This is a genomic window from Mycobacterium sp. NTMscope_MAC_269 (genome assembly GCF_976985695.1).
This window is the reverse complement of sequence record NZ_OZ335668.1, coordinates 3,354,951-3,465,901: the sequence shown is the minus strand read 5'-3', so window position 1 is coordinate 3,465,901 and position 110,951 is coordinate 3,354,951. Positions and strand designations below refer to the sequence as shown.

General features: G+C 66.0%; 111 protein-coding genes, 1 tRNA gene and 1 pseudogene (2 of these 113 cut by a window edge). 53 read left to right on the top strand and 60 right to left on the bottom strand.

Annotated elements, in window-relative coordinates; genetic code table 11:
* Positions 1 to 1,418: the 3' portion of an acyl-CoA dehydrogenase family protein gene (locus ACZ50Z_RS16090; protein WP_464484446.1), read on the top strand. 535 nt of this gene lie to the left of the window's left edge; the window shows 1,418 of its 1,953 coding nt (coding positions 536-1,953); its start codon lies off the left edge, out of view; its stop codon occupies positions 1,416 to 1,418.
* Positions 1,419 to 1,433: 15 nt separating this feature from the next.
* Entirely contained in the window at positions 1,434 to 2,438 is a 1,005-nt protein-coding gene (locus ACZ50Z_RS16085) for a glutathione S-transferase family protein (protein WP_464484445.1), read from the top strand.
* A 29-nt stretch (positions 2,439 to 2,467) separates the two neighbouring features.
* Here ACZ50Z_RS16085 and ACZ50Z_RS16080 read toward each other — a convergent pair whose 3' ends face one another.
* On the bottom strand, positions 2,468 to 2,968 hold the full coding sequence (locus tag ACZ50Z_RS16080; protein ID WP_464484444.1) for a DUF2771 domain-containing protein: 501 nt from the start codon (positions 2,966 to 2,968) through the stop codon (positions 2,468 to 2,470).
* Positions 2,965 to 4,635, bottom strand: coding sequence for an MFS transporter (locus ACZ50Z_RS16075; RefSeq protein ID WP_464486265.1), 1,671 nt, complete (start codon positions 4,633 to 4,635; stop codon positions 2,965 to 2,967). Before ACZ50Z_RS16075 ends, ACZ50Z_RS16080 begins: the two co-directional genes overlap by 4 nt.
* 130 nt (positions 4,636 to 4,765) lie before the next feature.
* On the opposite strand from ACZ50Z_RS16075, the pseudogene ACZ50Z_RS16070 reads away from it, so the two are divergent.
* Positions 4,766 to 5,548, top strand: a pseudogene (locus ACZ50Z_RS16070) (DUF3027 domain-containing protein); the annotation flags it as partial.
* Positions 5,549 to 5,724: 176 nt separating this feature from the next.
* Here the strand turns inward: ACZ50Z_RS16070 and ACZ50Z_RS16065 are convergent.
* A complete protein-coding gene (locus tag ACZ50Z_RS16065; protein ID WP_464484443.1) occupies positions 5,725 to 6,189 on the bottom strand; it encodes an SRPBCC family protein in 465 nt (154 codons plus the stop codon).
* Positions 6,190 to 6,212: 23 nt separating this feature from the next.
* Entirely contained in the window at positions 6,213 to 6,488 is a 276-nt protein-coding gene (locus ACZ50Z_RS16060) for a DUF2530 domain-containing protein (protein ID WP_464484442.1), read from the bottom strand.
* 193 nt (positions 6,489 to 6,681) lie between these two features.
* Here ACZ50Z_RS16060 and ACZ50Z_RS16055 point away from each other — a divergent pair, with 193 nt between their 5' ends.
* The 3 genes from ACZ50Z_RS16055 to ACZ50Z_RS16045 are packed head-to-tail and all read left to right on the top strand — an operon-like array spanning position 6,682 to position 8,271.
* Positions 6,682 to 7,113 (top strand): Rv0880 family HTH-type transcriptional regulator, encoded by a 432-nt coding sequence (locus ACZ50Z_RS16055; RefSeq protein ID WP_067258402.1) that lies wholly within the window; start codon positions 6,682 to 6,684, stop codon positions 7,111 to 7,113.
* The gene (locus ACZ50Z_RS16050; RefSeq protein WP_464484441.1) at positions 7,110 to 7,982 is read left to right on the top strand and encodes a TrmH family RNA methyltransferase; all 873 of its coding nucleotides are present in this window, start codon (positions 7,110 to 7,112) and stop codon (positions 7,980 to 7,982) included. The genes ACZ50Z_RS16055 and ACZ50Z_RS16050 overlap by 4 nt, the downstream gene beginning before the upstream one ends.
* A gap of 10 nt (positions 7,983 to 7,992) precedes the next feature.
* Positions 7,993 to 8,271 (top strand): DUF2537 domain-containing protein, encoded by a 279-nt coding sequence (locus tag ACZ50Z_RS16045; protein ID WP_464484440.1) that lies wholly within the window; start codon positions 7,993 to 7,995, stop codon positions 8,269 to 8,271.
* 53 nt (positions 8,272 to 8,324) lie between these two features.
* Here ACZ50Z_RS16045 and sepH read toward each other — a convergent pair whose 3' ends face one another.
* The gene (gene sepH / locus ACZ50Z_RS16040) at positions 8,325 to 9,095 is read right to left on the bottom strand and encodes a septation protein SepH (RefSeq protein ID WP_464484439.1); all 771 of its coding nucleotides are present in this window, start codon (positions 9,093 to 9,095) and stop codon (positions 8,325 to 8,327) included.
* A 178-nt stretch (positions 9,096 to 9,273) separates the two neighbouring features.
* Entirely contained in the window at positions 9,274 to 10,404 is a 1,131-nt protein-coding gene (serC, locus tag ACZ50Z_RS16035; RefSeq protein ID WP_464484438.1) for a phosphoserine transaminase, read from the bottom strand.
* Between the two features lie 247 nt (positions 10,405 to 10,651).
* Here serC and ACZ50Z_RS16030 point away from each other — a divergent pair, with 247 nt between their 5' ends.
* Together ACZ50Z_RS16030 and ACZ50Z_RS16025 are read left to right on the top strand one after the other, a co-directional pair.
* Complete coding sequence (locus ACZ50Z_RS16030) at positions 10,652 to 11,677, top strand: AurF N-oxygenase family protein (protein ID WP_464484437.1); 1,026 nt, start codon at positions 10,652 to 10,654, stop codon at positions 11,675 to 11,677.
* A gap of 21 nt (positions 11,678 to 11,698) precedes the next feature.
* Complete coding sequence (locus ACZ50Z_RS16025; protein WP_464484436.1) at positions 11,699 to 13,387, top strand: FAD-dependent oxidoreductase; 1,689 nt, start codon at positions 11,699 to 11,701, stop codon at positions 13,385 to 13,387.
* 35 nt (positions 13,388 to 13,422) lie between these two features.
* On the opposite strand, the gene ACZ50Z_RS16020 is transcribed toward ACZ50Z_RS16025, so the two are convergent.
* Both ACZ50Z_RS16020 and ACZ50Z_RS16015 read right to left on the bottom strand, forming a co-directional pair.
* Positions 13,423 to 13,881: a VOC family protein gene (locus tag ACZ50Z_RS16020; RefSeq protein WP_464484435.1), complete on the bottom strand. Its 459-nt coding sequence runs from the start codon at positions 13,879 to 13,881 to the stop codon at positions 13,423 to 13,425.
* Between the two features lie 134 nt (positions 13,882 to 14,015).
* Positions 14,016 to 15,137 carry a citrate synthase 2 gene (locus tag ACZ50Z_RS16015; RefSeq protein WP_464484434.1) on the bottom strand — a complete coding sequence of 374 codons (1,122 nt, stop codon included), beginning with the start codon at positions 15,135 to 15,137 and terminating at the stop codon, positions 14,016 to 14,018.
* 72 nt (positions 15,138 to 15,209) lie between these two features.
* Here ACZ50Z_RS16015 and pdxH point away from each other — a divergent pair, with 72 nt between their 5' ends.
* Complete coding sequence (gene pdxH, locus ACZ50Z_RS16010) at positions 15,210 to 15,884, top strand: pyridoxamine 5'-phosphate oxidase (protein WP_464484433.1); 675 nt, start codon at positions 15,210 to 15,212, stop codon at positions 15,882 to 15,884.
* 127 nt (positions 15,885 to 16,011) lie between these two features.
* Complete coding sequence (locus ACZ50Z_RS16005; protein ID WP_225327335.1) at positions 16,012 to 17,307, top strand: citrate synthase; 1,296 nt, start codon at positions 16,012 to 16,014, stop codon at positions 17,305 to 17,307.
* Between the two features lie 45 nt (positions 17,308 to 17,352).
* On the opposite strand, the gene ACZ50Z_RS16000 is transcribed toward ACZ50Z_RS16005, so the two are convergent.
* From ACZ50Z_RS16000 to ACZ50Z_RS15980, 5 genes are all read right to left on the bottom strand, one after another.
* Positions 17,353 to 18,954: a phytoene desaturase family protein gene (locus ACZ50Z_RS16000; protein WP_464486264.1), complete on the bottom strand. Its 1,602-nt coding sequence runs from the start codon at positions 18,952 to 18,954 to the stop codon at positions 17,353 to 17,355.
* Positions 18,951 to 19,214: a DUF2630 family protein gene (locus ACZ50Z_RS15995; protein WP_464484432.1), complete on the bottom strand. Its 264-nt coding sequence runs from the start codon at positions 19,212 to 19,214 to the stop codon at positions 18,951 to 18,953. The genes ACZ50Z_RS16000 and ACZ50Z_RS15995 overlap by 4 nt, the downstream gene beginning before the upstream one ends.
* A gap of 55 nt (positions 19,215 to 19,269) precedes the next feature.
* On the bottom strand, positions 19,270 to 20,607 hold the full coding sequence (locus tag ACZ50Z_RS15990) for a sensor histidine kinase (RefSeq protein WP_464484431.1): 1,338 nt from the start codon (positions 20,605 to 20,607) through the stop codon (positions 19,270 to 19,272).
* 15 nt (positions 20,608 to 20,622) lie between these two features.
* Complete coding sequence (prrA, locus tag ACZ50Z_RS15985; RefSeq protein WP_007777113.1) at positions 20,623 to 21,333, bottom strand: two-component system response regulator PrrA; 711 nt, start codon at positions 21,331 to 21,333, stop codon at positions 20,623 to 20,625.
* A 140-nt stretch (positions 21,334 to 21,473) separates the two neighbouring features.
* Complete coding sequence (locus tag ACZ50Z_RS15980) at positions 21,474 to 22,964, bottom strand: carboxyl transferase domain-containing protein (protein ID WP_464484430.1); 1,491 nt, start codon at positions 22,962 to 22,964, stop codon at positions 21,474 to 21,476.
* Between the two features lie 27 nt (positions 22,965 to 22,991).
* On the opposite strand from ACZ50Z_RS15980, the gene ACZ50Z_RS15975 reads away from it, so the two are divergent.
* The 8 genes from ACZ50Z_RS15975 (at position 22,992) to ACZ50Z_RS15940 (ending at position 30,978) form a co-directional block, all read left to right on the top strand.
* Positions 22,992 to 23,723, top strand: a complete 732-nt coding sequence (locus tag ACZ50Z_RS15975) for an enoyl-CoA hydratase (RefSeq protein WP_464484429.1) — start codon at positions 22,992 to 22,994, stop codon at positions 23,721 to 23,723.
* Positions 23,724 to 23,729: 6 nt separating this feature from the next.
* On the top strand, positions 23,730 to 24,839 hold the full coding sequence (locus ACZ50Z_RS15970) for an MBL fold metallo-hydrolase (protein ID WP_464484428.1): 1,110 nt from the start codon (positions 23,730 to 23,732) through the stop codon (positions 24,837 to 24,839).
* A 96-nt stretch (positions 24,840 to 24,935) separates the two neighbouring features.
* Positions 24,936 to 26,513: a serine hydrolase gene (locus ACZ50Z_RS15965; RefSeq protein ID WP_464484427.1), complete on the top strand. Its 1,578-nt coding sequence runs from the start codon at positions 24,936 to 24,938 to the stop codon at positions 26,511 to 26,513.
* Positions 26,510 to 28,891 (top strand): cation-translocating P-type ATPase, encoded by a 2,382-nt coding sequence (locus ACZ50Z_RS15960; RefSeq protein ID WP_464484426.1) that lies wholly within the window; start codon positions 26,510 to 26,512, stop codon positions 28,889 to 28,891. Before ACZ50Z_RS15965 ends, ACZ50Z_RS15960 begins: the two co-directional genes overlap by 4 nt.
* Before the next feature lie 66 nt (positions 28,892 to 28,957).
* Entirely contained in the window at positions 28,958 to 29,146 is a 189-nt protein-coding gene (locus ACZ50Z_RS15955; RefSeq protein WP_464484425.1) for an antitoxin, read from the top strand.
* 3 nt (positions 29,147 to 29,149) lie between these two features.
* Positions 29,150 to 29,611 carry a type II toxin-antitoxin system Rv0910 family toxin gene (locus ACZ50Z_RS15950; RefSeq protein WP_464484424.1) on the top strand — a complete coding sequence of 154 codons (462 nt, stop codon included), beginning with the start codon at positions 29,150 to 29,152 and terminating at the stop codon, positions 29,609 to 29,611.
* A gap of 87 nt (positions 29,612 to 29,698) precedes the next feature.
* On the top strand, positions 29,699 to 30,469 hold the full coding sequence (locus ACZ50Z_RS15945) for a VOC family protein (RefSeq protein WP_464484423.1): 771 nt from the start codon (positions 29,699 to 29,701) through the stop codon (positions 30,467 to 30,469).
* A gap of 74 nt (positions 30,470 to 30,543) precedes the next feature.
* Entirely contained in the window at positions 30,544 to 30,978 is a 435-nt protein-coding gene (locus ACZ50Z_RS15940) for a hypothetical protein (RefSeq protein ID WP_464484422.1), read from the top strand.
* A 4-nt stretch (positions 30,979 to 30,982) separates the two neighbouring features.
* Here ACZ50Z_RS15940 and ACZ50Z_RS15935 read toward each other — a convergent pair whose 3' ends face one another.
* The 3 genes from ACZ50Z_RS15935 to ACZ50Z_RS15925 are packed head-to-tail and all read right to left on the bottom strand — an operon-like array spanning position 30,983 to position 34,205.
* Positions 30,983 to 31,471, bottom strand: coding sequence for a VOC family protein (locus ACZ50Z_RS15935; RefSeq protein WP_464484421.1), 489 nt, complete (start codon positions 31,469 to 31,471; stop codon positions 30,983 to 30,985).
* A complete protein-coding gene (locus ACZ50Z_RS15930) occupies positions 31,471 to 32,985 on the bottom strand; it encodes a carotenoid oxygenase family protein (protein WP_464484420.1) in 1,515 nt (504 codons plus the stop codon). The genes ACZ50Z_RS15935 and ACZ50Z_RS15930 overlap by 1 nt, the downstream gene beginning before the upstream one ends.
* Entirely contained in the window at positions 32,985 to 34,205 is a 1,221-nt protein-coding gene (locus tag ACZ50Z_RS15925) for an acetyl-CoA acetyltransferase (protein WP_464484419.1), read from the bottom strand. Before ACZ50Z_RS15925 ends, ACZ50Z_RS15930 begins: the two co-directional genes overlap by 1 nt.
* A gap of 833 nt (positions 34,206 to 35,038) precedes the next feature.
* On the opposite strand from ACZ50Z_RS15925, the gene ACZ50Z_RS15920 reads away from it, so the two are divergent.
* Positions 35,039 to 36,571, top strand: a complete 1,533-nt coding sequence (locus ACZ50Z_RS15920) for a DUF4185 domain-containing protein (protein WP_464484418.1) — start codon at positions 35,039 to 35,041, stop codon at positions 36,569 to 36,571.
* A gap of 47 nt (positions 36,572 to 36,618) precedes the next feature.
* Positions 36,619 to 36,999 (top strand): hypothetical protein, encoded by a 381-nt coding sequence (locus ACZ50Z_RS15915; RefSeq protein WP_464484417.1) that lies wholly within the window; start codon positions 36,619 to 36,621, stop codon positions 36,997 to 36,999.
* A 37-nt stretch (positions 37,000 to 37,036) separates the two neighbouring features.
* Here the strand turns inward: ACZ50Z_RS15915 and ACZ50Z_RS15910 are convergent, their stop codons facing one another.
* The gene (locus ACZ50Z_RS15910) at positions 37,037 to 37,258 is read right to left on the bottom strand and encodes a hypothetical protein (protein ID WP_464484416.1); all 222 of its coding nucleotides are present in this window, start codon (positions 37,256 to 37,258) and stop codon (positions 37,037 to 37,039) included.
* Between the two features lie 856 nt (positions 37,259 to 38,114).
* Between ACZ50Z_RS15910 and ACZ50Z_RS15905 the strand changes: the two genes are divergently transcribed.
* Together ACZ50Z_RS15905 and ACZ50Z_RS15900 are read left to right on the top strand one after the other, a co-directional pair.
* A complete protein-coding gene (locus ACZ50Z_RS15905; protein ID WP_464484415.1) occupies positions 38,115 to 39,347 on the top strand; it encodes a PPE family protein in 1,233 nt (410 codons plus the stop codon).
* Positions 39,348 to 39,392: 45 nt separating this feature from the next.
* A complete protein-coding gene (locus ACZ50Z_RS15900; protein ID WP_464484414.1) occupies positions 39,393 to 40,769 on the top strand; it encodes a PPE family protein in 1,377 nt (458 codons plus the stop codon).
* A 55-nt stretch (positions 40,770 to 40,824) separates the two neighbouring features.
* On the opposite strand, the gene ACZ50Z_RS15895 is transcribed toward ACZ50Z_RS15900, so the two are convergent.
* The 4 genes from ACZ50Z_RS15895 to ACZ50Z_RS15880 all read right to left on the bottom strand — a co-directional run bounded on the left by ACZ50Z_RS15895 (position 40,825) and on the right by ACZ50Z_RS15880 (position 44,027).
* Positions 40,825 to 41,016 carry a hypothetical protein gene (locus tag ACZ50Z_RS15895; protein WP_464484413.1) on the bottom strand — a complete coding sequence of 64 codons (192 nt, stop codon included), beginning with the start codon at positions 41,014 to 41,016 and terminating at the stop codon, positions 40,825 to 40,827.
* On the bottom strand, positions 41,013 to 41,327 hold the full coding sequence (locus ACZ50Z_RS15890) for a hypothetical protein (protein WP_464484412.1): 315 nt from the start codon (positions 41,325 to 41,327) through the stop codon (positions 41,013 to 41,015). The genes ACZ50Z_RS15895 and ACZ50Z_RS15890 overlap by 4 nt, the downstream gene beginning before the upstream one ends.
* A gap of 31 nt (positions 41,328 to 41,358) precedes the next feature.
* Positions 41,359 to 42,348 (bottom strand): IS481 family transposase, encoded by a 990-nt coding sequence (locus ACZ50Z_RS15885; protein ID WP_464484411.1) that lies wholly within the window; start codon positions 42,346 to 42,348, stop codon positions 41,359 to 41,361.
* Between the two features lie 1,430 nt (positions 42,349 to 43,778).
* Complete coding sequence (locus ACZ50Z_RS15880) at positions 43,779 to 44,027, bottom strand: hypothetical protein (RefSeq protein WP_464484410.1); 249 nt, start codon at positions 44,025 to 44,027, stop codon at positions 43,779 to 43,781.
* A 343-nt stretch (positions 44,028 to 44,370) separates the two neighbouring features.
* Here ACZ50Z_RS15880 and ACZ50Z_RS15875 point away from each other — a divergent pair, with 343 nt between their 5' ends.
* On the top strand, positions 44,371 to 44,847 hold the full coding sequence (locus ACZ50Z_RS15875; protein WP_464484409.1) for a hypothetical protein: 477 nt from the start codon (positions 44,371 to 44,373) through the stop codon (positions 44,845 to 44,847).
* 87 nt (positions 44,848 to 44,934) lie between these two features.
* Positions 44,935 to 45,225 carry a hypothetical protein gene (locus tag ACZ50Z_RS15870; RefSeq protein ID WP_464484408.1) on the top strand — a complete coding sequence of 97 codons (291 nt, stop codon included), beginning with the start codon at positions 44,935 to 44,937 and terminating at the stop codon, positions 45,223 to 45,225.
* An 81-nt stretch (positions 45,226 to 45,306) separates the two neighbouring features.
* Here the strand turns inward: ACZ50Z_RS15870 and ACZ50Z_RS15865 are convergent, their stop codons facing one another.
* The 5 genes from ACZ50Z_RS15865 to ACZ50Z_RS15845 form a co-directional block, all read right to left on the bottom strand.
* Positions 45,307 to 46,017, bottom strand: a complete 711-nt coding sequence (locus tag ACZ50Z_RS15865; RefSeq protein ID WP_464484407.1) for a hypothetical protein — start codon at positions 46,015 to 46,017, stop codon at positions 45,307 to 45,309.
* 473 nt (positions 46,018 to 46,490) lie between these two features.
* Positions 46,491 to 47,012 (bottom strand): hypothetical protein, encoded by a 522-nt coding sequence (locus ACZ50Z_RS15860; RefSeq protein WP_464484406.1) that lies wholly within the window; start codon positions 47,010 to 47,012, stop codon positions 46,491 to 46,493.
* Between the two features lie 226 nt (positions 47,013 to 47,238).
* Positions 47,239 to 48,186, bottom strand: coding sequence for a GTP pyrophosphokinase (locus ACZ50Z_RS15855; RefSeq protein ID WP_464484405.1), 948 nt, complete (start codon positions 48,184 to 48,186; stop codon positions 47,239 to 47,241).
* The gene (locus ACZ50Z_RS15850) at positions 48,183 to 49,208 is read right to left on the bottom strand and encodes a nucleoid-associated protein (RefSeq protein ID WP_464484404.1); all 1,026 of its coding nucleotides are present in this window, start codon (positions 49,206 to 49,208) and stop codon (positions 48,183 to 48,185) included. The genes ACZ50Z_RS15855 and ACZ50Z_RS15850 overlap by 4 nt, the downstream gene beginning before the upstream one ends.
* 429 nt (positions 49,209 to 49,637) lie before the next feature.
* Positions 49,638 to 49,714: transfer RNA gene (locus ACZ50Z_RS15845), tRNA-Arg, on the bottom strand.
* 789 nt (positions 49,715 to 50,503) lie between these two features.
* On the opposite strand from ACZ50Z_RS15845, the gene ACZ50Z_RS15840 reads away from it, so the two are divergent.
* Positions 50,504 to 51,385 (top strand): NAD(P)-dependent oxidoreductase, encoded by an 882-nt coding sequence (locus tag ACZ50Z_RS15840; RefSeq protein ID WP_464486263.1) that lies wholly within the window; start codon positions 50,504 to 50,506, stop codon positions 51,383 to 51,385.
* Positions 51,386 to 51,394: 9 nt separating this feature from the next.
* Here ACZ50Z_RS15840 and ACZ50Z_RS15835 read toward each other — a convergent pair whose 3' ends face one another.
* A complete protein-coding gene (locus tag ACZ50Z_RS15835) occupies positions 51,395 to 52,261 on the bottom strand; it encodes an NAD(P)-binding domain-containing protein (RefSeq protein WP_464484403.1) in 867 nt (288 codons plus the stop codon).
* Positions 52,262 to 52,346: 85 nt separating this feature from the next.
* Positions 52,347 to 53,204 (bottom strand): mycofactocin-coupled SDR family oxidoreductase, encoded by an 858-nt coding sequence (locus ACZ50Z_RS15830; RefSeq protein WP_464484402.1) that lies wholly within the window; start codon positions 53,202 to 53,204, stop codon positions 52,347 to 52,349.
* A 143-nt stretch (positions 53,205 to 53,347) separates the two neighbouring features.
* On the opposite strand from ACZ50Z_RS15830, the gene ACZ50Z_RS15825 reads away from it, so the two are divergent.
* Positions 53,348 to 54,154, top strand: coding sequence for an SDR family NAD(P)-dependent oxidoreductase (locus ACZ50Z_RS15825; protein WP_464484401.1), 807 nt, complete (start codon positions 53,348 to 53,350; stop codon positions 54,152 to 54,154).
* A gap of 16 nt (positions 54,155 to 54,170) precedes the next feature.
* On the opposite strand, the gene ACZ50Z_RS15820 is transcribed toward ACZ50Z_RS15825, so the two are convergent.
* The 4 genes from ACZ50Z_RS15820 to ACZ50Z_RS15805 all read right to left on the bottom strand — a co-directional run bounded on the left by ACZ50Z_RS15820 (position 54,171) and on the right by ACZ50Z_RS15805 (position 57,409).
* On the bottom strand, positions 54,171 to 54,617 hold the full coding sequence (locus ACZ50Z_RS15820) for a nuclear transport factor 2 family protein (RefSeq protein WP_464484400.1): 447 nt from the start codon (positions 54,615 to 54,617) through the stop codon (positions 54,171 to 54,173).
* A gap of 7 nt (positions 54,618 to 54,624) precedes the next feature.
* Positions 54,625 to 55,905, bottom strand: a complete 1,281-nt coding sequence (locus ACZ50Z_RS15815) for a DUF427 domain-containing protein (protein ID WP_464484399.1) — start codon at positions 55,903 to 55,905, stop codon at positions 54,625 to 54,627.
* Positions 55,902 to 56,657, bottom strand: coding sequence for an SDR family NAD(P)-dependent oxidoreductase (locus ACZ50Z_RS15810; protein WP_464484398.1), 756 nt, complete (start codon positions 56,655 to 56,657; stop codon positions 55,902 to 55,904). The genes ACZ50Z_RS15815 and ACZ50Z_RS15810 overlap by 4 nt, the downstream gene beginning before the upstream one ends.
* 140 nt (positions 56,658 to 56,797) lie before the next feature.
* A complete protein-coding gene (locus tag ACZ50Z_RS15805; RefSeq protein WP_464484397.1) occupies positions 56,798 to 57,409 on the bottom strand; it encodes a TetR/AcrR family transcriptional regulator in 612 nt (203 codons plus the stop codon).
* Positions 57,410 to 57,461: 52 nt separating this feature from the next.
* On the opposite strand from ACZ50Z_RS15805, the gene ACZ50Z_RS15800 reads away from it, so the two are divergent.
* On the top strand, positions 57,462 to 58,433 hold the full coding sequence (locus ACZ50Z_RS15800; RefSeq protein WP_464484396.1) for an SDR family NAD(P)-dependent oxidoreductase: 972 nt from the start codon (positions 57,462 to 57,464) through the stop codon (positions 58,431 to 58,433).
* A gap of 3 nt (positions 58,434 to 58,436) precedes the next feature.
* On the opposite strand, the gene ACZ50Z_RS15795 is transcribed toward ACZ50Z_RS15800, so the two are convergent.
* The 7 genes from ACZ50Z_RS15795 to ACZ50Z_RS15765 form a co-directional block, all read right to left on the bottom strand.
* Positions 58,437 to 59,561, bottom strand: coding sequence for an acyl-CoA dehydrogenase family protein (locus tag ACZ50Z_RS15795; RefSeq protein WP_464484395.1), 1,125 nt, complete (start codon positions 59,559 to 59,561; stop codon positions 58,437 to 58,439).
* On the bottom strand, positions 59,562 to 60,227 hold the full coding sequence (locus ACZ50Z_RS15790) for a nuclear transport factor 2 family protein (protein WP_464484394.1): 666 nt from the start codon (positions 60,225 to 60,227) through the stop codon (positions 59,562 to 59,564). It abuts the gene before it with no gap.
* Complete coding sequence (locus ACZ50Z_RS15785; RefSeq protein ID WP_464484393.1) at positions 60,224 to 61,801, bottom strand: class I adenylate-forming enzyme family protein; 1,578 nt, start codon at positions 61,799 to 61,801, stop codon at positions 60,224 to 60,226. Before ACZ50Z_RS15785 ends, ACZ50Z_RS15790 begins: the two co-directional genes overlap by 4 nt.
* A 74-nt stretch (positions 61,802 to 61,875) precedes the next feature.
* Positions 61,876 to 62,643 (bottom strand): enoyl-CoA hydratase-related protein, encoded by a 768-nt coding sequence (locus ACZ50Z_RS15780; protein WP_464484392.1) that lies wholly within the window; start codon positions 62,641 to 62,643, stop codon positions 61,876 to 61,878.
* 73 nt (positions 62,644 to 62,716) lie between these two features.
* The gene (locus tag ACZ50Z_RS15775; protein WP_464484391.1) at positions 62,717 to 63,463 is read right to left on the bottom strand and encodes an SDR family NAD(P)-dependent oxidoreductase; all 747 of its coding nucleotides are present in this window, start codon (positions 63,461 to 63,463) and stop codon (positions 62,717 to 62,719) included.
* A complete protein-coding gene (locus ACZ50Z_RS15770; RefSeq protein WP_464484390.1) occupies positions 63,453 to 64,085 on the bottom strand; it encodes a TetR/AcrR family transcriptional regulator in 633 nt (210 codons plus the stop codon). Before ACZ50Z_RS15770 ends, ACZ50Z_RS15775 begins: the two co-directional genes overlap by 11 nt.
* Positions 64,082 to 64,906 (bottom strand): MaoC/PaaZ C-terminal domain-containing protein, encoded by an 825-nt coding sequence (locus ACZ50Z_RS15765; RefSeq protein WP_464484389.1) that lies wholly within the window; start codon positions 64,904 to 64,906, stop codon positions 64,082 to 64,084. The genes ACZ50Z_RS15770 and ACZ50Z_RS15765 overlap by 4 nt, the downstream gene beginning before the upstream one ends.
* A 98-nt stretch (positions 64,907 to 65,004) precedes the next feature.
* Here ACZ50Z_RS15765 and ACZ50Z_RS15760 point away from each other — a divergent pair, with 98 nt between their 5' ends.
* The 10 genes from ACZ50Z_RS15760 (at position 65,005) to ACZ50Z_RS15715 (ending at position 74,271) form a co-directional block, all read left to right on the top strand.
* Positions 65,005 to 66,078: an LLM class flavin-dependent oxidoreductase gene (locus ACZ50Z_RS15760; protein WP_464484388.1), complete on the top strand. Its 1,074-nt coding sequence runs from the start codon at positions 65,005 to 65,007 to the stop codon at positions 66,076 to 66,078.
* Between the two features lie 32 nt (positions 66,079 to 66,110).
* Positions 66,111 to 67,577, top strand: a complete 1,467-nt coding sequence (locus tag ACZ50Z_RS15755; RefSeq protein ID WP_464484387.1) for a class I adenylate-forming enzyme family protein — start codon at positions 66,111 to 66,113, stop codon at positions 67,575 to 67,577.
* A complete protein-coding gene (locus ACZ50Z_RS15750) occupies positions 67,574 to 68,743 on the top strand; it encodes an acetyl-CoA acetyltransferase (RefSeq protein WP_464484386.1) in 1,170 nt (389 codons plus the stop codon). Before ACZ50Z_RS15755 ends, ACZ50Z_RS15750 begins: the two co-directional genes overlap by 4 nt.
* Positions 68,740 to 69,144 (top strand): Zn-ribbon domain-containing OB-fold protein, encoded by a 405-nt coding sequence (locus ACZ50Z_RS15745; RefSeq protein ID WP_464484385.1) that lies wholly within the window; start codon positions 68,740 to 68,742, stop codon positions 69,142 to 69,144. Before ACZ50Z_RS15750 ends, ACZ50Z_RS15745 begins: the two co-directional genes overlap by 4 nt.
* Complete coding sequence (locus ACZ50Z_RS15740) at positions 69,110 to 69,553, top strand: nuclear transport factor 2 family protein (protein WP_464484384.1); 444 nt, start codon at positions 69,110 to 69,112, stop codon at positions 69,551 to 69,553. The genes ACZ50Z_RS15745 and ACZ50Z_RS15740 overlap by 35 nt, the downstream gene beginning before the upstream one ends.
* 51 nt (positions 69,554 to 69,604) lie before the next feature.
* Positions 69,605 to 71,626 (top strand): alpha-ketoacid dehydrogenase subunit alpha/beta, encoded by a 2,022-nt coding sequence (locus tag ACZ50Z_RS15735; RefSeq protein ID WP_464484383.1) that lies wholly within the window; start codon positions 69,605 to 69,607, stop codon positions 71,624 to 71,626.
* Positions 71,623 to 71,850, top strand: a complete 228-nt coding sequence (locus ACZ50Z_RS15730; RefSeq protein WP_464484382.1) for a biotin/lipoyl-containing protein — start codon at positions 71,623 to 71,625, stop codon at positions 71,848 to 71,850. The genes ACZ50Z_RS15735 and ACZ50Z_RS15730 overlap by 4 nt, the downstream gene beginning before the upstream one ends.
* 71 nt (positions 71,851 to 71,921) lie before the next feature.
* Positions 71,922 to 72,701, top strand: a complete 780-nt coding sequence (locus ACZ50Z_RS15725) for an enoyl-CoA hydratase/isomerase family protein (protein ID WP_464484381.1) — start codon at positions 71,922 to 71,924, stop codon at positions 72,699 to 72,701.
* 5 nt (positions 72,702 to 72,706) lie between these two features.
* Positions 72,707 to 73,507: an enoyl-CoA hydratase/isomerase family protein gene (locus ACZ50Z_RS15720; protein WP_464484380.1), complete on the top strand. Its 801-nt coding sequence runs from the start codon at positions 72,707 to 72,709 to the stop codon at positions 73,505 to 73,507.
* Entirely contained in the window at positions 73,504 to 74,271 is a 768-nt protein-coding gene (locus ACZ50Z_RS15715) for an enoyl-CoA hydratase/isomerase family protein (protein WP_464484379.1), read from the top strand. The genes ACZ50Z_RS15720 and ACZ50Z_RS15715 overlap by 4 nt, the downstream gene beginning before the upstream one ends.
* Here ACZ50Z_RS15715 and ACZ50Z_RS15710 read toward each other — a convergent pair.
* Together ACZ50Z_RS15710 and ACZ50Z_RS15705 are read right to left on the bottom strand one after the other, a co-directional pair.
* Positions 74,268 to 75,470: an acyl-CoA dehydrogenase family protein gene (locus ACZ50Z_RS15710; protein ID WP_464484378.1), complete on the bottom strand. Its 1,203-nt coding sequence runs from the start codon at positions 75,468 to 75,470 to the stop codon at positions 74,268 to 74,270. The genes ACZ50Z_RS15715 and ACZ50Z_RS15710 overlap by 4 nt on opposite strands.
* A 2-nt stretch (positions 75,471 to 75,472) precedes the next feature.
* Complete coding sequence (locus tag ACZ50Z_RS15705; protein ID WP_464486262.1) at positions 75,473 to 76,270, bottom strand: enoyl-CoA hydratase/isomerase family protein; 798 nt, start codon at positions 76,268 to 76,270, stop codon at positions 75,473 to 75,475.
* 111 nt (positions 76,271 to 76,381) lie between these two features.
* On the opposite strand from ACZ50Z_RS15705, the gene ACZ50Z_RS15700 reads away from it, so the two are divergent.
* The 6 genes from ACZ50Z_RS15700 to ACZ50Z_RS15675 all read left to right on the top strand — a co-directional run bounded on the left by ACZ50Z_RS15700 (position 76,382) and on the right by ACZ50Z_RS15675 (position 82,255).
* A complete protein-coding gene (locus ACZ50Z_RS15700) occupies positions 76,382 to 77,578 on the top strand; it encodes a cytochrome P450 (RefSeq protein ID WP_464484377.1) in 1,197 nt (398 codons plus the stop codon).
* Positions 77,575 to 78,375 (top strand): enoyl-CoA hydratase/isomerase family protein, encoded by an 801-nt coding sequence (locus ACZ50Z_RS15695; RefSeq protein WP_464484376.1) that lies wholly within the window; start codon positions 77,575 to 77,577, stop codon positions 78,373 to 78,375. Before ACZ50Z_RS15700 ends, ACZ50Z_RS15695 begins: the two co-directional genes overlap by 4 nt.
* A 27-nt stretch (positions 78,376 to 78,402) precedes the next feature.
* Positions 78,403 to 79,698: a cytochrome P450 gene (locus tag ACZ50Z_RS15690; protein WP_464486261.1), complete on the top strand. Its 1,296-nt coding sequence runs from the start codon at positions 78,403 to 78,405 to the stop codon at positions 79,696 to 79,698.
* A gap of 320 nt (positions 79,699 to 80,018) precedes the next feature.
* A complete protein-coding gene (locus tag ACZ50Z_RS15685; RefSeq protein ID WP_464484375.1) occupies positions 80,019 to 80,798 on the top strand; it encodes an SDR family NAD(P)-dependent oxidoreductase in 780 nt (259 codons plus the stop codon).
* 4 nt (positions 80,799 to 80,802) lie between these two features.
* Positions 80,803 to 81,327, top strand: coding sequence for a nuclear transport factor 2 family protein (locus ACZ50Z_RS15680; RefSeq protein ID WP_464484374.1), 525 nt, complete (start codon positions 80,803 to 80,805; stop codon positions 81,325 to 81,327).
* Complete coding sequence (locus ACZ50Z_RS15675; protein WP_464484373.1) at positions 81,320 to 82,255, top strand: SMP-30/gluconolactonase/LRE family protein; 936 nt, start codon at positions 81,320 to 81,322, stop codon at positions 82,253 to 82,255. The genes ACZ50Z_RS15680 and ACZ50Z_RS15675 overlap by 8 nt, the downstream gene beginning before the upstream one ends.
* On the opposite strand, the gene ACZ50Z_RS15670 is transcribed toward ACZ50Z_RS15675, so the two are convergent.
* Positions 82,252 to 83,553, bottom strand: a complete 1,302-nt coding sequence (locus ACZ50Z_RS15670; protein ID WP_464484372.1) for an amidohydrolase family protein — start codon at positions 83,551 to 83,553, stop codon at positions 82,252 to 82,254. The two genes, ACZ50Z_RS15675 and ACZ50Z_RS15670, sit on opposite strands and share 4 nt — an antisense overlap.
* A 101-nt stretch (positions 83,554 to 83,654) precedes the next feature.
* On the opposite strand from ACZ50Z_RS15670, the gene ACZ50Z_RS15665 reads away from it, so the two are divergent.
* Positions 83,655 to 83,849, top strand: coding sequence for a hypothetical protein (locus tag ACZ50Z_RS15665; protein ID WP_464484371.1), 195 nt, complete (start codon positions 83,655 to 83,657; stop codon positions 83,847 to 83,849).
* Between the two features lie 4 nt (positions 83,850 to 83,853).
* Here ACZ50Z_RS15665 and ACZ50Z_RS15660 read toward each other — a convergent pair whose 3' ends face one another.
* The 4 genes from ACZ50Z_RS15660 to ACZ50Z_RS15645 are packed head-to-tail and all read right to left on the bottom strand — an operon-like array spanning position 83,854 to position 87,523.
* A complete protein-coding gene (locus ACZ50Z_RS15660; RefSeq protein WP_464484370.1) occupies positions 83,854 to 84,678 on the bottom strand; it encodes a hypothetical protein in 825 nt (274 codons plus the stop codon).
* Entirely contained in the window at positions 84,675 to 85,274 is a 600-nt protein-coding gene (locus ACZ50Z_RS15655) for a TetR/AcrR family transcriptional regulator (protein ID WP_464484369.1), read from the bottom strand. Before ACZ50Z_RS15655 ends, ACZ50Z_RS15660 begins: the two co-directional genes overlap by 4 nt.
* 45 nt (positions 85,275 to 85,319) lie before the next feature.
* Entirely contained in the window at positions 85,320 to 86,459 is a 1,140-nt protein-coding gene (locus ACZ50Z_RS15650; protein WP_464484368.1) for an acyl-CoA dehydrogenase family protein, read from the bottom strand.
* 11 nt (positions 86,460 to 86,470) lie between these two features.
* A complete protein-coding gene (locus ACZ50Z_RS15645) occupies positions 86,471 to 87,523 on the bottom strand; it encodes an acyl-CoA dehydrogenase family protein (protein WP_464484367.1) in 1,053 nt (350 codons plus the stop codon).
* A 137-nt stretch (positions 87,524 to 87,660) separates the two neighbouring features.
* On the opposite strand from ACZ50Z_RS15645, the gene ACZ50Z_RS15640 reads away from it, so the two are divergent.
* Both ACZ50Z_RS15640 and ACZ50Z_RS15635 read left to right on the top strand, forming a co-directional pair.
* Positions 87,661 to 88,455, top strand: a complete 795-nt coding sequence (locus ACZ50Z_RS15640) for an SDR family NAD(P)-dependent oxidoreductase (RefSeq protein ID WP_464484366.1) — start codon at positions 87,661 to 87,663, stop codon at positions 88,453 to 88,455.
* A 7-nt stretch (positions 88,456 to 88,462) separates the two neighbouring features.
* Complete coding sequence (locus ACZ50Z_RS15635) at positions 88,463 to 89,806, top strand: phosphotransferase (RefSeq protein WP_464484365.1); 1,344 nt, start codon at positions 88,463 to 88,465, stop codon at positions 89,804 to 89,806.
* Between the two features lie 11 nt (positions 89,807 to 89,817).
* Here ACZ50Z_RS15635 and ACZ50Z_RS15630 read toward each other — a convergent pair whose 3' ends face one another.
* The 3 genes from ACZ50Z_RS15630 to ACZ50Z_RS15620 are packed head-to-tail and all read right to left on the bottom strand — an operon-like array spanning position 89,818 to position 92,190.
* Complete coding sequence (locus ACZ50Z_RS15630) at positions 89,818 to 90,249, bottom strand: MaoC family dehydratase (RefSeq protein ID WP_464484364.1); 432 nt, start codon at positions 90,247 to 90,249, stop codon at positions 89,818 to 89,820.
* A gap of 9 nt (positions 90,250 to 90,258) precedes the next feature.
* Positions 90,259 to 91,686, bottom strand: coding sequence for an NAD-dependent succinate-semialdehyde dehydrogenase (locus tag ACZ50Z_RS15625; protein ID WP_464484363.1), 1,428 nt, complete (start codon positions 91,684 to 91,686; stop codon positions 90,259 to 90,261).
* An 18-nt stretch (positions 91,687 to 91,704) separates the two neighbouring features.
* Positions 91,705 to 92,190: an FAS1-like dehydratase domain-containing protein gene (locus tag ACZ50Z_RS15620; RefSeq protein WP_464484362.1), complete on the bottom strand. Its 486-nt coding sequence runs from the start codon at positions 92,188 to 92,190 to the stop codon at positions 91,705 to 91,707.
* Positions 92,191 to 92,296: 106 nt separating this feature from the next.
* Here ACZ50Z_RS15620 and ACZ50Z_RS15615 point away from each other — a divergent pair, with 106 nt between their 5' ends.
* Both ACZ50Z_RS15615 and ACZ50Z_RS15610 read left to right on the top strand, forming a co-directional pair.
* Positions 92,297 to 93,193 carry a VOC family protein gene (locus tag ACZ50Z_RS15615; RefSeq protein WP_464484361.1) on the top strand — a complete coding sequence of 299 codons (897 nt, stop codon included), beginning with the start codon at positions 92,297 to 92,299 and terminating at the stop codon, positions 93,191 to 93,193.
* Positions 93,194 to 93,270: 77 nt separating this feature from the next.
* The gene (locus ACZ50Z_RS15610; protein ID WP_464486260.1) at positions 93,271 to 93,627 is read left to right on the top strand and encodes a DUF3237 domain-containing protein; all 357 of its coding nucleotides are present in this window, start codon (positions 93,271 to 93,273) and stop codon (positions 93,625 to 93,627) included.
* On the opposite strand, the gene ACZ50Z_RS15605 is transcribed toward ACZ50Z_RS15610, so the two are convergent.
* From ACZ50Z_RS15605 to ACZ50Z_RS15585, 5 genes are read right to left on the bottom strand one after another with little or no spacing between them, the layout of a single operon-like run.
* Positions 93,624 to 95,267 (bottom strand): AMP-binding protein, encoded by a 1,644-nt coding sequence (locus ACZ50Z_RS15605; protein ID WP_464484360.1) that lies wholly within the window; start codon positions 95,265 to 95,267, stop codon positions 93,624 to 93,626. The two genes, ACZ50Z_RS15610 and ACZ50Z_RS15605, sit on opposite strands and share 4 nt — an antisense overlap.
* Positions 95,268 to 95,273: 6 nt before the next feature.
* Complete coding sequence (locus ACZ50Z_RS15600; protein WP_464484359.1) at positions 95,274 to 96,467, bottom strand: cytochrome P450; 1,194 nt, start codon at positions 96,465 to 96,467, stop codon at positions 95,274 to 95,276.
* A gap of 43 nt (positions 96,468 to 96,510) precedes the next feature.
* A complete protein-coding gene (locus ACZ50Z_RS15595; RefSeq protein ID WP_464484358.1) occupies positions 96,511 to 96,969 on the bottom strand; it encodes a VOC family protein in 459 nt (152 codons plus the stop codon).
* Positions 96,966 to 98,177: a CoA transferase gene (locus ACZ50Z_RS15590; protein WP_464484357.1), complete on the bottom strand. Its 1,212-nt coding sequence runs from the start codon at positions 98,175 to 98,177 to the stop codon at positions 96,966 to 96,968. Before ACZ50Z_RS15590 ends, ACZ50Z_RS15595 begins: the two co-directional genes overlap by 4 nt.
* Before the next feature lie 5 nt (positions 98,178 to 98,182).
* Entirely contained in the window at positions 98,183 to 99,406 is a 1,224-nt protein-coding gene (locus ACZ50Z_RS15585; protein ID WP_464484356.1) for a CaiB/BaiF CoA transferase family protein, read from the bottom strand.
* Positions 99,407 to 99,500: 94 nt separating this feature from the next.
* On the opposite strand from ACZ50Z_RS15585, the gene ACZ50Z_RS15580 reads away from it, so the two are divergent.
* Entirely contained in the window at positions 99,501 to 100,721 is a 1,221-nt protein-coding gene (locus tag ACZ50Z_RS15580) for a CaiB/BaiF CoA transferase family protein (RefSeq protein ID WP_464484355.1), read from the top strand.
* Here ACZ50Z_RS15580 and ACZ50Z_RS15575 read toward each other — a convergent pair whose 3' ends face one another.
* The 3 genes from ACZ50Z_RS15575 to ACZ50Z_RS15565 all read right to left on the bottom strand — a co-directional run bounded on the left by ACZ50Z_RS15575 (position 100,722) and on the right by ACZ50Z_RS15565 (position 104,135).
* Positions 100,722 to 101,840: a thiolase family protein gene (locus ACZ50Z_RS15575; protein ID WP_464484354.1), complete on the bottom strand. Its 1,119-nt coding sequence runs from the start codon at positions 101,838 to 101,840 to the stop codon at positions 100,722 to 100,724.
* Positions 101,837 to 101,977 (bottom strand): hypothetical protein, encoded by a 141-nt coding sequence (locus ACZ50Z_RS15570; protein WP_464484353.1) that lies wholly within the window; start codon positions 101,975 to 101,977, stop codon positions 101,837 to 101,839. Before ACZ50Z_RS15570 ends, ACZ50Z_RS15575 begins: the two co-directional genes overlap by 4 nt.
* A gap of 79 nt (positions 101,978 to 102,056) precedes the next feature.
* Positions 102,057 to 104,135, bottom strand: coding sequence for a CoA transferase (locus ACZ50Z_RS15565; protein WP_464484352.1), 2,079 nt, complete (start codon positions 104,133 to 104,135; stop codon positions 102,057 to 102,059).
* A gap of 134 nt (positions 104,136 to 104,269) precedes the next feature.
* Here ACZ50Z_RS15565 and ACZ50Z_RS15560 point away from each other — a divergent pair, with 134 nt between their 5' ends.
* On the top strand, positions 104,270 to 105,484 hold the full coding sequence (locus ACZ50Z_RS15560; RefSeq protein ID WP_464484351.1) for a cytochrome P450: 1,215 nt from the start codon (positions 104,270 to 104,272) through the stop codon (positions 105,482 to 105,484).
* A 4-nt stretch (positions 105,485 to 105,488) separates the two neighbouring features.
* On the opposite strand, the gene ACZ50Z_RS15555 is transcribed toward ACZ50Z_RS15560, so the two are convergent.
* From ACZ50Z_RS15555 to ACZ50Z_RS15545, 3 genes are read right to left on the bottom strand one after another with little or no spacing between them, the layout of a single operon-like run.
* Positions 105,489 to 106,544 carry an acyl-CoA dehydrogenase family protein gene (locus ACZ50Z_RS15555; protein WP_464484350.1) on the bottom strand — a complete coding sequence of 352 codons (1,056 nt, stop codon included), beginning with the start codon at positions 106,542 to 106,544 and terminating at the stop codon, positions 105,489 to 105,491.
* Positions 106,534 to 107,727 carry an acyl-CoA dehydrogenase family protein gene (locus ACZ50Z_RS15550; RefSeq protein WP_464484349.1) on the bottom strand — a complete coding sequence of 398 codons (1,194 nt, stop codon included), beginning with the start codon at positions 107,725 to 107,727 and terminating at the stop codon, positions 106,534 to 106,536. Before ACZ50Z_RS15550 ends, ACZ50Z_RS15555 begins: the two co-directional genes overlap by 11 nt.
* On the bottom strand, positions 107,724 to 108,164 hold the full coding sequence (locus ACZ50Z_RS15545; protein WP_464484348.1) for an SRPBCC family protein: 441 nt from the start codon (positions 108,162 to 108,164) through the stop codon (positions 107,724 to 107,726). Before ACZ50Z_RS15545 ends, ACZ50Z_RS15550 begins: the two co-directional genes overlap by 4 nt.
* An 82-nt stretch (positions 108,165 to 108,246) precedes the next feature.
* Between ACZ50Z_RS15545 and ACZ50Z_RS15540 the strand changes: the two genes are divergently transcribed.
* The 3 genes from ACZ50Z_RS15540 to ACZ50Z_RS15530 form a co-directional block, all read left to right on the top strand.
* A complete protein-coding gene (locus ACZ50Z_RS15540; protein WP_464484347.1) occupies positions 108,247 to 109,143 on the top strand; it encodes an enoyl-CoA hydratase/isomerase family protein in 897 nt (298 codons plus the stop codon).
* A gap of 91 nt (positions 109,144 to 109,234) precedes the next feature.
* The gene (locus ACZ50Z_RS15535) at positions 109,235 to 110,140 is read left to right on the top strand and encodes an SDR family NAD(P)-dependent oxidoreductase (RefSeq protein ID WP_464484346.1); all 906 of its coding nucleotides are present in this window, start codon (positions 109,235 to 109,237) and stop codon (positions 110,138 to 110,140) included.
* 19 nt (positions 110,141 to 110,159) lie between these two features.
* On the top strand, positions 110,160 to 110,951 hold the 5' portion of the coding sequence (locus tag ACZ50Z_RS15530) for an aromatic ring-hydroxylating oxygenase subunit alpha (RefSeq protein ID WP_464484345.1). 609 nt of this gene lie beyond the right edge of the window; the window shows 792 of its 1,401 coding nt (coding positions 1-792); the start codon lies at positions 110,160 to 110,162; its stop codon lies off the right edge, out of view.

The window sequence follows — 110,951 nt, the reverse complement described above, 5'->3', positions numbered from 1 at the left end:
CCGCCCGACTGGCGTCGACGGCGACCCCCGTCGACGACGGCCAGGCCTACGAACTCGACGGCGTGAAGTTGTGGACCACCAACGGCGTGGTGGCCGAACTGCTGGTGATCATGGCGCGGGTGCCCCGCAGCGACGGGCGCCGCGGCGGCATCAGCGCCTTCGTCGTCGAGGCCGATTCGCCCGGGATCACCGTGGAGCGACGCAACGCGTTCATGGGCCTGCGCGGCATCGAAAACGGTGTGACCCGCCTGCACCGCGTGCGGGTCCCGCGCGAAAACCTGATCGGCTCCGAAGGCGACGGCTTGAAGATCGCGTTGACCACGCTCAACGCCGGACGGTTGTCGATCCCCGCGAGTGCGACGGGCTCGTCGAAGTGGGCGTTGAAGATCGCGCGCGAATGGTCCGGTGAGCGCGTGCAGTGGGGCAAGCCGCTGGCCGAGCACGAAGCGGTGGCCCGCAAGCTCTCGTTCGTCGCCGCGACCGTCTATGCGCTCGATGCCGTCCTCGAGTTGTCCGCGCAGATGGCTGACGAAGGGCGCAACGACATCCGGATCGAGGCCGCGTTGGCCAAGTTGTGGTCCAGCGAGATGGCCTGCGTGATCGCCGACGAGGTCATGCAGATTCGGGGTGGGCGGGGTTATGAGACCGCGGAGTCGCTGGCCGCGCGCGGAGAGCGCGCGGTGCCCGTCGAGCAGGTGTTGCGCGATCTGCGGATCAACCGCATCTTCGAGGGTTCCAGCGAGATCATGAGGTTGCTCATCGCACGCGAGGCGGTCGACGCCCACCTCGCCGCGGCCGGCGACCTCGCCAAGCCCGACACCGGCCTGCGGCAGAAGGCCGCCGCCGCGATCGGCGCGAGCGGATTCTATGCAAAGTGGTTGCCGCAGCTGGTGTTCGGTGAAGGACAGCGGCCGCGGGCCTACCACGAGTTCGGCCCGCTGGCCGCACACCTCCGGTTCATCGAACGCTCCAGCCGCAAGCTCGCCCGCAACACCTTCTACGGCATGGCGCGCTGGCAGGCCAAGCTGGAGCAGCGGCAGGGGTTCCTGGGACGCGTCGTCGACATTGGCGCCGAGTTGTTCGCGATGTCCGCGGCGTGCGTGCGGGCAGAGTCGCAACGCGCCGCCGATCCGGTGGCGGGGCAGCAGGCCTACGAGTTGGCCGAAACATTCTGCGCCCAGGCGACGCTGCGGGTGGAGACGCTGTTTCGCGCCATGTGGGATAACACCGACGGCAGCGATGTGCAGCTGACCCGCAACCTGCTGCAGGGCCGGTACAGCTGGCTGGAGGACGGGATCATCGATCAGTCCGAGGGCACCGGACCGTGGATCGCGCATTGGGAAGAGGGTGCGTCGACCGAGGCCAATTTGGCCCGGCGGTTCTTATCCGACGATCGCTCGGCAACGAGCCCGCGTTGAGCCACGATGGAACACATGGCTTCCTACATCGCGCAGTCAGGCGAGTTCAATCGCGACACCGACTACATCACCACCCGCATCACCGCAGATGGGCGCGACGGCTACCCGGTCGAGCCAGACCGGTACCGGCTCGTCGTCGCCCGCGCGTGTCCGTGGGCCAACCGCGCGATCATCGTCCGCCGGCTACTGGGGCTTGAAAGCGTTCTCTCGATTGGCTTTTGCGGCCCCACCCACGACGAGCGTAGTTGGACGTTCGATCTCGATCCGGGTGGTGTGGACCCGGTGCTGAAGATCCCGCGGCTGCAAGACGCCTACTTCAAGCGGTTCCCCGACTACCCCAAGGGCATCACGGTCCCGGCGATCGTCGACGTGCCGACCGGGGCCGTGGTCACCAACGACTTCGCGCAGATGACGTTGGACCTGTCGACGCAGTGGTCGGCATACCACCGCGACGGCGCGCCCGAGCTCTACCCCGAGCGGCTGCGTTCAGAAATCGATGAGGTGAGCAAGCGGGTCTACACCGAAATCAACAACGGGGTGTACCGCTGCGGCTTCGCCGGCTCGCAGCAGGCCTACGAGGCCGCCTATGACCGACTGTTCGCCGCGCTGGATTGGGTCAGCGAGCGGCTGGCCAAGCAGCGTTATCTGGTGGGGGACACCATCACCGAGGCCGACGTGCGGTTGTTCACCACCCTGGCCCGCTTCGACCCGGTGTATCACGGGCATTTCAAGTGCAATCGCAGCAAATTGAGCGAGATGCCGGTGCTGTGGGCCTACGCGCGCGACCTGTTCCAGACGCCGGGGTTCGGGGACACCATCGACTTCGTCCAGATCAAGCAGCACTACTACATCGTCCACGCCGACATCAACCCCACCCGCATCGTGCCCAAGGGCCCCGATCTGTCCGGCTGGCTATCTCCGCACGGACGAGAAAGCCTGGGCGGCAAGCCCTTCGGGGAGGGAAAGCCGCCGGGCCCGCCGGTCGGAGGCGAACGGGTACCGGCCGGCCACGGGGCCTGACCGTCGCCGTCGACGTTGGGCAAAGAAAGTTAAAACGCTAGCCGCACAGACCATTCCGCGTGCGGGACATCGCGGAGCTCGCCCGCCGGGTCCACCGCCAAGGTCAGCAACTGCACGACGATCCCGGCCAGGCGGCCGCGATGCGGGTCGACCGGGGGAATGGTCACGGCGAGCCGGGTGCCCGGCCGAAAGATGGTGCTGGTGGAATTCGTTGGATCCTCATACACCTGCACCAGGCGCCAGGGCGCCCGGTAGATGGCATCGGGCACCGAGAGTTGAATCGGATACCGCTCGCTGACCTGGAGCTCACCCTGGGTCTGCGGCGTCTCACAGTCTTCGAGGTTGAGCACGTTGCAGTAGAGATAGGGCCCCACCCGGGTCAGGTGGCCATGCGAGTACGCGCTGATCTCGGGCCGTTGCGGACCGGAGCGGCCCACCAGCAGCCACGTGCCGACCCCGACACCCACACACGCCAGAGCCATCAGGCAGGCCAGTAGCACGGCCATGCCGCGGTTGATACGGGGTTTCACTCGGCGACCACCGCCGGGCTGCCGACACCGCGGCGCATACCCTCCTGCTCGACCATGATGGGCCTATTACCTCCCAGGCCGGGAATCAGCGAGTTGCCGCGGAAGCTGACCAGCGTCTGCGCCAGGCCCAGGATGAGCAGGGCAGTGACCGCGGTAAAACCGACCCACAGATCGGTGTACACCAGCACACCCACGGCGCCGCCGAGGACCCAGGCCAACTGCAGCGTCGACTCCGAGCGCCCGAAGCCCGAGGCGCGCGATTCCTCCGGCAGATCGTTCTGCAACGAGGCGTCCAGGGAGGCCTTCGCGATCGCGCTGGCCCCCGACGTGACCAGCGTGGCGATCGCGGCCAGCATCAGGTTGCCGGCCACCGAGGCCGCCAACGCGACCGCGCTCACCGCCAGCGTGCAGCGCACCACCAGCACGGCGGGCCTGCCCAGTTTCAGGCGCGCGCTGGTGAAGTTGCCGACGAAGTTGCCGATGCCGGCCGCTGCGCCGATCACCCCGAGGATGGCGATCTGCGCCCACCCGCTGGCGTCATGCGCCTTGGCGACGAACGCGGGGTACAAGAACAGGAACCCCACCATGACCTTGATGGTGCAGTTACCCCACAGCGACGTAATGATGTTGCGGCCCAAGGGCTGTCGAAGCGTTGCCGTGGCCTTCTTGGGGACCTTCTTGAATTCTTCGGGCCAGCTCCGGCGCAGGGGTTCGCTGTCCTGGCGGTAGCTCAGCGTGGCGGGAACCTCACCGGCGGTCACCTCGACCCAGCGCGGAATCCGCATGGACAGCGACGCCCCGGCGATCGTGACCGCAACGACGACGAACAATGCCCCGGGCAGCTTGAACAGATGGGTGCAGACGAATTCGACGCCGCCCGCGATGGCGCCCCCGGCGATGGTGCCGCCCAGCAGGCCGAACATGGTCAGCCGCGAGTTGACCCGCACCAGGTCGATGCTCGGCGGCATCACCCGGGGCGTCACCGCGCTGCGCAGCACGCTGAACGACTTCGAGAACACCATCATGGCCAGCGCGCACGGATACAGCACCCACGACGGATAGCTCCCGCTGGCGCCGTCGTAGTTCATGATCAGCACCAGCGCCAACGCCGTGCGGAGGGCGAACGACGCGGCGAGCGCGACGCGGCGGCCATGCTGCAGGCGGTCCAGCGCCGGGCCGATGAGGGGGGCGATCACCGCGAACGGCGCGATGGTGATCAGCAGGTACAGCGCGACGCGGCCCTTGCTCTCCCCGGTCGCCGCGGCAAAGAACAAGGTGTTGGCCAGCGCGACGGCCATCGCGGCGTCCACCGCGAAGTTGGCTACCGACGGCCACGTCAGTGCGGTCAGACCGGACTTGTCGGCGCCGTCGGCCGTCGCGGCGCGTTGCACCATCCAGTACATCCGCGAACCCATTTCGCGGCTGCGCAGCGCCGCGGCGCGGGTGACCGTGATCCGCTCGCCAGAAGTCGGCCCACGAGGGGGCGCGCTGTTGCCGCGGTCCGGTTGCGGCTGGCGGCCCAGCGGGGGCAGATAGCGGTTGGCGCTGGGCATCGGCGGCGGGCGGCGTGTCCGGCGCTGCGCGCTGTCGCCGGCGGGGTAGTTGGCCGCGCCCGGATGTTGTGCGGCAACGCCATTGGGGGCCCGGCGGCCCGGCTTGGAGGCCACCCGGCCCGGATCGTCTTGCCGCCGCCCAGACACTCCCCGATTCTCCCCTATGCCGGCGACATGCGTCTGCAGGTAACGGGGTGTCGCTCGTCAACCTAGTATTGGAACCGCAATGCACACAGAAGACAGCGTGACCAGACCCACCGAGGGATCCTCCGTGGCGACCGTGGGCGAGTGGCCCGAAGGGTTGGCGGCGGTGCTCACGAGCGCCGCCGACCAGGCCAGGGCCGCCGTTGTGGAGTACAGCGGGCCGGAGATGCTCGGCGATTATCTGGGCGTCAGCTACGAAGACCCGAACACCGCCACCCACCGGTTCCTGGCGCATCTGCCCGGCTACCAAGGGTGGCAGTGGGCCGTGGTCGTGGCCGCCTATCCCGGCGCCGATCACGCCACCGTCAGCGAAGTGGTGCTGGTTCCGGGGCCGACCGCGTTGCTGGCCCCGGAATGGGTGCCGTGGGAGCAGCGGGTACGGCCAGGGGACCTCAGTCCCGGGGACCTGTTGGCCCCCGCCGCCGACGATCCTCGGCTGGTTCCCGGCTACACCGCCAGCGGTGACCCGCAGGTCGACGAGACCGCCGCCGAGATCGGGTTGGGCCGACGCTGGGTGATGAGCGGCGAGGGCCGCGCGGAGGTGGCCGAGCGCTGGCACACCGGCGACTACGGCCCCGACTCGCCGATGGCGCGATCCACCAAGCGTGTGTGCCGCGACTGCGGATTCTTCCTGCCGCTGTCCGGATTCCTCGGGTCCATGTTCGGCGTGTGCGGCAATGAACTGTCGGCCGACGGGCACATCGTCGACAAGCAGTACGGCTGTGGTGCGCACTCGGACACCCCCGCGCCGGCGGGCACCGGGTCTCCCGCGTACGAGCCCTACGACGACGGCATGCTGGACGTCCACCAGGCGCCGGTCGAGCCGACCGCGTCGTCAGAGCCGTCGGAGCCGTCGGAGCCGTCGGAGCCGTCGGAGCCGTCAGAGCCATCGGAAGCCCAAACGGAGTCGCTGACCGAAGCTCCGGAGGCGCAGGCCGAGACCGAGGCCGCCGAATCCGATCAGCAGTCCCCGCCCCCGCCTCAGGGCGAGACGCCGGACTAGCTGCTTGCGCCTTCTTCTGCGACGGCCTTGATGCGCGCCAATGTGGCGTTCATGCCGTCGAGCAGTTCGTGTTCGAAGCTTTCGGTGCCGCCGAAGAGCGCCTTGACCGACAGGTTCGAGAACGCGGTGACGCCGTTCTCGGCGTGGCGGCTCTCGATCACTCGGGTGCCCTGGCCGGCCGGCTCGAGTTCATAGCTCCAGATGGTGTGGTTGGCGTCGACGCGAAACGCGAGTTTGCGGTCCGGCACGATCTCGACCACTGTGCAGGTGGTCGGCCAGAACATTCGGTTGCGGCGGTTGAGGTTGAGGGTGCGCGTGCCCTGACGCACCGGACCGAACGGCTTCATCCAGCGGCACTGCGGACTCCACTCCGGCATTCGCCGCAGATCGGAAATCAATTCCCATACTTTGGAAACGGGTGCGTTGATGTCGACGTGCGCTTGCAATAGCGGGGCTACCATCGCTCCTCCAACAGGTCAGCGAATCATTTCTGGTCGAGATAATTTTCGAGTCCGGTCTGGGCGCCGCGCGCACCGCGACGGGCCGCGGCAAGTTGGAACAAGAAAATGGTCGTTCCGAGCAGTCCCACGCCCAGCCCGGCCAGCGTCACCGGGCGCCAGCTCGCCAGGGCGGGCACCAGAAACGCCGCGGTCGCCGCGACGACCCAGCCCAGCGCCCCGAGCGCGATGAACGGCCACGCGTGCATCAGGACCGCCGGCAGTGGCGGTGCCGCGCGGTGGTGGCCAGGCTCGGCGGACATCGCGACTAACATAGCCCGCCGCCGGCACGCGCCCATGGCACACCTACTCGCCGAAATGGATGATCGGAATTCCTGAGCAGACCGGGATGGGCGCGCAGCTAAGCGTTTCGATGAAATTCCGTGCGGTTTAGTGAACACTCGTCGTTCACCGGTTGGTGTCCCGGTTTCTCAGGCTTCCGTGTAACCTCGCGCCATGCCTGACAGCGATGCGCGGCTCGCCAGCGACCTGTCACTGGCTGTTATGCGGCTGGCCCGCCAACTACGGTTCCGCAACCCGTCGTCGCCGGTGTCGCTGTCGCAGCTGTCGGCGCTGGCGATGCTGGCCAACGAAGGCCCGATGACGCCCGGCGCCCTGGCTATTCGCGAACGGGTCCGGCCGCCGTCGATGACGCGGGTGATCGCGTCGCTGGCCGAGATGGGTCTGGTGGACCGCGCGCCGCACCCCGTCGACGGCCGGCAGGTGCTCGTCTCGGTTTCCGAGTCCGGGGCGGAGTTGGTAAAGGCCAACCGTCGCGCCCGTCAGGAATGGCTGGCCAAGCGGCTGTCGACCCTGGACGCCGACCAACGCGACATTCTGCGCAGCGCGGCCGATCTGATGTTGGCGTTGGTCGACGAAAGCCCGTGAGCGCCGATGCCGGCAGCGTCCACGACGTTGACGACCCCGACGACCCGAGGCTCGATGATTTCCGCGACCTGAACAGTATCGATCGCCGCCCCGACCTGCCGTCGGGCAAAGGGCTGGTGATTGCCGAAGGCGTGCTGGTGGTCCAGCGCATGCTCGCGTCCCGGTTCCGCCCGCATGCGTTGCTCGGCACCGACCGCCGGCTCACCGAGCTCAAAGAGGACCTGGCCGGCAGCGACGTCCCGTTCTATCGGACGTCCGCCGACGTCATGGCCCGCGTGGTCGGTTTCCACCTCAATCGCGGCGTGCTGGCCGCCGCCCGGCGGGTGCCGGAGCCCAGCGTGGCCGAGGTGATCGCCGGCGCTCGCACCGTCGCGGTGCTCGAAGGGGTCAATGACCACGAGAACCTCGGCTCGATTTTCCGCAATGCGGCCGGGCTGGGCGTCGATGCGGTGATATTCGGCAGCGGGTGCGCCGACCCGTTGTACCGCCGCGCCGTCCGGGTGTCGATGGGGCACGCGCTGCTAGTGCCGTATGCGCGCGCAACTTCTTGGCCTGCCGAGCTGATGACGTTGAAAGACAACGGGTTTCGGCTTCTCGCGATGACCCCGCAGGACTCGGCATGCCCGCTGGCCGAGGCGATGACGGCCGCGCGCGGCGAACGCGTCGCGGTATTGGTGGGCGCCGAGGGCCCCGGTCTCACGCCGGCCACCCTGCGGGTGAGCGACGTGCGGGCGCGCATCCCGATGACGCGGGGCACCGACTCGCTCAACGTCGCGACCGCGGCCGCCTTGGCGTTCTACGAGCGCGCCCGCCTCGGCGACGTCGTGGGCCACGCGGCGGCGAAAGGCGGCGATGAACGGCCAGGCTAGGCTGCGGCTGATGAAAGACGAGTCCGTGCCCTGGGCAACGGGTTTGACGGTGACCGCGTTCGTCGCGGCAGTCACCGCTGTGGCGATCGTGGTGCTCAGCCTGGGCTTGGTTCGCGTGCACCCGCTGCTGGCCGTGGGGCTGAACGTCGTGGCCGCCGGGGGTCTGGCGCCCACCCTGTGGGGGTGGCGGCGCACCCCGGTCCTGCGCTGGTTCGTGCTGGGGGCCGGGGTCGGCGTGACGGGAGCGTGGGTCGCGCTTCTCGCGCTGGCGGCCGCGGGTGGGCCCTAGTGGTGATCGCGAGCGCGGCGTAGCCGGGCGAAGTGGGTCGCCGCCCTCCAGTCCTAGCGCTGCCCGCCCGAGCGCACGCCGAGCAGCACGTCCTCCCACGCCGGGATGACCGGCTTGCCCCTGCGGGTGTGCACCGGCTTTTCGTCCGGCTCCGGGGCCGGGGTTTCCGCGACGGGAGGCTTCGCGGGCTCTTCGAAATCGACGTGGGCTACCCGCGCCACCGGCCGCAGCGGACGCTCGAAGGTCGGATCGATCAACGCGCTGGCCGCGTCGTCGATGGCGGTCACCGTTCCGCCGTGGGCGCCGGGAGCGAAGCAGAAATGCGCAAGGTTGTCCGAACGTCCGACCTTCCACGCGAGCTGCACCGTCCAGCGGTTGTCCTCGTTGCGCCAGGCGTCCCAGCTGAGTTTGTCGTGGTCGAGACCGCGGGTCACCAACGCGGCGCTGACGGTCTCCAGCAAGGTCAGTACGGCGGGACCGTCGGCCAGCATGGGGTGCGCGGCGGTTGCCAGCTCCGCGGCGCGGAACCGTTCCAACAACACCGGGTGAGCAAAACGGCGGATCCGCGAGACGTCCGAGCCCGACGCCGCGGCCACCTGCTCGACGGACGCGCCTGCGCGGATCTTGGCCTGAATTTCCTTGGGGCTGAGCATGTTGGTGACTTCAATCTCGAGCTGCGGTTGCTCGGGGTGCTGGGCCGCATCGCGCAGAACGGCTCGCAGGCGGTCGTCGGCCGCCAGCTTGAACTGCTCCGCGGGATCATCGCTCTCGCAGATGATGTATTTGCTGTCGGCATCGAGCCCAACCACTTTGAGTTCCCGCATGGCTATCTCCTCGCAGGCTCCGTGCAGGTCAGCGACGGACCCGTCACGGCGCACTTTAGTCCAGCAACCGCCCATCACCTGTGCTGACACGCTGGGCGGTGGCGCGCCGATTGCCCTCCAGTCAGTGTCTGTTCGTCCGCGTCCTCAGCAGCCTGTGTCGGGCGGCGTCGTCACCGGTCTAAAGGCGCTCGACGACCCAATCGACGCACTGCGTCAGAGCGCTGACGTCGTCGGGGTCCACCGCCGGAAACATCCCGACCCGCAGTTGGTTGCGGCCGAGCTTGCGGTACGGCTCGGTGTCGACGATGCCGTTTGCGCGCAGGATCTTCGCCACGGCCGCGGCGTCGACGTCGTCGGCGAAATCGATGGTGCCCACCACCTGCGAGCGCAGCTTCGGGTCGGTGACGAACGGGGTGGCGTAGGACCGCTCTTCGGCCCACGAGTACAGCCGCCCCGAGGAGTCGGCCGTGCGCTTGACGGCCCAGTCCAGCCCGCCGTTGTCCAGCATCCAGTCGACCTGCTCGGCCATCAGCGCCAGGGTTCCGACCGCCGGGGTGTTGTAGGTCTGGTCCTTGAGGCTGTTCTCCACCGCGATCGGCAGTGACAGGAAGTCGGGCACCCAGCGGCCGGAGGCGGAGACGGACTCGACGCGGGCCAGCGCGGCGGGGCTCATGACGGCCAGCCACAGGCCGCCGTCGCTGGCGAAATTCTTCTGCGGAGAGAAGTAGTAGGCATCGGTCTCGGCGATGTCGACCGGCAGGCCGCCCGCGCCCGAGGTCGCGTCGATGACGATCAGCGCGTCGCCGGAATCGGCGGGCCGGGCGATGGGTACCGCGACGCCGGTGGACGTCTCGTTGTGCGCCCAGGCGATCACGTCGACCGAGGGGTCGCTCTGCGGCTCGGGCGCGCCGCTGGCGTCCGCCTTGATGACGACCGGATCGCCGACGAAGGGGTTCTTGGCGACCGCGGAGGCGAACTTCGAGCTGAACTCGCCGAAGGACAGGTGCAACGACCGCTTGTCGATCAGGCCGAAGGCCGCGGCATCCCAGAACGCGGTCGCGCCGCCGTTGCCGAGAATGACCTCGTAGCCTTCGGGCAGCGAGAACAGATCGGCGAGCCCGGACCGCAGCCGGCCCACCAGATTCTTGACCGGCGCCTGTCGGTGCGAGGTTCCGAACAGCGGCGCCGCGGCCGTGGTCAGCGCCTGCAGTTGTTCGGGCCGGACCTTGGACGGGCCACACCCGAAGCGGCCGTCGCGGGGTTTGATGGCGTCGGGAATTTCAAGGGGAACTGTGAGCTGGTCAGCCATGCTCATCAGGGTAGTGAGCCGCCCCGGTGGGGCGATCCCCCGGGCCGACCGCCGGTGCCTGCCGTCGCGGCAAAAAGCCTGCTCGGGCAGTCTCCCACGTTTCACCGGGTGTGATCCAGGGCATACAAATTTGATGACCACTGGTCAGGTCACAGTGCCTCGGAGGGGTCTAGGAAATATCCGGTACCTCCGGTACTGTCTGGACATAGCACGTCCAAATGTAAACCTCGTTGAGGAGGCCTAGACTATGGCTAGGACGCGATTGGTCCGGCGTTGGCGCCGCAACATGGAAGTGCGCGACGACGCTGACTACGTCAACATGCTTGCCACACTGTCCGAGGGGTCGGTGCGGCGGAACTTCAACCCATACACCGACATCGATTGGGAATCACCGGAATTCGCTGTCACCGACAACGACCCCCGGTGGATCCTGCCGGCGACCGACCCGCTGGGCCATCATCCCTGGTACCTGGCGCAGTCAGATGAGCGCAAGATCAAGATCGGGATGTGGCGCCAGGCCAACGTGGCGAAAGTGGGACTGCACTTCGAATCCATCCTGATCCGCGGCCTGATGAACTACACGTTCTGGGTACCCAACGGATCGCCCGAATACCGGTACTGCCTGCACGAGTCGGTCGAAGAGTGCAACCACACCATGATGTTCCAGGAGATGGTCAACCGCATCGGCGCCGACGTCCCGGGCATGCCGCGGATGCTCAAGTGGCTTTCGCCGTTGGTCCCGCTGGTGGCCGGGCCGCTGCCGGTGGCGTTCTTCATCGGAGTGCTCGCCGGCGAGGAGCCCATCGACCACACGCAGAAAAACGTTCTGCGCGAAGGCAAGTCGCTGCACCCGATCATGGAACGGGTGATGGCGATTCACGTCGCCGAGGAAGCCCGCCACATCTCGTTCGCCCACGAGTTCCTGCGCAAGCGGGTGCCGGAGTTGACCAAGAGGCAGCGATTCTGGACCGCGTTGTACCTGCCGCTGACCATGAAGGCGCTGTGCCGCGCAATCGTGGTCCCGCCCAAGGCTTTCTGGCAGGAGTTCGACATTCCGCGTGCGGTCAAGAAGGAGCTGTTCTTCCGCTCGCCGGAATCGCGCAAGTGGCTCAGCGACATGTTCGGTGACGTGCGGATGCTGGCCTATGACACCGGGCTGATGGAGACGCGCTCGGCGCGGTTGATGTGGCGGCTGTGCAAGATCAACGGCAAGCCGTCGCGCTACCGCAGCGAGCCGCAGCGCCAGCACCTGGCCGCGGTCCCGGCCGCATAACGGGTCCGGTCTGTAGGTTTCATGCCGCACGTTATTACCCAGTCGTGCTGCAACGACGGGTCCTGTGTTTTCGCGTGTCCGGTGAATTGCATTCACCCCACGCCGGACGAGCCCGGCTTCGCCACCTCGGAGATGCTTTACATCGACCCGGTGGCGTGCGTGGACTGCGGCGCGTGCGTGAGCGCCTGCCCGGTCGGGGCCATCGCGCCCGACACTCGGCTGGATACCAAGCAGCTGCCCTTCGTCGAGATCAACGCGTCGTTTTACCCGAAAAGGCCTGAGGGCGAGAAGCTTCCGCCGACCTCCAAGCTGGCCCCGGTCATCCCGGCCGCCGAGGTGCGTGCCCGCCGCCGGCCGCTGACCGTGGCGATAGTCGGATCGGGTCCGGCGGCGATGTATGCCGCCGACGAGTTGCTCACCCAGCACGGCGTGCGCGTCAACGTCTTTGAGAAGTTGCCCACCCCGTACGGGCTGGTGCGGGCCGGGGTCGCGCCCGATCACCAGAACACCAAACGGGTCACCCGCCTGTTCGACCGGGTCGCCGGCCACGACCGCTTCCGCTTCTATCTCAATATCGAGATCGGCAACCACCTCAGCCACGACGACCTGTTGGCTCACCATCACGCCGTGCTGTACGCGGTGGGTGCTCCCGACGACCGTTGCCTGGACATCGAGGGCATGGGTCTGGCCGGTACCGGGACCGCGACCGAATTGGTGGCCTGGATCAACGGGCATCCCGACTTCGCCGATCTGCCAGTCGATCTCAGCCACGAGCGGGTGGTGATCATCGGCAACGGGAATGTCGCCCTCGACGTCGCCCGGGTGCTCACCGCGGACGTCGACGAGCTGGCCCGCACCGACATCGCCGACCACGCGTTGGCGGCGCTCCGCGGCTCGGCGGTGCGTGAGGTGGTGATCGCCGCCCGGCGCGGCCCGGCCCAGTCGGCGTTCACGTTGCCCGAACTGATCGGGCTCACCGGTAGCTCCGAGGTCGTGCTCAGTGCGGCCGACCACGAGCTGGTCATCGCCGACCTCGCGACGGCGTCGGACCCCCTGACGAAGAGCAAGCTGGAAATCTTGAGCACGCTGGGCGACGCGTCGGCGCCGGCGTCACGCCCGCGGATCAGGCCGGCGTACCGGCTCACTCCAAACCGTGTGCTGGGGGAGCAGCGCGGGACCGGTGTGGAGTTCTCGGTCACCGGAACCGATGAGGTGCGCCGCCTGAATACGGGTCTGGTGCTAACGTCGATCGGCTACCGCGGCAAGCCAATTCGCGGTCTTCCCTATGACGAATCGGCGGCCGTGGTGCCCAACGACGGCGGGCGCGTCGTCGATCCCGCCACCGGCGCACCGGTGCCGGGCGCATACGTCGCGGGCTGGATCAAGCGGGGCCCGAGCGGATTCATCGGCACCAACAAATCGTGCTCGTTCCAGACCGTGCAGGCCCTGGTCGCCGATTTCAACGCCGGCACGCTGACCGACCCGGTGGCCAAGGCCGAGGCGCTGACCGCCCTGGTGCGCGCCCGCCGGCCCGACGCCATCGACGCGGCCGGCTGGCGCGCCATCGACGCCGCCGAAATCGCGCGCGGCAGCGGTGACGGCCGGCCCCGCAGCAAGTTCACCGACGTCGCCGCGATGCTCGCGGCCGCGGCGACCGCCGAGCCGGCGCCGCCGCAGCGACGCCGGCTCTTGGACCGCCTGCTCGGCTAGAACCGGTGAGGCGATCCGCTTCGCGCGCGATCGCCCTAACCGGCTCCCTGCCCGGACATCGCCGCGGTGATCTCCTCCATGCTGACCTCGCGGACCGGCTGCCCCAGTGACCAGTGGTGACCGAACGGGTCGGCGACCATGCCGTAGCGGTCGCCCCAGAACTGGTCGTCCAAAGGAGTCACCACCGTGGCACCGGCGTTTAGCGCCCGCTGGAAGCTGGCGTCGACGTCGGTGACGGTGAGATGGATCATCACCGGGGTGCCACCCAACGAGGTCGGTGTCATCGACTTGCCGCCACACACCTCCGGGAAGTCGTCGTTGAGCATCACCGTGAAGCCGTTGATGCGCACCGCGGCGTGCACCAGTTTGCCGTCCGGACGCGGCACGCGCCCAATCTCCTCGGCTCCAAAAGCCTTGACATAGAAGTCGATTGCCGCGGCGGCATCGTCGACCACGAGGTGCGGGGACAGTGCGGGTTCGATGTTGATCGCCATGCTGGTTCTCCTTGCTGTCGGCTCCGTCGCCTGCCCCCGGCGGGCAGGCTCACGACGTATGACTGCGTCGATGACGCAAACTCATCGCGCGACAGCGACCATTAGACCGCCGGGCACCGACAACCAGGCAGGCGTCAGGCGTTGGTGAGGTTGCGGTCCCAACCCTCGACGGACTCCGGACTGCGCGGCTCGGGGCCCACGTAGATGGCCGACGGCCGGACCAGCTTGCCCAGCCGCTTCTGCTCGAGAATGTGGGCGCACCATCCGGCGGTGCGTCCGCAGGTGAACATCGCCGGCATCATGTTGGCCGGCACCCGGGCGAAGTCCAGGATGACGGCGGCCCAGAACTCGACGTTGGTCTCGATGGCCCGGTCCGGGCGGCGCTCGCGTAGCTCGGCGAGGGCGGCCTGTTCCAGCGCGACGGCAACCTCGTGGCGCGGCGCGGCCAGCCGCTCGGCGGTGGCGCGCAGCACCCGCGCCCGCGGGTCCTCCGCGCGATACACCCGGTGCCCGAATCCCATCAGCTTGTCGCCGCTGTCCAGGATCTTCTTGACCAGACCGCGCGCGTCGCCGGTGCGCTCGACCTCTTCGATCATCGGCAGCACCCGCGCCGGCGCGCCGCCGTGGAGGGGTCCGCTCATCGCGCCGATCGCCCCGGACAGCGCCGCGGCCACGTCGGCGCCGGTGGAGGCGATGACGCGTGCGGTGAACGTCGAGGCGTTCATGCCGTGCTCGGCCGCCGAAACCCAATAGGCGTCAATCGCTTCGACGTGGCGCGGGTCCGGCTCGCCCTGCCAGCGCGTCATGAAACGGGCGGTGACCGTTTCGCATTCGTCGATCACCCGCTGGGGTACCGCGGGCTGATAGATACCGCGCGCGGACTGCGCAACGTAGGACAGCGCCATGACGGACGCCCGGGCCAGCTGGTTGCGGGCGGTGGCGTCATCGGTGTCCAGCAGCGGCTTGTACCCCCAGATCGGGGCGAGCATCGCCAGGCCCGCTTGCACGTCGACGCGCACGTCGCCGGTGTGGATGGGCAGCGGGAACGGCTCGGCGGGCGGCAGCCCGTGGCCGAACTTGCCGTCGACCAGCAGCGCCCACACGTCGCCGAAGGTGACCTGCTGGCCCACCAGGTCTTCGATGTCGACACCGCGGTAGCGCAGCGCGCCGCCGTCTTTATCCGGTTCGGCGATTTCGGTGGTGAAGGCGACCACGCCTTCGAGGCCGGGGACAAAGTCTTCGGGGACCACAGTCATGCCGAAAATTCTCGCACCCCCCGCTCGAGCCGACGCTACCGGCCGGTAGCAAGCGCCGGTAGCGTTGACGCGATGGCACGACCAGACCCCGAGCCAGGAAAAGAGCACCTGCAAAGAATGCGTGTGGAATACGGATCGGCGGAGAAGGACGACAGTCCGGATCTCGACACCGACTGGCTCGAAGACGGTTGGGTTTCGTTGTTGCGCAGATGGATCGGGGACGCCGAGCAATCGGGTGTCGCGGAGCCCAACGCGATGGTGCTGGCCACCGTCACCGCCGACGGCCGGCCGGCGAGCCGGTCGGTGCTGTGCAAGGCCATCGACGAGACCGGAATCACCTTTTTCACCAACTATGACTCGGCCAAGGGCGGCGATCTGGCCGTGACGCCGTACGCGGCGGTGACGTTTCCCTGGTACCAGCTCGGCCGCCAGGTCCACGTCCGCGGCCCGGTGAGCAAGGTCACCGCGGAGGCCACCGAGGACTACTGGTCGAAACGGCCGCGCGGGTCACAGTTGGGTGCCTGGGCCTCACAGCAGTCGCAACCGATCGCCTCGCGGGCCGCGCTCTTGGGCCAGCTGGAGGAGGTGACCGCGCGCTTCGCCGACCGCGAGCGGGTGCCGGTGCCGCCGGGCTGGGGCGGCTATCTCATCGCGCCGGAGGTGGTCGAGTTCTGGCAGGGACGGGAAAACCGGTTGCATAACCGCATCCGGGTCAGCGGTGATCGCGTCGAGCGCCTTCAGCCCTAGCGCGCCGATTGGCGGCATGACCAGCGGACTCGACCCCGGGCAGGCGCCTCGTCGCCATAACGACTACCTTCAGCAGTAAGCATCCAAGTCAGGGCAGCCATATCAGCCAGAGCGCAAAGGGGTTCTCGTGGCCGACACCGACGACACCGCCACTCTGAAGTACCCGGGCGGTGAGACCGACCTAGAGATCGTCAGCGCCACCGAAGGCGCTGACGGCATCGCGCTGGGCTCGCTGTTGTCCAAGACCGGCTACACCACGTTCGACAACGGCTTCGTCAACACCGCGTCGTGCAAGAGCTCCATCACCTACATCGACGGTGACGCCGGAATCCTGCGTTACCGCGGCTACCCGATCGAGCAGTTGGCCGAGAAGTCCACTTTCATCGAGGTGAGCTACCTCTTGATCTACGGTGAGCTGCCCAGCAAGGAGCAGCTGGCCGAGTTCACCAAGCGGATTCAGTTGCACACCATGCTGCACGAGGACCTGAAGCGGTTCTTCGACGGCTTTCCGCGCAACGCCCACCCGATGCCGGTGCTGTCCAGCGCGGTCAACGCGCTCTCGGCGTACTACCCGGACTCCCTCGACCCGACCGACACCGAGCAGGTCGAGCTGTCCACCATCCGGCTGCTGGCCAAGCTGCCGACCATCGCCGCCTATGCATATAAGAAGTCGGTCGGTCAGCCGTTCCTCTACCCGGACAACTCGCTGACGCTGGTGGAGAACTTCCTGCGCATGACGTTCGGGCTGCCCGCCGAGCCCTACCAGGCGGACCCCGAGATCATTCGGGCGCTGGACATGCTGCTCATCCTGCACGCCGACCACGAACAGAACTGCTCGACGTCGACGGTGCGGTTGGTCGGCTCGTCACAAGCCAACCTGTTCACCTCTGTGTCCGGTGGCATCAACGCGCTGTGGGGTCCGCTGCACGGCGGCGCCAACCAGGCGGTCCTCGAGATGCTCGAGCAGATTCGCGAAAGCGACGACAATGTCAGCGAATTCGTCCGGAAGGTGAAGAACCGCGAGGCCGGCGTCAAGCTGATGGGCTTCGGCCACCGCGTCTACAAGAACTACGACCCGCGGGCCCGCATCGTCAAGGAGCAGGCGGACAAGATCCTGGCCAAGCTCGGTGGCGACGACGACCTGCTCAGCATCGCCAAGGAGCTCGAAGAGGCGGCACTGACCGACGACTACTTCGTCGAGCGCAAGCTGTACCCCAACGTCGACTTCTACACCGGCCTGATCTACCGCGCCCTCGGGTTCCCGACCCGGATGTTCACCGTGCTGTTCGCGCTGGGCCGGATGCCCGGCTGGATCGCGCACTGGCGCGAGATGCACGACGAGGGCGACAGCAAGATCGGTCGCCCGCGCCAGATCTACACCGGCTACACCGAGCGCGACTACGCGACGATCGACGCGCGCTAGTTCTCTCGGCCGGGCAGACGCGAAAGCACCGCAAACAGCACTCTTTCAGGTGCTTTCATGTCTGCTCGCGAGGGCGGCGAGCACTGCCATCGCGGCGTTGTGTCCGCCGATGCCGGACACCGCGCCGCCGCGGCGAGCGCCCGAGCCGCACAACATGATTCGTTCGTGAGCGGTGGCCACGCCCCATTGCCTCGCAGGGGTATCCAGTGGGTCGTCATCGTCGGCGAACGGCCAGCACAGGCCGCCGTGGAAAATGTGGCCGCCGCTCATGCGCAGGGCGCGCTCGAGATCTGATGTGGTCGTCGTCTCGATGCACGGGCGCCCGTGCGCGTCGTGCAGCAGTAGCTCTTGAATCGGTTCGGCCAGAACGGAATTCAGCGACGCTAGCACCTTATCGGTGAGCTGGTCGCGCAGCGCGTCGGGGTCGGCGTCGGTGAACAGCGCGTGCGGCGTGTGCAGGCCGAACACCGTCATCGTCTGGACGCCCGAGCCGCGTAGGTCGTCGGACAGGATGCTGGAGTCGGTCAGGGAGTGGCAATACGCTTCGCACGGCAGGGGATTCGGTAGGTGGCCCGCGGCCGCCTGTGCGTAGGCGTCATCCAGTTGCGTCCAGTTTTCGTTGACGTGAAACGTGCCGGCGAAGGCCTGCTCGGGGGTGACGCCGCGGTGGCGTAGCCGGGGCAGCCGCCGCAGCACCATGTTCACCTTGACCTGCGCGCCGGCGGCCGCCGGTGACGGGTTTTCGCCGAGTAGCCCGGCCAGCACGGTGGGCGTGACACCGGCGAGGATGTACCGGGACCGGACCCGGTGCTCGTGGTCGCCGGTGCGATAGCGCACCTCGCCGCTCGGGTCGACCGCGTAAACGTCTGCGCCGCTGATGATTTCGGCGCCGTGGTCGACGGCGGCGGTGGCCAGGGCGGTGGTCAGCGCGCCCATCCCGCCGATCGGGACGTCCCAGTCCCCGGTGCCGCCGCCGAGCACGTGATACAGAAAGCAGACGTTCTGCCTCAATGACGGATCGTCGAGGCGGGCGAAGGTGCCGATGAGGGCGTCGGTGGCCATCACGCCGCGAACCAGGTCGTTGCCCACCGCGTCGGCGATGGCCGCGCCGACCGGTTCCTCGATCAGGGCTTCCCAGGCGGCCGCCGTGAGGCGGTCGTTACTCTCCACGACGTGGCGGCGGGCCTCCCCGCGACAGCGCAGGGGTTCGAGCAGCGTCGGCCACAGCCGTTCGGTCACCAGCCGGCAACGTTGGTAGAAGGCGGCGAAGCCGGGCGCGTCGTCTGCCGCGCCGATGGCGGCGAAGGTGTTGCCGGGCGCCCCGATCAACAGCCCGGTGCGGCCGCCGGTGGCCGGGTCGGGCGTGTACGACGAAAAGGGCCGCCGGGCCAGCCGGATCCCCGCACCGAGGTCCTCGACGATGCGGCTCGGCAGCAAGCTGACCAGGTAGGAGTAGCGCGATACCCGGACGTCGACGCCGTCGAAGGGTTGCGCCGAGACGGCCGCGCCGCCGGTCTGTTCCAGCCGTTCCAGCAGGCGCACCCGCAGGCCCGTCCGGGCCAGGTAGGCCGCCGCGACGAGGCCGTTGTGCCCGCCGCCTACGACGACGACGTCCACCGCGTCGACGTCGGTCGCGTGAACACTCAGCTCAGGTAGCCCTCGACCTCGTCGGGCGGTCGCACCTCCGCCTCGCGCGGGTCACCGCCGCTCTCGCGGAGCGCCCGGCGCTGCCGCAGCAGATCCCAGCACTGGTCGAGCTCGATCTCCATGCGCCGAAGGCGGTCGTGTTCCTCCGACGTGTCGATGTCACCGCGCTGCAGTTGGGCCCGCAGCGCTTTTTCCTCGGCGACGAGGTTGCGGATGTGTGCCAGGGTGTCGTGGTCGGTGGGTTTGCTGCCGTTGGCCATCGCTCCAGTCTGCCCGACCCGCGAGGGGGTTGATAGCCGCCGACGGCCGGTGCGGCTAACTGGGTCCGGGGAGCCGCAGCACCAGCCGCGCGCCACCGAGCGGGCTGCTTTCCAGCTCAGCGGTCCCCCCGTGCAGCTCGGCCTGCTGGGCCACCAATGCCAATCCCAGGCCCGATCCCGAATGGGAGGCCGTCGATCCGCGGGAGAACCGGGCGAACACCACCTGGCGCTCGTCCTCGGGCACGCCGCGCCCGTTGTCGTCGATGGCGATCTCCACACCGGCGCGCGAGCTGACCGCCGACAACTCGACGCGGGTGGCGCCGCCATGCTTGACGGCGTTGGCGATCGCGTTGTCGACGGTGAGGCGCAACCCGGCCGGCAGGCCGACGATGATGCAGGTGGGCGACGGCACCAGGGAGACGTCGACCCCGGGGTAGATCCGGGTGGCGTCGTGGGCGGCGCGGTCGAGCAATTCGGTGATATCGACCGGCACGTGATCGTCGGACGTCGACAGCTCGCCCTGGGCCAGCCGCTCGAGCGCGCTCAGCGTGGCCTCGATGCGCGACTGGGTGCGGATGACGTCGCCCAGCACCTCTTTGCGTTGTTCGTCCGGCATGTCCAGCGTGGACAGCACTTCGAGGTTGGTGCGCATCGCGGTCAGGGGAGTGCGCAACTCGTGGGAGGACACGGCGGCGAAATCGCGTGCGGACGCGAGCGCATCCTGGGTCCGGTCTTGTTCGGTCCAGATCCGCTGCAGCATCCCCCGCATGGCCTCGGCGATCTCGACCGCCTCGGTGGCACCGCGCACCGCCACCTGCGGCCGTTCGTCGGCGTCGATCGAACGGGCCTGCTGGGCCAGCCGTTTGAATGGCCGCACCGCGAAAGCCGCCAGGAGCCAAGCGAATACCGCCGCCGCGCCGATCGACAGCGCACAGATCAGGATCACCCGGCGATGCAGGTTATTGGTCTGCGCGATGGTGTCGTCGTAGGTGGCGCCCACTTCCACCGTCGCCGGCTGCGGCGTGCGGACCTCGAGGGTGCGCACTCGGTAGCGCACACCGTTGATGTAGGTGTCGGCGTAGCCCTCCTCTAGCGGCGGCAGCGTGATGTCCGAGTTGGACTTGACCTGGCCGTCGCGTCGCACCGTGATGACGGTGTCCTGATCGTTGGGGGCGCGTGGAATCTCGCTGAGCCCGCGCGGCAGGAAGGGAATGGCGAAACCCGCCGCCTCGTCCAGGCGCCGATCCAGGCGCTCCTTCCAGGCGCTGGTGATGCCGAACCACACAACCGCCCCCGCGATCACCACAACGATGGCGGTGCCGATCGCCGTCGCGACCGCGACCCGGGCCCGTAGCGACGGCGTACGGGTCAGGATCCGGGACAGGAAGTTCATGGCCGTTCGACCGGTTTACTGCATGCGCAGCACGAATCCCACTCCGCGCACGGTGTGCAGTAGCCGCGGCCCGCCGTTGGCCTCCAGCTTGCGGCGCAGGTATCCGATGAAAACGTCGACGACGTTGGTGTCGGCGGCGAAGTCGTAGCCCCACACCAGCTCGAGGAGCTGCGCGCGGGACAAGACCGCGGTCTTGTGTTCGGCCAGCACCGCCAGCAGGTCGAATTCCCGCTTGGTCAGGTCGACGTCCACGCCGTTGACGCGGGCGCGCCGGCCCGGGATGTCGACTTCCAGCGGACCCACCGTGATGGTTTCCGACGAGGACGTGGCGGTGGCGCCGCGGCGGCGCAGCAGCGCCTTGACCCGCGCGACCAGCTCGGCCAGCACGAACGGTTTGACCAGGTAGTCGTCGGCGCCGGCCTCCAGGCCCGCCACGCGGTCGTCGACCGAGCTGCGGGCCGAGAGCACGCAGACCGGAACGTCGTTGTCCATGGCGCGCAGCGCGGTGACGACGCTGACGCCGTCCAGCACCGGCATGTTGATGTCGAGCACGATCGCGTCCGGCCGGGTCTCGGTGGCGCTGCGTAATGCCTCGGCGCCGTCGACCGCGGTCGACACCTCGAATCCGGACAGCCGCAGGCCACGTTCCAGCGACGCGAGCACATCGGAGTCGTCGTCGACGACCAAGACCCGCGGTGAGCTAGCTCCTGTGTCCATGCCGCCCATTTTGCCTGATTGCTGTCTGGGGCTGTGGGAGGCGCGACCTGGGGGCCACCTGGGCGCCACGCTGCGCGGCCGTGCCGCGAGCAGACGCAAAATCACCCGACACGCCGCGCTAAAAGGTGATTTTGTGTCTGCTCGCGGGGCTACGCGCCGGGCACACCGATATTGCGGTAGCGCCCCAGCCGGGCGGACAGCCGCTCGGCGGCCGGGATCTCGCGCAACGCCTGCACCTCGGCGGCGATGGCCCTCGACAGTCGCTGCGCGAACTCGACGGGCTCGTCGGCGGCGTCGGGATGCTCCGGCACGATCGCGTCGACAATCCCGGAATTCAGCAGATCAGCCGACCGAATGCCTTGTGTCGCAGCAAGTTCGGCGGCGTGGTCGGTGTCGCGGAAGACGATCGCGCTGGCGCCTTCCGGCGGTAGTGGCGCCAGCCAGCCGTGCAGCGCGGCCAGCACCCGGTCGGCGGGCACCATCGCCAGCGCCGGGCCGCCGCTGCCCTGACCCAGCAGCACGGAGACCGTCGGGGTATCCAGGGTGACCAGCTCGGCCAGACATTGGGCGATCTGTCCGGCGAGCCCACCCTGTTCCGCCTCGGCCGACAGCGCCGGCCCCGCCGTGTCGATCACCAGCACCAGGGGCAGGCGCAACTCGGCGGCCAGCGCCATGCCGCGCCGCGCCTGGCGCAACGACGCCGGGCCCACCCCACCCTTTTCGAAGCCGCCCGTCAGGCGCTGCTGGCCGAGCACCACGACCGGCTGGCCGGAGAATCGCGCCAGCGCCAACAGCGTGGTCGCCGCCTCTCCTCGGCCGGTCCCCGACAACAGCACCTGATCAGTTGCGCCGTGCCGCAACAGAAGTCCGACGCCCGGCCGATCCGGCCGCCGCGATGCCACCACCGAGTCCCACGCCGCGACATCGGGTACGGGTTCGGGTGGCGGCGGCGCGGGCAGCGGCTCGGGGGCATCGGTGATGACGGTCATCGCGCGGTCCAGCGTGGCGCGCAGCTCGTCGAGCCGGATGACGTCGTCGATCACGCCGTGCCGCTGCAGGTTCTCGGCGGTCTGCACGCCCTCGGGGAACGCTTCGCCATAGAGCAACTGGTACACGCGAGGTCCGAGGAAGCCGATCAGCGCGCCCGGTTCGGCGAGCGTGACGTGGCCCAGCGAACCCCACGACGCGAACACCCCACCGGTGGTCGGGTTGCGCAGATAGACCAGGTAGGGCAGGTGCGCCTGGGTGTGCAGCCGGACGGCCGCGGCGATCTTCACCATCTGCAAGAACGCGACCGTGCCCTCCTGCATGCGGGTTCCGCCGGAGCTCGGCGAAGCCAGCAGCGGCAGGCCTTCGGCGGTCGCCCGCTGTACCGCCGCGGTGATCCGTTCGGCCGCGGCCACCCCGATCGAGCCGCCGAGAAAGCCGAATTCGCAGACCACCACCGCGACCCGGCGCCCGAAGATGCGCCCTTCGCCGGTCAACACCGCTTCGTCCAGGCCCGTGGCGGCGCAGGCTTCGGCCAGCTCTCGCGCATAGGAAGCGCTGAGCGGCACGGCGAGCGGCTCGCTGTCCCAGCGGATGAAGGAATTTTCGTCCAGCACCGCGTCGCGTAGTTGACCAGCCGTGATACGACTCACGTGACGAGGCTATATAGGGTGGCTGCCATGATCGGTGTCAGCCAGGCCGAAGCGGTTTTGACCATCGAGCTGCAGCGCCCCGAGCGCCGCAACGCGTTGAACTCGCAGCTCGTCGAGGAGTTGCGCGAGGCCGTGCTGAAGGCGGATGACGGCTCCATCCGCGCGATCGTGCTGACCGGCCAGGGCACGGTGTTCTGCGCCGGCGCGGACCTGAGCGGTGACGCATTCGCCGCCGACTATCCCGACCGGCTCATCGAGCTGCACAAGGTCTTGGACGCGACCCTTATCCCGGTGATCGGTGCCATCAACGGCCCGGCCATCGGTGCTGGCCTGCAGCTGGCCATGCAATGCGATCTCCGAGTTGTCGCGCCGGACGCCTTCTTCCAATTCCCGACATCGAAATATGGTCTGGCCCTTGACAATTGGAGCATCCGGCGACTGTCGTCGCTGGTAGGTCACGGCCGCGCCCGCGCGATGCTGCTGGCCGCCGAAAAGCTGACGTCCGACGTGGCGCTACAGACCGGGATGGCCAACCGCATCGGGACGCTCGCCGACGCGCAGGCCTGGGCCGCCGAGATCGCCGGCCTGGCCCCGCTGGCCATCCAGCACGCCAAGCGGGTGCTCAATGACGACGGCGCCATCGAGGAGGCCGGCCCGGTGCACAAGGAGCTCTTCGACAAGGCCTGGGGCAGTCAAGACGTCGTCGAAGCTCAGGTCGCGCGCATCGAGAAGCGGCCACCGAAGTTCCAAGGGGCCTGAGGAACCATGCGGGGGACGCTACGGCTGGTCGCCGGCACGGCGTCGCTGGCGGGTGGGGGCTGGCTGGTGCGCGCTCTGCACGGCACGCCCGACGCCCTCGGGGCCCACCCCGCATCGATCGCCGCGGTGACGGCCGGGTCGCCGCACTATCGCGACGGCGTCTTCGTCAACCTCGAGCCCCCCTCGGAAACCAAGATGGACCGCGAGCAACTGCGACTCATCGCGTGGGAGCTGGTGGGAAACCGGGGTGGAAGCCGGCCGCGGGGACCGATCCCGCTGACGGCCCCGGGGGTCTTCCGCGCGGATCCGAGCGGGCTGGCCGTCAGCTGGTTCGGCCACTCCACGGCGCTGCTGGAAATCGACGGCTACCGGGTGCTCACCGATCCGGTGTGGAGCGACCGGTGTTCGCCGTCGGACATCGTCGGGCCCCAGCGGCTGCACCCGCCACCGATCCAACTCGAGGGGCTACCCGCCGTCGACGCGGTGGTGATCAGCCACGACCACTACGACCACCTCGATATCGACACGATCAGGGCGCTGGCACGCACGCAGCGGTCCCCGTTCTTCGTTCCGCTCGGTGTCGGCGCCCACCTGCGCAGGTGGGGGATACCCGAGCACCGCATCGTCGAGCTCGATTGGCACCAGAGCGCGAAGGTCGACGAGCTCACCGTGGTTTGCGTGCCGGCGCGGCACTTTTCGGGGCGCTTCCTGGATCGCAATACGACGTTGTGGGCGTCGTGGGTCTTTCGTGGGCCGACTCATCGCGCGTACTTCGGCGGCGACACCGGTTACACCAAGAGCTTCGCCCAGATCGGCGCCGACCATGGGCCGTTCGACCTGACCCTGCTGCCCATCGGGGCGTACAACACGGCGTGGCCCGACGTGCACATGAACCCCGAGGAGGCGCTGCGGGCGCACCTGGACGTCACCGACGGCGGGCTGCTGGTGCCGATCCACTGGGGTACCTTCCGGCTGGCGCCGCACCCGTGGGCCGAACCGGTCGAGCGGCTGCTCGCCGCCGCGGAGCCCGAGCGGGTGAACGTGGCGGTCCCGGTCCCCGGTCAGCGCATTGATCTCGCGACCCCGGTGAAATCGAACCCGTGGTGGCAGCTCTGATTCACGCGGCGCGCATCGTCACCGGGCTACGCCCGATTGCCCGCTTCCTCCTCGCGCCGCACGCGGCGCGCATCGTCACCGGGCTATGGTCGCGCCATGACCAAACGCGCCGCCGCTGTCCTCTCGGTGCTGCTCGGGTTGACGGGATGCGGTTCCGCGCAGCCGACCGCCGGGCCCCCATCCACCCTGTCTGACGTTCCGCCCAACCAGGTGTCCGGTGTGGCGATTCCCGCCGGCCGCATCGACGACGCCGTCGCCAAGATCGACGGCCTGGTCGGCGACCTGATGAGAAGCACCGGCGTCCCGGGCATGGCGGTAGCGGTTGTCCACGGCGGGAAAGTGTTGTACGCCAAGGGCTTCGGCGTCAAGGACATAAGCAAGGGCCAGGGGCAGGACAACAAGGTGGACGGCGACACCGTCTTCCAGTTGGCCTCGGTGTCCAAATCGGTCGGCGCGACGGTGATCGCGCACGAGGTCAGCGACCACGTCGTCGCCTGGGACACCCCCGTGGCCGCCAAGCTGCCCTGGTTCACGCTGAGCGATCCCTATGTCACCAGCCATGTGACCGTCGCCGACCTGTATTCGCATCGCAGCGGGCTGCCCGACCACGCCGGCGACAAACTCGAAGACCTGGGCTATGACCGTCGTCAGACCCTCGAGCGCCTCAAGTACCTGCCGCTGGCGCCCTTCCGGATCAGCTACGCCTACACCAATTATGGGATCACCGCCGGCGCGGAGGCGGTGGCGGCCGCCGCGGGCAAAACCTGGGAGGACCTGTCCGACGAGGCGCTCTACCGCCCCCTGGGAATGACGTCGACCAGCTCGCGCTTCGCCGACTTCGTCGCCCGGCCCAACCGTGCGGTCAACCACATCAAGGTTGCCGACAAGTGGGAAGCCCGTTTTCAGCGTGACCCGGATCCCCAGTCACCCGCGGGCGGCGTCAGTTCCTCGGTGAACGACATGGCCCGCTGGCTGATGATGTTGCTGGGCAACGGGACTCACGACGGCCAGCGTATTGTCTCGCCGGAGGCCCTGCTTCCCGCCACCAGTCCGCAGATGGTGTCGGCGCCCGCGACGACGCCCAAGGCGCGCACCGGCTTCTACGGATACGGCTTCAACGCGTCGGTCGATTCCTCGGGGCGCACCGAATACAGCCATTCCGGCGCTTTCGATTTGGGGGCGGCGACGAATTTCGTGGTGCTGCCCTCCGAGGACGTGGGCATCATCGCCCTGACCAACGGCGCGCCCTACGGCATCCCGGAGACACTGACCGCAGAATTCATGGACCTCGTCCAGTACGGTCAGGTCCGCGAAGACTGGGGCGCCTTGTACAAGAAGGCGATCGGGTGGCTGAACAATCCGGTCGGCTCGCTGGTCGGCAAGCAACCCCCCGCCAACGCCGCCCCGCCGAAACCGCTCGGCGACTACACGGGCATCTACGCCAGCGACTACTGGGGTCCGGCCGTCGTGACCGAACACGACGGCGCGCTGCAATTGGCAATGGGGCCGAAAAACCGGACGGTCACCCTCACCCATTGGGACGGCGACACCTTCACCTTCCCGCTGACCGACGAAAACGCCCCGCCCGGAACGATTTCCAAAGCGGTGTTCTCCAATAACACCGTGAACCTGGAGTACTACGACACCGAGAAGCTGGGGATCTTCACCCGATGAGCACGTCGATCAGCACCGGCCTGACCGATGCCGAGGTGGCGCAACGGGTTGCCGACGGCCAGAGCAACGCCGTACGGAAACGCGCGACGCGCAGCATCACCGACATCGTGCGGGCGAACGTGTTCACCCGGATCAACGCGATCCTGGGGGTGTTGCTGCTGATTGTGCTGTCGACGGGCTCGCTGATCAATGGGATGTTCGGCCTGTTGATCGTCGCCAACAGTGTCGTGGGCATGGTCCAGGAAATCCGGGCCAAACAGACGCTGGACAAGCTCGCGATCGTGGGGCAGGCGAAGCCTTTGGTGCGCAGGCAATCCGGAACGCGTGCGGTTCCGCCCGAGGAGGTGGTGCTCGACGACATCATCGAGCTCGGACCCGGCGATCAGGTCGTCGTCGACGGCGAGATCGTCGAAGAGGCGAACCTGGAGGTCGACGAATCACTGCTCACCGGTGAGGCCGACCCGATCGCCAAGGGCATCGGCGAGGCGGTGATGTCGGGCAGTTTCGTCGTCGCGGGCACCGGCGCCTACCGGGCCACCAAGGTCGGGTCGGACGCGTACGCGGCCAAACTCGCCGAGGAAGCCAGCAAGTTCACGTTGGTGAAATCCGAACTGCGCAACGGCATCAACCGCATCCTGCAGTTCATCACCTACCTGCTGGTGCCGGCCGGCCTGCTGACGATCTACACCCAGCTGTTCACCACGCACGCGGGCTGGCAGGAGTCCGTGCTGCGGACGGTGGGCGCCCTGGTACCGATGGTGCCCGAAGGGCTGGTGCTGCTGACGTCGGTCGCGTTCGCGGTCGGGGTGATCCGGCTCGGCCAGCGTCGCTGCCTGGTGCAGGAGCTGCCCGCCATCGAGGGACTTGCCCGAGTCGACGTGGTCTGCGCCGACAAGACCGGCACCCTGACCGAAAGCGGCATGCGGGTCGCGCGGGTCGACGAGCTCGACGGGGCCGGCGATCGGATCGCCGACGTGCTGGCCTCGCTGGCCGCCGCCGACCCGCGACCCAACGCAAGCATGCGCGCGATCGCCGAAACCTATGATGCACCGCCCGGCTGGATCGCCACGGCGACAGCGCCTTTCAAGTCGGCCACCAAGTGGAGCGGCGCGTCCTTCGACGGGCACGGCAACTGGGTGCTGGGGGCACCCGACGTGCTGCTCGAGCCGGCGTCGGCGGCGGCCGAACAGGCCGAGCGCATCGGGGCGCAAGGTCTGCGGGTCCTGCTGGTGGGCGCCGGCAGCGTGGCCGTCGACCACCCGAGCGCCCCTGGGCATGTCACCCCGGTCGCGCTGGTGGTCCTCGAACAGAGGGTCCGTCCCGACGCCCGCGAGACGCTGGATTATTTTGCCGACCAAGGCGTTTCGGTCAAGGTGTTGTCCGGGGACAACGCCGTCTCGGTCGGCGCCGTCGCCGGCACCCTCGGGCTGCACGGCGAGACGATGGATGCGCGCCGACTTCCGGCAGAACCCACGCAATTGGCTGACGCGTTGGACACACACACCACCTTCGGTCGGGTACGGCCCGACCAGAAACGCGCCGTGGTGCACGCCCTGCAATCACGGGGGCACATCGTCGCGATGACCGGCGACGGCGTCAACGACGTACTGGCCCTCAAGGACGCCGACATCGGGGTCGCGATGGGCGCCGGCAGCCCAGCGTCTCGCGCCGTCGCGCAGATAGTCTTGCTGGACAACAGGTTTGCCACGCTCCCGTACGTCGTCGGCGAGGGGCGGCGGGTGATCGGCAACATCGAGCGGGTCGCCAACCTGTTCCTGACCAAAACGGTATATTCGGTGCTGCTGGCGTTGCTGGTGGGCATCGAATGCCTGTTTTCCAAAGTGTTGAAGGCTGATCCGTTGCTGTACCCGTTCCAGCCGATCCACGTCACCATCGCCGCATGGTTCACCATCGGAATACCATCGTTCATCCTGTCGCTCGCACCCAACAACGAACGCGCCGAACCGGGTTTCGTGCGCCGCGTACTGAGCTCGGCCCTGCCGTCCGGGCTGATCGTCGGCACAGCGACCTTCGCGTCGTATTTGGTCGCCTACTCGGGTCGTCACGCCAGCTTCCAGCAACAGGACCAGGCGTCGACCGCGGCCCTGATCACCTTGCTGATGACGGCGCTGTGGGTGCTCGCCGTGGTCGCACGTCCCTACCAGTGGTGGCGGGTCGCGCTCGTAATCGCCTCGGGCCTGGCCTATGTGGTGATCTTCAGCCTCCCACTGGCCCGCAAGCAGTTCTTGCTGGATCCGTCCAATGTCATGGTGACCTCGACCGCGCTGGGGATCGGCCTGCTGGGCGCCGCGGCGGTCGAGGCCATGTGGTGGATCCGCGCCAGAATGCTGGGCGTGCCGCCGCGGTTGTGGCGCTGAGAACACCGAACTCAGCGGCGGCCGGATTCGGCGGGCCAAGTACGATGCCGGGAAAAGGGAGGGTGCATGGGATTTTTGGACAAGGCCAAGGATCTGTTGTCGCAGAACGCAGACAAGGTTGAGATGGCCATCGACAAGGCCGGCGAGTTCGTCGACGACAAGACGCAGGGCAAGTACTCCGACACCATCCACCAGGTGCAGGAGCAGGCGAAGAAGGCCACCGGCGCCGCGGACCCGGGCGACCAGCAGAACTGAGCCATGGCCAAGCTTTCCGGATCCATCGATGTCCCGCTGCCACCGGAGGTGGCCTGGCGCCACGCGTCCGACCTGTCCCGGTACAAGGATTGGCTGACCATCCACCGGGTATGGCGCAGCACCTTGCCCGACGAGATCGAAAAGGGCTCGGTCGTCGAGTCGATCGTCGAGGTCAAGGGCATGCACAACCGGATCAAATGGACCGTCGTGCGCTACAAGCCGCCCGAGGGCATGACGCTCAACGGCGACGGTGTCGGCGGTGTCAAAGTCAAGCTGATGGCCAAGATCGTCCCCAACGGGGACGGCTCCATCGTCAGCTTCGACGTGCACCTGGGCGGCCCGGCACTGTTCGGCCCGATCGGCATGATCGTCGCCGCCGCCCTGCGCGGCGATATCAACCAGTCGCTGGAGAACTTCGTGACGGTGTTCACCCGACGCGATCCGAGTAGCAACGGGCATCGCTGAACTGCCCGCGCGATGAGTTTTCGGCCCGGTAGCGGTCGATAGTGTGAACCCCCTCTTGCCGGGGAGACACACCACCAGGAGGTCACCGTGCCTATTCGTGACAGCGCCCCGCTGGGCGCCCCATGCTGGATCGATCTGACCACGTCCGACGTCGCCCGCGCCCAGGAGTTCTACGGCACGGTCTTCGGCTGGACGTTCGAATCCGCCGGAGCCGAGTACGGCGGATACGTCAATGTCGCCAAGGACGGCCACGCGGTCGCCGGGATCATGGCCAACCGTCCCGAGGCGGAGGCGCCGGACCGCTGGGTGACCTACTTCCACACCGCCGACATCCAGACCACGCTGGCCGCGGTGACCGGGGCCGGCGGTTCGGTCTGCATGGCGATGGAGGTGCCCGCCAAGGGCCACATGGGTCTGGCGATCGATCCTGCCGGCGCGACGTTCGGATTGTGGCAGCCGCAAGAGCACCGCGGTTTCGAGATCATCGGTGCGGCCGGCGCTCCGGTGTGGCACCAGCTGACCACCAGCGACTACGGCGCGGCCCTCGACTTCTACCGCGACGTCCTCGACTGGTACACCGAGCCCGTGTCCGACACCGACGAATTCCGTTACACCACAGCGCGGTTCGGTGACGAGCAATTGCTCGGCGTGATGGACGGCGCCGCACTGTTGCCGCCGGGTGTCTCGTCAAACTGGGTGATCTTCTTCGGCGCCGAGGACGTCGACAAGACCCTGCGCCTGATCGTCGACCACGGTGGCGCGGTGGTGCGCGATGCCGAGGACACCCCGTATGGGCGGCTGGCCGCCGCGAGCGATCCGACGGGTACCCCGTTCAACCTGTCCTCGCTGCGGACTTAACGCCTCGGCGAGCGCCACGCTAGCGTGACGTTCGGTGCCGCGCGACGGGGGCGGAGTCGGTTAACCTCGCTACCATGACTCGCCGCCTGCGCCCCGGTTGGCTGGTGGCGTTTTTCGCCGTGGTGGTATCGGCCAGCGCGTGGCTGCCGTGGCTGAGGACCGCGGTCAACGGCGGCGGCTGGGCCAATGCCATCGGCGGCGCCCACGGCAACTTGGAACTGCCCCCCGGGTTCGGTGCCGGCCAGCTCATCGTGCTGCTGGCCTCGACGCTGCTGGTGGCCGGCGCGATGATGGGTCGTGGCTTGTCGGTGAGGCTCGCTTCGGTTGCCGCGCTGTTGATTTCGCTGCTCATCGTGGCTCTGACGGTCTGGTACTACAAGCTCAACGTCAACCCGCCGGTGTCGGCCGAATACGGCCTCTACGTCGGCGCGGGCGGCGCGGTGTGCGCGGTGGCGTGCTCGATCGCGGCCGTGATCGCGTCGTTGGCCTCCGGCCGATCGAGACGCTGAGCCCTCAGGTCGACGGGAACTCGTGCCTCCCGGAGGCGGCGCTGTCTTCGGGTTCGTTGACGCCGAACACGAAGGGCGCGAACACGATTTCGCGTCCATCCGGGTCCCGATAGGTGATCGCTCCCGTGGCCACCCAGTACGGGTGCTGCTCGACGGGTTCGACGCCCGCCTCGCGCAGGCGCGCGAGGGCGGCTTGCTGAGCCCGGTGGTCGGGAAAATACAGGCAGAGCTGTTCGTGATGGTCCACCGCGACGGGGTCGACGGCCGCGACGATCTCCATGGTGAGGTTCCAGCTGGGTAGCCCGAAGATGGCGCCAGTGCTTCCGTAGCTGTTTTCGAACATCTCGTAGAGCGGCAGCCCCACGAGATCGCGATAGAACTGGACCGTTTCAGTGAAATGCGTGGAGCGGCGGGCGAAACGGATGGCACCGATCGGCGCCAGTTGTAGCGGCCAGTGGGTCGTGTGGTGGGGCTTGTGTTTGTCGCCGCTCATCACAGCCCGATCGCGTCCGCAGGCGACTCGGCGGCGCCCCAACGTCGCAACTCGGCACCGGGCGCCCACGTCGAGTGGGTTCCGCTGGAAATGCGTTCCGGCAGTGAAAGTTTGCATACCGGCCCGTCGCCGACGCGGGCGGCATCGAACACCAGGCAATACGAGGCGTCGGTGTTCATGTCGGTGGTGAGGGTGACCAGGTAGCCGTCGTCTTCGCCGGTGCCGCCCACGCGGGGTGCCATCGCGGTCTCGCTGCCGTAGACGCCGTCCCCGAACGAGAACCGCTCCTCGGTCCCGGTGCGTAGGTCGTGTTTGACCAGACCGTCGAACAGGAACCAGCCCGGTTTCCCGGTGGCGGCGTAGGTGTAGCGGTAGTGGGCGGCCGCGTAGGCGGGATTGATGGTGCCGAACTCGGTGATGGAGTCCGCGAGCCGCTCTTCGCGCACCGCGCCGGTGACCAGGTTGAAGCGCCACCGATGCAGGCGGGACTGCAGGCGATCCAGTGCCAGGAAGCGAAACAGCTTGTCCCACTTGGCCCCGCCGGTATCCAGCGGCGACGGATCGGCTTCGAAGAAGCCGTCGAGCACGATCTCATCGCCATCCTCGTAGGCGTTGGTGAAATGCAATACGAACGTGGGGTCAGCCTCGAACCATCGAATATCTGCGGTCTCGCCGCGGCGCGGGATGACCGCGAACCGTGACGGCATGTCCGGATAGAAGCGCGGCATGTGCACATCGTGCTCGAGCAGCTGCGGGTCCCAGAACAACGGGAAATCGTTAAGAATGGCGTAGTTTTCGGTGAACGCCATATCGTGGGGGAGACGCGGTCCTGGAAGAGGGATGTCGACGTAGTGGGTCAGCTCGTTGCGCTCGTCGACCACACCGTAATGCATGTACGGCTCTTGCTTGCTGTAGTTGAAGAACAACAGCTCACCGGTTGTGTTGTCTACTTTGGGATGTGCGGACACGCCCCACGCGGCCGGGAAGCGTCCGCTCCAGGATTCCTTGCCGAGCGTGTCGGCCGAATACGGGTCGATACGGTACAGGTCGCCGCACTGGTAGAAACTGGTCAGCGCGACGCCGCGGTGCACGATCACGTCGGTGCTCGACGCGTCCTTCATTCTCGTTCGCGCGCCCCATCCGGGCCCGCGCCGGGCCAGTTGCACGGGCTCGGCCAGACCCGGCCACAGTGGCCCGCCCGCCTCGTTCTCGGCCAAAAATCCGTCGGTGCGGATAAAGCGGTTGCGGTAGAAGGCCTTTCCGTCGCGGAAGCCGACCACGTGCACCATGCCGTCGCCGTCGAATGGGTGATAAGTCTTGAATGCGGGGTGCAACGGGTTCTCGGTGTTGCGCAGGTAGATGCCGTCCAGGTCGCGCGGGATCTCCCCCTCGACGGCGACCAGATCATCGCTGTCCCATTCGGTGGTCTGGGGACGCCACGGGCCCGTGCGGTAGGGGTGGTCGTCGTCCTCGGGAAGCGTGGACAGGAACTTGCCGACGATCTCAACGTCCATCAGATGCCTTTGCTGACAACGAAACTCACGGTGGTGGCGGTGCTGCCGCCGAAATTGAGGGTCCCGAAGGTCTGGGCGCCGTCGACCTGATAGTCGCCGGCGGTGCCGCTGACCTGCTTGGCCGCATCCAGCAGCATCCGCACGCCGGAGGCGCCCACCGGGTGTCCGCCGCCGATCAGTCCGCCGCTGGGGTTGATCGGCAGGCTTCCCCCGATCTCGATCTCGCCGTTTTCGACGGCCTTCCATGACTCGCCCGGGCCGGTCAATCCGATGTGGTCGATGGCCAGGTATTCACTGGGGGTGAAGCAGTCGTGGACCTCGAACCCGTCGATATCGTCGAGGCCGCGCCGGGCGCGGCGCAGCGCGTCAAGCACCGCGGCCCGCACATGCGGCAGAACGTACGGATCGTCAGCGGCGCGATCCAGTTTCTGCCGTAGGCCCAGCCCGACGGTGCGATGACCCCAGCCGTCGATGCGGCCGATCGGGCGCGCGTCGGGATGGTCGCGCAGGTAGGCGTCGTTGACGAGCACCAATCCGGCGCCACCATCGGTCATTTGGCTGCAGTCGAAGCGTCGCAGCCGGCCTTCGGTGATCGGGTTGGCCGCGTCGTCGTCGGTGATGGGATCGGGGACGGCCCACCCGCGGGTCTGGGCGTTGGGGTTGAGCCGGGCGTTGGCGAAGTTGAGTTGCGCGATGGCCCGCAGGTGCGCGTCGTCCAATCCGTACCGGTGCTCGTATTCGTCGGCCACCCGGGCGAACATCGACGGCCACAGGTAGCGCGCGTCGCCCCCCTCGTGGCCGGTCCACGCCGCGGCCCCCAGGTGCTGCGCGGCGACGTCGCCCGGGACCGTCTTCTCCAGCTCGATGCCCACCACCAGCGCGGTGTCGTAGGCGCCCGAGCGTAGATCGGCCATTGCCGCCAGCGCCGCCACGCTGCCGGAGGCGCAGGCCGCCTCGTGGCGTGACGCCGGGGTGTCCCAGAGGCCGTCGCACACCGTGGCCGGCATCGCGCCGAGGTGGCCCTGTCGGGCGAACATCTCGCCGAAGGCGTTGCCGACGTGCACCACGCCGATGCCGGTCGCGTCGATCTTGGCCGAGGCCAGCGTGGCGCCGACGACCTCGGCGGTCAGCGCGGCGAAGTCGTGGCCTTCCTTGGTGAGGTTGCGAGCGAAATCGCTTTGGTAACCGCCGAGAATCCACACACCGGGCGAGCCATCCATACGCCGACGGTACTCCCGCGAGGGTGGGTTGTTGAGGCCAATCGGCGGGGCGGTGCGAGTCCTGGGAGAGCCAAAAAAGGGCGGCCCCGTCGGCTCTCGGGCTGAACCGACGGGACCTAGGCGGGCGCGAAGGCCGGCCGACGCACTCGCCTACTGTTGGATCATTGCCCCCCAGGGGTGCCGACAAACATGCGGCCTCAATCTCTTTGACGCATCGGTGACGGCGGGCCACCGACGCCGCCAGGTTCGGTTAACGACGATTCACCTTTTCGCGGGGCGCTCGGAGCGCCCGCGACTGCCGTCGGCTGAAAGTCTGAGCTGCGCCGATGCGGTGTGGTTGTGCCGGGCGCGGCGGTCGCGGCACGGAACAGCCGAGCTGCATCGTGGCGTCGCGCGTGCTTCGGTGTTGGCCGATTTACGCACCCCTGGGCCGTTCGTTTAACGGCCGCCCAGCAAAGTAGCCGAGGCGTTGTCCGCGGCCGGCGACAACCTCACCGAAGCCGGCGGTCGCTTGTGGGGATGTGACGGGCTCTCCGCAAGGCGGCGGCGCTCGGACCGGCGTGGTCTGCGGTCCATCGTGACACCTTGCGACACCGGTGGCCCGCCCAGTCGGTTACTGCAGTGGCAAAGCGGGAAACTGCGCCCAACTGCGGGTATGGGATATGGGCTAATGGCGTGAGAGGAAAGTTCGGCCCAGGATCCGTGCGTTGCGACACGGTCACGGATGCATACCTATCGGCTCATCGTTGGTCACATATGCCCCGCAGATCACTATCGTCACATGAGCCAACTACGGACGTCTGCGCGGTGTCCTACCCCTCGAAAGGTGTTACATGTCGGCGATTCTTCGAAGTGTGTCGCTATCGATGGCGTCGGCGGCCGCTATCGGATTCGTCTTTGTGGTGGGACCCGCGCCTGCCGCCCACGCCACGCCGTGCGGCGCTCCCGAAGCGAATGTCGAACCGCCCGCCGCGCAGCCGGCCATGCCCGCGCCTCAGCCGGTCGTGCAGCCGCCAACCGGGCGCAGGCCCACGCACACGAATGACCAGGCGCCGCTGCCGCGGCTGGGTCCGCTGATCTCCTCGTTGCTCAAACCGACGACCCCGGGGCGCGGCTATTCCGCGCCGGTGCATCCGCGAGCCGAGGGGCCGACACCCGGACCCGGCCCGTCGGCGCCGTTGCAACAGCAAGCCGAGGTATTGCCGCCGGGCCCCAACCCGCCCGCGCCCGCGGTTCCACAGCAGCCGAATGCCAACCCGCTGCGGCCCAACGCCGTGCCGGTGCCGCAGCCGCAACCCGAGCCGGGACCACCTCCGTCGATCGCGGGCGCGCCGACGTCCCTCGTCGACTGGGTGACCGGACCGGACGGCCCCAACAAAACTCTGCAACGTTTCGGCATCTCCGGCACCGATCTCGGGATTGCCTGGGACAACGGCGATCCCGCTAACCGTCAGGTGCTGATGGCCTTCGGTGACACCTTCGGCTATTGCAAGGTGCACGGCCAGCAGTGGCGCTACAACACCCTGTTCCGCAGCAACGATCGCGACCTGTCCAAGGGAATCCACATCGCCGACGGCGTGCCGAACGACCGGTACTCCGGCTCACCGGTATGGGCGCCCGGACTTTCCAAACAGGTCGTCAACACCATCCATAAGGCCGCGCACGAGACGGGAATCATTCCGACCGGGGCGATGTCGATGGGCAGAACTCAGTACATGAGCTACATGTCCATCCGCCAGTGGGGCCGTGACGGCGAATGGACAACGAACTATTCGGCGATCGCGCGGTCCAACGACAACGGCCAGAACTGGGGGATCTTCCCCACCACGATCCGTACCGCGTCAGCGGATGCCATTCCGGGAGCCGGGTTTACGCCAGGAAACGAAAACTTCCAGATGGGTGCGTTCTTGAAGGGCAAGGACGGTTACCTCTATCAGTTCGGAACGCCGTCGGGGCGCGGCGGTGCGGCCTTCCTGTCGCGCGTTCCACCGAATCAATTGCCCGACCTGACCAAGTACCAATACTGGAACGGAGACGAGGGCGGCCGTTGGGTCGCGAATAATCCCGGCGCGGCGACGCCGATCTTCCCGGCGCCGGTGGGCGAGATGTCAGCCCAGTACAACGATTACCTCAAGCAGTATCTGGTGCTCTACACCGACGGCGGCAGCAACGACGTCATCGCGCGGACCGCGCCGGCGCCGCAGGGCCCATGGAGCCCCCCGCAGCCGCTGGTGTCCTCGTTCCAAATGCCCGGCGGCATCTATGCGCCGATGATCCATCCTTGGTCATCGGGGCGGGATCTGTACTTCAACCTGTCGCTGTGGTCGGCATACGACGTGATGTTGATGCACACCGTGTTGCCGTAAAAACGTCGCCATCGAATATACGATGGTCTAGTGAGAGGAGGGCGACGATGATCGCCTTGGAGTATCACGACAACTGTTGCGGTCTTGCTGATCCGCTCACTCCTCTCGCCGCGGCCGCGTTGCCCGACGACGTGCCCGTTTCATCCGCGGGCGAACTGCGGACAAACGGTGACGGCGCGGACGCCCACACGGTGTTCGACGGGCACCGCCCGGATTACTGGACCGTCGGCAGGCCGGGGCTCCGCGACATCGAGGTGTGCATCGAAAGCGCCCGCGCGGACGGCGCCATCAGCCTGGGCCTGGTGGTCAACGGTTTGGATTGCAGCGGGCTCCCCATTGACCAGGCGCTTTCGCTCGCAGACGCCCGGGGGGATGCGGGCGTCTGCGGCGTGAGCTGCCGGGGAGGCGGGCACCTCAAAGCCAGTTAGCCGGCGGCTGAGCGGGTTTCGTGAGGTGCGGTATCGGCTACGGCGGCGGCGGGATCCACCGTTTGCCATCCGTTGTCCATCCGCACGGCAGGTAGTTCCAGTGCGCCGGGGGTTGGGGATCGAAAGACAAACACTTCGGTGCGTAGAAATCGGGCGCCGGAGAAGGCGGCGGTGGCGGCTGGTCCGTGGCGCGGGCGGTAGCCTGGCCGCTGAGTATCAGGGCCCCAACGGCCATCAGTGTCGCGACTAGCTTCCGCATCGCAGGCCCGGCAAGTGCTATGCCCCAACGAAGCGACGGTCGCTACGTTTCTTCCCTTACACGCACGGTGTCGATGGTAGTCCTCATTTCCGCACTTTGTGGGACTTGATCGCTGGTTCAGGTCGGGAATCGTGACCGCGGTTTGCGCTGGCGCGAAGGCGCCCCGGCCTGCTCGCATGGCACGAAGGCAAACTGGACACGGCCTGACCGGGAAAAGTACGATCGTGATCTGTCATTTACTGGTAGGGCGGGGAATTTGGTGCAGCAAACGCTCCGTGCAAGTGGGAGCACTGCGATGAGATCTGTCGATGAGGGTTCGCCGTCATTGACCGCGGTGAGCGCTTGCCCGATCGTCTCGCGCGGGACGACCTCCCTACCCAACCGACCGCTCACTCGGGCGCGGCTACGCCTCGCATCCGTCAGCCTTGAGCAAACGCGCCAAGATAGCTGGCGCGCAATCGAAATCATCGCCAACAGGCACAGCCGCCGAGTCGAGTCCTATTTGCAACGTCGACGCCACCGCCCGTGGCGCAACCGGGGTTCCTAGCATTCGACGTTGACCTTCACGTCGACGACGATCGGCGCTGCCTCGCCACGCCGATGATGTGGGCATACCGCAACGGCCGAAAGGCTACCTAACCCACAAGCGGGTCCTTTATCAAGAGTCTTCTCTGCTGTGGAATCGGTGCGCCCGTCGTCGAAGCTCCCTGCGCTACAACAATGACGCTCGCTGACGATCAGGTCGGTTGCGTGGCGGCAGGGCACATTTTCAGAAGTGCGGTTTATCAAATCAATGAGGCGACGCGGCGGTTGACTCCCGTTGCCTTCAAGCATCGTTGAGTTATGAGGTATAGCAATGGATTTCGGGGTCTTGCCGCCGGAGGTCAACTCCGGCCGGATGTACTCTGGTCCCGGGTCGGGGCCGATGCTGGCTGCCGCGGCGGCGTGGGATGGTCTGGCCGCCCAGTTGCACTCCGCGGCAGCGTCTTACGAGTCAGCCATCTTGAACCTGACCGGCGGGTGGCGGGGACCTTCATCGACCATGATGGCGGCCGCCGCGGCGCCGTATGCGGCATGGATGAGCACCACCGCCGCCCAGGCCGAGCAGACCGCGAATCAGGCGCGGGTGGCTGTGGTCGCGTATGAGGCGGCGTTCCTCGCGACGGTGCCACCATCGGTCATCGCGGCCAATCGTGCGCAATTGATGGCGCTGATCGCCACCAATTTCTTGGGTCAGAACACCGCGGCGATCATGGCCACCGAGGCCCAGTACGCCGAGATGTGGGCCCAGGATGCAGCCGCCATGTACGGCTACGCCGCCACCTCGGCGGCCGCCGCACAGGTGACGCCATTCACCGTGCCGCCGCAGAGCACCAACCCGGCCGGGACCGCGGGACAAGGAGCCGCCGTCGCGCAAGCGACCGGTGGTTCGGTCGTGACGAACACGGAATCAGCTCTGCCGCAACTGATGTCCGCTGTGCCGCAATCGCTGCGAGCGCTGACAGCGCCTACCGCCGCCGCGACGGCTGACCCGCCGTCGCTGCTGTCAGCCCTCGACTCGGCGCTCACCGGGCCGTTGGGACCGGTGTCGCTGTTCGGCATCGGCGGCAGCCCGTATCTGCTGGGTGTCGAAAACTATCTGGTGCCGCAAAACGTGGCGAATGTGAACAGTGCCCGGCAGCGGCTGGACCGGGACTACTCGACGCAGCGCCTGCTAGGGATTGATTCGGGGACGCGCGTCGTGAGCTCGCCGGCGCCCACTGGAACCGCAACGTCGACGGGGATCGGACGTGCCGCCGTCGTCGGGCGCTTGTCGGTGCCGCAGGGATGGGCGGCCGCCGCCCCGGAGATCCGGCCGCTGGCAACGGTGTTGCCGCACACCGCTTTTGCCGGGGCTCCGGCAGCACTCGCGGCCGAAGGGAACGGGGCGCTGTTCTCCAACATGGCCGCGTCGGGTTTGGCCGGGCGGGCGATGGCCGCGACCGGCGGCGGCTCCGCTCGGGCAATGGGCATGGGTGGCGGCGCCTTCGGGCGCGCGGCAACTACGGCCACGATCATCGTCATCAACGCAGACGACACGCAGGAATAGCCGCGTCCGCAACGCACGACTTGGCACGATAAATAAGGAGTAGCAATGGATTTCGGAGCATTGCCGCCGGAGGTCAACTCCGGTCGGATGTACGCCGGTGAAGGCGCGGGCTCGATATTGGCCGCGGCGTCGGCCTGGGATGGGCTGGCCGCCCAGCTGCATTCGGCGGCGACGTCGTATGAGGCGGTGATCTCGAACCTGGCCAGCGGTTGGCAGGGGCCGTCCTCTCTGACCATGGCGGCCGCGGCCGCGCCGTATGCGGCGTGGATGAGCGCCACCGCCGCCCAGGCCGAGCAGGCCGCCTCGCGAGCCAGAGCGGCGGCCGCGGCCTATGACGCCGCGTTCATGGCGACCGTGCCCCCGGTGGCGATCGCGGAAAACCGCAGCCAGCTGGCGTCCCTGGTGGCGACCAACGTGCTCGGGCAGAACGCCGCCGCGATCGCGGCCAGCGAGGCGGAGTACGCGCAGATGTGGGCCCAAGACGCCGCCGTGATGTACGGCTACGCCGGATCTTCGGCGATCGCCGCGCAGATGGAGCCCTTCAACGCGCCACCGCAAACGACCAACCCGGGCGGGGCCGCCGGCCAATCAGGCGCGGTCGCCCAAGCCGTCGGCGCGGCGCCCGCCAACGCGCAGTCGGCGTTGTCGCAGCTGATGTCGTCGACCCCGCGAACCCTGCAAAGCTTCGCCGCCCCCTCCGCTTTGTCGGCGGCGGATCCGTCGTCGTTGGCGACATGGTTGAACAACCTGAATTCCACGCCGTTGGCGAAGATCGCCGCGAACATCGAGTTCGTCACCAAAGCGATCCGCCCGGTCAACGACACGTTGCTGAGCCTCAGCTTGGGCTTGGTCGTCACGGCACGGACGTGGAGCGACACCGCCGTCGAACTCGAGGGGCCGCTGTTCGCGGCGCTGGGTTCGAGCACCCAGGCGGTGGGTGCCGCCGGCGCGTCCGCCGTGACCGCGGGCGTCGGCAATGCGGGTCTGGCGGGGGCGTTATCGGTGCCGCCGAGCTGGGCCGTGGCCAGCCCCGGGGTCAAGCTGGCCGCCACCGTGCTGGAGTACACCAGCGCGAGTGCCGCGCCGACGGTCGCGGCCGGCGCGGGTTCCCTCGGCCAGATGGCTTTGGCGAGCTTGGCCGGCAGCGCGCTGGGCGGCGCCGTGCCCCGCGCGGTCAGCGGAAGCACCGCCCGGGGATTGGGTCGCCGCTCATCGGACAACGACGCCAAGACCCCGGACAAGCTGAAGTCCGTCCTGGCGGAACTGGAGGAAGCGCCGGAGTCTGTCCAGCACTGGCACACCGACAAGGCGCATCTGGAAAGCCTTTTGGATCAGCTGTCGAAGAAGCCGGGCGTCCACGCCGTTCATTTGTCGTCCGCCGACAAGTCCAAGGCCACACCGCCGCGGGCCACGTGGGGATAGGGAGAACGGCTTATGAACGACTGGTCGAGATAAGCGCGGGGTCTGTCGAGGCGGTTTATTGCTGGTTCATGTGGCGCTTGCGGGACCAGGTCCGGTAGGCGTTGTAGCTCATCACCGCGGCGAGACCTCCGGTACTGATGAGGCCTAGCGCTGTGCCGTGGGTGGACGCATTCAGCACGAAGAGCGCCAGGGACAGCACGGCCATCGCTATGTAGAACGTTGGGCCGTATACGGGGTTGTTCTTCACGCCCGGGACGACCCGCTGCGATCATCGGCTCGATGTTCCAGCCAGTTCACCATTAGCACGAGGACCGCCCAGCACGCCGCGTAGCCGACTGTGTAAATCGGCACGAGCACCCACCAGGGATGGCGGCCCAGAAGCAGCCATGCGGCACCTTTGAGCGCATCATCTACGAACCCAGACACGACGATCGCGACGAGCAAGGCGGTGTAGCCGTGTTGGCGCTGTTGGGGCACTTTGCCGGCCGCGCGTCTGGATAAGTACCAGAGCACGACGCCCGCTACGACTACCGCGGACACGATGAAGCCGACTGTCATCCACGCCGGTACAGACTTACTACTGGGGGGACTAGCTGTACTGACCTGAGAGGTTAGGTACGCGGGTCGCGGGTGGTTGGCCGCCGAGTGCTGTGTGGCCGCGGTGGTGATTGTAGGTGTGTAGCCATCGGGGGAATTCGTCGCAACGTTCGGCGTCGCTGGTGTAGAGCCGGGCATAGGCCCACTCATCGGCCAGGGTGCGGTGAAAGCGTTCCACCTTGCCGTTGGTTTGTGGCCGGTATGGCCGGGTCCGGCGATGCTCGATGTCAACGAGCGCCTCACGGAATGCGTGGGAGCGATAGCAGGACCCGTTGTCGGTCAACACGTTTCGCACGGTGATTCCGCGCTGTTGGAACCATGTGTTAGCTCGTGACCAAAACTGGGCGGCGGTCTCCTTGCGTTCATCGGCGAGCAGTTCGCTGTAGGCCAGTCGCGAGTGTGCATCGATGGCGGTGTGCACGAAGTGGTAGCCCCGCCGTCCGTCGCGGTCCATAGCTGATTTGCCGCTGCTTTTGTCAGCGCGAGAATGGCGTCGGCCCGCTGATCGGCCCAGCAAGCGCCACCCACCGCCGGCAGGGATCCTGCCCAACTTCTTGACATCGACATGGACCAGCTCGCCGGGCCGGGCCGACTCCATCCGGCGTACCACCCGCCCGGTGGGACGGTCCAGCCAACGCAGTTTGGCCAGCCCGTAGCGGGTGAGCACCCGATGCACCGTGGAGGGGTGCAACCCCAGCAGATAGCCGATGCGGGCCGGGCCCCAGCGCCGTATCGTGCGGACTTTGATGATGCGCCGCTCGGTACGGGTCGGGGTCTGATGCGGGCTGCGATGGGGTCGTGAACTGCGGTCGACCATCCCCGCATCACCAAGCTCGCGGTAACGACCGGCCCAGCGAGCCGCCGTGGTCACCGAGACCTGGAAGCGTTCAGCAGCTCGCCGCAAAGTCCAGCCATCATCGACAACACAACGGGCCAAGCGCAGGCGTCCGGTTTCAGACAAAGGGGCATTACGGTGGGACACGAAGACCTCCGAGGTGATGAGTGCGTTCCTAGACAGCTCGCACTTCACTCGGAGGTCTTCGTCATGTCACCACGCCACGCCGTCACCAACGTCCGTGGTCAGTACAACTAGCCCTATCGAACAGGACATCGATGGTGACCGCCCACACGAGGTATAGCGGCAGGTAGAGCAGGATCCGCTTTGCGTTGATCATGGCTTAAGCCAAGCAGGTACGTCTTCGCTGCACTCCAGCGCGCCTTTGGCGGCCGCCTCTACCGGGGCTTCCAGCAAGCCCTGCGCGAAGCCGCCGACGAAGCCGAGCACCGCGCCGGGGAGTGCACCAGCGCCGGCGAGTTCGGGAGTGAGGCCCGCCCCGAACGCCGCCCCGATGCCGGCTTTGATGGCGCCCGGCGCGTCGAGTTGAACGGACGCTACAAGTCGGTGGAGATGGTCAGTTTAAAACTCAAGATCGCCGCCGAGATAAGACTGTTAGACGCGTCGATCACACGACTGCTCGGGCAACTGTCCACGGAGGTCGAGCAGCCGATGTCTGTGACATCTCAGAAGGCGTCGAAGGCGGCGCAGGCTAGGTGGGACCGTGAACGGATGCGGCAGGCCAACGGTGGATAGCACGAAAGGCGGTCTGGCCCATGCCTATTCAGCGCCCTAGTTCGGCAGCGGGTGATGCGTTCACGTTGCATTCTCCGGGTGCGTATGAGTACGTCATTCGAGGGAAGGTGGAACGCGAGTTGTTCGACGGCGACGCCGCTTTAAGTGACCCTTAAAGGCGATGCGTTGACGGAGCACGAGCTAGGGCATGCGGCACGGGTTACCGCCGAGGTTGATCAGCGTCTCGCGGCCGGTGAGCCGCTGCACGCGCAATCGTGGGAGCTACCCGGCGATCTGCCGACCCCGTTCCATCGCTGGCCGGTGGCCCGCCGAACGTTCACAGTGACAGCTGATGACCGAATCACGCCGCGCCGCAGGGAGTCCAAATGAGTGCATCGAACATCACCGAGGGTAAGGCGAACTCGATTGCCTTGTCGGCCGGTCAGCAGCCGGTGGTACCTGCCGACGATAGGCCGTGCTGCGCACCATGTTTCACGTCCGAGCACGGCCCGCAACCTGGCGAGGTATCGGGTGAGCGGGCTACGGCCCGCCGAGGCGAGGCCCCGCCGGGAAGCAAGCCGGACGCTGGCTGAGGCCCGCAAGCATGGTCTCTCGACGCCGGAAATGCTGGGCGCGGTCGGCAACGGGACCGTAGACTCCGAGGGCTGAGCGCCACGCTCACGGCCGATTTAGGCCGAGGTGGATACGCGCCGGTACCGGACGAGGCTGTCAGCGGCTCCTGGGGCGTGAGTCATTTGACTCACCTGACCTGACCTTTTGTCCCGCACAGCAGAAGGCCCCCGACCGGAGCCGGAGGGCCTGAATTCGGTTGGCGCGTTGGCCTATTGGTACTTCGCCAGGGCTGCAGTCATCTCTGCCTGGATCGCCGGGACTTGCGACTCATCCACCATAAAGAACTCGCCCAAGCCCAGAATGTCCAACTGCGCGAAGGTGTTGGGCACCCAACCGGAGTGCGGCTGCCATGACGCGGCCGGAGACGCGTGCCACTGCTCCATGCTCGCGTTAGCCGGAGCGTCAACCCGAAGCAGCTTGGTCGCTGGTCCTGGCCCGCCGTTGGCGTAGTAGAGCATCTGTCCTCGTTTCCGCCGGGGAGCCCGGGCTCAAGTTACAACGCCTGACCAGCGGGTTTTATTCCTGGCGCTGCCGTAAAAGGCTCGATGCAATGATCGGCAAGAACGAGGTGACTGACAGCGAGGCCTCCCGCAACCCGCACGCTGCGCGGGAACTGGGGCTGTCCCATGCCCTGGGGCTGGGGCGTGCGCCTGGGACGAGGTTGAATCCGAGGGCTGAGCAGTCCCAGGACGGCCCAACGGGGGCCAGGCGGAGGAACTACCGGCCGAAGGTCTGCGGTCGTCTACGGGCTGAGTCATTCTGACTCAGTTGCCGCGCTGCGCGTGCGACACTGCGCTTTATATGAACTCTCAGCCGATCTGGACAGGGCCAGTCATTCTGACCTTGTGCATTTCCCTCCTGGCGTTCGCGGTCTCCGGTATCGCGCTCGGGTGGCAGATTGTCTCCTGGCGGCGCAGCGGCCCACAGGTGAGCGTGAAAACCACTACAGGCATCGGTGGCCCCGGCCTGTGGTTTATCGGCATTGAGGCGAAGAATTCAGGACGCCTCGCGACGGAGATTCACCAGTTCGGTTTTCAGCTACCCAATGGACGCCACATACAGAACATCTATGACTTTCTCGGGCAGCCGATTCAACTGCCGATGCCGCTTGGGACCGGAGGCAAAGCGAGCATGACCTACACCGCCGAAAGTCTGCGGGAGCTTCTGCGCGAGGAAGGCATCTCAGGGGAGAACGTCCGGCCGTACGTGGACACTGGGCATGGGCGTTTCGAGGGCGAGAGGATCCACCTGGGCGAGCGGATCGCAAACCTTCGATGACGACCTGACGCAAACGCTCGGCGAACGGTCACCAGTCTTTCTAAAAGGCGGTGCGGCTGGCCAGGGTGGCTGGCAGACTCCCAGGGCGTGTCCCTCGATGACCTGATTAACGAATGCGCAAACATGCCGGACGCCGCTGTTCGGTTCGCCAGGGGTGTGGGTTGGGTGAAGACTCCCGAGGACTTCATGCCCCTGCGTGACAGAGTGCGCGAGAACAACCAGGGTCAAATGGCGATGCTGACCGATGCGCTCAAGATGCGTTTCCCCAAACTAGACGATCTGAAGCTAGGTCTGTTCCAGGCGGCGGGGGAGATGGCGCTGATGGCCGAGGTCGGTCGCCAGGGAACTGACCGGCTCGCAGCGCAGCCGTCTGCGTGACCTGTGGGAGAACCTGCTACAGGCTCGCTGAGCCGCCGCAATGGCCGTTGTGGTTCACCGCGCGGTTGGCGTATCAGCTACTCAGAACGGCGAGAAGCCGTCAACACTCACCGTCATCCCATGCCCCGTAGCATCATTCATGAAGGTGGTGCCCTCGCTCGTCGGGGTGATAGTCCAGCCGATAGCGCGGTAAACCGTCCCGTAGGTCATTGTCACGTAGTCGGGATTACCTGGATCCCCGTAAAGCCATTGCCATGCACCACGCGAGGTGACGCCGACACCGGACGCGGGCATCCCGTTGTAGCTCGGCCCAAGCTGCCTGGTGAAGTGAACGTTGCACTGGACGTCACCGGCGGTCATCGCACAGACGGTCTGCCCAGAGGCTGTTCGCACGTGCACGTTTCCGTAGCCGTTCATGGGCAGTGTGACGGGAGGGGGCGGCTGGCTGTGTGTTGGAGGCAGTGCTGGTGGCTGTGTCGTAGCGACCGGTGGCGGAGAAGTCGCGAGCGCCGTGCTCGTTGGAGTCGTGCTCGTTGGAGTCGCCACACTGGGCGCTCGTTCTTCGCGGTGACGCAGATACGCGAATGCAACTACCACGGCAACTGCAACCAGCGCGACACTCGCGGCCACCGCCAGAAGGGTGATCCGCCCCGGCGTCAGGCGTCGCTGCGGCGGCCAGTCCTCGCCGTCATCGAGCGACCAGGCGGTGTGCGCCTCAGTCTCGTTGATCGTTGCGCCTAGCTCGGTTGGTGCCTCCCCCGTCTGGGCGTCGTCGTCCGTCGCGTCCCCCATGCACGAATGGTAGCGATCTGAGACATCGGCTGAGCAGGTGCAGAGCAGTAGGCCAGCAGCGGAACGAAGATGCACCTTGGCAAGTGGACCGAACACCTCCATCACTGACTTGCCGCTGGCGCGGCATGGGCGCGGCGACCTGCTCTCCGGTTTCGATCTGGGCGACACCGGCCCGTCCGGCGGTGCGCCCATTGCTTCATCTGGCGGCGCGCTACGACGCAGGGGCGGGAACGCGAGAGGCAAGGAGCAGTGGACCGGCCGGTCGGGAGGTGCGGGGCGGCTGCCATATCCGCTGCACGGCGCGTCCGGCGAGGCGACGCCGAACAGCAGCGGGAGATTCTGCGAGAACCCGCGCTGCGGGTCGAACGTCGGAAGGGGCGCGACGGGGGGTGACTGAGACACCGACTTCGCGAATGGTCAACAACTCATCGGGCGCCGGGTATTCAACCAAACACCGAGCGAAAGGCTCTGAGCTACTTGCCAATCCCATTCGCGGCGTACAGTGCGCGGTCCAGAGTCCTCAGGTCACACCCACAGCGTTGCCTGATGCTCTGGCATGCCGCCAGGTATTCGACATACAGTGGGTAGGTCTTGGGTGCCGGGTTCGGTATTTCGTTATGGGCCACAAGCGAATTGCGCGCCCGCACATCGATCACAGTGTGTTTGTGGGGATTCCACACCGTCAGGAGTGCGGACGCCATCGGGACAGCGACACCGTTTAGGATCATCAGGATGCGATGCTGTATTGGCAGCGGCGCGGCCAACGCGGTGCTGGTGACATCGCGGATCATCTCACCGGTGTTGGACTCCAATTCCACCTTGTGCTTGGGCCACCAGCTACGCCGCAGCTTCCATGCGCCGACTGCCAGAAGGTCTTCGAGGTCGTAGAATCCGCGCTTTCTGATCTGTGGGCCAACAACTTTCAGAACGCTATCGTCATAGGTGTCCTCGTATCGTTCCGACCAGCGGTTGATCCATTTCGCGTCGATGGTCATAGTTAGTCACAACCTCCGTGTAAAACTGGTGTATCGCTAGATGGCGGGCCAATATTGCGGGCACTAGGAGCCGACCGACTCGCCAGCCTCCGTCTCGATAGCTTTTGAGGGGCCTGGCCTGCTGGTGCGCAGTTGCTTGGCGGGTTGTCACCATCCGAGACACCGCGCGGCGGGGGACTTGGAATATGTTGTCGCATAATCGATTTAACGAGAAGGTGTCCTCGGGTCACGACCCCCAAATAGCTTCCAGCGCGTCTAACTCGTCTACGGGAAGTTTTCCTCCCCACTGGTCACGAAGCGTAAACCGGTCGCTGGAAATGCGCTCGAAGATGATGATCGATTCCGGCTGGTGAATCAGGCTGGGGGTTCCCAAGTCCCGGTACCGAGTGAATATGTCAGCGATTTTCGCTTCATTGGTCGTAGTGAACTCCCGAAGGGCTTCGAGGTAGGCGGCCCCTCCGTTGGTGGGAAGGCAATCGGCTACCTCTGCTATTACGAGGCGACTAAGCGCCCTGTCGTAGGGTGTATCGGCGAAGCGGTAGAACGCTGCCTCCGCCGCATTGATGAGTTCTTCGATCCTGTAGCCGGACCGCGACATCAGCTGATCCACTCGCCTCGTCACCTCCTCGTCGAAGATCTCCATCAATACCGCGAGCCGCTTCAGCGCTCGTTCGGTGTCCAAGTCGGGTGGCATGCCAGGCTTGTAGAGAAGTCTGTGTGACATCTCTGACCAAACGTTCTGTGCGGCTGTTCTGATCTGAATCTCGCACTCGGCACCGACAAGTGTTGCGCCGTCCTTCAGCTTGGCCTGGACGTGGACCCCTCCATACCCAATCTTGTCGGCTTCCTTAAGCTCCTGGGTCCAATCGTGGACATCGCCCTCTACGTCGTAATTTTCCTTGACGATCTGGACGACAGAATCGATGTATCGGTAGTCATCGACTATCACGCGCACGCCAGCTTTGTCTGTTACCTGGGTCCATGGGTCTGTGTACTTCTTGCGGAAGCACTTTCCGACGAAGCTTGCGACGTCTTTGGCCCGTCCGGTAACAATGCAAGGCACTCCGCGTTCGCGGGTAAGCCTGGTGATTTCTGACGTCACCTGCTCCGCGAGCGCTTGAAAAACGGGACGTTCAGCGATGAAGCGCTCACGCGCTTCCGAAAGCGCCGTCATCCCCGCGTGTGGAGTTTCTTTAGTTCGTCAATAATCTGCATTTGTGTCTGCCCATCGTCTCGCGCCGTTACATGCACTATTTCATCGGGCATGTTAGCCGGGTAGCTAACCTTCACGCCTTGCGCGAATTCGTATTGCAACCGGCGGAGCGTTGAACTGATCAGCTTCGTGTCCTTGACGAAGGAACTATCGACTCCGGCTTCCGTCAGTTCCTTTATGAACGGCGCCCGGTCCTTGGTTTCCAGATTCGCTTTTGCAAAATCGTTCAAGCTAATCTCGGTAGCATTGCTATTTAATTGTGCCAAAAGAGCAGTTTCGTAACGTACTTTGGTTTCGGGGTCCGTGATTCTATCATTGATGAATTTCTCGGCTGCTGAGTGAAAGTTGCGCGTCGCAACAGAAGGTTCATTTGTTAAACGGCAGGCTAAGAAGGTGTTCAGAAAGAAATCTGCGATGTCTGGTCCTCTTGACTGAGGATCGCTGACCCAGCCCTCCAGCTCATCGCTATCGAGCAAGAAAATTGCAATTTTGAACACGCGTGTCTTGCCCGTCAAAAACAAATCCCGCATATATTCTACGCTGTAGGTGGTCTTGCCTTTGATCTTCGCGGTTGCTGCACGCGCTCCCTCTTCTTTCTCTAATTTCAGCACGCATAGGATTGACTTGTCCTCGTGTTTGCCTTTCAACACCACCAGCAGTCCGGCCGACATGGCACCAGATTGTGCTTCAACGAGTTTTTCCGCGAGTGTCTTAGACAAATCTATGAGAGTTTGACCACTACCTGAGAGGTGTTCGTGGATCGCCAGTGGTATCTCCGATGTCTCTTCTACTGGCTGTATTTGATGTTTTGACCGCCTAAAGCTCTCACTTATCTTCCGCTCGAAGAAGCGGGCGACTTCCTCATCCTGAGGGGATTCGGCTTCGCTGAGACTTAGCGCGACGTCTTCCTGCTTGCTAAAGACCTTGGGAATCTCGTGAATCGCCCACCGCGTAATTGCGATCTTGCCGGTGTCAATAGCCACTACCGAATTCCGTCCTGTCCGTGGAAACTGCGCAAACGGCGCTGGTAAGACCGCTGTTGGCGTGCGTTGCGTCCAATTCTCAAGAGCGACAGAGGTCACCGTATCCCATCGTTTGCCAGCACCTCGATAACCACGGACGGGTATGTCGTCAGCGCGACGGAACCCCGTCAGTGGTCTCCTGAGCGCTTGGGTTCAATCGCTTGCCGATTTTCGGGATGGCGTCTGCATGTCACGAACGCCGCATCGATTGGTGCGGCAACGACCGTCCGCGCGGTTCTACCCGTCATGGCAACCCTGTTCCCTGGTTGATCCGGCGCGCCCGAAACGATGACTAGCGCTGGCAGCCGCTACAGAAGATCACACGGAGATCGCACGAGCGGCGCGGCTGAGGGCGCAAAAAACAGCCCCTGACCAGGCGATACACGCTCGTGCCCCCGGCAGGATTCGAACCTGCGACACCGGCTTTAGGAGAGCCTGCAAGCTCTCCCGGTCGCGGCTACGAAAGCCCTTATGAGTTGGCAATTTAACGCCATCCGTCACCATCCGAAACCACGGCGTGTCGCAGATTCACCGACCAAGCACCGACCAAAGGAAGGCGTTGGCCATCCGTTCTGGAGCTCCTCGGTGGCGGGGTCCGGTCTGACGGCCAGGCGACGAACCGCGCTGTGCTTTTGCAGCACCTTTCCGACGCGGCGCCGACTTACCGCACCCGATGGATAACAGTAGTGATCCAATGACGATTTCTCGACCGGGCAGATCGAGGCAGAGTGCCCTAACCGGCACCGCTGTCGGTACCGGCCGCAGGACTTTGAGCGGCTGCTGAGGTCGGCATCGTCAGGCGCGGTGCGCCTCTGCCTAGTACTGAAATCCGAGTGCCTCGCTGGCTTAGTAGCAGCGGACCGAAGGTGCATTCATCCAGTTCGAGGTGGGTTCCGCGGCAATGCGCGCTGGGCTCGGGCTATGCATGGGCAATCGTGAGGCGAGTTGCGGGTCGCCACACGGGCTCGACGATCTGACTTTGGCCGACAAGCCCTCCTGCCAGCATGTAGTTGTCCCGGACATGTGTCCAGTATGAAAAAAGCAGCGCAGCGCGGCGGGCCGGCCGCCTGGTAGCGGGTGAACCAGGTAAGACGCGGGCGTATGTAAAGCGCGATCACTTCGCTAGTTGTCTACGCCGGCGCGCGCCAGTACGCTGTTGACGAGATGACTGGACAGTTGTCCAGTCATCTGGGCCCACGGATGCCAGCGGCCTGAGGCGTTTGGCTATGCCGTTGGCCGTCGACGATGAGGTGGACATGGCAGACGAGGTGAAGCTCGGGTACATCGGTTTGGGCAATATGGGCGCACCAATGGCTGAGCGAATCGCCAGCTGGCCCGGTGGTCTTATCGTGTACGACGTTCGCGCCGACGCGATGACACCGCTGGCCGAAGCCGGAGCCACCCTGGCCGATAGCATCGCCGATGTTGCTACCGCGGACATCATCAGTATCACCGTGCTCAATGATGAACAAGTTCGTGATGTCGTTGCCGGTGAGAACGGCATTGCACGCCATGCCAAGCCCGGAACGGTGATAGCGATTCACTCCACGATCAGCGACACCACTGCGGTTGAACTGGCCAATCAGCTACGGCCGCAAGGGATTCACGTCATCGATGCTCCGGTCAGCGGCGGCGCCGGCGCCGCCAAGAAGGGCGAGCTGGCCACCATGATCGGCGCCGACGACGAAGCGTTCGCAAAGGTGAAGGAGCCGTTCTCGCATTGGGCGTCGCTGATCGTGCATGCCGGGGCGCCCGGAGCGGGGACGCGGATGAAGGTCGCGCGCAATCTGATCACCTTCGTCGGATTCGCGGCCGCGACAGAGGCCGAACGATTGGCCGAGCAGTGCGGACTGGACCTTGGCGAGCTGGGGAAGGTCGTGCGTCATACCGATGCGCTAACGGGGGGCGCCGGGGCCATCATGTATCGGAAGACCACTGCGCCAATGGATTCGACTGACTTCTTTTACCAGCCGTTCACACACTCGCGTGATCTCGGGGAGAAGGACCTGAACTTGGCCCTGGCGCTGGCCGCGGACCGCGGCATCGCGTTACCGATCGCAGAGGTTGCCGTGCAACATCTTGGCACCGGGCTGGGAGTCCCGCATCCGACCACAGAAGTACAGACCGAAAGCGGCTAACCAACTGGTTCAATCGCCTTCGGAACCTGACTGATCGCTTTCCCGAATGCCGGTCGGTGATTCGCCTTTCGACTTGGCGTCGCCGCCGATCCTGCGTTTCGCTTGTTCGGTAAGTGGCATCTCGATTGATTCATCCGCTCCGATGCTGAGCGACTCATCGGCATCGGAGTCGAACGAACGCGCCGCGCGCGCGTTGGCGTCGGCGCCGGCGAGCGCTTCGGGAAATCCATCGCGCTGGATGAGCTCGCAGAGGGCACCGCGATCAACCCCGCCCGCCGTGGCCAGACGTTGAGCTTCTTGTGCGGCCGCCAGTGTCGTGAATGTCAGCAGTGACTCAGCGAGTTTCATGCGCAATCCCATTCCCGTGGCGCCTGCAAGCACCACCAACGATGCCCACTGCGAGAAAGGCGCTTCGACATTAGAGAACACCTCAGGGGTCGCGCCGACCATCACCGCCAGCTCGCCTATGAGCGCGGCTGTGGGGCTGCCGCTGACCGGTGCATCGACGAGGTGAACGTCCCAGCGGATTAGGTCGTTGGCCGCCTGCGTGAGGGTTGACTCGGAAATAGTCGAATGTACGGCCAGGATGGTGCCTGCTTTGAGGCGTCGGCCGAGGTCGTCAAAGAGGTCGTCTACGCCGCTTGCCGCGATGTCCACGATGCTGACGATGTCGGCTTCAAGCGCGTCGGTCAGCGTGGCGGCGATGGCGATACCGTCCCGCGCCATGGTGCTGTATCCGCGTCCGTTCACGTCGTAGACCGTCAGTCCGCCAGGCCATTTCATCAAGCGGTAGGCGATCGAAATGCCGAGATCGTCGGTGCCGATGACGGAAATCGACTTCGGTTGCGAGGCCGAGTCAGCCTGGTGAGCTGGCACCTGACCTCCTTTGTGCATGTCTATCAGGGGCTGGGCCAACGGCTACATCGCGCCGAACTTTTCGGTCACACGCGCGGCCGGATAGCTACACGCCCATCTTCAGGCCCGCACCCGCATCCACGAACAGCTGCTGGCCGGTGACGTAACGGGATTCGTCGGACGCTAGGTAGACGATGGCGTGTGAGATGTCCTCGGGTTCCACCCACGGCGTCGGCATCGCCTGCAGGATGGGGAACACCAATTCCGCATCCTCGCGGCTCGGCTCGGGCAGATCGGGACGAAACACCTTGTACATGGGCACGTTGTGCAGCATGTCGGTGTTGACGTTGGTCGGGTGCACCGCGTTGACGCGGATGTTGTGCGGCGCCATCGTCAGGGCGAGAGCTTTGGTGTAGTCGCGCACCATCTTTTTCGCCATGCCATAACCCGCTCCGCCGGGCCCCTGCGGACCGCCGCCCGTTGCGAGATCCTTCTGATCGACGAGTCCGGCAATGGATCCGGTCGCGATGATCGAGCCACCGGCGGTCAGGTGGTCGAGGCTGACGTGGATGGTGTTGACCACTCCCACGAAGTCCACATCGAAAGCATCGATGAATCCGCGGAAGGGAATATGGTTGCCCTGCGGGCAGATTCCGGCGTTGGCGACCACGGCGTGCAACCCACCGAGCTGCGCTACGGCATCATCGAGCGCGACCTTCAGTGCAGTGCGGTCACGCACGTCGACGGCTGCTGAGACAATCCGTTGCCCGGACTTCTCCACGAGGTTGACCGTCTCGTCGAGGTCCTCCGGAGTTGCCAGTGGATACTCGTTCGACTCTATATCGGCGCAGATGTCGATGGCGATGATGTCGGCGCCCTCGTCCGCAAGGTGCACGGCATGGCTGCGTCCTTGGCCTCGAGCGGCACCGGTGACGAGTGCGACCTTGCCCTTCAGTCGATTCATCTCATCCTCCAGACGGGCCCGGACGAGCGGTGTCCCGAGCGGCGCATTGAATAATAGAACATCAAGTGTTTATCTGTCATGTGACCTGTGTAAAGCAACGGAACAGACGGCGCGCCCGATTTGCCGCCAAGGAAGGACTTCCGATGGTGCTGGGTCGTGATGTCGTAGCTCTCGACGGCAGAGTGGCTGTCGTGACCGGGGGTGGCGCAGGAATCGGGCGCGCGATCGCGGCGTCGTTGGCTGCATTCGGTGCGCGAGTGGCGATTTGGGAGTGCAATCCCGACAGTGCGGAATCAGCGGCGGTCGAAGTCGGAGGCATCGGATGTGTGACCGACGTCCGCGATCAGGACCAGGTCGACGCCGCCGTTGCGAGAACTTCGGACGAATTGGGAACTCCGACTATTCTGGTCAACAACGCGGGCGGCGTGTTTTGGTCGGGCGTACTCGACACCTCGCCCAACGGTTGGGAGGCGTTGATCCGGATCAACCTCGTGCAGGTACTGCTGTGCACGCAGCGGATCGGCCGGGAGATGGTGGCGCACGGGCTCGGCGGCAGCATCATCAACGTCAGCACGATCGAAGGACTCCGCGCCGCCCCGGGTTTCGCCGCGTATGCCGCCGCGAAAGCAGGTGTTGTCAACTTCACCAAGACCGCCGCCTTGGAACTGGCACCGCACGGAATTCGCGTCAACGGGTTGGCGCCCGACTTCACCGCGACCGAAAGCCTGCGCGCCATGGCACCGGATGGCGAGGAGAACGCCAAGCTGATGGTGCCATTGGGCCGCGCCGGTCATGTTGACGAGATGGCGGGAGCGGCGGTGTTTCTCGCGGGCGACCTCAGCTCCTACATCACCGGTCATACGTTGCATGTCGACGGTGGGACGTCCGCGGCGGGTGGGTGGTACCACCACCCGGACGGCGGTCGCTACGTTCTCGGACACACAGGATAGTCGGCTCGAAGCGGTCTCAGTCGCTCAGTACGGGACGGTCTTCGGTCGCTTCGACCCGCACCGTGCGGTGGGTGATTCGCCAGCTTTCGTTACCGTCAATCCGGTAGCGGTCCTGATAGCGGATGTACATGACCAGGTCCCGGCCCTCGCCGGCCTGAACTGACGTGAAGTGGTGCGCGGTGCAGTAGATCTCTCCGGTGGCAGACACACCCTCCACGCTGTATAGGCCTTGCGCCAGCAGGTGAAAGGTTCTCGGCCAGCGGCGGATCGCTTTCAGTGCCGTCGCTATTCCTTTGTGCCCTTTCAGGATCGAAGTCTGGTGGCCTGGCTGTTCGACTTGCATCGTGGCGTTCGGGTGGAAGACACCCAGAAGCAGGGCTTCATCGCGCCGATCCATCGCGACGGCATAGCGCCGCGCGAGCGTCTCCAGTTCCGGATTCCCGGTTGCTTCGGTGATGTCCACGACAGAGTCACATGGCGGTTCGGCTGTCGTGACCCATCGCCGCCGGATCGCGGTCGAAATTGCGCACCATGGCCTGCACGACATAGGACGCCGCCAGTCTGCCGCTGCCGTCGAAAACTCGTCCTTCGCCCTGAACCAGTCCCCGCCCTGCCCAGAACGCCCGATTCGAGTAGAGCAGCCAATCGGTGACGTCGACCTCGTCGTGAAAGGCGATGTCCAGCTTCATGATCCCGGTGGATAGGTCATGGTGGGCTCGCGCTTCCCCGAAGCCGCGGTGTGGGAGCATCCCCGCAGCGATCGTCCAGTGCGTCGTCGACTGCGCGAGCACGGCGGTATGAAGGTAGCTTTCCTCTGGAGCGTCGCGGAAGCGCACCCAGGCGTCGATGCGAGGGGCCGCCACCCGGTCGGGATTGGGATCGTAGGCACCGTCCACCACACGGATCTCCCTGCCCGTCATACCGAAACCGGCGAACGGCAGCGCGTCGTCAGGACCGGCCACATCGGGCATCTTCTCGACATCGCGAATGACATCGGCAGCGCCGGAGTCGGCGAGCAGCAGTCCTGCCGCGCGCAACGTGCCGGCTTGGCTGATTCGCGCATCGGCGGTCGAGAACGTTCTTCCATGCCGCAGAACATCGATCTCGACGTCCACGGGAGCAGTGAACGACGCGGCCTTCAAGAAGCTCATCGAGACCGACGTGACACGCTGACCCGCTAACGTTTTCGAGACGGCAACGATCGCCTCTGCGGCGAACTGACCACCTTCGACGACGTCACGGCGGGTGGGTCCATGGGCCGGTCCGACGAATCGTTGCTCGGCTGCGGGCTTCACGTCGATCAGACGGACGAGTTCAGCGGCATCCCCCCACAGTGGAAATGACGCGGGGATCGAACTGCCGTCGCGCCATTTCTCCACGACGACGACTCGCAGTGTTTCGGAGTAGAACGAAACGTGGCCGGCGATGGCGGCGACCTCGGGAAGGGGAGCGCGATACGTCCAGACAACGTCGTCGATTGCGTGCTCCGGGACGGCGAGATTCCAGTACGACGCGACACCCTTGAACGGACACACCGTTGTGCGGTCCGACGGCGTGAACAGGTCCCATCGCACCGACTCCTCGGGAAAATACATGCGATCGACGTGATCCGTCTCAGTGACGATCAGGCACGCTTCACTTTCGGCGATGAGTACTTCGCCCGCCCACACCTGGCCCTTGAAAGGGCAAGGGCCGACGTCGATCCGGTAGTCGGGGTGCGTCGGCCAGGCCGACTCGACCTCGGTGGTCATGAAGTCATCGGGGGAGCAGGGGATTTGAGTGTCACGTGATCTAGTCCTACATTCGGGTTGTCGAGTGCGCTCGCGAAGATGCCTGCCATGGTGTCGGCCACCGCTTCCGGTGTCATGTGCGTCGCGGGAACAAGTCCGCGTGAGATCCATTCCCCGGCAACGACTCCGAGAAGGTCGGGATCGAAGTCCGAGATGAAGTCCGTGGGAACAGTCGCCCCGACCTCCACGCAGCTGAAGCGGTACCCGGGATGTTCCAGCCGCCAGGCGACCAGGCTCCGCTCCATCGCTGCCTTGCTGGCGGAGTACGCGCCGAGCGCCCGGTGTGGATGGCGCACGGAATCGGATGACATCACGGCGACCACCGCGGAGGGGGTGAGCACTGGAAGGTGGGCCTGGATGACCTGGTGGACGCCGATCACGTTGGTTGTCAGCACCTTTATCCAGTCTTCCGCGTCGACATCAGAGAACGATTTCAACGGTGCATATCCAGCACTGATCAGCAGCAGATCTACCTCGCCGAGTGCGTCGGCCGCCGCCTGGCCTATGCGAGCGCAATCATCGGGAACGCGGATATCAGCGGACAGCGACGTCACCGCCACCGCCTCGGCGAGCACTTCAGCCGGTAGTTCGCGGCGAGCCGCGACGACGAGTCGGGCACCGTCCTCGACCGCCCTGATCGCGAACGCCCGGCCGATGCCGGCGGATCCGCCCACGACGACGATCCGCTTTCCCGCTAGTGATCGATCGGTCATCGCACGCCCCCGGCCGAATCCTTCGCCATGAGTCTCCTGAGACCTCCGACCTGCGAGCGCGGGAGCGCGCCACGACGTTCGAAGAGAACAGTAATACAGGAATTGTTCAGCTGAACAGTACCGGCTGCGGCGCGCCCAGGTCAGCGGAGGCCATTGACCGCGAATTTCTCCACGTATTTGCGCACGGTGTCGGGCTTGGACATGTCGAACGTCTGCGCTTCGTTGACCGTCGAGAAGGAGTAAATGATCCGGGCCAGCCACTCGCTCGCGGCGGTGACGTCGACGCCCGAGCCGACCTCACCCTTCTTCTTCGCTTCCTGCACGTAGGGCAGCAGAAACTGCGTCGAGCGGCGAACCGCCGAGTCGCCATCGGAAATCATGTGGCGCATCAGCTCCGCGTCGTCGGCCATCAAGCGATTACGGGTGCGGTGGTCGAGCAGGATCGTGGCGTGCGTCTCCGCCATCGCGCCGAGCTTCTCGGCCAGTGTGGACTTCTTCGCCATCGCGGCTGCGACCAACTGGTAGAACTTCTGTGCTCCAAACTCGATTGCGGCGTCGATCAATATGTTGCGGTCCTCGAAGTAGCGGTACACCGTGCCCCGGGAAACGCTGGCCATCCGCGCCACGTCCTGAACGCTGGTGCGCTGAATGCCCAGCTGCGTGAAGCACTGGTTGGCCGCCTCCAGGATCTGATCGCGCCGGTCTAATTCGTCCTGCTCCTCGACGTCGGCCGTCGCACGTGAGGTTGCCATAACGCTCCTTGCCTGTTGGGAGCACCCTTACGGCCAGCTCGCCAAGGTAATCATGTTACGCGACATCACCTGTGCCGGGCTGCTGGCGAGCGTCGGTGCGGTGCCGCGTGTGCGCCGCAACGCCTGGTCATGCGACGCACTTAAACAGCCTATGTTTAAGTGTTCTCTTATGCATCACCGACTCTTCGGGAGTCGCCGCACGGAGGAGTCGAACGTGGAACTCGGAGTCAGGGACCGCAACTTTGTACTGGTCGGCGGGACCACCGGCATGGGTTTCGGCGCCGCACTCCTGCTCGCCGCCGACGGTGCGAACGTCGCGCTGCTGGCGCGCGAAGAAAACCGCGCCGCCGAGCGCGCAAAGCTGCTCAGCGACCAGTACGGAGTCCGTGCCGTGGGTATCGGTGTGGACGCCGCAGCGCCGGGCGACGGGGTCGACCGGGCGGTCGATCGCGCCGCAGCCGAACTGGGGCCGCTGCGCGGACTAGCGGTGACCGCCGGCCCGATGAGCCAGCAGGGACCGTTTCTGGAACACGGTGACGAGTCGTGGGACTGGTACTACCAAATCATCCTGATGGCGACGGTCCGCTCTTGCCGCGCGATCATTCCCCATCTGCAACGCAACGGCGGTGGCACGATCGTCAACACCGCCGCGTATTCGGTACGTGCGCCCAAAATCCTCATCCCGCCCTACAACGCTCTCAAATCGGCGGTTCTCACGATGTCGAAGATCCTGGCCAAAACCTATGGACCCGACGGCATCCGGGTCAACGTCATGTGCCCTGGACTGTTCGACACGGAGACCAACGATCACATCCGCCACAAGCGGGCCGAGCAGTATGGCGTACCACTCGAAGATGCGATCTACACCCACCTTTCGAGCAATCCGGACTGGAACATGCGGGTGGCGCTCGGGCGCGGCGGATACCCCCACGAGGCGGGCGAACTCGTGGCGTTCCTGCTCAGCGACCGCGCCGCGTACATGACGGGCGCGGTGATCAACATCGACGGCGGAACGGACTTCTAGGGGTTACAGGCCGACATAGTGCGCCAGCAGGCGGCGATGGTGGTCCGCGTCGCCGAGCAGCATGGCCGAGGATTGAGCGCGCTTGAAGTACAGGTGCGCCGGGTGCTCCCAGGTGAATCCGATGCCGCCGTGCAGCTGGATGTTGGCCGCGGCCGCCTGCTGGTACGCCTCGGTGCAGTGCGCCTTGGCCAGGGCCGAGGCCGCGGGAAGTGCGTCGGGCAGCGCATCGGCGGCGTGTGCGGCGTACTGCGCTGCACCGCGCGCACATTCGATCGCCAGCATCAAGTCCGCACAGGTGTGGCGGATCGCCTGAAACGACCCGATCGGCCGGCCGAACTGATTCCGTACCTTGGCGTAGCCGACAGCCAGATCGAGGCAGCGCTGCGCACCTCCGACCTGCTCGGAGGCCAACGCGGCCGAGGCGTGCGCCAGCGCCGTCGCCAGCGTGACGCCGTCGGCGTCCACTCGAGTGGCCGGCACACCGACCATGTCGATGACGGCCTGACGACGGGTCGGATCCAGCGTCGATTGGCGGCGTCGATCGAGTGTCGAGACGTCGTCGACGCGAAACACACCCACGCCGGCGCCGGTGCGCGCCACAACCAGAACGAGATCGGCCAGAACACCTTCTGGGACAAAGTATTTGGTGCCGTACAGGGCCCAGCCGCCGTCGATGCGCTCAGCGCGCGTCTCGACGCTGTCGAGGTCCCACCGTCCGCTGCGCTCGGTGAGCGCGACGGTACCGATGGTGTCTCCGCCGGCGATGCCGGGTAGATGACGCGTCTTGGCGTCCTCGTCAGCACACAACACCAGCACGCTGGCCGCAAGGACCGAAGACGCAAAATAGGGACCGGGCAGCAGTGCGGCACCCATTTCCTCGAGCACCAACGCCAGTTCGGTGTATCCGAAGCCCTCGCCGCCGTATTCTTCGGGGATCGCAAGTCCTTGCAGATTCAGTTGTTCAGCCATGGCGCGCCACGCGACCGGGTCGTAGCCGGCAGTGGATACCATCGCCCGCCGCACCTCGGACTCGGGCGAATAATGCTCCAGGAACGCGCGCACCGCCGCCCGGAACTCACGCTGTTCATCGGTCAGCGTGAACACCATCGGGTCGGACTGATCGGCCATCTAGAGATTCCTCGGGTCGTCGCCGGCACGCCCTGTCGGATTGACCTGCGGCACATCGCCGTCCCGGCGCAGTGTGCGGATCCACTGGCCGGCAGCCGCGGGGGCCCGGACGGGTGCATCGAGTCGTCCTGGGTCGGCGGCGTGGAACTCCTGCCAGCTCGGGAATGCGTCGTGGAAGCTGCCCTCGTGGGCTGCGGTGTTGGGCCACCTGATTTTTCGCGGACCGACGGGAGGATCGGCAAGATCGCTTTCGTACCAGAACAGCGGGGTGCGCCGCACGAAGTACCACCTGCCGTCGCGGCGTTCGTAGGAATCGAGGTAGGCCAGCAGCTCGATGACCCACACCGACGCCGTCTCAAGGTCGTTACGGGAATACACGAGACCGGTGGCGCGGTCGGGGTCATGGATGTCGATGACATGGCCGAGGACGCCGTGTGCGCTGCCCAAGAGGTCGTGCCGCAGTTCCTTGTCGTACCAACGACGCAACGCCGCCCGGCCCCGACGCTTACCCGGCACGCCGACGTCCTCGACGAAGAGATTGACGAGCGAGTCAAGGTCGCGCATGTCGAGCGCGATCGCGTATTTGGCGGCCAGCTGGCGGATCTCGTCGATCGCCTCCAGCCGATCGATGCGAGCCGTGAGTTGGGCGAACGCGGCGTCGGTCACCCCAGGATGCCTTCGCTGATCAACGCCGCCAGCTTGCGCTTGTCGATCTTGTCCGTCGTGGTGTACGGCAGCGTTTCCGCGTCCGACAAGATCACCCATTTCTTAGGAACCTTGTACGCGGCCAGTCGGGTACGGCACGCCCCAGCGAGGTCGTCCGCGGTGGCGCGGTGCCCGTCGTTGAGCACCACCGCCGCACTCACGATCGCGCCCCGCTCCGGATCTGGTACACCTACCACGTAGGCGACACGCACCGCGGGGAGCCGGCGTAATTCGGCTTCAACCTCCATGGGGGCCACGTTCGTGCCCGACGTTTTGATCATCTCGTCGGTCCTTCCGGCGAAGTACAGGTGACCGTCGTCGTCTCGGTAGCCAGCGTCGCTGGTGTGCAACCAGCCGTCGCTGTCGACGATCTCGTGCCAGTGCTTGCCGATCATTCCGCGCAGTAGCGCCGCGCCGCGCACGCAGATTTCGCCCGTCACCCCGTTGGGGACCGCGACGCCGTCCTCGTCGACCACCTTGTGTTCGTAACCGGGCGCCGACACTCCGAGCGAGCCGCGCTTGGCTTCCGGCACCTGTTCGTGCGGCGGCCACCAGGTGTGGCTGCTACAGGTCTCCGTCATGCCGAGCTGGGCGACGCGCAGGGAGGGGTCGGGGGTGCGACGCTCGGGGGCGAGCAGCACCTGTTGGTATCCCTCGCGCAGCTGGGATAGATCGGTGGTCGCGAAATCGGGGTGGTTGACCAGCGCGGGACCCACGTGTGGGAATCCCGTGCTGTAGGTGGCCCGTTCGTGCTCGAGCAGACGTAGCACGTGGCCCGCGTCGAATTTGTGTTCGGTCAAGACTGTGGCGCCCAGCTGGAGCGGGCCGAGGAAGCCGAAGACCAGCCCGGCCACCCAGAAGAACACCATTGGCACGTAGATCCGGTCGTTGCCATTCCAGTCGTGCTGTGTGGCAATGAATCTGGAGTGGGTGATCGCGGTACCGTGAGTGTGGATGATGCCCTTGGGGTGCGACGTGCTCCCCGAGGTGTAGATCACCAACAGGTCATCGGAGGGTCGGACCGTCTGCTCGCACGCCATCAGGAAGTCGGGTGCGACGGGCTCGGGCCAATCGCTCGGCCACCCAGATGTCGCGTCCGTCAATGGCAGCACGTTACGCAACTGCGGAAGCGCGCGAGAGCGTAGCGGCGCCTCCAATCCTCCGGCCGCGGCTGTGAGGCGGGCCAGCATGTCCTTCCCGAGGATCGAGTCGACCGAGAGCACGGTGTGCACGTCGGCGTCACGCAGGACCCAGCTCAACTCCGCCGGCTGGAGGAAGGTGTTGAGCGGCACCGCGACTGCGCCGATCCTGGTGACGGCGAGAAACGCGACGACGAACTCGGGGCCGTTCGGGGCCAGGATCCCCACGCGGACACCTTTCGTCACGCCCGCGTTGATCAGCCGCGCCGCCATGGTCGCGGATTGAGAGTAAGCCTGCGAGTAGGTGATTCGCTCGACGGAGCCGTCCTCGAGGCACGTCACTACAAGATCGGAGTCAGCGTGTCCGTCGACGACGGAGGTCAACATGGTCGGCATCGTTGGCCGGTAGGGGAGCTCGGAGTAGTGGAACGTCCTTGCTGCCGAGTCGGCTGAGGTCGCCGTGGTCGGTGTCATTCGTCGGCCCAACGTGGTTCGCGCTTCTCGGCGAACGCGACCATCCCCTCCCGGTAGTCGGGGTGGGTCATCTGGTGTTGCAGGACGTAGCGATAGGCGACGTCGTTCGCCGCATGCAACCCGACGTCCAAACTTGTCCACATCGCCTTGATCGACGCCTGAGTGGTCGCTGGTGACAGCGTCGCGATCGACAGCGCGATCTCGCGTGCACGCTCCTGCAGCCGCTCGCCCGGCACCACCTCGTTGATCAGACCGATCTCGTAGCCGCGCTGGGCGCTGATCCGGCCGTCCTTTGTCATCAACGCGAGCTGCATGACCATCGAGATCGGCATCCGGCGCAGCAGCACCGCCGGCTCGAGCGCGAACACGTTGCCCACCTTCAGGTGCGTATCGATCAGCTCGGCGTGTTCGGCGGCGATGATGAGGTCGGCATCCGCGACCTGGTGCAGCCCACCGCCAACGACCATGCCGTTGAGTGCGCAGATGACAGGCTTCCAGACGTTGTGATGCAACCGGGAGCCGGGCACCTTGTTGCGGATGCCGTCGGACGCCGTGGCCCTGACATCCTGGCCCGCGCAGAACGCGCGGTCGCCTGCACCGGTGATGATGGCGACCCTGATGTCGGGGTTCTCACGGACTTGACCCCATGCCCACCCGAGTTCCGAACGTGCCCGATCGTCGGTGGCGTTGAGTCGTTCGGGTCGGTTGATGGTGATCGTGGCGACGTGCTCGCTGACGTCGAACAGAATACGTTCTAACTGCATCCCGAGCCCCTTCGCTTCACGACGTCAACTGAACACTTTATCAATATCTGTTACAGCGTATGGTTTGCCGTCCTCACGGCATCCACTGGCCGCCCGAGACCGAGATCAGCTGCCCCGTGACGTGTTTGGCGGCATCCGAACACAGGAAGGCGACCGTCTTCGCGACGTCCTCCGGCTCGCCGATCGCTCCGGTGAGCGTCGATTCGCGCATCGTGTCGAGTTCGGCGTCGGATTTCCTGGACAACAACCACGGTGTGGCGGTTGTCCCCACGACCACCGTGTTGACCCGCACGCCGAGCGGACCCAATTGCACTGCCATCAGTCGGCTCAGGCCCTCGACGCCCGCCTTCGCGGCCGCGTAGGCCGGCGGGCCCGTGCGCACCCCGTGGGCGGATACCGAGCTGATGTTGACGATCGCGCCGTCATGCGCGTCGACCATCTGACGGGCCACGACCTGAGCCATGATGAAGGTTCCGGTGAGATTGACCGCCACGATGCGGTCCCAGTCCTCGTCGGTCTGGTCGAGGAAGGACGCGGGCAGCGTCATTCCGGCGTTGTTCACCAGCGCCCGAATGGGGCCATACTCGTGGGCGAGTCTGCCGAGTTCGCGTTCGACCGCGCGTCGGTCAGTGATCGACAGTTCAATCGCGACCACCGAACCCGAACGCGCGGAATCGGTTTCGCGCGCTCTAGCGATGGCCTTGGCATTGACGTCGATCACCGCGACTCGGTAGTTCTGCGCGACGAGTTCCGCGACGATCGCCTCACCGATTCCCCGGGCACCGCCGGTGACGACGGCCAATCGACGGTCATCCGACACGGCGGTCCCTTTCGGCTCTGATGAGTCGCTCGATCCGGGTGATCGACGGCCGGAGCAGCTGTATCGCCTGTGACATCGAGGCGGGGAGGTCGCCTTGCCCGTCACCGGACACCCAGGTATCGATCGCTGCGCGGTTGGCGCCGTTTACGGCGGAGACAGCAAGCCGGGGACGTAGGTCGGTGCGCGCATCAGTGTCGAGCCAGCGGGCAACCTCTTCGGTCATCTGGTCGATCCAGTCGTCGTTGATGCGCAGCCGGGTGGCGCGAAGGCCGGGGTGACGCGCGTACATGCGGGCACGCACCAAGAAGATCTCGGGCTGTGCGCTGATCGCCTCGGCGACGCTGTCGGACGCCTCGGCCAGCGCGCCCCACAGGGAATTCGATCGAGATTCGCGGAAGCGGCGCGTGGCCGCATCGAGACGCTCCGCGTAGCCGTCGAACAGGATGTCGTCCTTCGTCGCGAAGTGATGGAAGAACGTCCGCGGCGCCACCCCTGCCACGGCCGAAATTTGTTCCACCCTGGTGGCTTCGTAGCCGTTCGTCTCGAACAGTTCGAGAGCGGCGGAAAGGAGCGCCTGTCGATTGCGCTGGCCGCGCACGCGTCGCTGGTCCACGGTCGTCATCCTCGCAGGGTGGCGGCGCCGGATGACAGGGCGACGACGGATCCCTGGCTGGTGCGAAACCGCACCTGTTCGCCGTCGCGCCATACCTCGGTGCGCAACGGGGCCCCCAGCATGACGGGTTTGGCGAAGCGGCAGCTGATCGAGCGCAGCGCGGTCGGGTCGCCCCCGGCAACGCTGTTGATCAGCGCCCGCGCCGCGAAACCGAAAGTGCACAATCCGTGCAGGAAGACGTCGGCGAAGCCGGCTTTACGCGCCGCGGCCGGATCGATGTGCAGCGGGTTGCGATCGCCACTGAGTCGATACACGGCGGCCTGCTCGGGTCGGATCTCGTCGTCAACGGTGACGTCGGCCGTGCCTTCGGGGTCATCAGGCGGCGCCGGTCCGCGCTCACCGCCGAACCCGCCACCGCCCAACACCATCGTCTGGCCCGTTGCGACGAACACCTCGCCGTCGGCGTCGGTTCCGCGCGTCGTGACCTCGATCGAAGCGTGCTTGCCCTTGTCCCACACCGCCGTAACCTCGCCGGTCACCGTGAGTTCACCGCGCGCCCGCAGCGGGCGCGTGACGGTGAGGGACTGTCCGCCATGCACGATCGGGTACGCGCCCAGTTGCAGCACTGCGCGCAGATCCCTGACCGCCCACCAGTTGGCGAGCAACGCGAAGGTCGGGAGCACCGTCGGCCCACTGGCCTCGTTGAGCAGGTCGAGATCGGTCGGCGGGCGAGCGCCCACGCCGAGCGCGTACAGGATGACGTCGGTCTCGGTCCACGCGAACGTCGTCGCGTCGAGCTTGGTGCCCACGGCTTCGACGGTGACGGCCAATTAAACCTCCACAATTTGCTACTGAACGGATTGACGCAATCTGTTCCATCGTGCAATATAGTCGCAGTAACTGCAACTAGTTTCTGGGAGCAATAGTTATGAAGTTCGGTGTCTTCATCCTCGGCGACAAGCCCAACGACCTCTCGGACCAAGAGGTGCTCGCTAACGTGCTTGAGGAGGCGCGCTGGGCCGAGGAACTCGGCTACAACGAGGTCTGGCTGGCCGAACACCACTTCTCCCCGTACGGCATGCTCGCGGACCTGCCCCTGGTGGCGGCCGCGATCGCGGCCCAGACCGAGCACATTCGCATTGGCACCGCGTGCATGGTCAGTCCGTTCCACAACCCCATCCAGCTGGCTGAGCGCATCGCCATGGTGGACGTACTGTCGGGCGGGCGGTTCGACGCCGGCTTTGGGCGCGGCTATCAGGCTCACGAGTTCAAGGGTTTCGGCATTCCGATGGATGAAGCCACCGGCCGCTACCAGGAGTGCCTGGACATCGTGAACCTCCTGCTTTCGCAGGAGCGCGTGAGCTACGAGGGGAAGTACTTCCAGCTCGACGACGTCACGATCTACCCTCGTCCCGTACAGCAGCCCGTCCCGGTGTGGGGCACCGTGATGAAGACCCCATCGAGCTTCGAATGGTTGGCGGATAAGGGATTCGGTGCGATCATCGGCAATCCCTACACCGTGGATCCGGACCTGCAGGGAGCCCTGGACATCTACTTGGAGACCCAGGCGAAGAAGGGACTCGCTGCCGCCACCGAGAACGTCTGGGCGCTACTGAACGCCTTCTGCCACGATGACGATGCGTTCGCCCGGAGCTACCCGCGGGAGAGCGTCGAGTTGTCGATCGAGAGGCATCGGGCCTACTCGAATCCGTTCGAACGGGGCGGCGAGATACCGGCCGACTACAAGGCGTACTCCGACTGGTTCGATAAGCACGACAAGCAGAGTTACGAGCAGGTGCTCAACTCACATCTGACGCTCATGGGCGATCCCGAGCGCATCATCGACAAGATGCGGACGGTAGTCGACATGGGGTGGCGCAACATCATGCTGCGCATGTCGCGCGGCGGGGCGATGGATCGTGCCAAGGTCTACGACTCCATGAAGCTGTTCGCCCAAGAAGTGATCCCGGCGGCAACCCAACTCGCGGCAGCCCCGGTTTGAGCAGCGAACTCGCCGAACGGCTTCGGACGGTATTGGCTCTGGACCCAGGCGAGCCCGCCGTCGAATTCGAAGGCGAGTGGACCGACTGGGCGGCCCTGAATACCATCGCTACAGGAGTCGAACAGCAGCTCAGCGCAACGGGATTGGGTCCCGGTGCTCCGGTCGGTCTGGTGCTGCGCAACCATCCCGCGATGGTCGGGGCGATGATCGGCGTCCTACTTGCCGGAGCGACGGTGGTCACCGTCAACGCCTCACACGGGGACACCGGGCTCAGTGCCGACATCGCCGAGCTCAGGCTGGCCGCCGTCATCGCCCTCGAATCCGATTGGCAACGGGCGGGTGTCGCGGAGGCTGCGATCGGCGCTCTCGGACTCTGTGTTGCGAACGAACCGGCCCGGGTGACGGTGTTGGCGGGTTTGGAAGCACCTGGCTCCGGTCCGTTCCGGACCGAACCCGACGACGTCGCAGTGGAGATGCTGACCAGCGGCACGACGGGGCCGCCGAAGCGAATTCCCCTGACGTATCAAGCATTCGGCAACACGGTAACCGCGGCGACCGCACACTATTCCGGTGCCGCGGACGGTGCGATCCGGTTGCGCAAAGGAGTCGCGATCGTCAGTTCACCTCTGGTACACATGTCCGGACTCTTCCGCACGTTGCTGAATCTGTGTGAGGGGCGCCGAATCGCCCTGCTCGAGCGGTTTCGGGTGCCCGAGTTCGTCGATGTCGTCGCGCGGCACCGGCCGCGCGCGGTGAGCCTGGTTCCGTCCGCGCTGGCAATGGTGCTCGACGCGAATGTCGAGCCCGAGGTGTTCGCCAGTGTCGAGGTGGTCACCTCGGGCACCGCACATCTACCGATCGCCATCCAGGAGGCGTTCGAGGAGCGCTACGACGTCGCGGTATTGCCCTCCTACGGCGCCACCGAGTTCGCGGGCGGTGTCGCCGGCTGGAACCTGCCGCTGCACCGGGAGTGGGCGACGTCGAAGCGCGGCAGCGTCGGACGCCCACAGCGGGGGCGCGAAATTCGCATCACGGCGCTGGAGGGCGACAGGGAGCTTGGCCGCGACGCCCAAGGCCGCATAGAGGTGCGCACCGCAGGTGGCGAGTGGGTGCGCACTACCGACGTCGGGCGAGTCGATGCCGATGGCTTCCTCTACGTCGACGGGCGCACCGACGACGTCATCATCCGCGGCGGCTTCAAGGTGACGCCCGCCGACATCGTCGAGGTCTTGCGCAGCCACCCCGCCGTGCGCGACGCCGGAGTAACCGGGCTGCCCGATGAACGGCTGGGCGCGGTTCCGGTCGCCGCGGTCGAATTGCGTTCGGCTGCCTCGGCTGACGCGGGCGAACTGCTCGAATACCTGCGGGAAAGGTTGACTCGCTATCAGCTGCCCGCCAGGCTGATCATCGTCGGCGAGTTGCCGCGCACTCCGTCGATGAAGGTCAGCCAGCCCGCACTGCGCGAGATGTTCGACGACGTCGCGGAGGTGCGGGCATGACCGGCATCCGGGGTGCGGCCGCGATCGTCGGGGCCGCCGACGAGGTGTCGCCCGACGGGGTGATCGACGTGCCCCTGCGCGAACTCGAGGCTCGTGTCATTCGAGCGGCGCTTGCGGACGCCGGACTGTCGCTGCGCGACGTCGACGGGCTGTGCACCTGCACCGGCGGCACCCTCATGCACTCGGTCGAGTTGGCCGAATACCTAGGGACCGCACCGCGTTTCACCGATGCGACGCAAACCGGTGGAGCGAGCTACGGCCTCTACGTCGAACACGCCGCGGCCGCCATCGCGGCGGGGTTGGCGGAAACGGTGGTGATCGTCTACGCCTCCACCCCGCGCGCGGCGCGCAAGCGGGGCGAGAAGGGGCTCGGCGTGTTCGCCACACCGGAGCGCCTCGAGTGGGAGACCCCGTTCGGCGTGATGCTGCCGATCAGCGCGTACGCGCTCGCGGCCAACCGACACATGGCTGAGTTCGGGACCACGGCCGATCAACTCGCTCAGATCGCGGTGGATACCAGGACGTGGGCCACTCTCAATCCGCGTGCCCATCTCAGGGATCCGATCACAGTCCAGGACGTACTGGGCTCGGGTTTCCTCGCCGAGCCGATGCACAAACTCGAGTGCTGTCTGGTCACCGATGGTGCCGCGGCGATCGTCGTCACCAGTGCCGAACGGGCCGCGACACTGGCGAAGCCGCCGGCGTACGTGCTCGGCGCGGCGTCGGCCGCGTCGCACGCGATGATCTCGCAGATGCCCGACCTGACGGTGACCCCCGGTGCTGTGTCGGGGCCCGCGGCGTTCGGGGCGGCGGGCCTGACGCCCGAGGACGTCGATGTGGTCGAGCTCTACGACTCGTTCACCATCACCGTCCTGCTCGCGCTCGAGGATCTGGGCTTTTGCAAGAAGGGGGAGGGTGGTCCTTACGCGGGCAGCGGCGCGCTGGCGCCGGGCGGAGCGTTGCCGGGGCAGACCACGGGCGGCGGACTCGCCTACACCCACCCCGGCGCCTTCGGTGCCTTCCTGCTCGTCGAGGCGACCCGACAGCTGCGCGGCGAATGCGACAAACGTCAGGTCCGCGATGCGAACGTTGCACTGGCCCACGGCACCGGAGGGGTGCTGTCGGCGACGTCGACGGTGATTCTCGGAACGGCCGCAACGCTGTGAGCGCGCAGACCGCGGAGATTCCGGTGCCCGAACCCAGTTCGGCGTCGGCCCCGTTCTGGGATGCGACCCGCAAGCGCGAACTGCACATGCAACGATGTGCGGACTGCTCGCGGCTGGTGTGGTACCCCCGTGTTGTCTGCCCACACTGTGGAGCGGCGGCGCTGCACTGGGAGCGGCTGTGTGGTGAGGGCATCGTCTACGCCGTGAGCGTGCACCATCGCCCGGCGCTGCCCGCTCTGGCAGACAAGGTGCCGTACTCAGTGGTGCTGGTGGATCTCGACGAGGGTGCCCGGATCATGTCCAACGTCTTCGGTCCACCTCCACGGGTGGGCGATGCGGTAAGCGTCACGTGGATCCCGTTGCCGGATGGGAGAAACCTGCCCGCTTTCGAGCGTAGGTGATGTGGTGTCGTCTTCATGGGATCTGGCGCAAGAGCGCGAAGCGCTCGTAATGCGCCACGTTGCCGCCGAGAACGAGCGTGACCTCGACGGCATCATGGCGACCTTCGCGCACCCGCGCTACGAGATCGTACCCACCGCAACGGTTTACGACGGCGACGCCGAGGTTCGGCAGATGATCCTTTCGCAGTGGCAGACCCTGCCGCAGATGCACTACGCGGCGGCAGCGGTGTTTCACGCCGCCAACGGTGTATGCGTCGAAACACGAACGACGTGTCCGGGGACGGCGATGGACATGCTGAGCGTCAACGTCTTCGTTTTCGACGGGGACCGCCTGATTCTGGAGCGCTGTTATTTCGATCGCGCGCTTTTCGCCGCCGAGCTGTACAAGGCCAACCTACTGCACGACTGAACAGATTTCGTCATATTGTAGACTCGGTCGCCAGACCGTCGAGGAGTGTGGATGTCCACCCAGCTAGACACCGAATCGTCAGCCCCGACAGGCGATCGCGCGCTGGCCCTGTACCGGTTGATGAGCAAGGTCCAGCACGGCGACAAGCGTGTTCGCAAGGCCCTGTCGTCCGGCGAGGCGGCAATGAGTTATTGGCCAGTCGACGGCCATGAGGCGATGTCGGCCGGCGCGATGCTGGCGCTGTCCGAGGGCGATCAACTGGTCACCACCTACCGTGGGCTCGGCGACGTCCTCGCCAAGGGCATCGATCTGCGTGGCTATTTCTCCGAGATCCTGGGGCGCAGCGACGGGTTGTCGAAAGGCAAGGCCGGTGCGATGGGGATCTACGACCCCGAGCACGGCATAGCCTGGACCACCGGCATCGTCGGTGCGGGGCCCCTGATCGCCAACGGCATCGCCTTGGCGGCGGCGCGTCAGGGCAGTGGCCGAGTCGTGTTGGTCAGCTTTGGGGACGGCGCAAGCAGTATCGGGTACGTGCACGAGGCCATGAACATGGCGTCGGTGTGGGGGCTACCCGTGATCTTCTTTTGCCAGAACAACTTCTGGGCAGAGGGCACGGCGTTCAATCGCTATACGCGCTCCGACCGGCTGTCGGACCGGGCGCAGGGTTACGGCATGCCAGGTGTCACGGTGGACGGCGCGAATCCGCACGCCGTCTACGACGCGGTGGCCGAGGCGGTCGAGCGGGCCCGCAACGGCGATGGGCCGTCGTTTGTCGAGGCCGTGGCGTACCGCCTGCAGGGCCACTACTTCGGCGACGCGATGGGCTACGCGGACCAGGATGAGCTCGCCGCGATGCGAGCGAACCCGCCGTTCGCGCGCTACCGCCGGCGCCTGATCGACGACGGCATCGCCACCGCTGCGGACCTCGATGAGATCGACGGCGAAATCGCCGCGGAACTGGATACGGCGTTCTCCGCGGCTGTCGCCTCGACACCGCCGGACGCGGATGAGCTGACTCGAGATGTGTTCGCCGGCAACGGTTGCGAGTTCGCCGCCGACGACGTAGTGCACGCCGAGCTGCCCACCGGAGACACCGAGGAACTCGGATTGGTGCAGGCGATCAACCGCACGCTGGACCGCGCGATGGCTGCGGACGAATCGATCGTCCTGCTCGGCGAAGACATCGGCGACCTGTCTGGTGGCGGCATGTTCAAGGTCACCGCCGGCCTGTCGGCAAAGTACGGCGAAGGCCGGGTGCTCGACACACCCATTGCCGAATCGTCGATCATCGGCGCGGCGATCGGCGCGTCGCTGGCCGGCCTTCGGCCGGTGGCGGAACTGATGTTCATGGACTTTCTCGGGGTCGCGATGGACCAGATCGCGAATCACGCCGCAAAGGTGCGCTACATGTCCGGCGGCCGTAAGGGCGCCCCCCTGGTGATCCGCACGATGGTGGGAATGGCTGCGGGACCGCAGCATTCGCAGGCCTTCGAAGCGTGGGCGATGCACACGCCCGGCTTGAAGGTGGTGTGGCCCAGCACTGCGGCCGACGCCGCGGGCTTGCTGAACGCATGCCTGGCCGACGACGATCCCTGCCTGTTCATCGAATCGATGAAGCTGTATTACGGAGGCGGAAAGGGCCCGGTTCCCTTGGCCGACTATGTGATCCCACTCGGACAGGCAGACGTCAAACGGCAGGGATCCGATGTCACCGTGGTTTCCTACGGCGCGATGGTGCATGCCGCACTCGAGGCCGCCAAGGAGGTCGAAGCCGACGGGATCGCCGTCGAGGTGGTCGATCTGCGCACGTTGGTGCCCCTCGACCTGGCCACGGTGCTCGCCTCGGTACGCAAGACCACGAGGCTGGTCGTCGCGCACGAGTCGGTCGGCTTCTGCGGTCCCGGGGCCGAGCTCGCCGCGACCGTCGGCACGGAGCTGTTCGGCGTCCTCACTGCGCCCATCCAGCGTGTCGCCGGATCGTACACGCCGGTTCCGCGAGCGGCCAGCCTCGAGGCGGCCTGCCGGCCCGGCGCAGCGCAACTCGTCGAGGCAATCAGGAGGATCGTATGACCGAGGTGCGGCTTCCCAAACCCGGCGACGCCATCACCGAGGCCGAGGTGACCGAGTTCTTCGTCGAAGACGGGGCGACCGTCAGTGAGGGTGAACCGCTGTACTCGATCGCCACCGACAAAGCGGAGATGGACATCGAATCGCCCGCCGCGGGCACCATTTCCTGGAAGGTCGAAGAGGGCGGCACGTACGACGTCGGCGCACTCGTCGCGGTCATCTCGTGACCGAGCTACCGGCCGAAGTCGACCTCGCAGCCGAGGAGTTGTCCGCGCGGATCGAGGGCGACACACTGACCGTGACGATCGACCGGCCGGAGAAGCGGAATGCGCTGACCGCGGATGGTTATCACGGCATCAAGCGGGCGGCGATGATCGTCGCCGACGAACCGGCGCTCGACTTCCTGGTGATCACCGGCACCGGCGACATGTTTTGCGCCGGCGGCGACATGAATGCGATTGGCAATCCCGACCGGCGCTGGGATTCGTTCACCGAGGCCTACGATGCGACTCCATTCGAGACGCTCGGCAAGATCCCGAAACTCGTTGTCTGCGCGGTGAACGGCGTGGCCCTCGGCGGCGGCCTGGTGATGACGCTGTATGCCGACCTGGTGATCGCATCCGACCGGGCACGGCTGCGCGTGCCCGACCTGACCCGCGGCGTGTACGAGGCGTTCATCGCAGCACGCATCCCGCAACGCGTCGGTACACTACGCGCGAATCACCTGATCTACGGCAATGATTGGATCGACGCCGCCGAAGCAGAGCGGCTCGGTCTCGTCGGCAAGGTGGTGCCGCACGATTCGCTCGTCACGGAGACGGCGGCGCTGCTCGACCGGGTACGCAACACCGGTCCCGCGGCGCGTGCCGCGATGAAGCGCGAGATGGCCCGCGCGCTGCCGCCCGTCGACGTGTCCGGGTACTGGAACTCGATGGGCACCGCCGAACAGATCGAGGCCTTCACGGCATTCCTGCAGAAACGGCCACCGACGTGGCCCACCGCCTCAGCCCGCGAGGCTTTCGTAGCGACCCGGCGCCCGGCATGGACACCGACACACGAATATTCTGAAGGGGAGTGAGTGCGATGACCGAACTTCCACAGGGAACCGCCGACGTGACCGGGTGCGACGAGATACTGGTGGCCAACGACGGTCCGGTCCGGATCGTCACGCTGAACAATCCCGACAACGCGAATGCGGTGAACAATCGCATGCACGGCGCGTTCGCCCGGCTCTGGACCACGCTGGGGGAGGACGCCGACGCTCGTGCCGTCCTTATCACCGGTACCGGTGATTTCTTCTCCGCCGGTGGCGATCTCGTCGAGTGGCTGCACACCCACGTCGAGAATCCGGTAACCCGACGCGAAGGTATGCGAGACGCGCGCCGGATCGTGCGGGACATGATGGACTTTCCCCTGCCGATCGTTGCCGCCGTCAACGGCCCCGCCGTGGGGTTCGGCTGCAGCATCGCGGTGTTGTGCGACATCGTCCTGATGTCGGACCGATCGTTCTTCGCCGACACCCACGTTGCCAGTGGACTTGTTGCTGGAGACGGCGGATCGGTGCTGTGGCCGCTGTTGATGAGTCTGCTCAAGGCCAAGGAGTACCTGCTACTCGGTGAGAGAATCAAGGCTGACAAAGCTGTCGAGCTGGGACTGGCGAACCGGGTGGTACCGCACGCTGACATCAAGTCGGAAGGTCTGACGTTGGCCCATCGGCTCGCTGCCCTTCCCGCGCGCGCGGTCCAGGACACCAAGCGCACTCTCAACCTGCACGCCGAACGCGCCGTGACTGCGATCCTTGAGTACGGGATCTCGGCGGAGACAGAGTGTTTCACCACCCCGGAACATCGCGCCGCGATCGACAAGTTCCTCGGGCGCCAGTGAGCATTCCCTCTGCCGCGGACGCAAACCCGTTGGTCCTCACCGAGGACCGGGACGGCATAGCGCTCATTCTGTTGAACCGTCCAGCTCAGCGGAACTCTTTGCGCTACGAATCGTGGACGGAGCTGTCGGATGCCCTCAGCGCCGCTACGGGTGCACGCGGCATCGTGATCGCGGGCAACGGCGGATTCTTCAGCGCCGGGGGCGATTTGAAGACCGGGCCGGCACACGGCGATGGCCCGATGGGCCCGGCGGGCCGGGTCGAGCACGCTCAGCGTGTCATGGCGCAGCTGCGAGAGGTCGCCGTGCCGACCGTGGCCGCCGTGCAAGGGGCGGCGATCGGTCTAGGCTGGAGCCTCGCGCTGTCATGCGACCTGGTCGTCGCGGCACGCGACGCATTCTTCTCCGCGCCGTTCGTGGCGCGCGCCGTGGTGCCCGACGGCGGTCTGGCGTGGCGGCTCACGCAGCAGCTCGGCAGGCACCGGGCGTCGTCGTTGTTGTTGCGAGGGAGCCGGTTACCCGCCCCGGACGCGCACGCTCTGGGTTTGGTCACCGATCTCGTCGACGCGAGTTCCGCCGTTGACCACGCGATCGCCATTGCACGCGAGATCGCCGATGCGGACGCGGGCGCAGTGGAGCTGACCAAACGACTCATCGCGTCCGTCGAGACCGTGCAGTTGGCATCCTTCCAACCGCTCGAGCTGGCCGTTGCCACCGTCGCACAGCAGCGTTCGGCCGCCGCTGACGGCCGCGCGCAGTTCAGTTAACGCGGAAGACCCAGGCCCACAGTCGAAATGAGATCGCGCTGAATCTCGCTTGTACCCCCGCCGATCGTGTGCAGCAGCGACAACAGCAGTCCCTCGGAGAAGTGCCCGTGCAGCAGCGCGTCGGGATCGTCGGGCAGCAACGCTCCCGCCGGTCCGAGGACCTTCGCACCCAGCTGGCGCAGCTCGGCGGTGAGCACCGAATGGTAGAGCTTGGACAACGACGGCAACGCGGCATCGAGCTGACCGGCGGCTTGCTGGTGGGCCACCCGGTAGGAGAGAGCGCGTCCCACTTCCACCCGTTCCACCGCACGGGCCAGGGCGAGCCGATTCGCCGGATCCGCCAGCGGGTCATGGGAACTCCCGCGTTGGCCGCGGCACCAGTCGACCAGTTCGTCGAGATAGCGCTGCGCCTGCGCGGCACGTATCACGTTGGATCGTTCGGCGACCAGTAGTGCCTTCGCGACCTTCCAGCCCTCGCCTTCGGCGCCGACCAGATTCGCGACCGGTACCCGCACGCCGTCGAAGAACTCCTCGGCGAAGGTCGGGTATCCCGTCATCGAGCGGATGGGGCGTCGGGTGATGCCCGGCGTGTCGAGGTCGACGAGCAGGAACGAGATGCCTTGCTGGCGCTTCTCACCGAGCGGCGAGGTGCGCGCCAGCACGAAGATCCAGTCGGCCAGAACGCCGTTGCTGGTCCAGGTTTTCTGGCCGTCGAGCACGTAGTCGTCACCGTCCCGGCGCGCCGTCATGCGTAGTGCGGCGAGATCGGAACCGGCCTCCGGCTCGGAGTAGCCCTGCGCCCACATCCGTTCGGAGCGGGCGATCTTGGGCAGGTGCTCCTGCTGCTGCTCGGGTGTGCCGAACCGGAACAGCACGGGCGCGAGCATGTTGACGCCGTTTGTGTTGACCAGCGGCGCGCCGGCGTAGGCGAGTTCCTCGCGGATCACCACCTGGTCGACCACCCCGAGCCCGCCGCCCCCGAATCGGGCCGGCCACTGGGGGACGAACCAGCCCTGTTCGTGGAGTGCCTGGCAGAACTGCACGGCGCGTTCGTGCGCGTCGCGTGGCAGATAATCGGGATTGGCCGCGGTGCGACGGAATTCATCGGGTAGGTGATCGTCGAGCCACGCGCGTAGCCGGCCACGCAGCGCATCGACCTCCGGTCCGCCGCCGAACCGGACGACCGGCGTCAGCGGCACGGTCAGACCCGATCCGAAGGCTTGGCCGCCTTCTTCATGAGTTCGACCATGTAGTCCTGGAACTCCTTGGAGCCGGTCACCACCGCTTGCAGATCGTTGCTGGCCTGCTGATGAGTCCGGAATCCCATGTTCTCCCACGCGCGCAGGATGCCGGCCTTGGTCGCCTGCAGGGTGATGAGCGGGGCCTTGGCGATCTTCGCGGCGAGCTCCTCCACCTCGGCCTCGAGTTGTTCGCGTGGCACGACCCGGTTCACCAGTCCGAACTCCAGCGCCTGCTCGGCCGAGATCTTCTGTGCGGTATAGAGGTACTCGGCCGCTCGCTTGTAGTTCATGAAGACCCACGGCTCGAACATCGTCTCGGACCCGGGCAACCCGAATCCGGGAACAAGCGGCATCTGGAACCACGCGTCGTCGCTGCAGACGGTGATCTCCGGGATCAGCGCCCACGTGGTGCCGCCGCCGATGGCGTAGCCGTGCACCTGCGCGATCACCGGCTTGGGGAATTCCCAAAGCTTGAGCACCGGCCATAGGAAGAGCTGCGCCGCCGAGCGCCAGACCTTGCCCGACGCGTCTAGCTCCGCCTTGAACTCGGGGTAGCTGCCATCGGGAACGTGGCCGGAACAGAATCCCTTGCCGTTGGCCTTGATGACGACAACCTTGATGTTGTAGTCGTACTGGGCATCGTCGAGGGCGGCGTTGACGCTGTGCACCATCTCCGATGTTTGCGCGTTGGCCCGGTCCGGATTGTTCAGGATGATGCGTGCGATCGCCCCGTCTTTCTGGTACACGACGTGGTCCATCTCGCGCGTTTCCACCTTGAAAGTCCTCCTCGAGTCACGATGCCGGGCACCTGAATGGTAGTGCAATTAAACAACTAATGTAATAGTGTTCCATACGGAAGGACGGTGCCGATGACGACGACGGATCTTCGCTGGGATCCCTTCGACCGCACCCTGCATGCCGAACCGTATTCGGTGTGGAAACGGATGCGGGACGAGGCGCCGGTCTATCACAACGACCAGTACGACTTCTACGCTCTCAGCAGGTTCGACGATGTCATGGCCGCATCTTTGGACACCGACGCGTTCTCCTCCGAGCACGGCATCACGCTCGACATGATCACCGAAGATCCATGGGCAGCGCCCAAGGCGATGATCATGATGGACCCGCCGGATCACACGGCGATGCGAAAGATGGTGAACCGCACATTCTTCCGCAGCAGAATCGCCAAACTCGAAGAGTACGTTCGCGAACTGTGCCGCCGTTATCTGGATCAGTTCGTCGGCTCGGACGGTTTCGACTACGTCCGAGATTTCTCGGCCAAGTTGCCGGTGATGGTGATCAGCTCACTGCTCGGTTTCCCTGAAGAAGATCACGACGACCTGCGTGAGTGGTCGGACCTCCAGGTGCACCGCGACGAGGGCAACCCCGAGCGCAACGAGGCCGGCGACCAGGCTTCGGCGAACCTGTTCGAGTATTACCGGCAGCAGATCGAGTTACGTCGCCGCGACCGCACCACCGACGTGGTGAGCGACCTCATGGACTCCGACCTCATCCAGCCCGACATCGACCCGCGCCGGCTGGACGATGGCGAGTTGTTGGTGTTCATCGCGATGATCAACGTCGCGGGCAATGAGACCGTTGCGCGGCTGCTCGGCTGGGCGGCGCTGACGCTCGCACGCAACCCCGAGCAGCGAGCCAAACTGGTCGACGACCCCGAACTGATCGGAGGCGCCGTCGAAGAATTGCTCCGATACGACGCGCCGTCACCGGTTCAGGGCCGTTTCACCCTGCGCGACATCAAGTACCACGACATCGTGATCCCCGCCCGGTCGAAGGTGGCGTTGCTGACCGGCTCGGCGGGCCGAGACGAGCGTCAATACGAGCACGCCGACACGTTCGACGTCACCCGAACCGGCATCAGGCACATCAGTTTTGGGCATGGCTCGCACTTCTGCCTCGGTGCGGCGCTCGCGCGACTGGAAGCCCGGGTCGCTCTCGAGGAGACGCTCAAGCGATTCCCGACCTGGGACATCGACGAGGATAACGTGTCCTATGTTCACACGAACTCCGTGCGGGGTCCGGCCAGCGTGCCCATCGGCCTGTGAGTACCGGCCTGACGGTACGTACCGATGCCGGCGTGCGTTGGTTGGTGCTCGATAGGCCGGAGGTCGGTAACTCGATAACGCGCGCGATGCAACGCGACCTGATCGAGAACCTGGCCTCGGCGTCCAGCGACCTCGATGTCCGCGCCGTCGTGTTCACGGCCAGTGGTGAGCGGCACTTCTGCACCGGGCCGAATCTGCGCGATCCCAACATGCGGCCCAGCCAGGACCGCATCGCCGGGGACGCCGCCAGGATCCTGCGGACGGGTTCGCAGGCTGTGGTCGCCGCCCTGCTCGACTGCGACAAGCCGGTGATCTGCGCGCTGAACGGAGTCGCGGCGGGAGTCGGCGCCAGCATGGTGCTGGCATGCGATCTCATCATCGCCGTCGAGAGCGCGAAGCTGGTCGAGCTGTTCGTGCGGCGCGGGCTGGCCCCCGATGGCGGCGCCGCCTACTTGCTGACTCGCAAGGTGCCGTTCAACGTCGCCAAGCGGCTGATCCTGTTCGGCGAGGAGCTGTCGGCCGCCGAGGCGCATCGGGTCGGTCTGGTCAACGAGGTCGTCGCGACCCACCGTGACTTGGAGGCACTGGCCGCCGAGTGGGCGCAGCGCTTGGCCAGCGGACCCACCCGCGCCATCGCGGCGGCCAAGCAGATGCTCAACCAGGCACTGGACGTTGACAGGTCGACGGCGTTCAACACCGAGGCGCTACTGGTCGAACAGGTCGCGGGCACCGACGACGTCGCCGAAGGCGTCGCTGCCTTTACCGAGAAGAGGGATCCGCGATTCTACGGTCGCTGACAGCCAAGGAGCAAGATTGTGAGTGTCATCGAGAAAGTGGGAGCGCAAGGGGGCTTCCTCGGCCCGCTCGCATCGGCGGCACGGCTGAACTTCACTGCAACGGTGCGGAACTGGCGCCGGGGGCCCGGCGCATGGACGGGGGCAGTCACCACTGATTACGATCCACTCGACCGGGCGACTGCCGCGCAACCCTTCGATGCGTACCGCGCGCTACACCGGAGCGGTCGGGTGCACTACAACCCCAAGCGGTCCACCTGGATCCTGAGTCGACATGACGATGTGCGCGCCGCGCTCCGGGATACCGACGCCGTCACGAGCACCGAGGGCGTGACGCGGATGAAGATCTCCGCGCCGGTGCTGGTGCTGTCCGATGGCGAGGAGCACGCCAGGCTGCGCAAACAGGTTCAACCCGGATTCAGCAAGGGCGCGATGGCCAGTTGGCGAGAGATGAATGACAAGCTGGCGACCGAGCTCGTCGCCGATGTCCTCGCCAACCCGGGCTGTGACGTCGTCCAACGTCTGACGATCCCTATGCCGATCCGCATGATCGCCCACATTCTCGGCGTCCCGGACGCGGACGTCGGCGACTTCCGCGCGTGGTCCGAGGCCGGCATGCACATCGTCGACTTCGAGCCGACCCGGCATGGCATGGTCCGCTCCGCCAAAGCGATTGCCTCCCTTGTCCAGTTGCGGCGTTACTTCCTGCGGCAGTTCGCGTCAGGCCGACTAAAAGGATCCGACACCGTGCTTGGACGCCTCCTCGCAGATGCCGACAAGGGTGCGCTGAGTGACGACCAAATGTTCCACATCGCCATGCTGCTGCTGATCGCCGGAAACGAGACGACGACCAACCTGCTCGGCGGCATGTTCGACACCCTGGCGCGCAACCCGCAACAGTTCGAGCTGATCCGGGCCAATCCAGATCTGGTGCCAATGGCAGTCGAGGAACAATTGCGGTTTTCGAGTCCAATCCAGAACCTGTACCGCTACACCCGTGCCGACTACCAGATAGGCGACCTCACCATCCCCGCCGGCTCACGCCTCCTGCTCTCGTTCGGGGCGGCGAATCGTGACCCTTCGGTGTTTCCCGACCCCGACGAGTTCCGTGCCGATCGAAATCCGCGCAGCCACCTCGCATTCGGCTATGGCGCGCACATGTGTATTGGTGCTCCGCTAGCCCGCATGGAGGCGCAGGCCGTACTCCGCGAATTGGTCACCCAGGCCTCAGCGATAACGCCCGTAGGCGAAACGATCTGGTCGACGAACACGTCCTTGCGTGGACCCACCCACTTGCCGATCGCGCTCACCCCGGCGTTGCGGTGAGCCGGGCGTGGAGTGCGCTACTGGTCAGGTACAAGCCATAGGCCGCACCCAGTGTCGCCGACATCGGGCGTGTACGTTCCGGTGCGGCCAGTAGCCCGATTGCCGTCTCGATCGCACCGTTGACATAGACGTGTCGTCGGGTGTTCGTCGTGAATCCCAACCGCCGATTGATCGGCTCGAAAGAGGTTGGGCGAGCAAAGTGCGCGAGTCCGACCGCGGCCACACTAGCTGCTCGGGCGAATCGCCGATCCATGGCTAAACAGTACGACAAAATATGTACGCTTGTAGAAGCATAGATAGGCGAAGGGAGCCTTGCGCCCGTGACGAGTGCCGATTTCTCCGGCCGAGTCGCCGTCATCACCGGCGCCAGCGGCGGCATCGGGCGGGTGCTTGCCCGGCGCTATGCGCGGTGTGGCGCACGCGTGGCGCTGGTGGCTCGAAGGCCCGACCAGCTCGCGGTGACCGCCGACGCCATCGCCGAAGAAGGCGGGATGGCGTCCGTCCACGTCGCCGACATTCGCGATGAGGCGCAGTGCGCCCAGGTCGTCGCGGCGATCGTCGAACGGTGGGGCCGACTCGACGTGCTCGTCAACAATGCGGCCGTGCCGGGCATCGACCAGGCGGTCAGCGAGGCCACCGTTGCGAATTGGCAGGACGTGCTGGCCACCAACCTCGTCGCACCGATGGTGTTGGCTCGGGAAGCGTTGTGCCAGGCGATGATTCCGGCACACAGCGGCAACGTGCAGTTCGTCTCCTCGGCTGCGGCGCGCACCGTGCAACCCCGCAAAGCGCACTACGCCGCCGCCAAGCTCGGCCTGACGGCGTTGGCCCAGACGTTGGCGCTCGAAGTCGGCACAGCCGGCATTCGGGTCAACACCCTGGTGGTCGGCAGCGTGGCGGGCGAGCTCTTCGACACCTACGTCGCAAGGCGGTCCGCCGAGGAGGGCCTCGACCCCGGCGAACTCCGGCGGCGACTTGCCGCGTTCAACAAACTGGGCCGGTTGGTGCAGCCCGACGAAGTCGCCGAGGTGTCGGTGTGGCTGGCTTCGGACGCGGCGTCGGCGGTCACTGGCCAGGACATCAACGTGACGGGCGGGTGAGCCGATGGCCGAGCACCTTGTCGCTGAGCTTCTTTCGCGGGAGGAGATTCGAACACTGCCGCTGCGATACGCGGTGGCGATCGAAGCCCGTGACGTCGACGCCATGGCAACGCTGTTCTCGCCAAGTGCTCGCTTCGGCGACTACGGGGAGGGGTCGGACGGCTTGCGCAGGCTGATGACAAGCAGCCTGCGCGACAGTCTTTTCGCGGTGATCCTGGTGGCCAACCACCTCATCGACCTGCAGGACGAGGCCCACGCGACCGGACAGGTGTGGGCACACTGCTACGCGCAGACCGGCGCCGACGGCTTCGTGGACCAGCTGATCAGATACGAGGACCGCTACGAGCGGGTCGGCGGGCGGTGGCTGTTCGCCCACCGCCGCCATCGGCTGTGGTACGGCGCAGCGCACGACAGATCCCCGCTGGCGCAGCCGGCGGCGGACTGGCCGCGCGGCCAGGTCGGGGTCGGCGACATCCCGCTGGCGGATCCGTACTTCGCGACGTGGTGGCGAGCCGAGTCCGATGAGTGAAATACGCTGCCTCGCAGATGGTCTCACTTTCCCGGAGAGCCCGATCGTCTACCCGGACGGTTCGGTTGTGCTGTCCGAGATGGCCGCGGGCCGCCTCTCACGGGTTCAACCCGACGGGACGACGGAACCCGTCGCCGAGGTCGGCGGCGGTCCCAACGGCGTCGGGCGTCTTCCCGATGGTCGCCTGGTGGTCTGCCAGAACGGCGGCTCGACGTTCGGCATCGGGTGGTGGCCATACGATTTCGACGGGTGCGCGCAATTGTTCCGGCCGGTCGGCGCGGCCGCCGATCCGGTCACCCCGCAGCTCCAGCTGGTCGAACCGGACGGCTCGGTGCATACCCTGGCGGTGGAATTCGACGCCCGCGGTGGCCGCGCGATGCCGTTGGTTCGGCCGAGCGACGTCTGTGTCGATGCCGTGGGCGGGTTCTACGTGACCGACGGCGGGACGACGCACGGTCGCAGCCGAACCATGACGGGGTTGCTCTACGGGACGGTCGACGGCCGCCTCACGGAGGTCGTCTACCCGCTCGAGATGCCCAACGGTGTCGCGCTGTCGCCGGACGGCAGCCGCGTCTACGTCGCCGAGACCCGCACCCGGCGAATCTGGGAGTTCGAGTTGGCCGCGCCCGGCCGCATCGCGGGCGGACGTGGCCTCGCGACGGTTCCGAGTGGGGGGCCGCTGAACATCGGCGGCGCCGACGGGTTGTGCGTGGCGCGCGACGGCACGATCCTGGTGGCGACCTTGGGGGAGGGCGGCGTCACGGCGTTCTCGCCCTTCGGTGAACTGCTCGGCGCGCTGCCACTCGACGACCCGATGACCACGAATATCACGCTCGGCGACGACGAACAGACGCTTTACGTGACGCTGGCGTCCACCGGCCGGCTGATGGTGATCGACGACTGGCGGTCTGCAATTGCGGCGGGCTAGTTCTTCTCTTTGTTGGCCATCTGATTGGCGAGGTTCTCGATGAAGGCGCCGTAGCCGACGCCGCCGTGGTCGGACATCACCGCGTCGTAGTCGTATTCCGGTGGCTCACCGTTGTTGGGCCGCCATCCCTTGTCGGCCGTGCTGGATTTGAAGCCCGCCTCCGGGAAGGCGTACCAGCGCCGCGCGTTCAATTCAACGATCTTGGCGGCGTCTTCGTCGGGCACGCTCGCCAGCATCTCCTCAGCGCGCGCACGACTCTTGGGCCAGAAAGAATCGGAGTGCGGATAGTCGCACTCCCAGGTGATGTTGTCGATGCCGATCTGGTGGCGCAACGCGACGCCGACCTCGTCTTCGATGAAGCAGCCGGCGATGTTGCGCCGGAACAGCTCCGACGGCGCGATGGTGGGGTGAATGTTCTGATAGTACTTGTGCTTTCGCCACACATAGTCCGCGCGCTCGATCAGGTACGGCAGCCATCCGATGCCTCCCTCGGAGAACGCCACCTTGAGATTGGGATGCTTGTGGAACACCGGAGAAAACACCAATTCGACTGCTGCGGCCATAGACGTCGTCCCCATCAGCGTGACCATCACCGCGAACGGCGCCTCGGGCGCTGTCGCCGGCGGCATGCCGCCCGATCCGAAATGCATGACGGCGGTCATGTTGGTTTCTTCCAGAGCCGACCAGACCGGATCCCAGTGCGTGGAGTGGAAGCTCGGCAAGCCGAGATTCATCGGGGTATCCGGAAGGCCCACCGCGCGACAACCTTTCGCGGCATTGCGCTCGATCTCGGCCACCATCAACTGGGTGTCCCACAGCGGGCTGATCATCATCGGAATGAACCGTGCCGGATCGGTGGCGCACCACTCGTCGAGCGAAAAGTCGTTCCACGCCTGGACGCTGAGCAGTGCGAGATCTTTATCCGTTCCCTCGAGGAACACGGTGCCGCAGAACCGCGGGAACGAGGGGAAGCACAGCATCGCGTGGACGCCGTCGATGTCCATGTCGGCCAGGCGGGCTTTGGGGTCGTAGCAACCGGGGATCATGTCGTCGTAGCGAACCGGGTCGACGCCGAACTCCTCGGGCGACTTGCCCGCAACAGCATTCAGGCCGATGTTGGGATAGCTGCGACCTTCGTACACCCACTGATGCACCGGCGGCTTGTCCTCGCGGGGAAATTCGACGATATGGGGACCGTCTTCGAGGTACTTCTTTGGCAGCCGGTCGGTCCAGACGTGCGGAGGTTCGATGAGGTGGTCGTCGACGGACAAGAGCTTCATGGAGGATTGCAGCGGCATCGTCGATCCTTCTCGGTTCAGCTGTTAGGCTGGAAGTTGGCAGAACAATTGAACAACTTCTGCATAGTTGACTATAGCGCGGACGGATAGGAAGAGCGAGCATGGACCCCGGTGAGCGGATCCCGCACGATGACTGGGTCGACCAAGATCTCCTCACGCGCGACGAGGCCGCAGCGCGACTGATCGACGAGATCGCCGAGGTCACCCGGCGGATCGAAGCCGGTGAAGGCGACGAACTCCTGGAACGCCGGTTGGCCGGTATGAAGGAAGCGTTGGCTCACTACCGCGAGCGATGACGCCTCACGGCTGCGTGACCAGGTAGGTCTCGTTGCTCAGTCCAGCGGTGAGTTCGCCGACGTCGAATGGCCGATCGAAGCGATCAAACAGAGCGTCCTGGTCGACGAGTTGCAGTAGCTCGGCAGTCTGGCGAGCGACCATTCGGCCGATCAGCGGATACAGGCGCCGCATCACCGCCCGCTCCGCCTTGCTGCACCGGGCGGCGCAGTACCCGACGTGTCCTATCTCGTCGGTGAGGATCTCCGAATACAAGAGATCGATTCGAGCGGCCACCTCGGGTTCGTCGGCGAAGAGCTGTTGGCCGACACGACGAAGTTCGTCGAACATCACGCAGCCGGCCATCTCGCTGGCTCCGACGAACGACACGCGAAGCCGTTCCGGGACAAAGACATTGAGCTTGACGAATTGCCGCATGATTAGCGGCGGAGGCATAACCTGAAACGTCAGACCGAATACGTCGAGCGAATAGGCCAACAAGCGGGTGTGGTAGTGCTCTTCGAGTTCGATGTACATGCGCTCGGGCGGCACGTTCCCCCGACTGTTGCGTCCGTAGGTCTCGCCAAGCCCCACACCGAACCGCTCGGCCTGATTCATCTTGGCGGTGGCCAACAGGAACAGCATCCTCTTGTCGAGTCCCGCTTCGGGATTGCGGCGCCTCAGATTGCGCAGAAAGGTCTCGCTATCCACACGATGAGCCGAGGTGACGGGCCTCGCGGACAGGTCTTCGACGAATCGCTCGCGATTCTCCAGCCAACGATTGAGCAGGTCGGCATCTCCGTCGCGACGTACCAGATAGTCGCGGTAGCCGTCGATAGTGTTCTGAGTCATCTCGCCTCCATTCCCTTGACAATCGTTGTCACATAACGCCTTAACATTTTCGATGAGCTTGCGAGATTGGGTCTTCCGGTGACCAGGAGCGCGAAGATACCGGTGCCGAAGAACACCGCGAGTTCGCTCACGTCCGAGTCCGGGGCAAGCCGCCCGGCCTGCTGGGCACGGCTGAGTATTTCGACGAGAAACTGGGCCAGGGGATGTTCGGCGAGTTCGTCCTCGGCAGGGCGGGAGGATGAGAAGTGCAAGCCCAGCATGTCCCGGAACAGCACGGATCCCAATCGACGTTCCGAGGCGAGCACTCGATCGACGAGAAGCGTCAGCGCCGTCGTGAGGTCATTGGGTTCGACGGCCGCGGCGCGCAGATTGGCGACGATCCGAGACTCCTCTCTGCGCTGCAACTCCACCAAGACGTGTTCCTTTGTGGGGAAGTGAAAGTAGAAGGTGCCGCGCACAACTCCGGCCGCGCTCGCTATCGCGGTGACGTCCGCTCCGGCCAGGCCGCGGCGGCCGATCTCGGTAATTGCGGTGTCGAATAAGCGTGCTCGGGTTTCTAGGCGCCGAACTTCGCGGGTGCTGATCTTCGACGGCATGGCGGTAGGCTACCGCCGTTAGTTGACGACCGTCAATGACGAATGTCAACGACGGGGTAGGCCCAGCACGCGCTGGGCGACGATATTGCGTTGGATCTGTGCGGTACCGCCGTAGATTCCCGCGGCGCGCGACCACACGTAGAGGTCCCACTCCAGGCCTTCGCCCAAGACGGGCGCACTTCCACGGAGGTCCATCATCGTGTGGCCGAACGCTTGATCGGCCCGGGCCATCAACAGCTTGTCGACCGAGCCTTCGGCGCCGGGAAGGGCCCCATTGATGCGGTCGGTGAGCGAGCGCTGCACTTTGACCTGCAGTGCACGCAATTCGGTGTATGCCTCGCCGAGCCGGACCCGGGTTAAGGGAGTGTCCGGCAGGCGGCCGGACCGCGCGTCGTCCTCGAGGCCACGCAACTGAACAGCGAGACGGCTGATCCAGTTGATGTCACTGGGCCCGCGTTCGTAGGCCAGCAGCTGATTAGCGATAGACCAACCCTGACCCCGCTCGCCAAGCAGGTTCTCGGCGGGCACCTTGACATCGGTGAAGGTCACTTCGGCGAAGTCGCGGTTTCGCGCTGCGTTGACGATCGGGCTTACATCGATGCCCGGCGTCGACATCGGCACCAAAAGAACCGAGATGCCGGCGTGCTTGGCTGCTTCAGCTTCGGTGCGGCACAACAGGAAGCACCAATTTGCTACGGCCGCGAAGCTGGTCCAGATCTTGCGCCCGTTGATTCGGAACGCGGGTTGTCCGTCGATGTCGATGGCCTCGGCCCGCGTTTTGAGGCTCGCGAGATCCGAGCCCGCCTCTGGTTCGCTGAAGCCCTGGCACCACCGGACCGCGCCCGACAGCAGGCCCGGCAGCAGTTCGGAGCGTTGCTGATCCGAACCGAACAAGCGCAGCGCGTTCGACAGGTGCCCGACGCCTTCGATTGGGGGGGCGCCGGCACGGCCGAGTTCGTCGTTGAGAATGGCCTCATAGATGGGGGACAGGCCGTGGCCGCCGTACTCGGTGGGAAACGACAGGCCGATGTAGCCGGCTTCGTACAGGGTGTGATGCCACGCGTTGGCTGCGTCGGCCCTCGCGCCGGGATCCTCGGGAATGACCGCGTCGGCTCCGTGCTCCGCCAGCCAGGCGCGCAGCCGCGCGCGGAACTCGGCTTCCTCGGGTGTGTCGGTGAAGTCCATGATGCTGCCCGTTAACTCAGATCCCGGTCGGCCAGCCGCATCGCCGCGATCGCCTCGTATTGGATGGCTTCATCGCCGAACAAGCGGCGGCTCAACAGAGTTCGGCGCAGCCGCAGGTGTGCCGTGTGCTCCCAGGTGATCGAGATGCCGCCGAGCGCCTGCATCGCCGTCTCCACGACCTCGCGCCCCGCGGACGCCGTGTAAGCCTTCGCTGTGCGGGCGGCGAGCAGCGCCTGTTCCGAGGGCAGATGGTCGACCGCCCACGCCGCATGCCACACACAGCTTCGGGCTCCCTCCACCCGGACCAGGGAGTCGGCGAGCAAATGCTGAATCGCCTGAAAGCTACCGATTTTGACGCCGAACTGCACCCGTTCGCCGGCGTAGCGCACGGCATCGTCCAGGGCTCCGGCCATCACGCCGAGCAGATCCGCACTGACGGCGGTCAACGCCATCGCTCGCACGGCGGCCCATCGTTCGGCGGCGATCGGATCGCCGGCCGGCGTCATCGAGTCGGGATCGATCGCCATCACGCCGCGCATCGACCGCGTGAGGTCCAGCCCGGTGCCGCCCGTGGGCGCAGTGGGTTCGAGCGGCGCGTGCATCAGGCGTCGTCCGCCGTCCTCGCGAACGGCGAACAGGGCGTGGGTCGCTCCCGCCGCATCGAGCACCACGCCCGCGCCGGTGGACTCCGCGAAGTCGGAGAGGTCGTCCCGCAGTACCGGCGCGACACGCAGCGCGCCTTCTGCGATCAGCTCGACTTCCTTGGCTGCGCCCGCGGCGTGCAGAAGCTCAGCCGCCAGCGCCGCCTGCCCCAGTGCGGGCACCGCGGCTAGCCTTCGCGCGAGTTCCTCCAGCGCAACCGCGGTCTCGACCCCGCTCGCATCGAGACCGCACGATTCTGGGGCGCGCAGCGCGGGCACGCCGAGTTCTACGATGCGCTGCCATTGCGCGGTCAGCCGATCACCGGAGGCGATCTGGTCGGGATCTGTGGTCGCTATCGTGTCGGCGAGTCGTGCGACGGTGTCGCGCAGCAGTTCCTGCTCAGCCGTCAGTCCGATGTGCATCCCTGTGCTGCCTAGCCGTTCTTGCGTAGTGCCGTTGCTCGCATCCGATACCCCTTCCCGATGCCGAGCATCGGCAGTCTGCCATGATACGGAATAATAGAACGAAACTTGTTCAACTGTTACATCCGGAGGATTCCATGGGCCGCCTCGACACTCGGAACGCGCTGGTCACCGGTGGAGCCCAGGGGCTGGGCCGGGCGATCTCGCGGCGACTGGCAGCTGAGGGCGCCAGGGTCACGATCGTCGATTTGAACGAGGACAAGGCCGCCGAGTGCGTCGGCCTCATCGAGAAGGACGGCGGCACGGCGAGCTTCGTCAAGGCGAACGTCGCTAAGCGGGACGACATCGCGGCCGCCGTGGAAGCAGCCGCGCACGATGGCACGTTGCATGTACTGGTCAATGCGGCGCAGTACTTCGCGATGCCCAAGGCGCTTGAACTCGTCACCGACAAGGACTGGGAGTTGTCCGAAGCAACCGGGCCGAAGGCCACCTTCCGCTTCATGCAACTCGCGCACCCCTTTCTCAAAGCAGCCGGCAACGGTTCGGTGATCAACTTTGTGTCGGGTTCGGCTCTGGGTGGAATGGCTTACACCGGGCCGTATTCCGCGGCCAAGGGGGCGATCGGCGCGCTGACGAAGGTCGCGGCCAACGAGTGGGCCGTGCACGGCATCCGCGTGAACGCGGTGTGCCCCTTCGCGTTGACCGACGTCCAGCGTGACATGATCGGCACGGAATGGGACAACTACAGCAGGACCGCGGAGGCCTCACCGATGAAGCGGGGCGCTGATCCCGACATCGAGATCGCGCCCGCGGTGGCCTTTCTCGCCAGTGATGACGCAGCGTTTGTCACGGGCACCGTGCTGCATATCGATGGCGGCATGACCGAATTGTCGACCGTCGACTATTCGAAGTCGCCCGGCGTCTTCGAATAGGGGTGCGGTGGCCGCGTCGCTAGATGACGTCGTTCACGACTGGATCACCGAGCATATGGGCGATGTGGTCAGCTTCGAACGGCAACATCGTTGGCGGCCCGCCTGGTTCGTCGTCGCACGACGTGGTGATCGATCCACCCGGCTCTACGTCCGCGGCAGCCGGGACGGTTTCGGCGCGATGACGATCACGCGGGAAGCAGAGATCCTGCAGGTGTTGGCGGGCAAGTCGATCCCAGTTCCGCTCGTCCACGGGGTGATCGACGGAGGCCGCGCGGTGGCGATGGACTGGCTGCCCGGCGAGCCGGACCTGTCGAATGCGGCGGACGGGTGCGAAGTCGACGCAGTGATGGACAGTTACATCGACGCCTTGGTGGCCGTGCACCGCATCGATCCCTTGGAGTTCCAAAACCTGGGCATGCACGTGCCGACGACCTCCGAGGCGATCGCGCTGGACTACTTCGAGGGTTTCGTATCTCGATACCGTGAGCACAAACGGCGTCCAGAGCCGTTGTTGGAGTTCGCTATCGGATGGCTGCGGCGAAACGTGCCGCAACGTGGCTCGACACCTCGCTTCGTGCTCGGCGACTCCGGTCAGTTCATGCACACTGATCAGAAGGTGACCGGAATCATCGACGTGGAGTTGGCACACATCGGCGACGCGGCGCATGACCTCGGAGGCCTCCGGCTACGGAACGCCACGGAGCCGATGGGTGACCTTGGCCGCGTGCTGCGACGCTACGAGCGCGTCTCCGGTGAGCCCCTGGACCTGGACGCGGTCGAGTACCACACCGCGAAGTTCGCGTTGTGCACTCCGCTCGGCCTCGTCATCGCACTCCACCTCGACCTCGCTTTGCCGGAGATACTGCAGTACATCGAGTGGTTCCATCAGTTGTCGCTGCACGCAATCGAGTCGATCGCGCGTCAGGCCGACGTTCGGCTGGAATCGGTGTCGTTGCCGGAGCCGGCGCCGACCGAATACGGCGCGGTGTCGAGCGCACTGCCGGCGATGATCGATGCGCTCGACGTCCGCGACGATACGGCCGAATATCAACGCGAAACCGTGGGATCGGTCGCGCGGTTCTGCGCCAGAGCCAATCAGTTCTCCAGTGGCATCGCAGTGGCCGACATTGACGACGTCGCGGCATTGCTCGGAGTTAGGCCGGCCGACCGGTCATCGGGAGACGCAATGTTGGAGGAGTTCATTCGCGATGCCGGGCCCGAGCACGACGCGGCGCTGATCGCACTGCTGCACCGACGGGTCATGCGTCAGATGCTGTTGCTTGAACCGGTGATGGCGGCTCCCGGCGGAATCGGACATCTCGTCGCATTGCCCGAACTGCTGGCCCGCTAGGGACCCGTAGATCACGGTCGTCGATACGGCAGCGACACGGTGGCCAGTCCCGGCGTCGTGCTAGTGCCGTTCTGGTCGATGACATCGACCTTGAGGTGGACGAGCGCTTCGCCGGAGACGATCTCCTTACCTACCACTTCGCCGGTAGCTCGCAGCTGGTCACCCTTCTGGTTCATGGAACGGTATTTGGCTGTCAGCGAGCGGATTTCGCCGTCCTCGCCGATCCACGCGCGCAGCATGTTGGTCAGGTACGCCAGCCTCAGATTGCCCATGCCGAAGGCGCCGCCCTCGTTGCCGGCAGCTCGCCCGGCCTCGTCGTCCATGTGGATCGGAATGAACTCGTCGTTGACCGCGGCGTAGCGGTTCCACTCGCCGAAGCCTGTGGTGCGCGCGAACTCCGGCAACTGGTCGCCGATCTGCACGGCATCGAAATCAACTGACACGACGGGGCCCTACAACGCAATTCCGAGGACTTTGGTGTCCAAGTACTCGGTGATACCCGCGCGGGCTCCCTCGCGGCCCAGGCCGCTTTCCTTGATGCCGCCAAACGGTACCGCCGCAGAGGTGGGATTGATGTCGTTGATGCCGATCATCCCGAAGTCCATCGCCTCGGCTACCCGCAACGCCCGACTGATGTCCCGCGTGTAGATGTATCCGGCCAGTCCGTAGGTGGTGGCATTGGCCAGCTGGATCGCTTCGGATTCGTCGTCGAATACCAAGACCGGGGCGATCGGCCCGAACGTTTCCTCCTCGCAGATCACCATGTTCGGCGTCACATTCGAGAGAATCGTCGGCGCGAAGAAGCAGCCGTCCGAGAAACCAGGACCGGTGAGTCGGGCGCCGCCGAGGACGACATCGGCACCCTTGGCCGTTGCGTCGGCGACCTGACGTTCCATCTTGCCGATCGCGGCGTCGTCGATCAGGGGCCCCACCGTCGTGCCTTTGATCAACCCGTCTCCTGGCACCAACTTCTCCACCCGTTCCCGTAGTGTCGCGACGAACTTTTCGGCGATTGAGCGGTGCACGATAAACCTGTTCGGACAGATGCAGGCCTGGCCCGTATTGAGGAACTTCACCAATGCCGCTCCCTTGGCGGCGTGCTCGGGGTCGGCGTCGGCGAAAACCAGGAACGGTGCGTGCCCGCCGAGTTCCATCGAGACCCGCTTCATCGTCGCTCCAGCGCGGGACGCGATCATCTTGCCAACGTCGGTCGACCCGGTGAAGCTGACCTTCCGGACAATTGGATCGGACAGGATCTCGTCGGCTACCGGCTCGGGATCCGAACAGGTGACGAGGTTGACGACCCCGGGCGGCACACCGGCGTCGGCGAACACGCGAAAGGTCTCGATCGCACACAGCGGTGTCTGTTCGGCGGGTTTGAGCACCGACGTGCACCCCGCGGCGAGCGCGGGGGCCACCTTGCGGGTGATCATCGAGACCGGATAGTTCCACGGCGTGATCGCCGCGCACACTCCGATCGGCTGCTGTAGGACCACGAAGCGTTGATCGGCGCGGGCCGACGGAATCACCTCCCCATAAATCCGTTTGGCCTCCTCGGCGAACCACAGCAGGAAGTCGGCCGCGTAGCCGACCTCGGTGCGCGCCATGCGCAGTGGTTTGCCCTGCTCCCTGGTCATCAACGTGGCGAGGTCATCCTGTCGTTCGAGCATGATCCGATGCGCCGCGACAAGCACATCGGCACGCTCGTACGCGGTCTGACCGCGCCAGGCCGGCGAGGCCGCGGCCGCCGCGTCGATCGCCTGCCGCGCGTCGGCGCGCCCGCCGTCGGGCACCTCGCCGAGCACCGCACCGGTTGCGGGGTTGGTGCTCTGAAACGTGTTGCCCGACAACGCGGATCGCCACTCACCCTCGATGTACACCAACGGTCTCCTTCGACATCAATAGCGGATCACGGTGTCGATGCGGGTGCGCACCACGTCGCCGTGTTGATTGCGCAGCTCGCGTTCGAGTTTCAGGTAGAGCATCGCGCCCAGCCGGCCGTCGCGTTCGACGGCCTCCTTCACCCGCCACCGGCTGGTGATGACGTCACCGGGGCGCATTGGCTTCCCGAAGACGAACTCCACCCCGCCGTTCAGCATCCGCTGGCCGGGCTCGCCGGGCTGGGGGAGTGCGTATCGGGCCGGGCCCTGATCCAACGGTTCGATAGGCCACGCGAACGGATTGAAGTCATCGGGAGCGATGATTCCGCCCCAGCGGGTGCCTTTGGCGAACTCCTCGTCCCAGTAGAGCCGAGGCGGTTGTTCCGGCCAGTGCGTGGCGATGGCCCAGCGGCGAATGTCAGAACGGTCGATGGGAAACGACGTCCCGGCCTGCTCGTGCCACACGCCGATGGCCGAGCGAAGGCGGTCGGTAATCATTGTCATTGCGACTCCGAGGCTCGCTGTAATACATCGGCCACGAAACAATACAACGCATGATGTTCTAGTGTTACATCACGCCGGTGCTGACTGGCCGAACAAAGGCAGCGCGATGATCGAGATCGGCAAGCAGTGGCACGTCAATCACGTTGTTGACGACTACCGTGGCGTCACCGAGTGGTATCGCAATGTGTTCGACGCGAAAGACGTCTTCACCGACGAGTGGCTCGACGCCGAGAAACGGTCGGCGTCGATGGTCGCGATCGGCGACCTGGCGGTCGACGTGATGGAGCCGACGCCCGAGGGTGCCGCGCTTCCGCTCGGCAAGTTCCTGGCCAGGTTCGGCTCGCATCTGCACGCCTCGGCGTACTTCGTGGACAGTCCGCCCGCCGACATCTACGACGCGCTCACTGACATCGGGGTGCGCTGTTTCGGGCTCGCGGGTTCGGGTCGCGACGCCCTGGTAGCCCGGCCGATGAGTCCGGTGTTCACCCATCCGAAAGACACGGCCGGCCAGCTCGAGTTCATGCCGTTCAGCGAAACCAGGCCAGGCCCGCTCGGCGTACCGGGGAGGTGGGACGACCCACGGTTTCACACCGGCTGGACGAACGAGGGGTGGCGGCGTCACCCGTTGGCGATCACCGGATGGCGGGTCGGCGTCGTGGTGGACGACCTCGACCGCGCCACCGCGGTCTACCGCGCTCTCGGTGCCAGCATCCTTGACGATGACGCCGGCGCCGGCACGCGTCGGCGGCGGCTTCGCCTCGGCGTCAACACCACCGTCGAACTCATCAAACCGATCACGGAGGACACCGTGGCCGCGCGGGACTTGGCGGCAAACGGCGAGATCATCCATTCGTGCATCTTTGAAAGCAGCGACCTCGCCTCCGCGGAGTCGCACCTGACCGAGTGTGGCGTTGTCATCGCCGAGCGCGCGGAGGGCCGGCTGATCGCCGACCCGCAATCGTGTCACGGTGCGGTGATCGAGATCGTCGCATCCGCCAATTGACCAGCGGAGGGGAACGCACCGTGTCCGCGCTCGGATTGCGTCCGCTCTGCCAAGTCACCTAAGAACTCGCCGAACCGATCGCCGTCTCGTCCGGCCCGTCGGGTAGCCGGACGATCGGGGAGGTGGTCGGCGCACGTTTTGAGGGCGAGCGCTTGAAGGCGTCGCTGAAAGGACGTGCCGCCGCCGACTGGGCCTTCGTCGAGCCGACCGGCCGAGTGCTCGTCGATGCCCGGCTGACACTTGAGACCGATGACGACGCAACGATATTCGTCAGTTACCTGGGGCGGATGGACGCGCAGACGGGCGTGGTGTTCTCGTCGATGTACTTCGAAACCGGTGACGATCGGTATGCGTGGCTGACCAGAGTGCTCGGTGTCGCGAAAGGGGCTTATCGTGGCGACAGCCTCCACTACGAGGTCTACGAAGCCTTCTAGGCCGGCGAGTCCGTCAGTGCGCCATCGCGGATCTGCGTACGGAGGACGAATTTCTGAACCTTCCCGGTTGTGGTCCTCGGAAGTTCGGAGACGCAGCGGATCGATTCGGGCCACTTCTGCTTCGCCAGTCCCGCGGCTGCGAGGTGGCTGCGCACGGTGTCCAGGTTGGGAGCGGCTTGACCGTCCGGCGGCCGGATCACCGCGACCGCACGCTCGCCAAGCCGGGGGTCGGGTTGAGCCACCACGGCGACCTCGGCGACCCCTGGGATGCCCAAGAGCAACTCCTCGACTTCCTGGGCCGAGATGTTCTCGCCGCCACGGATGATCACGTCGGACATCCGATCGGTGATGGCGAGGTATCCGTGCTCGTCGAGCACGCCGATATCTCCCGTGCGATACCAGCCGTCGTCGTCGAACGCCGCCGCGGTGAGCTCGGGGTCGGTGTAGCCGGCGAAGAGGTCAGGTCCCCTGCTGAATATCTGGCCGTGCTCGTCGAGCCTGACCTCCTCGCCGGCCAGCGGCCGGCCGTCGGTCAAGGCTCTCTTGTCGACGTGTTCGTCGAACCCGCAGCCGGTGATCGTCGGATGTTCGGTGCTGCCGTAGCACCGCATCACCTTGATCCCGAGATGCTCCAGACGCTGCGCGAAAGGAGCGGGGACCGGCGCGCCGCCGAGTCCGGCACTGGGCATGCCGCGGAGATGATCGGGGGAGAAGTCGGGGTGCTCGAGCAGGCTGGTGAAGAAGTACGGGGCTCCGCCCGTAACACCAACGCCCTCTTCGAGAATCAGGCTCAGAACGCGTTTGGGGTTCCACTCGTCGAGCAGGTGGATCGGGACGCGGCGAATCAGGGACCCGAGCAGCCCACTGAGCATGCCCATGAAGTGCCCTACGGGCGCAGCGACCAGCGGGGCTGGGCCACCGGACGGTGAGATACCCGCGCTCTGTCGAGCCTCGAACCCGATGCTGCGGTGGGTGTGGACCACGCCCTTGGGCAGACGAGTGGTTCCCGACGTGAACGCGACGATCGCCGGATCGGCGGGGTCTGACGGCGCGGCTTTGTCCACGCCATCGAATGTGAGCACCTCGGCGAAGCGGACCGCGTCTCGCGGCAGCGCGGCGTCGTCGTCCGTCGCGATGGCCCAGTCCAGGCCCAATTCGGTCACCACGCCCCCGAGGGTCTCGAGATAGTCCTGCCGGCCAAATCGATGGGGTGTGACGAGCAGCGACGGGCGGACGGTGCGCAGTATGTGGTCGAGTTCTCTGCCTGCGTAGAAATGGACTACGGGAACCACGATGGCGCCGGCCATCGCCGCCCCCCAGAAGGCAATCGCCGCTTCGACCCGGTTGGGCATCTGCACCACCACGACGTGCCCGGGTCCAATGCCGCGCCGGTGCAGCCAAGCAGCGAAACTCCGAGCCGCGGCGGCTACGTCGGCCACCTTGCCACGGTAGGGGCAATCAGCCGAGTGGACCACGAACGGCATTGTGCCGCAATCGATCAAAGAGTCGGCAATAAGTTCGCCGAGACTTCGCGAATCCCACCAACCCTGGCTACGATAGTGCGTCGTCAGGTCACATGACGTCGTCCGCAGCAGCCAATCTTGCTGTTGCCAACCGAGATCAGGCTTCCGCGTTGCCATTGCGGATCACCGTAGTGTCATCTCGACGCTGGTATAGCCCCGGACCGTGGCCGTCAGTACGCGCTCGTGCGCGCCGATGGCGTAGTCGGGAAATTTCCTTGCCACGTATTCGAAGACCATCTGCGCCTCGCGGCGAGCCAGCCACTGCCCCAGGCAGATGTGGATACCCCAACCGAAGTAAACGTCGGTACCGCGGGGCCGGTTGAGGATGAAGCGGTCGGGATCGTCGTAGCGGCGCTCGTCGCGGTTGGCGCTACCGAGCAACAGCAGCACCCAGTCGCCCGCGTCCATCGTGACCCCGTGCAGCTCGACGCGACGCGTGAGGGTGCGGGCCACCCAGTGGCTGGGGGTGTCGTAGCGAAGGGCTTCGTTGACAGCAGCCGGAATGAGGCTGTGGTCGTGGACGATTCGTTGCCACTGATCGGGGTGGTCGTGCATGGCGACCAGGCCGTTGGAGATCAGCTTCTGGGTGGTTTCCGATCCCGCGGCAGACAGCAGATTGCAGAACATCAGGACTTCGTGCGGTGTCAGCGCCCGATCCTTGCCCGCCTCGGGGTCGTGGAACGTCGCCTGCAGGACGATGCTGATCAGGTCGTCACCCGGATTGGTGCGCCGGTCTTCGATCAGGTCGCCGATGTAGGCGCTGATCTTGCGGTTGGCGTCGATTGCACTGGGCGGCATCGCGACTTCGCCTTCGTGCCGGGTGAGGAATGCCTCCCACCACACGCGGAGCTGCTCGCGGTCCGCGTGTGGCACCCCGAGGAGGTCGCCGATCACGTCCGTCGGCACGGAAAAGGCGAATGCCTCCATCGCGTCGACGGTGGTACCCGCCTGCAACCTGCCGAGGTGGTGATCCACCACCGACTGCAGCGCACCTTCCAGCGCGGCCACCGCGCGCGGGGTAAAGAACCCTTTCAGCACACCGCGAATGCGGTCGTGCCGCGGCGGGTCCATCGAGATGACCGAATACTTCCGCCCGTCTTCATCCGGATTCTCCGGCGCTGGGCCGAGTTTCGACGAGTACGTCTCCCAATCGCGCAGTGCGCCCGCGACATCGTCGAAGCGGGACAGCACCCACCAGCGTTGGTCCGGATCGCGGTACACCGGCGCCTCGGTGCGCAACCTGCGATACACGGGATAGGGATCGTCGAAGATCGCCTTGGAGAAGGGCGAGTAGCTCAACTCGCTGGTCGCCGGCACCTGCAAACTCTATCATTCTGCTAAACAATCGGACGAATAGTGCCTAGTTGACTAATAGGTTGCGTGGGGTGCGCTCGATCAATTCGAGCAGGTTGCCGTCCGGATCGGTCAGCATCAGGCCTCGATTCGTGCCGCGGAAGACGACGGTGCGAGCTTCGAGCAGTCGTCCACCGTGCGCGACTATCGCGCTGGTGAGGGCGTCGACATCGGTCACGCTGAAGGACAGGTGGGTGAAACCGAGGGCGTTCATCGCGCGAGGGGCGGTGTCGCCAATCGTGCCCGGCCGGGCGTAGCCGAGGAGTTCCAATCGGAAGTCGTCCCGCTCCAGATACACCAGGTCCAGCACCAGCCCGTCGACGCCCAGCAGTTGGGCTGTCGCGTCGTCGTCGACGTGCATCTCGCGCACCTTGACGAAGCCGAGTGCGGCGCAATAGAAGTCGGTGGACTGCTCGATGTCGCGGACGCACAGTCCCACATGGGTGACGCGGTGGCCGGACGTCACGGTGCGAGCTCGTCCAGGATCGAGTTGTGCTCGCCCAGCAACGGCGCGCGCGTGGGCGTGACCGTCGGGCTGGCGCTGAACACGTACGGAGCGCCGGGGTAGACGACGGTGCGATCGAGTTCGGGGTGTGCTACCAGCACATGCATTCCGCGCGCCACGGTGTGCTCATCTTCGAACGCCTCGTGGGGCGCCAAAATCGCACCCGCCGGGAAACCGCGTCGCTGACTGGCGATGAAGAAATCCTTCGCCGGTAGGCGGGAGGCGATCAATGTGATCGCGTCCCGTGCCGCACTGAAGATTGCCGTTGTCTCGTCGTCCTCGCCGATGGCGGACAGATCAACCGGTTCATCTCGGGCTGCGCCCAGTTCCAGGAAGTAGGTCTCCGGCAGCTCGTCGGTAAGCCCCAGATCGGTGAGCCATTGGATCAACCAGACGAACTCCTCGGGCTTGCGTGGCAGCACCCCGGTGGTGGCGTAATATCCGTCGGCACAACGTACTTGGACCGGCGAGCTCGGGGTCGGATACGCGTGCCGTCCGGTCTGCCTGATGCAGACCGCTTGGTTGACGAGCCAGTGGTAGGTGGTCTGCTCGCAGGTCACGTTGCACGCTGCCGTGACGTTGACGTCGACGAGCTGACCCACGCCCGCGTGATCGCGGTGGGACAGGGCGATCAGCGCTCCGATGGCGCCGTACATCCCGCCGATATTCACGGACTGATCGCCGGAACCCCGCATCGGCGCGACCGTGTGATCGTCGTAGCCGCAGTTCCACACGGGGCCACCCCCGGCGAGCATCGTGAGATCCGTGACGGGTTCGTTCGCGCGTGCGCTGCCGACACCGAACGGCGTGACCGCAATCCAGATCAGTCCCGGCTGTTGCGTGCGGATGTCGTTATAGGCGACTGCACCATCGGCGAGCCGGTCGCTACCCGCTAGCACCACATCGGCGCCGCCGATCAACCGACGCAGCGTATCGAGGCCGGTCTCCGACCCGAGATCAACCGTGACGCTGCGCTTTCCGGCGTTTGCACCCCACCAGCGCAGGCTCCGATCGGTGCCGCGCTCATCGTCGACGAAAGGAGGACGTTGCCGGTGCGGCGAGCCCGTCGGTGGTTCCACCACGATTACGTCGGCACCGAGCTCGGCAAGCACCCGGCCCGCGACGGGTGTGTATTGACCACTGATCTCGATCACCCGGAGGTCTGCCAATGCGCTCAGATCACACCTCGCTCGGTCCAGTCTTCGAGCGACCGGTCGTCGTGTCCGAGGAGATCGCCGAGGATCTCGCGGTTGTGCTGACCCAACTTGGGGCCCCCGGAGTCGAGCGTCCACGGCGTGGCGGAGAACGTCATCGGCACACCCTCAACACGGACTCGCCCGATGTCCGGGTGTGCCACGGTCGGGAACAAGCCCATCCGGGCGACGTCGGGATCCTCATCGATCCGTTCCTGCGGACTCTTGACCACGCTCGCTGGGATCCCCTCGCCGACGAGATCGCCGGCAAGCGAGTCCGCATTCCGGGAAGCGGTTGCCGCGCCGATCAATTCGTCCAACTCGTCAGGTGACGCCAATCGTTGTGCGAGAGTGGCGAATCGATCGGACGTCAGGGCCGGCGCGTCGAGTACCTTCGCCAGCAGGGCCAACTCGCGGTCGTCTCTGCAGGCAATGGCGATCCAGCGGTCGTCGCCGCGGCACGGGTAGATCCCGTGCGGTGCGAACTCGCCGAAGTCGGCGCGGTTGCCGACGGCGGTTGTGGGTCGCCCGTTAACCGTCCAGTCGAGGATCTCGGTCGGCAGCATCGCAATCCCTGCGGGCACGGTCGCCAAGTCGACGTGCTGCCCTTCACCGGTGCGTTCCCGATGATGCAGCGCCGCCATGATCGCCACGGTCATGTAGAAGGCGGAGCCGTGGTCCATATACGAAAATCCCCAGCCCGCCGGTTCGGTATCGGGTAGACCCGAGGTGTAGGTGAGGCCGCTGACCGCTTGCACGATCGGGCCCCATGTCTTGAAGTCGCGGTACGGACCGGTATGGCCGAATCCGCAGTTCGACACGTACACGATGTCGGGTTTTATCGCGCGAAGGTCGTCATAGCCGAACCCGCGACGCTCCAGCGCGCCCGCCGCGAAGTTTTCGCAGACCACGTCGCTGATCGCAACGAGTTCGCGCAGCAACTGCTTGCCCTCTTCGAGACGCAGGTTGATAGTCACGCCGTATTTACCCGCGTTGTGGTTATTGAACCCCGCGCCAAGGTCGACGCCCCGGCGTTCGTCGACATACGGTCCGACGGCGCGCAGCGCGTCCCACATGCCTCGGGTCGCAGGGTCTTCGACGCGGATGACCGTCGCGCCGAATGCGGCGAGGATCTTCGTCGCGCCGGCACCAGCCAGCTGTCCGCTGAGATCGCACACCCGAAGATGGGACAACGCGCCTGTCACCAACACACCATATCGCAAGTAAACACCAAGTGTTCTATTGTTCAGATGGCGCTCGCCAGCCGACGATGGACTGTGGAGAAGGAGAAGGTGCTCGATGAGCGGACCGATGTCCGGAGTGCGTGTCCTCGAGGTCGCCCAGTGGACATTCGTGCCGGCCGCAGGTGCGGTGCTGGCCGACTGGGGCGCCGACGTCATCAAGATCGAGCATCCGCAAACCGGTGACTCGCAGCGCGGGCTGCGGCAGTTGGGCCATATCAAAGTCGAAGGCGACCGCAACCCGGTCATGGAGCACGCCAACCGTGGGAAACGTTCTGTCGCACTGGATATGTCCATCCCGGACGGACGCGACCTGCTGATGGACATCGCCAAGTCGAGCGACGTGTTTCTGACGAACTTCCTGCCTGCTGCCCGGAGGAAGCTGCGGATCGACGTCGACGATGTGAGAGCGGTCAATCCGAACATCGTGTACGCCCGGGGGAGTGCGTACGGACCTCTCGGCCCCGATGCCGGCACCGGTGGCTACGACATGACCGGATTCTGGAGTCGGGCAGCGGGGGCGCTGGGATCCACACCGTGCGACCTCGACGGCGTGGTGCCGCAGCCGGGACCGGCGTACGGGGATTCGATCGGCGGGATGACCATCGCCGGCGGGATCGCCGCCGCGCTGTACGAGCGGGAACGGACGGGCCACGCGCGGGTCGTGGATATTTCGCTGCTGGGCGTCGGGGTATGGGCATCCGGCGTGGCGATCAACGCCGCTCTCGTGAGCGGTGAGCCGTGGCAGACCAACCCGGCCGGAGCCAACGTCACGCCCAACAATCCGCTCGTCGGCTTCTATCGGACCTCGGACGGCCGCTTCCTCGGGCTGTCGATGCTGCAGGGATTCCGCTACTTCGGTGAGTTCTGTCGCCGGGTCGGCGCCGCCGAACTCGCCGCCGACGAACGGTTCGCCAGCCACGCGGCACTCACGGCCAACGCACCCCAAGCGATCGAGGTGCTGCGCAAGGTGATCGGAGCCCAGCCGTTGGAGCACTGGCGCAAGGCCCTCGACGGATTCGGCGGTCAGTGGGCACCGGTGCAAAACACCGCAGAGGTGGCCGCCGATCCGCAGGTACGCGCGAACGGCAACATCGTCGAGGTGCAACACGACGGTCAGACGTTCGATCTGGTGGCCAGCCCGGTGCTCTACGACGAGACCCCGCTCACCTTGGCCGCTATGCCCGAGTTCGCCGCCCACACCGAAGAACTCATCCTCGAGCTCGGCGGGGATTGGGATCGGATCACGGCGCTCAAGGAGAGCGGTGCGATCGCGTGATCAGGCGCTGAGGACGGCGGCCGCGCACGATCCCCCTCCGCCGACGGCCTGAACGAGACCGATCCGGGGGTCCTGCACCTGCCGGCCGTCGGCCTCGCCGCGGAGCTGAGTGACGATCTCCGCGGCTTGAGCCAGGCCGGTCGCGCCGATCGGGTGGCCGCGCGCAATGCACCCACCGTCGGTATTGGTAGGTAGCGCACCGTCATTGGCGAGTCCGCCCGACTCGGCCAGCTTCCTTACCCCGGCCGAGTCTGCCAAGCCCATCGCGATCAGCGCGGTGATTTCCTCGCTGGCGCACATGTCGTGCAGCGATGTCACGTCAACGTCGGACGGCTGGACGCCGGCCGCGGTGTATGCGCGCCGGGCGGTGAGGCTCAGCTGCGACGGCGGTCCGACGACGGGGCCGACGAGCGGCCATTCCGGGTCGGCGGGCCAACTGGTCTGCTCGATCGCGAGCACCGACACCGATCGCGGACGCGGCTCGGTGGTGACGACGATGGCGGCACCGCCGTCCACCGACGCGTGACACATCATCTTCGTCAGGGGATCCGCCACCATGCGGGCCGCGAGGACGTCGTCGACTGTAACGGGTTCGGCGCTGCGTCTGGCCGCGAGCGGATTGAGGCGAGCCTGGTTGTGCGACTTGGCCGCAACGGCCGCGATCACGTCGGCATCGCAGCCGGTGTCGTGCAGCCACCGCGCCGCTTCGATCGCGTAATGGGTCTGCGGTGGGAAGCGGTCCCAGAATCCGACCGCTGCCGGCACGACACCGCCCGGCTCCAGGGCGGTGGTCTTCTCGTAACCGATCGCCAACGCGACGCGGCATCGGCCCGATGCCACCGCCCACACGGCGTGGCGCAGCGCGACCAGACCACCGGCCGAGGCGCTCTCCGTCGCTGTGACGGGAATTCCGGTGCGGCCCAGCTGGAGGGCGACCTGCATTCCGGTCTGCGGCGGGGCCAGCGCCGAGGCGGTGAACACCTCGCCGACATCGTCGTAGCCGATGTTCGCATCCGCCAGTGCCTTTCGCGCCGCCGCGACCCCGAGTTCGGTCAGCGGCGTGTCACCGTGCCTGCCGAACTCGGTGATTCCGACGCCGCTGAGGTGGACGCCGGTCACAGGGCACCCGCCGAGAACATCTCGACCGGCTGTTCGCCGAGCGTGCGCGTCACCAGTCGGCCGGCGGTGCCGGGCGCGGGGCGGGCGCCGTCGACGAGCACCTGCAGGCGTCCGTCGGCCGTGTCGACCCACGCCACACTGAATCCCTCCGGACCGTACTCGGGGAACGGCGATTTCGACGGTATGAAAGTCGAGGACCACACCGTGGCGGCTCGATCAGGTGGTGATGTCGGCATGGTGAGTCCTCAGGTAATCGGCATTGGAACTTCCGAGTGCGGGCGGCGGTGCGAGCGGTATGGGGCCCTCGCCGGTGAACCGCCATGGCAGTCCAACCAGTCGCGCAGTGCCGAGATCGGGATCCGGATGGGCGATTTCGGGGAAGAACCCGCGTGTGGTCAGGTGGGTATCGGCGATGAGATCCTCGGCGCGGCGCACCACGGCTGCCTCGAAGCCCGCGCCCTGCAGCTTGTTGGCGGCGTCGCCGGCCCGGTTGGTGGTGACCAGGGCGGCCACCAACTCGACAGTATCCTGTTCGATCTGGTCGCCGCCCAGTTCGACGGCCACCCAGCGATCGTCGGTGGCGCGGTGCACCACGCGCAGCACCCTCTCGTCGACCGTTGGTTGACCGATGGATGCGGCCGTAAGGTACTCCGATACCGTCGAGGCAACGACTTCGGCCATTGACAGATCGACCACCGCGCCCGTCGAACGACTCGGTCCGAGTGCCCATGCGGCGATGACCGCGGCGCCCACCACCGACGACAGCGGATCGGCGAGGACCGTACCCAGGCGGGCGGGTGCGCCGTCCGCCGACGTGCTGAGTCCGGCAAGGCCGCCGTAGGACTGAACGTTGTTGGCGTACACGCGATATCCGGCAAGCGGACCGTCCGAACCGAAGCCCGATACCCGCAACGTCAGTCGGCCGGAGCCGGCGAGCGTCCGTGGATCGACGGCCAGGCGGTGTAGCCGGGAAGTCCCGACGTTCTCGATCAGCACCTCCGACTCGGCGAGGATCGCGGCGACATCCTCGCTCGCATGTGCCGGGTCGAGTAGCAGGCTGTGCTTGGAGTGATTCGCGACGGCGTAGTAGGCGCCGCGCTCGGGTCCCGCGACGCCGTCGGCGAACGGCCCGCTGCGCCGGTAGATGTCGAGGCGCTCCGGATCCTCTATCCGGGCGACGTTGGCTCCCATGGCCCCCAACAGCGCACCGACGATGGGCCCGGCGAGCACGTGGGTGAGTTCCGAGATTCTGAGCCCGGTGAGACCCGGACGCGAAGGCGCGCCAACGGCTCCGGGGCTGACCGACCATGGCGGACCCAGCACGACGGCGTCGCAACCGGAGAGCCGTGCCTTCTGCAGGGATCCGCGATGTGTGAGTTGAGGCGATGCCAGCAGTTCGGCCGGATGGTTGACGGGCGTGGAGGGGACGCCGTTGGCCTGCAGCAGCGCCGCGCAGTCCGCCTTCAATCTGGTTGCGGTCCAATCGGTGACGCGAGCATTGATCAGCTCGGCGTGCTCGATGCGGGCCGGACGCTCGTCAAGGCCCGTCGCCCATTCGGGGTCTCCGAGCGCGGCGAGCAGGCCCTTCCACTGATGGTTCTCCACCGCAGTGATTCGCACCAGGCCGTCGCGGCAGGCGAATGCGCCCGATGGAGCCAGATACCTGCCGCTGCCGGCGCGTCCGGGGCATCGGTACAACAGGTGTGCGCACTCGGGCAGCGCCGCGGTGAAGATCACGGCCTCCTGGGCCGAGACGTCGACCGTGACCGCACCGCCCTCGCGGTTGCGTCGATCCAGGCCATGGAGGGCAGCGAGGGCCGCGACCGCTCCGACAGCTTTGGAGGCGACGTAACCCGGTGCGGGGACAGGTGTTCCGTCGGTGTCCTCGATCGTGGCCAGCAGGCCGCCGCTGGCCTGCGCGGTGATCTCTCCGCCCGGACGGTCGTGGTGCGGGCCTTCGGCGCCGAACGCTGAGACGGTGACGAGCACGACGTCCGCCGCCGGATCGGGGGGTGGGTGCGCGCCGTCGGCAATGACGAGGTCGAAGTCGCGAACGCTCGGTTGGGATGCCAGCGCGACCTTCTGGCGGTCGAGGACGAGTTCGACCGCGGCGACGGGCCCGCCGGGCGTGTCGATGGTCGGCCCGGCCCGGCGCTGACCGGTTGACGGCGCGCGGGCGACATCGGCGCCCAGCGCGGCGAGTAGGGCCGCCGCGGCTGAACCGGCGATACCGTCACCGACCTGTAGGACGCGCAGTCCGGACAGGAAGCCCGGTGGACGCACGGCGTCGGTCACCCTTCGTCAGCTCCTGCGGTCGTGTGGCATGTCAGCGGCATAACAATTGAACAGGATCCGTTCTATTGATGTCCAACCCGCGCAACCCCGGAAGAGATTCACACATTCACACTATCTGTTCTATTGTTTACAGTATGGCGACCACCGCAGCCCTGTCTCAGGCACGTTTCGACGACGCCTCCTTCTATCTCGCCGAGCCCAATGCGGCGTTTCGCGAACTGCGCGAGACCGATCCCGTGCACTGGTATGAACAGGGCAAGTTCTGGGTGATCACCAAGTACGACGACGTCAAGACCATCTCGGCACGCCCGGAGAAGTTCAAGTCCGAACGCATCGCGATCATGATGGACCTGATCGCCCATCGCGAGGGCCGGGACCCCCAGAACTACGGAGGCAGAGGCATCCTCTTCATGGATCCGCCCGAACACCGGGCTCATCGCAAGGCGATCGGTGTGCGATTCACGCCGGCAGCCGTCGCCAAGCTCGAAGCGCGGGTCCGTGAGGTGATCGCGTCGATCTTCGACGACCTGCCCGACGGCGAGTTCGACTGGATCGAACGTGTCGCCGAGCCGTTCCCGGTCTACGTCTTCGCCTATCTGCTCGGTGTGCCGGAAGCCGACTGGCCGAAGGTGGCCGGGTGGGCCACGACGATCGCGAAGGTGGGGAGCGGGGTTGCGGACGACGGCGACATGGAGACCATCTTCGGCGAGGTGGCGCCCTATCTGATGGCGCTGGTCGCCGAGCGCTCCGAGGCTCCCACCGACGACCTGCTGTCGATGCTGTCGCAGGTGCGGATCGATGGCGAGCCGTTCAACGAGATTCAGGTCATGACATACGCGCTCACCCTGCTGGCCGCGGGCAGTGAGACGACGCAGAGCCTGATCGCCGGAATCGCGGCGTGTTTCGATATGCATCCCGATCAGGCCGCGCAGGCCTTCGCCGAGCCGACAGTGGGCGACAACGCGGTCGAGGAAGTCCTGCGGTGGTGGACGCCGGTGATGAGCATGGCCCGCCAGGCGGCTCACGATGTCGAGGTTCGGGGTACCACGATTCGTGCGGGCGACGGCCTGCTGCTGGCGTATGCGTCGGCCAATCGGGACGCCGAGCATTGGGGCCCCACCGCCGAGCTATTCGACGTCCACCGGACCGATGCGGCCGGCCATCTGGGTTTCGGTGTGGGCGAGCACTTCTGCATGGGGGCGGCACTGGCTCGACGTGAGGCCCGGGTGGTGCTCGACGAGACGATCAAGCGCGCCAAGGGTTTACGTGTTACTGGGGAGGGCGTCCTTCGGCCGTCGGCGCTGGTGCACACCTACGACCGCCTTCCGGTCGTGCTCGACTACCGCTGACAACTCAGCGCGACCGGAGCCAATCCGCGACGACGGCGCGGTGCAGGTCGCGGGGACCCAGCGACGCCACTCGAGTGGCCGCGCGGCGCAGGTGCACATGGGCGTCGTGGTCCCACGTGTAGGCGATACCGCCGAATACCTGGGTGGCTCCTTCGGGTACTCGCCGCAGCGAGTCGACCGCCCAGAACACGGCCAGCGACAGCAGCTGGTCGGCGTCCGGGTGCTGCAGCTCGCACGCGTCGGCGGCGCGATTCACCAGAGCGCGCGCAATTTCGATCACCGAACGTTGGTCCACCAGGCGGTGTTTGATCGCCTGTCGTGTTCCGATCGGGCGCCCGAAAGTGACCCGCATCTTCGCGTACTCCACGGCGGCGTCATTCGCCGCCGAGGCGATGCCGACCAACTCCGCCACGGTGGCCAGCCGCATCCTGCTCACCGCGTCGTGGTGGCGACGGGTGGCGCTCGCGCCCGTGGCGACCACGTGGAGCGGTGCGTCAACGAGCGTGATACTTGCTGCTGGATTGTGATCTAGTGGCTGTTCGGACTCCCGCTGGAAGCCCGGTCCGTCGGACTCCACGACACCCAGGACGGCTTCGCTTTCCCGTTTCGCGAGAACGAGCAGCCGGTCGGCCGCGCCACCGAAGGGCACCAATGGCCACCTGCCGCTGATCCTGTCGTCACTGAGCTTGGTGTCACCGTGGTCGAGGACCAGGGTGACACCGCCGGCACAGCGCTGTTCGCACCATGCCGCGGCTGCGACCGCGGGTAGGGGCACCGGCAGCGCCGCGGCGCCCGCCGCCTCGACGAGCACACACAGCTCGCGCAGGCCGCCACCTCCGCCCCCATGCGCTTCGGCGACGAGGACGTCCGGCCAACCCATCTCGACGACCGACTTCCACAGGTCCTCGTCGAAGGCCGGCCCCGGCCCGTCGAACAGGCCCCGGGTCCGTTCCACGCTCCAGATCCGGCCCAACAGATCGTCGACGGTCGTCCGTAGCTCCGCGAGTTCGGCTGCGGTGTCGGCGATGTCGTCCAGCGACGGCTCGGCATCACGGGTCACGGGGAAGTCCCAGCAATCTCTCGGCGATGACGTTTCGCTGGATTTCGGAGGTGCCTGCCCCGAACGTCGCGGCTCGCATCAGCAGGTAGCTTTTGGCGACATTGCCGTGCTTGGCGGCGGACGGCGAACCGGGCTCCAGTATCCCTGCGGGGCCAGCCAGGTCGAGACCGAAGTTCGCCATCGCCTGATCGACCTCGGAGGTCAGCAGTTTGGCCACCGATGCCTCGGGTCCCGGGCTGACGCCGCGAACACCGGCGGCGGTTGCCTGTGACGCGATCTGGCGCAGCGCCTCCACCTGGGCGGCGAAGCGCACCAGGTGATCGGCGATGTAGTCGTCGTCTAAACCACTGTCGCTCAGAGCATTACTGTCTTTTGCCAAGTCGATCAGAATGTCGAGTCGGCGCTCGATCCGGTGCGTGCGGCTCTGGCCGACCCGCTCGTAGCCCAGCGTCGACTTCGCCACCCGCCATCCGTCGTGCAGCGGGCCGAGTACGTTGCGCAGTGGCACCCGCACATCGTCGAAGAAAACCTCGCTGAATTCGGCGTCTCCGGAGATCTGGCGGATCGGCCGCACGTCGATACCTTCGGTGGCGAGGTCGGCGAGGATGTAGCTGATTCCCTTGCGGGGCTCCGTATTTGGATCGGTCCGAGCGAGCAGGTAGATGCGGTTCGCGTAGTGCGCCTTCGACGTCCACACCTTCTGGCCGGTGATGACCAGTTCCTCGTGTTCGATCCGGGCTCGCGTCGTGAGTGAGGCGAGGTCGCTGCCCGCGTCCGGTTCGCTGAAACCCTGACACCACACGTCGTCGGCGGAGAGGATGCGCGGTAGGTAGTGCTCCTGCTGTTCCGCGGTGCCCCACTGGATGATCGTGGGGCCGAGTTGGTTGATCGCGCTGCGATTGATCGGCTCGGGTGCCCGGGCCGCCGCCAGCTCGGCATTGAAGATCAACTGCTGGACGGGAGTGGCGCTGCGTCCGCCGAACTCGGTCGGCCAGGAGATAGCTGCCAGTCCGGCATCGTGAAGGCGCCTCTGCCACAGGCGCATTCGGTCCAGCCGATCCGACTCGGTGCGAGCTCGTGATCGGACCTCCGAGGTGAGGGCCGATGTCAGAAAGTCGCGCACTTCGTCCCGGAACGCCCGATCCGCAGCTGAGAGCGGGACGCCGTAGTCGTGCTCGCTCACGTTCGGCCCCGCGTCGCGGCCGCGTCGGCCAGCCAGCCGGCCATCATCCCGTAGACCGCTTCGATGGACTGGCGGGCCGCCTCAGCGTCGTCGTCGCTGGGCCCGGCCGGGTCGTAGTCGACGTTCCACGTGACGGTTGCCGTCGTGGCATCCACACCGGGCCGGACTTCGACAAGCGCCTCGAACCTGAGCACCGGCAGCGGGTTTTGGGCGATCGAGTAGCCGAGCTCCATGCGTTGCTCGTCGAGATGCGTCAGCGTTTCGACCACCGGCACGTCGCCGCTGCCGTGGATTGATCTGCTCATGCCGACGCCGGCGCCGTCGATGTCGACCTGCCCGGCGACCGGGATCCAACTGACGTCTGCGAAGTCGGCCAGCAGCGTCCAGACGGCCGCAGCGGGTGCGTCGACGCCCTTGCTGATCGCAATTTGAGGCATGCGCGAACATTATCAGTGATGAACACTTAATCGGATAGTGTTCTTATGTACCGCGTTGTCTGCGCGACGAGAGGCGAACGACATGGGCGACGAGACCAACGACGACCATGAATTCGTCGTCGACGAGGACTGGGTGCGCTACGAGGTCGTCGAACCCCACATCGCCGTCATCACCATCAATCGGCCCGACCGGCGAAACGCGATCCTGTCGCCCGACATGCATGGATTGTTCAAGGATCGACTGGATCGGGCCGAGGCCGACGACGAGGTGAAGGTCGTGGTGCTGGCGGCCGCGGGCAAGGACTTCTCCAGCGGAGACGACGTCCGGCGCCTGCCGGTCGAGCAAGCCGGGCTGACGAAGGGCAAGCGGCTGCCGCAGACGGCAAGGTTGGGCAATGCCCGCCGCCTGCACCGGCATCTGACGAATTGGCTGGAGTTTCCGAAGACCGTCATCGCGGCCTGCCAGGGCGCCACGGTCGGCGCCGGTATGAACCTGGCTCTGGCGGCGGACATCCTGGTGGTCTCCGAGGACATGTACATCGCCCGCCCGCAGGCGCGGATAGGGTTCGCCGGCTTCTCGACGGCCATGCCTCTGGCACTGCTCAAGCTCGGCCCGAACCGCGGATACGAGGCCATGATCACCGGGCGGAAGGTGCGTGCCGCCGAACTCAAGGAATGGGGGGTCGCCGCCTCAGTGGTTACGGCTGCCGAGTTGCACGACGAGGCGATGCGTTATGCGCGTGCGATCGCGCACCACTCCGCCGATGGCCTGATGATCGGTAAGCACGCGCTGATCACGTTCTGGAATGCCGTCGGGATGGCGCAGTTCGCGGACTGGGTTCCGATGGGGCACAGCGTGTTTACCAACCTTGCTTGGCGGGACGACGAGTTCAACTTCATGAAGGAGCGTGCGGCGCGCGGCGGGCGGGAGGCGATGGCCGAACTGGAGCGCCGGTACACGGAATGGGGTTTCGAGTGACCCCGCGACACTGCGCAGGCAGACCGAACAGATATACATATGCTGCCTAGTTGTCTTGTATGCTGAGGCGAAAAGGTCAAGAGGAGTGCTGATGGGTGTTCTCGACGGTCGCAAAGCCCTGGTGACCGGTGCCGGTCGCGGCATCGGTGCCGCGGTAGCGGAAGGTCTGGCGGCCGAAGGCGCCACCGTGATGGTGTCCGACGCCGGCGTCGCCGTGGACGGCAGCGGCCACGACGCCGGTCCCGCCGAGAATGTGGCCGCGGCCATCAACGAGCGCGGCGGCAAGGCGTTCTCCGACACCACCGACATCACCGACTTCGCCGCCTGCGAGGAGTTGATCAATCGGGCGGCGGCGACGCTCGGCGGCCTGGACGTCATGGTGAACGCCGCGGGCATTCTGCGCGACGGCATGGTCTTCAAGATGAGCGAGCAGGACTTCGATTCCGTGGTCGCGGTACATCTGAAGGGCACATTCAACTTGACTCGCCACGCCGCCGCCTGGTGGCGGGAGAATCGCGGGGGGCAGTACCGCCTGATCAACTTCACCTCGATGTCCGGCCTGCAGGGCGCACCCAGCCAGCCCAATTACGCCGCCGCGAAGATGGGCATCGTCGGGTTGACGTTTTCGTGTGCGAATGCGCTCAAGGGTTATGGGGTGCGCTCCAACGCCATTGCCCCGATCGCCGGCACCCGGATGACGCAGGGAATCAAGGGCGGCGGCAGCATGGACTACTCGGCGGAGAATAAACGCCTTGCCCCTGAGAACGTGGTGCCACCCGTCGTCTACCTCGCCAGTGAGCAATCGGAATGGCTTAACCGTCGGGTGATTTTTGCCGGCAACGGCCGAATCAGCCTGATGTCCAATCCGGTTGTGGAACGCGAGATCGTGTCGGCGTCGGGTACCTGGGACATCCCGACCGCATTCACCGAGATCGAGACCTCGTTCAAGGAAGCGGTGCTGTACCCCAACATCTTTGACAAGCCGCCCGCGAGCTGAGCACCGGAAGGGGTGCGCGATGACCGCGATCGATGATGCTACCGAATCGGAGACGCAGGGGAAGGTGCCGCCGCGATACGCCTGCGGCGAGACATTCGTACCGAAGACCCGCTACATCGATCGCGAATTTCTCCAACTCGAACTCGAGCGGCTCTTCACCGCCGTGTGGCAGCCCGCCTGCCGCGAGGAGGAGATCCCGGACCCGGGCAACTACTACGAGTACACGATCGGCAGGCAGTCGATCATGGTGGTGCGGCAGAAGGACACGAGCATCAAAGCCTTCTACAACTCGTGCACCCATCGTGGGATGAAGGTCGTGCGGGGCGTCGGTTGTGCGACGGACGGCGAACTGCGCTGTCAGTTCCACGGCTGGCGATACGGCTTCGATGGCCGCTCGTCGTTCGTCCCTTCGCGCGACGAGTTCCTCAATCGTCCGCGTGAACAGTGGTCGTTGCGTTCGGTCTCGGTGGGAACGTGGGGCGGCTGGGTGTTCATCAGCATGGACGAGAACGCGCCTGATCTGCTGGACTGGCTCGACCCGCTGCCAACAGCGCTCGCCCCGTTCCGCTTGCAGGACATGCGGTTTCGCTGGAGAAAACGAACCATGCTCGCCGCTAATTACAAGACGGTGATCGACGCGTTCATCGAGGGCTACCACACGCCGGGCACTCATCCGCAGACGTTGCGGCCGGTGCAGGGGCCGCGGCCTTCCGCGGAGCCGGCACCGCCCCAGGAGTTCGTCTACGCGCCGTACACCCCGACGACCGCCTATCGGAATCACTCGCGGTTCGTGTACACGGCACGCCCCGAC

What these genes read in the sequence shown, in the direction of transcription:
- ACZ50Z_RS15880 (WP_464484410.1), bottom strand. Translation starts at nt 44,027, where the DNA reads ATGCTCTACTACGCCAACGGCGGGCCAGGACCAGCGACCAAGCTGCTT.
- prrA (WP_007777113.1), bottom strand. Translation starts at nt 21,333, where the DNA reads ATGGGCGGCATGGACACAGGAGCTAGCTCACCGCGGGTCTTGGTCGTC.
- ACZ50Z_RS16055 (WP_067258402.1), top strand. Translation starts at nt 6,682, where the DNA reads ATGCCTGACAGCGATGCGCGGCTCGCCAGCGACCTGTCACTGGCTGTT.
- ACZ50Z_RS15875 (WP_464484409.1), top strand. Translation starts at nt 44,371, where the DNA reads ATGAACTCTCAGCCGATCTGGACAGGGCCAGTCATTCTGACCTTGTGC.
- ACZ50Z_RS15770 (WP_464484390.1), bottom strand. Translation starts at nt 64,085, where the DNA reads ATGACGACCGTGGACCAGCGACGCGTGCGCGGCCAGCGCAATCGACAG.
- ACZ50Z_RS15995 (WP_464484432.1), bottom strand. Translation starts at nt 19,214, where the DNA reads ATGGCCAACGGCAGCAAACCCACCGACCACGACACCCTGGCACACATC.
- ACZ50Z_RS15970 (WP_464484428.1), top strand. Translation starts at nt 23,730, where the DNA reads ATGCGGGGGACGCTACGGCTGGTCGCCGGCACGGCGTCGCTGGCGGGT.
- ACZ50Z_RS15915 (WP_464484417.1), top strand. Translation starts at nt 36,619, where the DNA reads ATGATCGCCTTGGAGTATCACGACAACTGTTGCGGTCTTGCTGATCCG.
- ACZ50Z_RS15860 (WP_464484406.1), bottom strand. Translation starts at nt 47,012, where the DNA reads ATGACCATCGACGCGAAATGGATCAACCGCTGGTCGGAACGATACGAG.
- sepH (WP_464484439.1), bottom strand. Translation starts at nt 9,095, where the DNA reads ATGCGGGAACTCAAAGTGGTTGGGCTCGATGCCGACAGCAAATACATC.
- ACZ50Z_RS16045 (WP_464484440.1), top strand. Translation starts at nt 7,993, where the DNA reads ATGAAAGACGAGTCCGTGCCCTGGGCAACGGGTTTGACGGTGACCGCG.
- ACZ50Z_RS15900 (WP_464484414.1), top strand. Translation starts at nt 39,393, where the DNA reads ATGGATTTCGGAGCATTGCCGCCGGAGGTCAACTCCGGTCGGATGTAC.
- ACZ50Z_RS15720 (WP_464484380.1), top strand. Translation starts at nt 72,707, where the DNA reads ATGACCGAACTTCCACAGGGAACCGCCGACGTGACCGGGTGCGACGAG.
- ACZ50Z_RS15810 (WP_464484398.1), bottom strand. Translation starts at nt 56,657, where the DNA reads ATGACCGATCGATCACTAGCGGGAAAGCGGATCGTCGTCGTGGGCGGA.
- ACZ50Z_RS15540 (WP_464484347.1), top strand. Translation starts at nt 108,247, where the DNA reads ATGGGCGACGAGACCAACGACGACCATGAATTCGTCGTCGACGAGGAC.
- ACZ50Z_RS15865 (WP_464484407.1), bottom strand. Translation starts at nt 46,017, where the DNA reads ATGGGGGACGCGACGGACGACGACGCCCAGACGGGGGAGGCACCAACC.
- ACZ50Z_RS15665 (WP_464484371.1), top strand. Translation starts at nt 83,655, where the DNA reads ATGGACCCCGGTGAGCGGATCCCGCACGATGACTGGGTCGACCAAGAT.
- ACZ50Z_RS15830 (WP_464484402.1), bottom strand. Translation starts at nt 53,204, where the DNA reads ATGAATCGACTGAAGGGCAAGGTCGCACTCGTCACCGGTGCCGCTCGA.
- ACZ50Z_RS15640 (WP_464484366.1), top strand. Translation starts at nt 87,661, where the DNA reads ATGGGCCGCCTCGACACTCGGAACGCGCTGGTCACCGGTGGAGCCCAG.
- ACZ50Z_RS15955 (WP_464484425.1), top strand. Translation starts at nt 28,958, where the DNA reads ATGGGATTTTTGGACAAGGCCAAGGATCTGTTGTCGCAGAACGCAGAC.
- ACZ50Z_RS16015 (WP_464484434.1), bottom strand. Translation starts at nt 15,137, where the DNA reads ATGACTGTGGTCCCCGAAGACTTTGTCCCCGGCCTCGAAGGCGTGGTC.
- ACZ50Z_RS15910 (WP_464484416.1), bottom strand. Translation starts at nt 37,258, where the DNA reads ATGCGGAAGCTAGTCGCGACACTGATGGCCGTTGGGGCCCTGATACTC.
- ACZ50Z_RS15815 (WP_464484399.1), bottom strand. Translation starts at nt 55,905, where the DNA reads ATGACCACCGAGGTCGAGTCGGCCTGGCCGACGCACCCCGACTACCGG.
- ACZ50Z_RS15620 (WP_464484362.1), bottom strand. Translation starts at nt 92,190, where the DNA reads ATGACAATGATTACCGACCGCCTTCGCTCGGCCATCGGCGTGTGGCAC.
- ACZ50Z_RS15700 (WP_464484377.1), top strand. Translation starts at nt 76,382, where the DNA reads ATGACGACGACGGATCTTCGCTGGGATCCCTTCGACCGCACCCTGCAT.
- ACZ50Z_RS15750 (WP_464484386.1), top strand. Translation starts at nt 67,574, where the DNA reads ATGACCGGCATCCGGGGTGCGGCCGCGATCGTCGGGGCCGCCGACGAG.
- ACZ50Z_RS15840 (WP_464486263.1), top strand. Translation starts at nt 50,504, where the DNA reads ATGGCAGACGAGGTGAAGCTCGGGTACATCGGTTTGGGCAATATGGGC.
- ACZ50Z_RS15650 (WP_464484368.1), bottom strand. Translation starts at nt 86,459, where the DNA reads ATGGACTTCACCGACACACCCGAGGAAGCCGAGTTCCGCGCGCGGCTG.
- ACZ50Z_RS15730 (WP_464484382.1), top strand. Translation starts at nt 71,623, where the DNA reads ATGACCGAGGTGCGGCTTCCCAAACCCGGCGACGCCATCACCGAGGCC.
- pdxH (WP_464484433.1), top strand. Translation starts at nt 15,210, where the DNA reads ATGGCACGACCAGACCCCGAGCCAGGAAAAGAGCACCTGCAAAGAATG.
- ACZ50Z_RS15965 (WP_464484427.1), top strand. Translation starts at nt 24,936, where the DNA reads ATGACCAAACGCGCCGCCGCTGTCCTCTCGGTGCTGCTCGGGTTGACG.
- ACZ50Z_RS15615 (WP_464484361.1), top strand. Translation starts at nt 92,297, where the DNA reads ATGATCGAGATCGGCAAGCAGTGGCACGTCAATCACGTTGTTGACGAC.
- ACZ50Z_RS15580 (WP_464484355.1), top strand. Translation starts at nt 99,501, where the DNA reads ATGAGCGGACCGATGTCCGGAGTGCGTGTCCTCGAGGTCGCCCAGTGG.
- ACZ50Z_RS16060 (WP_464484442.1), bottom strand. Translation starts at nt 6,488, where the DNA reads ATGTCCGCCGAGCCTGGCCACCACCGCGCGGCACCGCCACTGCCGGCG.
- ACZ50Z_RS15560 (WP_464484351.1), top strand. Translation starts at nt 104,270, where the DNA reads ATGGCGACCACCGCAGCCCTGTCTCAGGCACGTTTCGACGACGCCTCC.
- ACZ50Z_RS15670 (WP_464484372.1), bottom strand. Translation starts at nt 83,553, where the DNA reads ATGCCGCTGCAATCCTCCATGAAGCTCTTGTCCGTCGACGACCACCTC.
- ACZ50Z_RS16065 (WP_464484443.1), bottom strand. Translation starts at nt 6,189, where the DNA reads ATGGTAGCCCCGCTATTGCAAGCGCACGTCGACATCAACGCACCCGTT.
- ACZ50Z_RS15950 (WP_464484424.1), top strand. Translation starts at nt 29,150, where the DNA reads ATGGCCAAGCTTTCCGGATCCATCGATGTCCCGCTGCCACCGGAGGTG.
- ACZ50Z_RS15705 (WP_464486262.1), bottom strand. Translation starts at nt 76,270, where the DNA reads ATGGACCACGTCGTGTACCAGAAAGACGGGGCGATCGCACGCATCATC.
- ACZ50Z_RS15905 (WP_464484415.1), top strand. Translation starts at nt 38,115, where the DNA reads ATGGATTTCGGGGTCTTGCCGCCGGAGGTCAACTCCGGCCGGATGTAC.
- ACZ50Z_RS15645 (WP_464484367.1), bottom strand. Translation starts at nt 87,523, where the DNA reads ATGCACATCGGACTGACGGCTGAGCAGGAACTGCTGCGCGACACCGTC.
- ACZ50Z_RS15940 (WP_464484422.1), top strand. Translation starts at nt 30,544, where the DNA reads ATGACTCGCCGCCTGCGCCCCGGTTGGCTGGTGGCGTTTTTCGCCGTG.
- ACZ50Z_RS15800 (WP_464484396.1), top strand. Translation starts at nt 57,462, where the DNA reads ATGTTACGCGACATCACCTGTGCCGGGCTGCTGGCGAGCGTCGGTGCG.
- ACZ50Z_RS16025 (WP_464484436.1), top strand. Translation starts at nt 11,699, where the DNA reads ATGCCGCACGTTATTACCCAGTCGTGCTGCAACGACGGGTCCTGTGTT.
- ACZ50Z_RS16085 (WP_464484445.1), top strand. Translation starts at nt 1,434, where the DNA reads ATGGCTTCCTACATCGCGCAGTCAGGCGAGTTCAATCGCGACACCGAC.
- ACZ50Z_RS15930 (WP_464484420.1), bottom strand. Translation starts at nt 32,985, where the DNA reads ATGGACGTTGAGATCGTCGGCAAGTTCCTGTCCACGCTTCCCGAGGAC.
- serC (WP_464484438.1), bottom strand. Translation starts at nt 10,404, where the DNA reads ATGGCTGACCAGCTCACAGTTCCCCTTGAAATTCCCGACGCCATCAAA.
- ACZ50Z_RS15785 (WP_464484393.1), bottom strand. Translation starts at nt 61,801, where the DNA reads ATGCCGACCATGTTGACCTCCGTCGTCGACGGACACGCTGACTCCGAT.
- ACZ50Z_RS15795 (WP_464484395.1), bottom strand. Translation starts at nt 59,561, where the DNA reads ATGGCCGATCAGTCCGACCCGATGGTGTTCACGCTGACCGATGAACAG.
- ACZ50Z_RS15545 (WP_464484348.1), bottom strand. Translation starts at nt 108,164, where the DNA reads ATGCCTCAAATTGCGATCAGCAAGGGCGTCGACGCACCCGCTGCGGCC.
- ACZ50Z_RS15740 (WP_464484384.1), top strand. Translation starts at nt 69,110, where the DNA reads ATGGGAGAAACCTGCCCGCTTTCGAGCGTAGGTGATGTGGTGTCGTCT.
- ACZ50Z_RS15760 (WP_464484388.1), top strand. Translation starts at nt 65,005, where the DNA reads ATGAAGTTCGGTGTCTTCATCCTCGGCGACAAGCCCAACGACCTCTCG.
- ACZ50Z_RS16030 (WP_464484437.1), top strand. Translation starts at nt 10,652, where the DNA reads ATGGCTAGGACGCGATTGGTCCGGCGTTGGCGCCGCAACATGGAAGTG.
- ACZ50Z_RS15925 (WP_464484419.1), bottom strand. Translation starts at nt 34,205, where the DNA reads ATGGATGGCTCGCCCGGTGTGTGGATTCTCGGCGGTTACCAAAGCGAT.
- ACZ50Z_RS15855 (WP_464484405.1), bottom strand. Translation starts at nt 48,186, where the DNA reads ATGACGGCGCTTTCGGAAGCGCGTGAGCGCTTCATCGCTGAACGTCCC.
- ACZ50Z_RS15535 (WP_464484346.1), top strand. Translation starts at nt 109,235, where the DNA reads ATGGGTGTTCTCGACGGTCGCAAAGCCCTGGTGACCGGTGCCGGTCGC.
- ACZ50Z_RS15825 (WP_464484401.1), top strand. Translation starts at nt 53,348, where the DNA reads ATGGTGCTGGGTCGTGATGTCGTAGCTCTCGACGGCAGAGTGGCTGTC.
- ACZ50Z_RS15605 (WP_464484360.1), bottom strand. Translation starts at nt 95,267, where the DNA reads ATGGCAACGCGGAAGCCTGATCTCGGTTGGCAACAGCAAGATTGGCTG.
- ACZ50Z_RS16020 (WP_464484435.1), bottom strand. Translation starts at nt 13,881, where the DNA reads ATGGCGATCAACATCGAACCCGCACTGTCCCCGCACCTCGTGGTCGAC.
- ACZ50Z_RS15780 (WP_464484392.1), bottom strand. Translation starts at nt 62,643, where the DNA reads ATGCAGTTAGAACGTATTCTGTTCGACGTCAGCGAGCACGTCGCCACG.
- ACZ50Z_RS15990 (WP_464484431.1), bottom strand. Translation starts at nt 20,607, where the DNA reads ATGAACTTCCTGTCCCGGATCCTGACCCGTACGCCGTCGCTACGGGCC.
- ACZ50Z_RS15735 (WP_464484383.1), top strand. Translation starts at nt 69,605, where the DNA reads ATGTCCACCCAGCTAGACACCGAATCGTCAGCCCCGACAGGCGATCGC.
- ACZ50Z_RS15805 (WP_464484397.1), bottom strand. Translation starts at nt 57,409, where the DNA reads ATGGCAACCTCACGTGCGACGGCCGACGTCGAGGAGCAGGACGAATTA.
- ACZ50Z_RS15660 (WP_464484370.1), bottom strand. Translation starts at nt 84,678, where the DNA reads ATGACTCAGAACACTATCGACGGCTACCGCGACTATCTGGTACGTCGC.
- ACZ50Z_RS15960 (WP_464484426.1), top strand. Translation starts at nt 26,510, where the DNA reads ATGAGCACGTCGATCAGCACCGGCCTGACCGATGCCGAGGTGGCGCAA.
- ACZ50Z_RS15890 (WP_464484412.1), bottom strand. Translation starts at nt 41,327, where the DNA reads ATGACAGTCGGCTTCATCGTGTCCGCGGTAGTCGTAGCGGGCGTCGTG.
- ACZ50Z_RS15920 (WP_464484418.1), top strand. Translation starts at nt 35,039, where the DNA reads ATGTCGGCGATTCTTCGAAGTGTGTCGCTATCGATGGCGTCGGCGGCC.
- ACZ50Z_RS15975 (WP_464484429.1), top strand. Translation starts at nt 22,992, where the DNA reads ATGATCGGTGTCAGCCAGGCCGAAGCGGTTTTGACCATCGAGCTGCAG.
- ACZ50Z_RS15680 (WP_464484374.1), top strand. Translation starts at nt 80,803, where the DNA reads ATGGCCGAGCACCTTGTCGCTGAGCTTCTTTCGCGGGAGGAGATTCGA.
- ACZ50Z_RS15675 (WP_464484373.1), top strand. Translation starts at nt 81,320, where the DNA reads ATGAGTGAAATACGCTGCCTCGCAGATGGTCTCACTTTCCCGGAGAGC.
- ACZ50Z_RS15655 (WP_464484369.1), bottom strand. Translation starts at nt 85,274, where the DNA reads ATGCCGTCGAAGATCAGCACCCGCGAAGTTCGGCGCCTAGAAACCCGA.
- ACZ50Z_RS15935 (WP_464484421.1), bottom strand. Translation starts at nt 31,471, where the DNA reads ATGAGCGGCGACAAACACAAGCCCCACCACACGACCCACTGGCCGCTA.